A 115,343-nucleotide genomic window follows, 5' to 3' on the forward strand; every position below is an offset into this window, starting at 1 on the left:
CAAACTCTTCAATTTAAGTTTGATGCTCGTGAATTAAACTTCGTAATGAATTACGTATGTTCACTCAGAGACTTGGTATTCATTTATTGTCCGAAGACATTAAGAATCCATGTCACTTTGAGTGCCCACACAGATTGTCTGATAAATTGTTAAAGAGCAGTTGCAACGCGGCTTTCAGCTCACCGTTGCGAGGTCCCGTATATTACGTTTTCCTCATTCAGAGTCAAGCGTTTATTTTCACTTTTCTCTGTCGGTTTTCAGCGTTGTTATTTACCGCTGAAACCCTGCTGACCCAGCGGCTTGCTTGCCGTTGTTCCGTGTCAGTGGAGGCGCATTATAGGGAGTTCTGAGACGTTGACAAGCCCTGTTTTCAAAAAACTTTTCAACCGTCTCTTTTTTCACCAAAGGCGGTGTCAAAACCGTAAAAAATCGCCCTTTTGCTGTTTTAACCACCGAAACAAGCCGCCAGGTGGCATACTGATGAAGTAGAAAAGAGAAAGGAACGGCATTTATGTCTATAAGCGCACAGCAGCTGGCGGCACAAAAAAACATCTCCTGGGTCATCGCGGAGAAGATCGCCCAAAAAATTCTCACCGGCGAATATCCGCCAGAGAGCATTCTTCCTGGTGAAATGGAACTGGGCGAACAGTTTGGCGTGAGCCGGACGGCAGTACGAGAAGCGGTAAAAACGCTGGCAGCTAAAGGCATGCTGCTTCCGCGCCCGCGTATCGGAACTCGCGTTCTGGCACGCAGCAGCTGGAACTTTCTGGATAAAGAGCTGCTTGCCTGGTGGCTGACGGAAGATAATTTTGCCGAGGTGGTTAGCCATTTTCTGGTGATGCGTAGCAGCCTGGAGCCTCAGGCCTGTTTTCTGGCGGCGATAAACGGCACCTCCGAGCAGAAAGCGCAGCTCAATACGCTAATGGAAGAAATGATCGAGCTGAAAAGACATTTTATCCGCGAACGCTGGATTGAAGTCGATATGGCCTGGCATGAACATATTTATGCGATGAGCGGCAACCCGTTTCTCACCTCTTTCGCGTCGTTATTCCATTCGGTATATCAGACCTATTTCACCTCGATTACGCAAAATGAAGTCGTTAAACTCGATCTACACCAGGCTATTGTTGACGCCATTCAGGAAAGCGACGGTCCACGCGCGCAGCTTGCCTGCCAGACATTATTGAACACCCCAAACCACACAGGTAAATAAAGAAGGAAATGGCATGACCGGGAAGAAAGGGCTGAGTATGGCCGGACTGCCATGGATTGCGGCCATGGCTTTCTTTATGCAGGCGCTGGACGCCACTATTCTTAATACCGCGCTTCCCGCGATTGCGCATAGCCTCGGTCACTCCCCGCTGGCGATGCAATCCGCCATTATCAGCTACACCCTGACGGTAGCGATGCTGATTCCGGTGAGCGGCTGGTTGGCCGATCGCTTTGGCACCCGCAAGGTCTTTATCGTTGCCGTTAGCCTGTTTACCCTGGGCTCCCTCGCCTGCGCGCTTTCCACTTCGCTTCCCGAATTGGTTGTCTTCCGCGTCATCCAGGGGATCGGCGGCGCAATGATGATGCCGGTTGCGCGCCTGGCGCTGTTACGCGCCTATCCGCGTAGCGAACTGCTGCCGGTACTCAACTTCGTTACCATGCCCGGACTGGTCGGCCCCATCCTCGGCCCTGTACTCGGCGGCGTGTTAGTCACCTGGGCCAGTTGGCACTGGATTTTCTTGATTAACATCCCGATTGGCATCATCGGCATTCTCTACGCCCGCAAATATATGCCGGACTTCACCACGCCCCGCCGTCGTTTCGACACCAGCGGTTTTGTGCTTTTTGGTTTAAGCCTGGTGCTGTTCTCCAGCGGTATTGAGCTCTTTGGCGAGAAAATCGTCGCCAGCTGGATAGCGCTGGCCGTCATCGCCCTGAGCGTCGTGCTCATGCTGGCCTATATTCGGCATGCTCGTCGCCATCCCACTCCGCTGATTTCGCTCTCTCTATTTAAGACCCATACCTTCTCTGTCGGGATCGCCGGTAACCTGGCGACACGGTTAGGTACCGGCTGCGTGCCGTTCCTGATGCCGCTGATGCTACAAGTCGGTTTCGGCTACCCGGCCATTATCGCCGGCTGCATGATTGCGCCGACGGCCATCGGCTCGATAATCGCCAAGTCGACCGTCACGCAGATCCTGCGCTGGTTTGGTTATCGCAAAACGTTGGTGGGAGTCACCATCTTTATTGGTTTGATGATCGCGCAGTTTGCGCTGCAGTCGCCGGGAATGCCGCTGTGGCTGCTACTACTGCCGCTATTTGTACTGGGGATGGCGATGTCCACGCAGTTCACCTCGATGAACACCATTACGCTTGCTGATTTAACCGATGACAATGCCAGTAGCGGCAACAGCCTGCTCGCGGTAACCCAGCAGCTGTCGATTAGCCTTGGCGTAGCCATTAGCGCGGCGGTTCTGCGTTTTTATGAAGGGTTTGATAACGCCAGTACCATCGAACAATTCCACTATACCTTTATCACGATGGGTGCGATCACCGTGGTGTCAGCGTTGATGTTTATGCTGCTCAGAGCCAAAGATGGCCGCAACCTGATAACGGAGCGGCACAAGCACTAAGCTGAACCGCGAATCACCAGCTCTGGAGTGAGCTGCACGCGCTGCTGTTTTTGCCCGGGATCCGCCATGCGGTGAATCAGCACATCGATAGCGAGCTCTCCCAGTTCATCTTTAGGTTGATGAATGGTGGTGAGCGGCGGGGTCATATAGCGCGCCAGTTCAATATCGTCATACCCCACCAGCGCCATATCCTGCGGAATATGCAACCCGGACTGATACAGCGCCTGATACGCGCCGACCGCCATCGCATCATTACCGACAAAGACCGCCTGCGGCCGTGGCGTTAACGCCAGCAGTTGCTGCATCGCAGTAAAACCGCCGCCAAATTCAAAATCGCTGGTAATGACATAACCTTCGGCGACATCCAGCCCGGCGCGCGCCATCGCCGCATGATAGCCCTCCAGCCGCAGTCGCGACGGCGTTTTATCCAGCGGCCCGGCAATGCAGGCAATACGGGTATGACCGCGATCGATCAGATACTGGGTCGCCATATCGCCACCAAGCAACGAATTATCCTGAATGAGATCGCTGTCGCCGTCGAACGGCGCCCAATCCATCATCACCGTCGGCACCGACGGATAACGCTGCATGATCTCCTGGGAAGGTTGATGCGTTTCGGTGCACAGTAGCAGCAGACCATCGACGCGTTTTTGCATCAGCGTTTCCAGATTGCGATTCATCCGCTGCTCATCACCTTCGGTATTACATAGCACCAGGCTGTAGCCGCGCTCGAAACAGCTGCGTTCCACGCCGCGCACCAGCTCCGAATAAAACGGGTTGGTACTGGCGGTGATCAGCATGCCGATGGTTCGCGTCTGATTTAACTTGAGGCTACGCGCCAGCGCCGAAGGCGCGTAGTTAAGACTTTTGATCGCCGCATCAACTTTGGCGGTAATCGCCTCGCTGACAAAGCGGTCTTTATTAATGACGTGAGAAACGGTTGAGGTGGAAACGCCCGCGACGCGGGCCACATCCTTCATGGTAGCCAAGCATTACCCCTGTTGACGCAAGAATTCGTCGATCTCTTTGCGCCACGGCACAGACGGTTGCGCCCCCTTACGGGTGACGGCAATCGCGGCGGCGGCATGGGCAAAACGGATGGCGTCTGACACTTCACGGCCTTCCAGCAGCGCGGTGACAAATGCGCCATTAAAAGTGTCGCCAGCGGCAATCGTATCGATGGCCTGAACTTTAAATCCTGGAACCCGGCGGCTTTCGCCCTCACAGCTTAACCAAACGCCGCGGCTGCCGAGAGTAATCATCACCGTACCAATTCCCTTCGCATGAAGCGCGCTGGCGGCTTTCGCGGCATCGTCGTCGCTCTCAACGCGAATACCGGTCAGCTTTTCCGCTTCGGTTTCATTCGGCGTAATAACATCCACCAGCGCCAATAGCTCATCCGAAAGTTCACGCGCCGGTGCGGGATTGAGTACCACCGTCGTCTGATGCTGATGAGCGATTTTCGCGGCAGCCATCACGCTCTCCAGCGGCGACTCCAGCTGCATTAACAATGCCTGCGCGTTGGCGATACGTTCTTTCTCCGCCTCTACCTGAGAAACCGATAGCGCTGCATTAGCGCCGGCATGAATACCGATGACATTCTCACCTTCCGCGTTAACGAAAATTAACGCGACGCCAGTAGATTCGCCAGCAACGGTACGCACCGGCGCCACGTCGATGTTATCGCTCGCGAGCTGGCGGCGGACGCGTTCGCCAATGTCGTCATCGCCGGTACAGGCAATGAAGGCAATATCCGCGCCGCTACGCCCGGCAGCCACCGCCTGGTTAGCGCCTTTACCGCCGAATGCGACCTGATAGTGGTTTCCGGTGACGGTCTCACCTGGAGTAGGGAAGGATTCAAGGTTAAGAATGTGATCGGCATTGATGCTGCCAAGGACGACAAGTTTGCCTGCGGTTTTCATCATCTTTATTCCCGGGAAAGCGCGCCACCGGACTCCGGTGGCGCATGCCCTGCTTTTCTTTTTATGTTGTCCCTCGGGCCGTTGCCGGCCCGAATCGCATTTTACTGCTTAATGACCAGTTTCAGCTCAACCGGATAGCTGGCATCCACTTTTTCGCCCTTCAGCACTTTATCAGCGGTTTCGACGCCTTTAACGCCGATCTGCTCCGGCAACTGGGCGATAGTCGCTGCCAGTTTGCCACTATTTACTGCTTTTTCGCCATCCGGAGTGCCGTCAAATCCAACCACCATCACATCAGATTTTCCTGCAGTCTGCAGCGCACGCAGCGCGCCCAGCGCCATTTCGTCGTTCTGCGCAAACACCGCCTGCACGTCCGGATGCGCCGTCAGCAGGTTCTGCATAACGTTCAGACCTTTAGTACGGTCGAAGTCAGCGGGCTGGCTGGCCAGTACGTTGAACTTATGCGCCGCCACGGCCTGTTTGAAACCTTCGCCGCGCTCGCGCGCCGCAGAGGTACCAGCAATACCTTGCAGCTCAATCACTTTCGCGCTTTCGCCGACTTTCTTCGCGATATAGTCGCCGGCCATTTTACCGCCCAGCACGTTATCGGAAGCAATATGGCTCACCACATCACCTTTAGAAGCCTGGCGGTCAAGGGTAATGACCGGGATTTTAGCCTGGTTCGCCATCTTCACCGCATTGCCGACAGCATCGGAGTCGGTTGGGTTAATCAGCAGCAGCTTAGCGCCACGCACCGTTAAGTCCTGTACGTTCGCCAGCTCTTTTGCCGGGTTATTCTGAGAATCCAGCACCACCAGGTTGTAACCCAGCTTATCGGCTTCTTTCTGCGCGCCGTCTTTCAGAGAAACGAAGAACGGGTTATTCAGGGTAGAGATAACCAGTGCGATGGTATCTTTCGCCATCGCGTTTGCGCTAACGGTCGCGCTTAGAGCAACAGCAGAGACCAGGGTCGCCAGTTTTTTCATATTCATAGTTAAGATGTCCTGTAGAGTTCTCAGTTACTGCTTTTTGTTATCTACCAGTACCGCCAGCAAAATCACCACCGCTTTGACGATCATCTGGTAATAGGAAGAAACGCCTAAAAGGTTCAGACCATTATTCAGGAAGCCAAGGATCAGCGCGCCAATCAGCGTGCCGACGATACGACCTTTACCACCGGCCAGGCTAGTGCCGCCAAGTACGACCGCTGCGATCGCGTCTAATTCATAGCCCGTCCCCGCCGTCGGCTGCGCAGAGGAAAGACGCGCCACTTCGATGATCCCGGCCAGTGAAGCCAACATTCCGCATAACGCATAGACGATGATTTTCACTCTATTTACGCTGATGCCGGAAAGCCGCGTCGCCGCTTCATTACCGCCCAGGGCATAAATATAACGACCCAGGCGAGTATGGTGCAGCATGTACCAGGCCGCCAGGAAGACAATAGCCATAATCCATACCGGCGTAGGGATCCCCAGCGGGCGTCCGATACCGAACCAGCCGAACAGATCGGCGTTATCGCTAAAGCCGGTGTTGATCGGGCTGCCGTTGGTGTAAACCATCGTCACGCCGCGCAGCAGCAGCATCATTACCAAAGTGGCGATAAACGCCTGCACGCGCCCTTTCGCGACAATCACCCCGGTCACCGCGCCAATAGCCGCACCGAGCGCCAGCGCGGCGGCAACGGCCACCAGCGCATTCACTTCGATACCGACGATAGACGCCGCGACGGCGCCGGTCAACGCCAGCAGAGAACCGACGGACAGATCGATCCCCGATGTCAGAATGACCAGCGTCATCCCGACCGCCATGATGGCGTTAACGGAAGTCTGCTGCAGAATATTAAACAGGTTATTGACGGTAAAAAAGTTGGGGCTCATGGTCGAAACGATCGCGATCAGCACCAGCAGGGCGATCAGCGATTTTTGCTCCATCAGCCACGCTTTAGTGAAATAGCGGCGACCAGTAACAGCCTGGGTAGTCATCTTTTTTACTCCTGATTCACACGGTTAAGCTTGCCCACAGCGGCAGCCATCAATACTTCCTGGGTGGCCTGCTCGCGTGTGAATTCACCGCCGAGATGCCCTTCATGCATCACAATGATGCGATCGCTCATGCCCAGCACTTCCGGCATCTCCGAAGAGACGAGAATGATGCTCAGGCCATCGGCTTTAAACTGGTTAATCAGCTGGTAGATCTCTTTCTTCGCCCCAACGTCGACGCCGCGGGTCGGTTCATCGAGGATCAGCACTTTCGGCCGGGTCATCAGCCCGCGAGCGATAGCGACTTTTTGCTGGTTACCGCCGGAAAGCAGGCCGATTGCCTGCTCCATTGAAGGCGTCTTCACATTAAACAGCCGAATGAAATCACTGACCGCCTGCTGTTCATCTTTATGCTTAAGGCTGCCGCCCGCCCGACTGAAGTAGCGTAGCGCGGTCAATGACATATTTTCTTTGACCGACATTCCGAGCACCAGGCCATCACGCTTACGGTCTTCGGAGATATAGACAATGCCGTTCGCCAGGCCATCCTGCGGCGAACGGGTGACGACTTCATGGCCATCCAGCGTCACGGAACCGCTGCTACGCGGCAGCGCGCCGTACAGCACTTTCATCAGTTCAGTACGCCCGGCGCCCATCAGCCCGGCGACGCCGAGGATTTCGCCCTGACGCAGGGTAAACGTCACGTTTTCCACACCGGAGCCGCAGAGATTATCGACCTTCAGACGTACCGCGCCCGGCGCCTTATCGAGATGCGGATATTGATCTTCCAGCTTACGGCCAACCATCATCTCGATCAGTCGATCCTCATCCAGCGAAGCCACTTCGCGCTCGGCAATAAATTGCCCGTCGCGAAATACGGTGACGTCATCGCAGATTTCGAAGATCTCTTTCATGCGGTGGGAGATATAGACGATACCGCGCCCCTGCGACTTCAATTCGCGGATGACGCGGAACAGCGATTCGGTCTCGGTATCGGTCAGGGCATCGGTAGGCTCATCCATAATGATGACCTTCGATTCGAAGCTCAGCACTTTAGCGATTTCCACCATTTGCTGATCGCCAATCGACAGATCGCCCACCAGCTTCTGGCTGTTAAAGCGTAAATTCAGCTTCGCCAGCAGCTTGTCCGCTTCGGCATACATCTTTTTCCAGTCGATTTTGCCAAAGCGGTTAACGAACTCGCGGCCGAGGAAGATGTTCTCGGCAATCGTTAATTGCGGGATCAGGTTGAGTTCCTGGTGAATGATGCCGATACCGGCTTCCTGTGAGGATTTTGGGCCGTTAAAGGTCGTTTCTTTACCTAACCACAGCAAAGAACCGGCATCACGGGTATAGATACCGGTCAGTACCTTCATCATTGTAGATTTACCGGCGCCATTTTCCCCTACCAGCGCCATCACCCGGCCGGCATAGACATTCAGCGCCGCGCCGGAGAGCGCTTTGACGCCAGGGAACGCTTTATCGATCCCTTTCAGCTGTAATAAAGCTTCCATGACGGCGACCTCAGAAAGTGACGCCGGCACAAAGAATAATATTCGCATACGGGGAACACTCCCCGCTGCGAATTACCGCCTGACTATCTGCGGTTTGTTTTTTGAACTGCTCATGACTGGTGTAACGAATTTCAATCGTATTTCCCTGGTGCTGCTGCAGCTGCTCAAGATGATTGAGCAACGTCGCGTGGAGTTGCGGATTATGGGTTTTAATCTCTTCCGCGATGACCGCCGCCTCAACCTGCATTTCCGCCGTTACGACTTCCAGAACCTGCATAAAAGAAGGTACGCCCTGAGTAAGCGCCATATCAATGCGCGCGCTGCTGCGGGGAACCGGCAATCCGGCGTCGCAAACAACCAGCGTATCGGTATGACCGAGGCGGGAGATAACGGAAGAAATATCAGCGTTAAGTACGGTGCCTTTTTTCATTTTGTCTCTTTTGCTCCACTAGCGAAACGTTTCGCTGCCCTAAGTATTGTCAATCAGCGAACAGAAAACCACCGGCAGAAGAGAGAAATGTGATCGCCATCGAAACGTTTCGCAACGCGGGGACAAGAAGTTACATCAAGATGTGAGAGACAAAAAAGCCCTTCGTTATTGAAGGGCTTTTCGACATCAGATTTCCACCTGCGTACCGAGCTCAATAACCCGGTTAGGCGGGATTTCAAACTGATCCGGCGCGCGCAGAGCGTTACGCTGCAGCAGCAGATACAGCTTGCCACGCAGGCGCAGATACCATGGCCGTTTGCCAATAATCAGCGACTCATGGGACATAAAGAACGACGTTTCCATCATTCGACAGCTCAACCCTTCCAGGCCGCAGCGATGGAACACCTCTTCGACGTTCGGCGTTTCACGCCAGCCATAGCTTGCCACGACGCGCCAGAACGACGGCGACAGTTGCTCAATCTGCACGCGGCGAACGTTATGCACATACGGGGCATCTTCGGTACGCAGAGTCAGCAGGATCACGCGTTCATGCAGCACCTTGTTGTGTTTCAGGTTATGCAGCAGAGCAAAAGGGATCACGTTCAGGGCGCGAGACATATAGACCGCGGTACCCGGTACGCGCACCGGCGGCGATTTCTCCAGTGAGGAGATCATCGCTTCCAGCGAGTTGCCATGCTCGTGCATCCGGCGCAGCAGGCGGAAACGCTCGCTCTTCCAGGTGGTCATCACCGTAAACATCACCAGGCCCAGCGATAACGGTAACCAGCCGCCGGAGACGATTTTATCGAGGTTCGCCGAGAACAGCGGAATATCGATACACAGGAAGGCCACCAGCATCAGGCCGACAAACAGCTTATTCCAGTGCCAGTTTTTGCGCGCCACGGTCGCCGAAAGAATGGAGGTCAACACCATGGTGCCCGTTACCGCAATACCGTACGCCGCCGCCAGATTAGAAGAGTGCTCGAAGCTGACAATGACGATGACCACAGAAACGTACAGCAGCCAGTTAATGAACGGGATGTAAATCTGCCCGGACTCCATTTCCGAAGTATGGATAATGCGCATTGGCGACAGATAGCCCAGACGCACGGCCTGGCGAGTCAGCGAGAAGACCCCGGAAATCACCGCCTGCGAGGCGATAACCGTCGCCAGGGTCGCGATAATCAGCATCGGGATCAGCGCCCATTCCGGCGCCAGCAGGAAGAACGGGTTTTTAATGGCTTCCGGGTGCTTCAGCAGCAGCGCGCCCTGGCCAAAATAGTTAAGCACCAGTGATGGCAGCACCACCGAGAACCACGCCACGCGAATCGGTAGTTTGCCGAAGTGGCCCATATCGGCATACAGCGCTTCCACACCGGTAATCGACAGCACCACCGCGCCAAGCGCAATAAAGGAGACCGTTTTGTACTGCAGGAAGAAATGTACCGCCCAGTAAGGGTTCAGCGCCTGCAGAACTTCCGGGTTATCGAGGATACTGCGCGCGCCAAGCACCGCCAGTAACAGGAACCAGATCAGCATAATTGGCGCGAACAGCTTGCCGACCATCCCGGTACCGTGTTTTTGAATAGCAAATAGCAGGGTCAGCACAATAATGGAGATGGGGACAATCCAGGTATCCAGCTGTGGGGCGATAATTTCCAACCCCTCTATCGCCGACATCACCGATATTGCCGGGGTTATTACTACTTCACCATAGAAGAAGCTACCGCCAATCAGGCCGAGGATCACCAACACGGAGGTCATCTTTGCCGAGGTGTTGCGCCCCGCCAGTGACATCAGCGTTAAGATCCCGCCCTCGCCGGCGTTATCCGCCCGCATCACGAAGGTGATGTATTTAATTGATACGGTAAAGATCAACAGCCAGAAAATCAGCGACAGAAAGCCAAACACCGCATCGCGTTCAACGCCAAAGCCAAACTGGCCTGACAGACATTCGCGAAGAGTATACAGTGGACTGGTACCGATATCGCCGTAAACCACGCCGATTGCCGCCAGCGTTATTGCCGGCAACGATTGTTTATTATCAGTGCTCATAGACTAGTCTTTTCGTTTATAAAACAAATGTGTGCCTAGTCCCTTGGCCCACAAAAAGCGCACAGTATGCACGATTATTTGCTGAATCGTACCCCTAACTGACACCATATTAACTTAGCTCAAAGAAAATAAATCGATTCTTCAGGCTATTACCACCCCTAATCAAACATCTATACTCGACGCAATAACGACACACGACAAAGCACGCAACTCTATTATGGCTCAATCACATTTACTGGCAGAAAGAATTTCCCGACTTAGCGCCGCCCTGGAAAAAGGACTCTTTGAACGCAGCCACGCAATACGTCTGTGCCTGCTGGCTGCGCTCAGCGGCGAGAGCGTATTCCTGCTGGGTCCACCCGGCATCGCGAAAAGCCTGATCGCCCGCCGGCTTAAGTTCGCTTTCAAGCAGGCGCGCGCTTTCGAATATCTGATGACCCGCTTCTCCACCCCGGAAGAAGTTTTCGGCCCGCTGTCTATTCAGGCGCTCAAAGATGAAGGGCGCTATGAGCGTTTAACGGCAGGCTATCTACCAGAGGCGGAAATCGTCTTCCTGGATGAAATCTGGAAAGCCGGCCCGGCTATCCTTAATACCCTGCTGACGGCCATCAACGAACGCCACTTCCGCAACGGCGCCCATGAAGAGAAAATCCCGATGCGCCTGCTGGTTGCGGCGTCGAACGAACTTCCCGAAGCGGATAACAGCCTCGAAGCCTTATATGACCGCATGCTGATCCGCCTGTGGCTGGATAAAGTGCAGGATAAAACTAACTTCCGCTCGATGCTGGTGAGCCAACAGGATGAAAACAGCAATCCGGTTCCCGAAAACCTGCAAATCAGCACCGAAGAGTTCACCCAGTGGCAGCATGACATTGGTACCGTGAAGTTGCCGGACAATGTCTTCGAGCTGGTTTTCCAACTGCGCCAACAATTAGATGCCTTGCCTAATGCGCCTTACGTTTCCGATCGCCGCTGGAAAAAAGCCATCCGTCTGCTGCAGGCCAGCGCCTTCTTTAGCGGCCGCGACGCCATCGCCCCTATCGACCTGATCCTGTTGAAAGATTGCCTGTGGCATAACATCGAAAGCATGAATCTGATGTCTCAGCAGTTGGAATCCCTGATGACCAGCCATGCCTGGGGCCAGCAGGCGATGCTGACTAAACTGGGCGCTATCATCCAACGCCGCATCCAAATCCAGCAGCAGCACAGCGATAAAACCGCGCTTAAAGTCACGCGCGTGGGCGGCATGTTCAGCCGTAAGCCGCATTATGAACTGCCGGACGGAATTGAAGGCGAGACGTTGACGCTGCTTCTCCAGCAACCGCTGAAATTGCACGATCTCGAAGTCATTCATATCGCCTTCGAACGCGAAGCGCTGGTCAACTGGCTGGAAAAAGGCGGCGAGATCCGCGGCAAGCTCAACGGCATCGGTTTTGCCCAGCCATTGACGATGGATGTCGATGCCAGCCAGCACCTGGTGGTGCGCGACGTCAGCCTGCAAGGCTCGCGCCTGTCGCTGCCAGGCAGCGAATCTCAGGAAAATATGCCTGCCGAGATCCGCCAGCAGCTGGAAGCGCTGGATGACGAGTGGCACCAGCAACATAACCGCTTTAGCGAACAGCAAAAATGCCTGTTTATTCCCGGCGACTGGCTGGGGCGTATCGAAGCCAGCCTGCAGGACGTCGGCGCGCAAATTAAACAGGCGCGCCAGCCATGACGCTCGACATGCTGAATGTCATGCTGGCGGTCAGCGAAGAAGGGATGATCGAGGAGATGCTGCTGGCGCTGCTGGCCTCTCCTCAACTGGCGGTGTTCTTTGAAAAATTTCCGCGGCTGAAAAATATCATCGCCGCCGATATTCCGCGCTGGCGAGAAGCGGTTCGCGCCCGGCTCAAAGAGACGCAAATCCCTCCTGAACTGGACGCCGAAGTGCAGATCTATCAGCAGGCTCAGCTGCTTTCAACGTCGCAATTTATTGTGCAACTGCCGCAGATCCTCGGCAAGCTGCATAAGCTACAGTCGCCCTTTGCCGCTCAGGCGCAGCAGCTGGTGGACGATAACGCGACCTTCACCCCAGCGCTACATACTCTGTTCTTACAACGCTGGCGCTTAAGCCTCGTGGTACAGACCACCACCCTCAACCAGCACCTATTAGACGATGAGCGCGATCAGCTGCTCAGCGAGGTGCAGGAACGAATGACGCTCAGCGGGCAGCTAGAGCCGGTGCTGGTGGAAAACGACAACGCCGCTGGCCGCCTGTGGGATATGAGCGCCGGCGAGCTTAAACGTGGCGATTATCAGCTGATCGTGCGCTATGGCGATTTTCTCAGCCAACAACCGGAACTGATGCAACTGGCTGAGCAGTTGGGCAGATCGCGGGAAGCCAAACTGGTGCCGAAGAAGGATGCGCCGATGGAGGCCTTCCGCGCGATGGTTCGTGAACCGGCAACGGTACCAGAGCAGGTCGATGGCCTGCAGCAAAGTGACGATATTCTACGTCTGTTGCCGCCAGAGTTGGCAACGCTCGGCATCACCGAACTCGAGTTCGAGTTCTACCGTAAGCTGGTGGAAAAACAGTTGCTAACCTATCGCCTGCACGGCGACGCATGGCGGGAGAAAATAACCGAACGCCCGGTAACCCGGCAGGATTTTGATGAGCAGCCGCGGGGGCCATTTATTGTCTGCGTAGATACCTCAGGTTCGATGGGCGGCTTTAATGAGCAATGCGCTAAAGCCTTTTGTCTGGCGCTGATGCGCGTCGCGCTGGCGGATAACCGTCGCTGCTACATCATGCTGTTCTCCAGCGAAGTGGTGCACTACGAGCTAACCGGCCCGCAAGGGCTTGAACAGGCGATCCGTTTTTTAAGCCAGCGTTTTCGCGGCGGCACCGATCTGGCCAGCTGCTTTCGCGCGATCGTTGAACGTTTGCAAAGCCCGCAATGGGTCGATGCCGATGCGGTGGTGATTTCCGATTTTATCGCCCAGCGGTTGCCGGATGAGGTGGTCAATAAGGTGGGGGAGTTGCAGCACAAACATCAGCACCGTTTTCACGCGGTGGCGATGTCGGTACACGGCAAACCCGGCATCATGCGCATCTTCGATCATATCTGGCGCTTTGATACCGGATTGCGTAGCCGCCTGCTGCGTCGCTGGCGGCGTTAATCTTTACAACAGAGCGGCGACGCTTTCACGCACCTGCGTGGGCCATACGCCGCACTGTACCTGGCCGATATGGTCAAGCTGCAGCAACAGCATGGTTAAACGCGACTGGCCAATACCGCCGCCAATGGTCTGCGGCATTTCGCCGCGCAGCAGCGCCTGGTGCCATTCAAGTTGCAGACGGTCTTCATCGCCGGTCACCGCCAACTGGCGCTTCAGCGCCTCGGCGTCAACACGGATCCCCATAGAGGAAAGCTCAAAAGCGTCTTCCAGCACCGGGTTCCACACCAGGATATCGCCGTTCAGGCCGGCAAAACCCTCCGCCGATGGCGAGCTCCAGTCATCATAATCCGGCGCGCGAACATCGTGGCGCTTGCCGTCAGACAGTTTACCGCCGATACCGATTAAGAAAACGGCGCCAAGCTCTTTAGCTATCGCCCGCTCGCGGCCTTTGGCATCCAGATCCGGATAACGGCTCAGCAGCTCCTGACTGTGAATAAAGTGGATCTGTTCCGGCAGGAATGGCGTCAGACCAAATTCCTGACTTACCGCCAGCTCGGTGGCTTTGATCCCGGCGTAGATCGCCTCAACCGTCGCTTTCAACGTGCCAGTATGGCGTTCGCCGTCGCCCATGACGCGTTCCCAGTCCCACTGGTCAACGTAAACGGAGTGAATTGGGGTGAGGCGGTCTTCATCGGGGCGAAGGGCCTTCATGTGCGTGTACAGCCCTTCGCCCGCGCTGAAGTCGTGTTGTCCCAGGGTTTGACGCTTCCACTTCGCCAGTGAATGAACCACTTCGAATTGGGCGTCTGGCAGTGTTTTCACTTTTACCTGAACCGCTTTCTCGCAGCCGGACAAGTTGTCCTGCGTCCCATCTCCTACGCGGCTTAAGATCGGCGCCTGCACTTCAATCAGGCCAAGCTTCTCTTCCAGCTGACGGGAAAAATGGGATTTAACGAAACTAATCTGGCGTTGTTTTGCGATGTATGCGGTTTTCATTTTTTATTACTCCTGCGTCCTGTTGATATTGATTAAGCAACAGAAATGGCACTGAATTCAATAATCAATCAATAAAAAGACGCCTTGAGTTTTGATTCATTAAATTAAAAAGCTAAAATAGAAAGAATCATCAAACATCATAAGAAAAAACAATGGAAAATTATCAGATCGACAATCTGGACCGCGGCATTCTTGATGCCCTAATGGCGAATGCGCGCACCGCTTACGCCGAACTGGCCAAACAGTTCGGCGTGAGTCCAGGTACGATTCACGTACGCGTAGAGAAAATGAAACAGGCGGGCATTATTACCGGCGCGCGAATTGACGTCAGCCCGAAACAGCTCGGTTATGACGTCGGCTGCTTCATCGGCATTATTCTTAAGAGCGCCAAAGACTATCCTTCCGCTCTCGCCCGGCTGGAGAGCCTGGAGGAGGTGACCGAGGCTTACTACACCACCGGTCACTACAGCATCTTTATTAAGGTGATGTGTAAATCCATCGATGCCCTGCAGCAGGTACTTATCAACAAGATCCAAACAATCGATGAAATTCAGTCCACTGAAACCCTGATCGTGCTGCAAAACCCGATCATGCGTACCATCAAGCCCTGATCGTTTTTTTTAATCCCACATTTTTCCACAGGTAGATCCCAGCTCGCTCACAGCGTACAATACGCCACTCAGAATAGTTGAGCGAGCGATCGGCGATCATGGCAGACATTACACTTATCAGCGGCAGCACCCTGGGCAGTGCGGAATATGTAGCAGAACATCTGGCGGAAAAGCTGGAAGAAGCGGGCTACAGCACTGATATCCAGCACGGTCCGCTGGTTGACGATCTGCAGGCAGAAGGGATCTGGTTAGTTATCTCTTCTACCCATGGCGCCGGCGATATTCCGGACAACCTGGTCCCCTTTTATGAAGCGTTGCTGGAGAAGCAGGTCGATCTTTCTGCCGTTCGCTTTGGCGCGGTGGGTATCGGTAGCCGCGAATATGACACTTTTTGCGGCGCAATCGACAAACTCGAAGCAGCATTAAAGGCCAACGGGGCAAAACAGATCGGTGAAACGCTGAAAATTAATGTCCTCGAACACGAGATTCCTGAAGATCCGGCCGAGGTTTGGGTGGGATCCTGGAAAGATTTACTCTGAGTTTTGTAAAGATCCGCAGCTTCTTCTGTGGATAACCCTGCTCAAAAGCTTGGATCAACCGGTAGTTATCCAAAGAATAACCGGAGTACGCTTTTTGAGCTGTGCATAACCCTTCATTCTGATCCCAGCTTATACGGAACAGGATCACCGATCATTCACAGATTGCGATCCTTCTTAAGCGTTTGATCTTAAACAGTGGATCCGACTTATCCACAAAGAGAGTCGATCCTAATAAGAGATCACAATAGAACAGATCTCTAAATAAAAGATCTTCTTTTTAATACTCAGGATCCCGGCCCCTTTCTCGAAAGAGCAAAGTTGAGTAGAATCCACGGCCCGGGCTTCAATCCATTTTCAAACCGCGTTATGCGAGGCAGATCACCATGTTTTATCAGGATCCTTTTGACGTCATCATCATTGGCGGGGGTCATGCAGGCACTGAGGCCGCGATGGCAGCAGCGCGAATGGGCCAACAAACCCTGCTTTTGACACACAATATCGACACGCTGGGGCAGATGAGCTGCAACCCGGCGATTGGCGGCATTGGGAAGGGACACCTGGTAAAAGAAGTGGACGCGCTCGGTGGTCTGATGGCGAAAGCGATCGATCAGGCAGGTATTCAGTTTAGGATACTAAACGGTAGCAAAGGACCAGCTGTTCGTGCGACCCGCGCCCAGGCCGACCGCGTGCTGTATCGCCAGGCGGTACGCACCGCGCTGGAGAACCAGCCGAACCTGATGATCTTCCAGCAGGCGGTAGAAGATCTGATTGTCGAAAACGATCGTGTCGTCGGCGCGGTGACCCAAATGGGCCTCAAGTTCCGCGCTAAGTCGGTGGTACTAACCGTTGGCACCTTCCTGGATGGCAAAATCCACATTGGCCTGGACAACTACAGCGGCGGTCGCGCCGGCGATCCGCCGTCGATCCCGCTGTCTCGCCGTCTGCGTGAACTACCGCTGCGCGTAAGCCGCCTGAAAACCGGTACTCCCCCGCGTATCGACGCGCGCACCATCGATTTTAGCGTGCTGGCGCAACAGCACGGCGATAACCCGATGCCGGTCTTCTCGTTTATGGGATCCGCGGATCAACATCCGCGCCAGGTACCGTGCTATATCACGCACACCAACGAGAAAACCCATGATGTGATCCGCAGCAACCTCGATCGCAGCCCCATGTACGCCGGGGTGATTGAAGGTATCGGCCCGCGTTACTGCCCGTCGATCGAAGACAAAGTCATGCGCTTTGCCGATCGCAACCAGCATCAGATCTTCCTTGAACCGGAAGGGCTGACTTCAAACGAAATTTATCCAAACGGTATCTCCACCAGCCTGCCGTTTGATGTGCAAATGCAAATCGTCCGCTCAATGCAGGGGATGGAAAACGCGAAGATCGTTCGCCCTGGCTATGCCATTGAGTACGATTTCTTTGACCCACGTGACCTGAAGCCGACGCTGGAGAGCAAATACATTCAGGGTCTGTTCTTCGCCGGCCAAATTAACGGCACTACCGGCTATGAAGAAGCCGCCGCGCAGGGTTTGCTTGCCGGTCTTAATGCCGCCCGCTTCTCTGCGGAAAAAGAAGGCTGGGCGCCGCGTCGCGATCAGGCCTACCTTGGCGTGCTGGTGGACGATCTGTGCACACTTGGTACTAAAGAACCATACCGCATGTTTACCTCCCGTGCGGAATATCGCCTGATGCTGCGTGAAGACAACGCCGATCTGCGCCTGACTGAACAGGGGCGTGAGCTGGGGCTGGTGGACGATGAGCGCTGGGCGCGTTTCAACGAGAAACTGGAAAGCATTGAGCGTGAACGCCAACGCCTGAAAACCAGCTGGGTTAACCCGCTGGCGGAAAGCGCAGCCGAAGTGAACGCTCACCTGACCGCGCCGCTGTCGCGCGAAGCCAGCGGCGAAGATCTGCTGCGTCGCCCGGAAATGACCTACGAACAGCTGGTTCAGCTTTCTCCGTTCGCGCCGGGCCTGCAGGATCAACAGGCGGCCGAGCAGGTTGAGATTCAGGTTAAGTACGAAGGCTATATCGCTCGTCAGCAGGACGAAATCGAAAAGCAGCAGCGCAACGAGAATACTTTGCTGCCGGCAACGCTCGATTACCGTCAGGTATCCGGCTTGTCCAACGAGGTTATTGCCAAGCTGAACGACCATAAACCGTCATCGATCGGCCAGGCATCGCGTATTTCCGGGATTACCCCGGCGGCAATTTCTATTTTGCTGGTGTGGCTGAAAAAGCAGGGGATGCTGCGCCGCAGCGCCTGATAATCGTCAGAGCGCGTTAATTTGGCGGATGCAAAATCAGCGATCGCCTTTATAATTCACAGCCCGGTAAGCGTTAGCGCCTCCGGGCTCATTATTTTTAGAAGGTACTCACCGTGCTCAACAAACTTTCTCGTCTGCTGGACGAAGCGGGTATTTCGCTCACCGATCACCAGAAAAATCAGCTGGTGGCGTATGTCGGGCTGCTGGATAAGTGGAACAAAGCCTATAACCTGACCTCTGTTCGCGATCCTAACGAGATGCTGGTTCGCCATATCCTCGATAGCATTATCGTTGCGCCATATCTACAGGGCTCCCGCTTTATCGATGTGGGAACCGGTCCGGGCCTGCCGGGTATTCCGCTGGCTATCGTGCGCCCGGAATCTCATTTCACATTACTGGATAGCCTTGGCAAGCGTGTGCGCTTCCTGCGCCAGGTCCAGCATGAGCTAAAACTGGATAACATCACCCCCGTGCAGAGCCGTGTGGAAGCGTTTCCCGCCGAGCCGCCGTTTGATGGCGTCATTAGCCGCGCTTTTGCCTCGCTGAACGACATGGTTAGCTGGTGCCACCACCTGCCGGCGGCAGATGGGCATTTCTACGCGTTGAAAGGGCAGGCGCAGGAAAGTGAAATGGCAGACCTGCCAGAAGGTTACCAGGTTTGCGACGTGATTAAACTGCATGTACCCCAGTTGGAAGGGGAGAGACATTTGGTGGTCATTAAGCCAAACGCCTTATAATTTTTATCAAAAAATGTGGAAAAAATGTGGCCTGCGCATGTTACAAAAATCAAAGTTACCTGCGGGTATTATCTGGCCACTTTTAACCTTGTTTTTACTATGGCTTTTCTAGTGTTTAACTTTAGCGTGGTGGTTTACTGGCAGAATAGTCAACTTTGAAAATATCAGGGTGCTAAAAATCGATGAACTGTCAGTTCATATTGATGTTAAATTTTTATTATAAATGTCAATAAAAGGTTTTTATTGTATGTGGGGTTGTTTTACAAAAAGACCTCACTTTTTATCTTGAATATCAAAAAGATGAAAACTTACTGATTCTGTACAGATTTAATTCGATTGCGCCGAAAATGTTTATTATGTGATCTGATGCACGCTTTAATGGCCGCGTTTTCTCATTATTTGCACTTCTGGTTGATCCCTCACTGATTGACGAAATGCATGAAAAATTGCCGCTCAGAAAATAATTAAACATTTATTCACTATTTTGCTACTTAATGTTTGAAATCACGTGTTGTCACCGTATAATTTGTCCGCTTTTTGACGCTTGACTCTTGGTCTTAAAGAACGTTTTATACGACACGCGGCATACCTCGAAGGGAGCAGGAGTAAAAACGTGATGTCTATGTCGCTCGTGAGTCGAAACGTTGCTCGAAAGCTTCTGTTTATTCAGTTACTGGCAGTAATAGCAAGTGGACTGCTGTTCAGCCTCAAAGACCCCTTCTGGGGCATCTCCGCCATATGCGGAGGTTTGGCAGTCGTTTTGCCAAACGCGTTGTTTATGATTTTTGCCTGGCGCCATCAGGCGCATACACCAGCTCAAGGCCGAGTGGCCTGGACCTTCGCCTTCGGTGAAGCATTCAAGGTGTTGCTGACCTTCGCCCTACTGGCGATGGCGCTGGCGGTTTTTGAAGTGGTATTTTTGCCGCTGATAGTGACGTGGGTTTTGGTGCTGGTGGTACAAATTCTGGCTCCAGCTGTAATTAACAACAAAGGGTAAAAGGCATCATGGCTTCAGAAAATATGACGCCGCAGGATTACATAGGACACCATCTGAATAACCTTCAGTTGGACCTACGTACATTCTCGCTGGTGGATCCGCACAACCCCCCAGCCACCTTCTGGACGCTCAATATTGACTCCATGTTTTTCTCGGTGGTTCTCGGTCTGCTGTTCCTTGCCATGTTCCGTAGCGTTGCTAAGAGAGCGACCAGCGGCGTACCAGGGAAATTCCAAACCTTCATCGAAATGATCATCGGCTTCGTCCATGGCAGCGTCAAAGACATGTACCATGGCAAGAGCAAGGTCATCGCGCCGCTGGCGCTTACCGTGTTCGTCTGGGTATTCCTGATGAACCTGATGGACCTGCTGCCAATCGACCTGATTCCTTATATCGGCGAACACATTTTCGGCCTGCCTGCACTGCGCGTGGTTCCGTCTGCTGACGTGAACATCACCCTGTCAATGGCGCTTGGCGTGTTCATCCTGATTATTTTCTACAGCATCAAAATGAAAGGCGTTGGTGGGTTCGTTAAAGAACTGACCATGCAGCCGTTCAATCACTGGGCGTTCATTCCTGTCAACTTAATCCTTGAAGGGGTAAGCCTGCTGTCCAAACCGGTTTCTCTCGGTCTGCGACTGTTCGGCAACATGTATGCCGGTGAGCTGATTTTCATTCTGATTGCTGGTCTGTTGCCGTGGTGGTCACAGTGGATTCTGAATGTGCCTTGGGCCATTTTCCACATCCTGATTATTACGCTGCAAGCCTTCATCTTCATGGTTCTGACGATTGTCTATCTGTCGATGGCATCCGAAGAGCATTGATTTTTACCAACACTACTACGTTTTAACTGAAACAAACTGGAGACTGTCATGGAAAACCTGAATATGGATCTGCTGTACATGGCTGCCGCTGTGATGATGGGTCTGGCGGCAATCGGTGCTGCGATCGGTATCGGCATCCTCGGGGGTAAATTCCTGGAAGGCGCAGCGCGTCAACCGGATCTGATTCCTCTGCTGCGTACTCAGTTCTTTATCGTTATGGGTCTGGTGGATGCTATCCCGATGATCGCTGTAGGTCTGGGTCTGTACGTGATGTTTGCTGTCGCGTAGTAAGTTGTTCGAAAGAAACCTAAGCCACAGAGTTAATTTAAGAGGTATTGTGCTGTGAACATGAACGCAACAATCCTCGGCCAGGCCATCGCGTTTGTTATCTTCGTATGGTTCTGCATGAAGTACGTATGGCCGCCGTTAATGGCTGCCATCGAAAAGCGCCAGAAAGAAATTTCTGACGGTTTAGCTTCTGCAGAACGCGCTAAGAAAGATTTGGACCTTGCACAGGCCAACGCGACCGACCAGCTGAAAAAAGCGAAAGCGGAAGCCCAGGTAATCATCGAGCAAGCGAACAAGCGTCGCTCTCAGATTCTGGACGAAGCTAAAGCTGAAGCAGAACAGGAACGCACCAAAATCGTCGCACAGGCGCAGGCTGAAATCGATGCCGAACGTAAACGTGCTCGCGAAGAACTGCGTAAGCAGGTTGCTATCCTGGCTGTTGCTGGCGCCGAGAAGATCATCGAACGTTCCGTGGATGAAGCTGCTAACAGCGACATCGTGGATAAACTTGTCGCTGAACTGTAAGGAGGGAGGGGCTGATGTCTGAATTTGTAACGGTAGCTCGCCCCTACGCCAAAGCAGCTTTTGACTTTGCCGTCGAACACAAAAGTGTTGAGCGCTGGCAGGATATGCTGGCGTTTGCCGCTGAAGTGACTAAAAACGAACAAATGGCAGAGCTTCTCTCCGGTGCCCTGGCGCCGGAAACGCTCTCAGATGCGTTTATCGCTATCTGCGGCGAGCAACTTGACGAAAACGGTCAGAACCTGATTCGGGTGATGGCTGAAAATGGTCGTCTGAAGGTGCTCCCGGATGTTCTTGAGCAGTTCATTCACCTGCGTGCGGCCAGCGAGGCCATCGCAGAGGTAGATGTTATTTCTGCCAACCAACTGAGTGAAGAACAGCTTGCGAAGATCTCCGGCGCGATGGAAAAGCGTCTGTCACGCAAAGTTAAGCTGAATTGCAAAATCGATAAGTCTGTTATGGCAGGAGTTATCATCCGCTCGGGTGATATGGTCATTGATGGTAGCGTACGCGGCCGTCTTGATCGCCTGGCAGACGTCTTGCAGTCTTAAGGGGACTGGAGCATGCAACTGAATTCCACCGAAATCAGCGAACTGATCAAGCAGCGCATTGCTCAGTTCAATGTTGTGAGTGAAGCTCACAACGAAGGTACTATTGTTTCTGTAAGTGACGGTGTTATCCGCATCCACGGCCTGGCCGATTGTATGCAGGGTGAAATGATTTCCCTGCCGGGTAACCGTTACGCTATCGCACTGAACCTGGAGCGCGACTCCGTTGGTGCGGTTGTGATGGGTCCGTATGCTGACCTCGCCGAAGGCATGAAGGTTAAGTGTACTGGCCGTATTCTGGAAGTTCCGGTCGGTCGTGGTCTGTTAGGCCGCGTAGTGAACACCCTGGGTGCGCCAATTGACGGTAAAGGTCCTGTTGAGCACGATGGTTTCTCGCCAATCGAAGTTATCGCTCCGGGCGTTATCGATCGTCAATCCGTAGACCAGCCGGTACAGACCGGTTACAAATCTGTTGATGCCATGATTCCAATCGGCCGTGGCCAGCGTGAGCTGATCATCGGTGACCGTCAGACCGGTAAAACCGCGATGGCAATCGATGCGATCATCAACCAGCGTGATTCCGGCATCAAATGCGTATACGTAGCTATCGGCCAGAAAGCGTCCACCATCTCTAACGTGGTGCGTAAACTGGAAGAGCACGGCGCGCTGTCCAACACTATCGTTGTTGTGGCGACCGCTTCTGAATCTGCTGCGCTGCAATACCTGGCGCCGTATGCCGGTTGCGCAATGGGCGAATACTTCCGCGACCGCGGTGAAGATGCGCTGATCGTTTACGATGACCTGTCTAAACAGGCTGTTGCTTACCGTCAGGTTTCCCTGCTGCTCCGTCGTCCGCCAGGACGTGAAGCATTCCCGGGCGACGTGTTCTACCTCCACTCCCGTCTGCTGGAGCGCGCATCCCGCGTTAACGCGGAATACGTTGAGAAGTTCACCAATGGTGAAGTTAAAGGTAAAACCGGCTCCCTGACTGCGCTGCCGATTATCGAGACGCAAGCGGGTGACGTTTCCGCATTCGTTCCGACCAACGTAATTTCCATTACCGATGGTCAGATCTTCCTGGAAACCAACTTGTTCAACTCCGGTATTCGTCCGGCGGTTAACCCGGGTATCTCCGTATCCCGTGTTGGTGGTGCTGCTCAGACCAAGATCATCAAGAAACTGTCCGGTGGTATCCGTACCGCGCTGGCGCAGTATCGTGAACTGGCTGCGTTCTCTCAGTTCGCATCCGATCTGGACGAAGCGACTCGTAAGCAGCTGAGCCACGGTCAGAAAGTGACCGAACTGCTGAAACAGAAACAGTATGCACCTATGTCTGTAGCACAGCAGGGCCTGGTACTGTTCGCTGCTGAACGCGGTTACCTCGAAGATGTGGAACTGGCGAAAATCGGTAGCTTCGAAGCCGCTCTGCTGGCTTACGTTGACCGTGACCACGCTCCGCTGATGCAAGAGATTAACCAGACCGGTGGCTATAACGACGAGATCGAAGGCAAGCTGAAAGGCATCCTCGACTCCTTCAAAGCAACCCAGTCCTGGTAAAGTCTGGCGGCTTGCCTTAGGGCAGGCCGCAAGGCATTGAGGAGAAGCTCATGGCCGGCGCAAAAGAGATACGTAGTAAGATCGCAAGCGTCCAGAACACGCAAAAGATCACCAAAGCGATGGAGATGGTCGCCGCCTCCAAAATGCGTAAAACGCAGGATCGCATGGCGGCCAGCCGTCCATATGCAGATACTATGCGCAAAGTGATTGGTCACCTTGCGAACGGTAATCTGGAATATAAGCACCCGTACCTGGAAGAACGCGACGTTAAACGCGTGGGCTACCTGGTGGTGTCGACCGACCGTGGTCTGTGCGGTGGCTTGAACATTAACCTGTTCAAAAAACTGCTGGCGGATATGAAAGCATGGTCCGATAAAGGCGTTCAGTGCGACCTCGCAATGATCGGCTCTAAAGGCGTGTCTTTCTTTAACTCCGTGGGCGGCAATATTGTGGCCCAGGTGACCGGTATGGGTGATAACCCGTCCCTGTCCGAACTGATCGGCCCGGTAAAAGTGATGTTGCAGGCCTACGATGAAGGCCGTCTGGACAAGCTTTACGTTGTCAGCAACAAATTTATTAACACCATGTCTCAGGCTCCGACCATCACTCAGCTGCTGCCGTTACCGGCTTCAGAAGATGATGATCTGAAACGTAAGTCCTGGGATTACCTGTATGAGCCCGATCCGAAAGCGCTGCTGGATACCCTCCTGCGTCGTTATGTGGAGTCTCAGGTTTATCAGGGCGTGGTAGAAAACCTGGCCAGCGAGCAGGCCGCCCGTATGGTGGCGATGAAAGCCGCGACCGATAATGGCGGCAGCCTGATTAAAGAGCTGCAGTTGGTATACAACAAAGCTCGTCAGGCCAGCATTACTCAGGAACTCACCGAGATCGTCTCGGGGGCCGCCGCGGTTTAACCAGGTTATTTCGTAGAGGATTTAAGATGGCTACTGGAAAGATTGTCCAGGTAATCGGCGCCGTGGTCGACGTCGAGTTCCCTCAGGATGCCGTACCACGCGTGTACGATGCCCTTGAGGTACAGAATGGTAATGAGAGCCTGGTGCTGGAAGTTCAGCAGCAGCTCGGCGGTGGCGTAGTTCGTGCTATCGCCATGGGTTCTTCCGACGGTCTGCGTCGTGGTCTGGAAGTTAAAGACCTTGAGCACCCGATCGAAGTCCCGGTAGGTAAAGCGACTCTGGGCCGTATCATGAACGTCCTGGGTCAGCCGATCGACATGAAAGGCGACATCGGCGAAGAAGAACGTTGGGCTATCCACCGCGCGGCGCCTTCCTATGAAGAGCTGTCCAGCTCTCAGGAACTGCTGGAAACCGGCATCAAAGTTATCGACCTGATGTGTCCGTTCGCTAAGGGCGGTAAAGTTGGTCTGTTCGGTGGTGCGGGCGTAGGTAAAACCGTAAACATGATGGAGCTGATCCGTAACATCGCGATCGAGCACTCCGGTTACTCCGTGTTTGCGGGCGTAGGTGAGCGTACTCGTGAGGGTAACGACTTCTACCACGAAATGACCGACTCCAACGTTCTGGATAAAGTATCCCTGGTTTACGGCCAGATGAACGAGCCGCCGGGAAACCGTCTGCGCGTTGCGCTGACCGGCCTGACCATGGCTGAGAAATTCCGTGACGAAGGTCGTGACGTTCTGCTGTTCGTCGATAACATCTATCGTTACACCCTGGCCGGTACTGAAGTATCTGCACTGCTGGGCCGTATGCCTTCAGCGGTAGGTTATCAGCCGACTCTGGCGGAAGAGATGGGCGTTCTGCAGGAACGTATCACCTCCACCAAAACCGGTTCTATCACCTCCGTTCAGGCGGTATACGTACCTGCGGATGACTTGACTGACCCATCCCCAGCAACCACCTTTGCGCACCTTGACGCAACCGTGGTACTGAGCCGTCAGATCGCGTCTCTGGGTATCTACCCGGCCGTTGACCCGCTGGATTCCACCAGCCGTCAGCTGGATCCGCTGGTTGTTGGTCAGGAACACTACGACACCGCGCGTGGCGTACAGTCCCTGCTGCAGCGTTATCAGGAACTGAAAGACATCATCGCCATCCTGGGTATGGATGAACTGTCTGAAGAAGATAAACTGGTGGTAGCTCGCGCTCGTAAGATCCAGCGCTTCCTGTCCCAGCCGTTCTTCGTAGCTGAAGTATTTACCGGTTCCCCGGGCAAATACGTTTCGCTGAAAGACACCATCCGTGGCTTTAAAGGCATCATGGAAGGCGAATACGATCACCTGCCGGAGCAGGCGTTCTACATGGTCGGTTCCATCGAAGAAGCCGTGGAAAAAGCCAAAAAACTTTAACGCCTTAATCGGAGGGTGATATGGCAATGACTTACCACCTGGATGTCGTCAGCGCAGAGAAACAGATGTTCTCTGGCCTGGTCGAGAAAATCCAGGTAACGGGTAGCGAAGGTGAGCTGGGTATTTTCCCGGGTCACGCGCCGCTGCTCACCGCCATTAAGCCTGGTATGATTCGCATCGTTAAACAGTTCGGTCACGAAGAGTTTATCTATCTGTCCGGCGGCATTCTTGAAGTGCAACCGGGCAACGTGATCGTTCTGGCCGATACGGCAATTCGTGGTCAGGATCTCGACGAAGCGCGAGCCCTGGAAGCGAAACGTAAAGCGGAAGAGCATATCAAGAGCTCTCACGGCGACGTGGATTACGCTCAGGCGTCCGCGGAACTGGCCAAAGCGATCGCTAAACTGCGCGTTATCGAATTGACCAAAAAAGCGATGTAACACCGGCTTGAAAGCTAAAAGCCAGTCTGGAAACAGACTGGCTTTTTTATATTCTGTGATTTGTCAGACTATGTTTTAGAAGTCTACGTAATTCTTACCCCAGCTACCGCTATTTTGTTCACCTTTGAATACAGCAGGGCCGTTCATAGTAAGCTCCAGACGGTTATCTTTTTGTCGGGACAACCATGGGGTGGCTTCACTCTTCGGCTTAGAGGTTACCCCTGACGGGCGTAGTTCTATAGCATCCTGATCTATTTCAATCAAACCGATAACATACGTGTAAATACAGCTACTCAAGAAACCTTTCTTTTTAGTGAAATCGAACGAACACTCCACTACCCGATCACCATATTCCATACGCATTTTCGGCTTTAATGATGCGACGGATACTGCGCCGTTACTCACCGCTGAATAGACACTACATACTAAAGCTACTTTTCCGCCAGCCAGTCGGGAGATCTCCGGGTTTATTTCTACCTTTTCTACACCCGGAGCTGAAAGACTCGCGCTAACAACATCACCAGTATGATAAACCCAGGGTTTTTTATTAAAGGCGCCTGATTTATCAGGTGCCTGTATGAGAGACATATTGCCATCAGGCCACAGAATACCTACCCGTAAATCCAGGTCATCATTATCACGCCCATCGCCGTTATCTATCCAGGTGGCGCTAATTGTAATTTTTTTCGGTGCATCCGTTCCTTTAATTAGGGAAATACGGTGCCTGTCTTCAGGTTTCTCCATAGATATCAAAGCATTATCAGTTGTGTTTTTTTCTGCGGATGTTGTCGCAGGCATTGGAGTATCCTCTACCTCAACACCATACATGTTGCAAAGCCCGACCAGGCCGGAGGCAAAACCCTGCCACACGGAACGGGCCTTAAATTGGTCATTACGTACATATAATTCCAGAACTATAATTCCGGTCTCCTGATTAAATGAACCAGGAGCTAACTCCAGTGTCTGTTCACCCGCTTTTATTTTCGCACGCAGCTCTTTAACTTCTGAAAATCCTCCTGCGCTTCCGTCTTGAGTCAAAGCGATGGCTATTTTTGTAATTCCGACTGGTAATTTTGATAAATCAAAATGAATGCTATGGGACATGACATTATTTTTTGATTCAGGTTGTATAAAAGTAGCAGCACCAGAAGAATGCTTTTGAGCATTAAAAAATACCATGTCGCTATCATCCACTGTCTTGCCAGATGCTGTCAGCAGAAAAGCGGTAAGATTGATATCAAGCCCATTGCCAGTACGGTGGGAGATGGTTACCTGTCCAGTTGATGCGTTTAAAGACGAGTTTTCACCAGGGTTGAGAGATTTTTTCATTATCAATTGTCCTTAATTTATTGTGTTATTATTTTTGAGTTTACGCTTTTTGTTTTTATCTGGCTTTTATTTATTTGGTTTATGTTTTTTTTGTTTTCATTTTATATATTTATCAAATAATCAATTCTTTAAGATGAGAGGACTATGCTAATAAAATATTAGGGTTAAAAATATAGGCTCCTGTCTGGAGCATAAACAGTGCAGTTCCCCCTTAATTGTTATTGATTAGTTAAATGATGAAGCGTAGACTGTTTTTTGTGATGCAAATCACAAAAAACACTGTCAAACCGCACCTGCAATCTGGAAATCATCATGAAACTGTTCCACAAAATCATCGCCAAATTTAGCGCCCTGAGCTTCTGATCGCCGCGCTACCGTCCTGCTTTCACGCACTATCGCTCATCAAAACGACAACACATGCGATGTGAAACAACGGAAAAGAGGTCACCCGAGGGTGGCCTCTTTGCTTTTTATGCCTCTCTTTAACCACTTTCCAGCCCAAACTCATTGACCTTTCCCGCCCGGGACAGGCTAAAATTCTGTCAGGTTATAAACTTACGGTTTATCAGCGACAACGGTAAACTCTGCTTTATTCAGGTGACAAAAAAACAGCAAAAGCAGTGAGATAGAAGGCCATTCCCCTCACTATCATCGTTTTTCAGCGTTAAACTGTTTTACGATGGTTAAAAATAGCGCCCTAAAATGGTGTATAGCATTGAGCCTGGACGTTTTCTCCGCGTCTCGTTTCATGATGAAAAATATGTAGCAATTTCAACGTGAAAGGCTTTTACTTTTCGTTCTAACAGCTGTCAGGATGCGTATGTCAAACAGTGCGATGAGCGTGGTTATCCTTGCCGCAGGCAAAGGGACCCGCATGTATTCCGATCTTCCTAAGGTGCTGCATACTCTGGCCGGGAAGCCAATGGTTCAGCACGTCATTGATGCGGCTAAAGATTTAGGCGCTGCCGCGGTACACCTGGTGTACGGCCACGGCGGCGATCTGCTGCGTCAAACGTTGCATGAAGATAACCTCAACTGGGTGCTGCAAGCAGAGCAGCTCGGTACCGGCCATGCGATGCAGCAGGCGGCGCCGTTCTTCAATGATGATGAAGATATCTTGATGCTCTATGGCGATGTGCCGCTGATTTCGGTTGAAACGCTACAGCGCCTGCGCGCCGCAAAACCGCGGGGCGGTATCGGCCTGTTGACGGTGAAGCTGGATGATCCAACCGGTTATGGGCGCATCACGCGAGAAAATGGCCAGGTGACAGGTATCGTTGAGCATAAAGACGCCAGCGAAGCGCAGCGCCAGATTCAGGAAATCAATACCGGGATTCTGGTTGCTAACGGCGCGGACCTGAAACGCTGGCTGGCGAAGCTCACTAACAATAACGCCCAGGGCGAATACTACATCACCGATATTATCGCGATGGCCCATCAGGAAGGTCATGAGATCGTTGCGGTGCATCCTCAGCGCCTGAGCGAAGTTGAAGGGGTGAACAATCGCCTGCAACTTGCGCGTCTGGAACGAGTGTATCAGTCAGAGCAGGCGGAAAAACTGCTGTTGGCGGGCGTGATGCTGCGCGATCCGGCGCGTTTCGATCTGCGCGGCGTGCTGAAACACGGGCGCGATGTCGAAATTGATACTAACGTTATTCTGCAAGGTCATGTCGTGCTGGGCGATCGCGTGAAGATCGGCGCCGGCTGCGTCATCAAAGACAGCGTCATCGGTGATGACTGCGAAATCAGCCCGTATAGCGTGGTTGAAGATGCGCAACTGCAGGCTGCCTGCACCATCGGCCCGTTTGCGCGTCTGCGTCCGGGGGCTGAACTGCTGGAAGGCGCTCACGTCGGCAACTTTGTCGAAATGAAGAAAGCGCGTCTGGGCAAAGGTTCGAAGGCAGGACACCTCTCCTACCTCGGCGATGCTGAAATTGGCGACAACGTTAATATCGGCGCGGGTACCATTACCTGTAACTATGATGGCGCAAATAAGCATAAAACGATCATCGGCGATGATGTGTTTGTCGGTTCTGATACGCAACTGGTCGCGCCGGTCAGCGTCGGTAATGGCGTGACGATTGCCGCGGGCACCACCGTCACGCGTAATATAGCTGACAACGAACTGGTGCTAAGTCGCGTGCCGCAGGTCCACAAACAGGGCTGGCAGCGTCCGGTGAAGAAAAAGTAGTGATTAGATTGTCGCCGGGTGAGAGATCGCCCGGCGAACCAGGATGAGAGGATCAATATAGGTCCCCTTCCGCAAGCAGTACCATAAAAATAACCCCACTCTCTACAAGGCTCGGGGCGCCCGTAAAGGGCAAATACAGGTCAGCGACAACGCATGGCATATCGCCATTATCAGGAAATTTAACTATGTGTGGAATTGTTGGCGCAGTCGCGCAGCGTGATATTGCTGAAATCCTTCTCGAAGGTTTACGTCGTCTGGAATACCGTGGCTATGACTCTGCCGGTCTGGCTGTGGTCGATAACGAAGGTCATATGACCCGCGTTCGTCGTCTCGGTAAAGTTCAGATGCTGGCTCAGGCGGTAGAAGAGCAACCGTTACACGGCGGTACCGGGATTGCCCATACCCGCTGGGCGACGCACGGTGAGCCGTCTGAGAGCAATGCGCATCCGCATGTTTCTGAACACATTGCGGTGGTCCATAACGGGATCATCGAGAACCATGAGCCGCTGCGTGCCCTGCTGCAGTCTCGCGGCTATGTCTTCGTCTCTGAGACCGATACCGAAGTTATCGCGCATCTGGTGCACTGGGAGCTGGAACAGGGCGGCACTTTGCGTGAAGCCGTGCTGCGCGCAATCCCGCAGCTGCGCGGCGCCTATGGTACGGTGATCATGGATACCCGCGATCCGGGGACGCTGCTGGCGGCACGTTCAGGCAGCCCGCTGGTCATTGGCCTGGGCGTGGGCGAAAACTTTATCGCTTCTGACCAGCTGGCGCTGCTGCCGGTGACCCGCCGCTTTATCTTCCTCGAAGAGGGCGATATTGCCGAAGTTACCCGTCGTACGGTGGTGATTTTCGATAAATCCGGCGCGGAAGTGAATCGCCAGGAGATCGAATCTAATCTGCAGTATGACGCCGGTGATAAGGGGATTTATCGCCACTATATGCAGAAAGAGATTTACGAGCAGCCGAACGCGATTAAGAACACCCTGACCGGGCGCATCAGCCATGGCGAGGTCGATCTCAGCGAGCTGGGGCCGAATGCCAACGCGCTGCTGTCGCAGGTTGAGCATATCCAGATTGTTGCCTGCGGAACCTCGTATAACTCCGGGATGGTCTCCCGTTACTGGTTCGAAGCGTTAGCCGGCGTGCCGTGCGATGTCGAAATTGCTTCGGAATTCCGCTACCGCAAATCCGCGGTGCGCCGCAACAGCCTGATGATCACCCTCTCCCAGTCCGGTGAGACGGCGGATACCCTGGCGGCGCTGCGCCTCTCTAAAGAGCTTGGCTATCTTGGTTCGTTGGCCATCTGCAACGTTCCGGGCTCTTCGCTGGTGCGCGAGTCTGACCTGGCGTTGATGACCAAAGCCGGTACCGAAATCGGCGTGGCATCGACCAAAGCCTTTACCACTCAGTTGACCGTGCTGTTGATGCTGGTGGCGAAACTGGCGCGTCTCAAGGGCCAGGATGCGGCTATCGAGCAGGATATCGTGCATGGCCTGCAGGCGCTGCCGAACCGTATCGAGCAGATGCTGTCGCAGGATAAGCGCATCGAACAGCTGGCGGAACGTTTCTCCGATAAGCATCACGCGCTGTTCCTTGGCCGCGGCGATCAGTACCCGATCGCGCTGGAAGGGGCGCTGAAGCTGAAAGAGATCTCCTACATTCATGCTGAAGCTTATGCGGCGGGCGAGCTGAAACACGGCCCGCTGGCGCTGATTGATGCCGAAATGCCGGTCATCGTTGTGGCGCCGAACAACGAACTGTTGGAAAAACTGAAATCCAATATTGAAGAAGTTCGCGCCCGCGGCGGTGAACTGTACGTCTTCGCCGATGGAGACGCCGGTTTCAGCGGCAGCGACAACATGCACATCATCGAGATGCCACATGTCGAAGAGGTGATTGCGCCGATCTTCTACACCGTGCCGCTACAGCTGCTGGCTTATCACGTTGCGCTGATCAAAGGCACCGACGTTGACCAGCCGCGTAACCTGGCGAAATCGGTGACCGTAGAGTAATCAGGCTGTACGGACCGACACTCTTGTGAGTGACGCTATAATCCGGTATTTCTGCAAAGGGATACCGGATTTTTATATCAGCTATCAGCGGTTGATTGTGTGTTTGCGGATAGCGTTACCGCCATTGCTTATAAAAAAACCATCTTTTTAGGAGTGAGTTGCCCAACATCTCAACGTTGCCAGATGATTTTACGCTATCCATAATCATGTAATAAAAGCCAAATCTTCCTGTCATATGACCAAAAGATAAAATCGTAATCCATTGATATAATTTATTTTATTTTGGCTTGTCTTACTTTGCCCTGGCATGTCATAAAACTGTCATAATTCGTACATTTTACTGTCACCTGTTTGTCCTATTTTGCTCACCATAGCTTCGAAACAACGGTTTACGAATCCCAGCAGGAGACATTATGAACGTTATGCGTACCACCGTCGCAACAGTTGTCGCCGCGACCTTATCGATGAGCGCTTTCTCTGCTTTCGCAGCAGCAAGCCTGACTGGCGCAGGTGCAACTTTCCCTGCTCCGGTGTATGCCAAATGGGCTGATACCTATCAGAAAGAAACGGGCAATAAAGTTAACTACCAGGGTATCGGTTCCTCTGGCGGCGTTAAACAGATTATTGCCAACACCGTGGATTTCGGTGCTTCTGATGCTCCTCTGGCTGATGACAAACTGGCGCAGGAAGGCCTGTTCCAGTTCCCGACCGTCATCGGCGGTGTGGTGCTGGCGGTTAACCTGCCGGGCGTTAAATCCGGCGAGCTGGTGCTGGATGGTAAAACCCTCGGCGACATCTATCTGGGCAAAATCAAAAAATGGGATGACGAAGCGATCGCTAAACTCAACCCTGGCCTGAAGCTGCCGGCTCAGAACATCGCCGTGGTTCGCCGCGCGGATGGTTCCGGTACTTCCTTCGTCTTCACCAGCTATCTGGCGAAAGTGAACGAAGAGTGGAAATCTAAAATTGGCGCAGGCTCTACCGTAAACTGGCCAACCGGCCTGGGCGGTAAAGGCAACGACGGGATCGCGGCCTTCGTTCAGCGTCTGCCGGGCGCTATCGGCTACGTCGAGTATGCTTACGCTAAGCAGAATAACCTGGCCTACACCAAACTGCTGTCCGCTGACGGCAAGCCGGTCAGCCCGACGGAAGATAACTTCGCTAATGCGGCGAAAGGTATCGACTGGAGCAAGTCCTTCGCTCAGGACCTGACTAACCAGAAAGGTGAAAATGCATGGCCGATCACCTCAACCACTTTCATCCTCGTCCACAAGGCTTCCAATAAGCCGGAGAATACCGCGGAAGTGCTGAAGTTCTTCGATTGGGCATACAAAAACGGCGGCAAAGAAGCGAATGCGCTGGATTACGCCAGCCTGCCGGACAGCGTGGTTGAGCAGGTTCGCGCCGCATGGAAAACCAACGTGAAAGACAGCAGCGGTAAAGCGCTGTACTAATACCCGCGGAATGTCGAGCTGCCGGCTAGCTTCCAGCAGCTCGAATTATTTCGGGTATAGCATTACCTTTGCCCGTAAGCTCAGTAAAATGCTGGCTTTTTGGGCCCGAACTTAAAGAGTAACCTATGGCTGCAACCAAGCCGGCATTCAACCCTCCGGGGAAAAAGGGTGACATGATCTTCAGCGCGCTGGTGAAACTGGCTGCGCTGATTGTGCTATTGATGCTGGGTGGCATCATCGTTTCCCTCATCATCTCTTCATGGCCAAGTATTCAGAAATTTGGCTTTTCCTTTTTGTGGACCAAAGAGTGGGATGCGCCGAATGAAATCTTCGGTGCGCTGGTACCAATTTACGGGACTCTGGTTACCTCAATTATCGCGTTGTTGATCGCCGTTCCGGTGAGCTTCGGCATCGCGCTGTTCCTGACTGAACTCTCCCCGGCCTGGCTAAAACGCCCGCTGGGTATCGCTATTGAGCTGCTGGCGGCAATCCCGAGTATCGTATACGGCATGTGGGGCCTGTTTATTTTTGCCCCGCTGTTTGCGACTTACTTCCAGGAACCAGTCGGCAACGTCCTTTCGACGATCCCGTTTGTCGGCGCGCTGTTTGCCGGCCCGGCGTTCGGTATCGGCATCCTGGCGGCCGGCGTCATTCTGGCCATCATGATCATTCCTTATATCGCCGCCGTAATGCGTGACGTCTTCGAGCAGACGCCGGTGATGATGAAAGAGTCCGCATATGGGATCGGCTGCACCACGTGGGAGGTGATTTGGCGCATCGTGCTGCCGTTCACCAAAAACGGGGTGATTGGCGGCGTCATGCTCGGCCTGGGCCGCGCGCTGGGTGAAACCATGGCCGTCACCTTTATTATCGGTAACACCTATCAACTCGACAGCGCTTCGCTGTATATGCCGGGCAACAGTATTACCTCGGCGCTGGCCAATGAATTCGCGGAAGCGGAAAGCGGCCTGCACGTAGCGGCGCTGATGGAACTGGGTCTGATCCTGTTCGTTATCACCTTTATCGTTCTGGCCGCGTCGAAGTTCATGATTATGCGTCTCGCTAAGAACGAGGGGGCACGCTAATGGCAACGATCGAATTGCAAACCACCGCCGCGCTGGCGGAATCCCGTCGCAAGATGCAGGCTAAGCGCCGCCTGAAGAACCGTATCGCTCTGACCCTGTCGATGGCGACCATGGCATTCGGCCTCTTCTGGCTTATCTGGATCCTGATGTCGACCATTACGCGTGGCATCGACGGCATGAGTCTGACGCTGTTTACCGAAATGACGCCGCCGCCGAATACCGCGGGCGGCGGTCTGGCGAACGCCCTGGCGGGCAGCGGCCTGCTGATCCTGTGGGCGACCGTCTTTGGTACGCCGCTGGGTATCATGGCCGGTATCTATCTGGCGGAGTACGGCAGAAAGTCGGTACTGGCGGAAATCATCCGCTTTATTAACGATATTCTGCTTTCCGCGCCATCTATCGTCGTGGGGCTGTTCGTCTACACCATCGTGGTGGCGCAGATGCAGCACTTCTCCGGCTGGGCGGGCGTTATCGCGCTGGCGCTGCTGCAGGTGCCAATCGTGATTCGTACCACTGAAAACATGCTGAAGCTGGTGCCGGATAGCCTGCGTGAAGCCGCCTATGCGCTGGGGACGCCGAAGTGGAAGATGATTTCCGCGATCACCCTTAAGGCGTCGGTATCCGGCATTATGACCGGTATCCTGCTGGCCATTGCCCGTATCGCCGGGGAGACGGCGCCGCTGCTGTTCACCGCGCTCTCCAACCAGTTCTGGAGCACCGATATGATGCAGCCGATCGCCAACCTGCCGGTGACCATTTTTAAATTTGCCATGAGTCCGTTCGCGGAATGGCAGCAACTGGCATGGGCCGGGGTATTGATTATCACCCTGTGCGTCTTGCTGCTGAATATTCTGGCGCGCGTTGTCTTCGCGAAGAAGAAACACGGTTAATTTTGCGGCGCGGCCTAAGCGGCGCCGAATGAGGAAGAGATTGAGATGAGTATGGTGAACGCGAATCCGGGTAAAATTTCAGTTCGTGACCTGAACTTCTACTACGGCAAATTCCATGCCCTGAAGAACATCAACCTGGATATCGCTAAGAACCAGGTGACGGCGTTTATCGGCCCGTCAGGCTGCGGTAAATCCACTCTGCTGCGTACGTTCAACAAGATGTTTGAGCTGTACCCGGAGCAGCGTGCGGAAGGCGAAATTCTGCTGGATGGCGACAATATTCTCACCAATACCCAGGATATCGCGCTGCTGCGCGCGAAGGTGGGGATGGTATTCCAGAAGCCGACGCCGTTCCCGATGTCTATCTACGACAACATCGCCTTCGGCGTGCGCCTGTTCGAGAAGCTGTCGCGTGCCGATATGGACGAGCGCGTACAGTGGGCGTTGACCAAAGCCGCATTATGGAATGAAACCAAAGATAAACTGCACCAGAGCGGGTATTCTCTCTCCGGTGGTCAGCAGCAGCGTCTGTGTATCGCCCGCGGTATCGCGATTCGCCCGGAAGTGCTGTTGCTTGATGAACCTTGCTCAGCGCTGGACCCGATCTCCACCGGGCGCATCGAGGAACTTATCACCGAGCTGAAGCAGGATTACACCGTCGTTATCGTTACCCACAACATGCAGCAGGCTGCGCGTTGTTCCGACCATACGGCATTTATGTATCTTGGCGAGCTGATTGAATTCAGCAACACGGACGATCTGTTTACCAAGCCCGCTAAGAAGCAAACTGAAGATTATATTACTGGCCGCTACGGTTGATTGCCCTTCTGCTTTCAGGTGCTAACCCGATGGGCAATCAGGAGACATCATGGATAACTTAAATCTTAATAAACATATTTCCGGCCAGTTCAACGCAGAACTGGAGTACATTCGCACCCAGGTAATGACCATGGGTGGGCTGGTGGAGCAACAGCTTTCTGATGCGATCACCGCGATGCACAATCAGGACAGCGATCTGGCGAAGCGCGTAATCGATGGCGATAAGCAGGTCAATATGATGGAAGTGGCGATCGACGAGGCCTGCGTGCGCATCATCGCTAAACGTCAGCCGACCGCCAGCGACCTGCGGCTGGTGATGGCGATCATCAAGACTATCGCCGAGCTGGAACGTATTGGCGACGTGGCGGATAAAATCTGCCGTACCGCGCTGGAGAAGTTTTCCCAGCAGCACCAGCCGCTGCTGGTGAGCCTGGAGTCGCTAGGCCGCCATACCGTACAGATGCTGCATGATGTGCTGGATGCCTTTGCGCGGATGGATCTTGATGAAGCGGTACGTATCTATCGCGAAGACAAGAAAGTCGATCAGGAATATGAAGGCATCGTGCGTCAACTGATGACCTATATGATGGAAGATTCACGTACTATTCCTAGCGTTCTGACCGCGCTGTTCTGCGCGCGCTCCATCGAGCGTATCGGCGATCGCTGCCAGAATATCTGCGAATATATTTTCTACTTCGTTAAAGGCCAGGATTTCCGTCACGTAGGCGGCGACGAACTGGATAAACTACTCGCGGGTAAAGATCCGAAAGAGTAAAAATCATGGTGGCCGATTCTGGTAAAGGAAATTATCAGAATCGACTATGATTTTGCGCATCTCTGAAATATTGCTGCGATTATCGTCACAATTAATACTCTGGCTATTTGAGTTTTAAATTTTCTCGCGTAACAATCCTTCTCACTGACTGAGCGCTGAAGCTCAGATGGTTAAAATGGATTGTTACTGCGACAGCAGGCAAAACCTGATATTGCCCCAGACGGCGATGTCAGGTTTTTTTGTTTTAGACGCTGAATGGTTTGCTGATAAGGGTTGCTACCGCAATGAGCGGGCAAAACCTGAAGAGGATTATCTGTTAATGCAGATGGTCTCCTTCAGGTTTTTTTTTGCCACTTATTCGGCATGAAAATAAAAGCTGCAGTTACGTGGAATGGTATTAATGCAGTTTATTAAAAACATAACGCTATTTATTCGTTACGTGTTTCATTTACGCCAATGCTTATATAAGGGATTATTATGATTAGAAGAAATATGATCGCTTCGGCGATGGTTTTGCTGGCGCCGCTTTGTTATTCAACAAATCTTATTGCCGGACAGCTTACGGTTGAACAACGATTGGAGCTTCTGGAAAAAGCGCTTCAGGACACGCAAAAAGAACTCAAGAAATATCAGGATCAGGAGAAAAAAAGAAACCAGGTTTGGGCCGCCTGGTCGCAACCGGTAAATAGCCAGAAGAGCCAGAGTGCGAAAGCGCCTACGGCGACCCAAGCGGCCGTTAAGCCAGACGCGGTACTGGTCAAAAATGAACAGCCGGCGCAGGGCGGTGAGCCAGCCTATAGCGCCATGACGCTGAAAGATTTTAGTAAATTCGTGAAAGATGAAATTGGCTTTAGCTATAACGGCTATTACCGTTCTGGCTGGGGAACTGCCTCGCACGGCTCGCCAAAATCGTGGGCCATCGGCTCGCTTGGCCGTTTGGGTAACGAGTATTCCGGCTGGTTTGATTTACAGCTTAAACAGCGTGTTTTTCAGGAAGGCGACAAACGTGTGGACGCCATCGTGATGCTCGATGGCAACGTGGGTCAGCAATATTCTGCCGGCTGGTTTGGCGACAACGCCGGCGGCGAAAACTACCTTCAGTTCTCGGATATGTACGTCAACACCAAAGGCTTTTTGCCGTTTGCCCCGGAAGCGGATTTTTGGGTCGGTAAGCACGGTGCGCCGAAAATCGAGATCCAGATGCTGGACTGGAAAACACAAAGAACCGATGCGGCAGCTGGCGTAGGGCTTGAAAACTGGAAAGTGGGCGCCGGTAAATTTGATATCGCGCTGGTGCGCGAAGATATTGATGATTACGACCGCTCTTTGACTAATAAGCAGCAAATTAATACCAATACCCTGGATGTGCGTTACAAAGATATTCCGCTGTGGGACAAAGCCTCGCTGATGGTCAGCGGGCGCTATGTCGCCGCCAATCAAAGCTCATCAGAGAAATATAAAGAGGGGAATGAAGGTTACTACCAATGGAAAGATACCTGGATGGTGGGAACTTCGTTAACGCAGAAATTTGATAACGGCGGCTTTAACGAGTTCTCATTATTACTGGCGAATAACTCCATCGCCAGCAGCTTCTCGCGCTATGCCGGTTCGAGCCCGTATACCACCAATAATGGGCGCTATTATGGCGATCATACCAACGGCACCGCCGTGCGCTTAACCTCGCAGGGGGAAACCTATTTGCGTGATGATGTCATTATGGCGAATGCGATCGTCTACTCATTTGGTAATGACGTCTATAGCTACGAAACCGGCGCCCATTCAGATTTTGAATCTATTCGCGCCGTGGTTCGCCCGGCATATATCTGGAATAAATATAATCAGACCGGCGTTGAATTGGGCTACTTCAAACAGCAGAACAAAGATGTGACGGGCAAGAAATATAACGAATCCGGTTATAAGACCACCTTATTCCATACCTTCAAAGTTAATACCAGTATGCTGACCTCGCGCCCGGAAATCCGTTTTTATGCGACTTATATTAAAGCCGAAGATATCGACCTGGATAAGGCCGCTAACAATACCACCGCGGTTTTTGAAGATGGCAAGAACGACCAATTCGCACTCGGCGCGCAGGCCGAAATTTGGTGGTAAGGCCGCAAGCGCCTGCTCATAAAAACGTAAAAGGAATCAAGATGAAACGACATGCAATCTACTTCACCCTGGCGCTGGCTGGCGCCACATTTACGGCGCACGCCGCACCGCTGCCGACGATGCCTGATGCCGCCATTCCTGTCAGCCAATATATTACTCAGGTGAATACGGATAACAGTGTGACTTTCCGGTTATTTGCCCCCGATGCCAGGCGTGTTTCCGTCGTCACGGGGTCGACGCCGGATACCTTTGTCTCTCATGACATGACCAAAGATACCCAGGGCGTATGGACGTGGAAGAGCGATCGCCTGGCCGCCAATCTTTATGAGTACTACTTCGACGTGGACGGTTTTCGTTCTGTCGATACCGGCAGCCGTTATCAGAAGCCGCAGCGCCAGGTGAATACCAGCCTGATCCTGGTGCCCGGCAGCATTCTTGACGAACGGGCAGTCCCGCACGGCGATCTGCGTACCGTCACCTACCATTCGACGGCGCTTAAGTCAGAACGCCGCGTCTATGTCTGGACGCCACCGGGCTATAACGGCAGCGGCGAGCCTTTGCCGGTGCTCTACTTCTACCACGGTTTTGGCGATAGCGGTCTGTCGGCCATCGACCAGGGGCGCATCCCGCAAATGATGGATAACCTGCTGGCGGAGGGCAAAATCAAGCCGATGCTGGTGGTGGTGCCGGATACCGAAACCGATATTCCTCAAGCGATCGCGGAAAACTTCCCGCCGCAGGAGCGGCGTAAAAACTTCTATCCACTCAATGCGAAAGCCGCAGACAACGAATTGATGCACGACATCATTCCGCTGATCGATTCCCGATTTAACGTGCGTAAAGATGCCGACGGCCGGGCGCTGGCAGGGCTGTCGCAGGGCGGTTACCAGGCGCTGGTGTCCGGGATGAACCATCTTGAGAGCTTCGGGTGGCTTGCCACCTTTAGCGGGGTTACGACAACCACGGTTCCCGATGCTGGCGTGGAGGCGCAGCTGAATAACCCTGACGCCATCAATAAGCAACTGCGTAACTTTACGCTGGTGGTTGGCGAAAAAGACTCCGTCACTGGCAAAGATATTGCCGGCCTGAAAAGCGAACTGGAAAAGCAGAAGATCAAATTTGATTACCACTCTTATCCTGGCCTGAATCATGAAATGGACGTCTGGCGTCCGGCCTATGCCGAGTTTGTGCAAAAGCTCTTTAAATAACCGTCAGGGGGCATGGCGCCCCCTGTCTCAACCAGTAAAGGAAGATGAGATGAAATTGATTGTGACGGAAGATTATGAAGAGATGAGCCTGGTCGCCTGCCATCATCTTTTAGGCTATATCACGGTGCCGCGACGGATGAATCTGGCGGTGACGGCGGGGAGTACGCCGAAGCGTATGTATGAGCATTTGGTGGCCGCCATCAAAGGGAAATCATTCTATGATCGGGTTCACTATTACAACTTTGATGAGATACCTTTTCGCGGCCAGCAGCGTGAAGGAGTGACGATTTCCAACCTGCGTCAGCTATTTTTTACTCCAGCGCAGATCAAAGAAGAGAACATCCATAAATTGACGCTGGAGAACGCGGCTCAACACGATCGCCGCCTCGAAGAGGCCGGCGGTCTTGACTTGGTCGTGCTGGGGCTGGGCGCCGACGGCCATTTTTGCGGCAACCTGCCGAACACTACACGTTTTCATGATGAGACGGTCGAAGTACCGATTCTGGGGGAGCTGATTGGCATTGTCGCGAACGGCGAAATGGGGGGCGATTTCAATGTGGTGCCGGATAGCTATGTCACCATGGGGCCGAAAAGCGTGATGGCGGCAAAAAACCTGCTGCTGATTGTCAGCGGCGCGGCAAAGGCGCAAGCGCTAAAGCAGGTGGTGGAAGGCCCGGTCAGCGAACTGGTGCCGGCCTCTGTACTCAAGTTGCACCCTTCGTTGGTGATTATTGCGGATAAAGCGGCTGCGGCGGAATTGCAGCACTAAAAAGCCGCTGGCCAGCGGGGCTACCGTTGTGACCAACCGTAGCCCGACCGAGCGTAGTGACGTCGGGTCTTAACGAGTAATATCCCAGCCACGCGCTCTCCACAATGCCGGCAGCTCAGCTAAATCGGTAAAGGTCGTTACTTTCGGATGATCGATCGGTTGGTTGTGCGGGTCGGCGCAGAAGTAAAAGACTTCCATACCCGCGGCAATTCCTGATTGGGCTCCCGCGCTGGAATCATCGACCAGAATACAGTTTTCGACTTGTACCTGCATGGCCTCTGCCGCATGGAACATCAGCGCCGGGTCGGGTTTCCAGCGCTGAATGTCGTAACCGCTGTACAGCCGGTCTGGGAAGTGGTGCAGCATCTGCGTTCTACCGAGCGAATGCTGCATTTTACTGACCGGGCCATTCGACACCACGCACATGGGGATTTTCACCGCGTCCAGCAGCGCAGCGGCGCCGGGGATGATCTCCAGCTCGCTATCGAACAGACGGGCGACTTCGGCGCGATACACCGGCTCCAGAGTCTCTTTCTGCAGGTTAACGCCATATTCAGCGTTGATGGTGTCGATAATCTCGTACAGCTTAACGCCCTTGAAGCGCTTAAAAATTTCGGCTAAATCCAGCGTAATACCGAATTCCTGAAACATGTGAACATAGGCGCGTGAGCAAATCACCTCGCTATCGACCAGCGTGCCGTCACAATCGAAAAATACTGCTTGTGGTTGGGTCATACTCTTTCCAGTTTAACAAGTTTAACGTTTTCGTAATGCTCAATGCCGCGACGCAATCGTTGCCGTATAAGCAAAATAAATGAAAAAAATTACCATACAACCGCGCCTGGTGCCGTAATTTGGTATAGGATAGCCTCGAATTTTCCCTCCTTTACGTTCGGAAACCGATAATGAGTCAACAACCAACCAGCCAGTCTTCTGGCCAGGGTCTGCTGGAGCGCGTATTTAAACTGCGCGAGCACGGCACCACGGTGCGCACTGAAGCGATCGCCGGTTTCACCACGTTCCTGACGATGGTCTACATCGTCTTCGTGAACCCACAAATTCTTGGCGTGGCGGGTATGGATACCAGCGCTGTCTTTGTGACCACCTGTCTGATCGCGGCCTTCGGCAGCATCCTGATGGGTCTGTTCGCGAATCTGCCGGTGGCGCTGGCGCCAGCGATGGGTCTGAATGCCTTCTTTGCCTTCGTGGTGGTTCAGGCGATGGGCCTGCCGTGGCAGGTGGGTATGGGCGCGATTTTCTGGGGCGCCGTCGGCCTGCTGCTGCTGACCCTCTTCCGTGTACGCTACTGGATGATTGCCAATATCCCGGTGAGCCTGCGCGTGGGTATCACCAGCGGTATCGGGCTGTTTATCGGCATGATGGGCCTGAAGAACGCCGGCGTTATCGTGGCGAACCAGGACACGTTGGTCAGCATCGGCAACCTGACTTCCCACAGCGTGCTGCTGGGCGTGCTCGGATTCTTTATTATCGCTATCCTGGCATCGCGTAATATTCATGCCGCCGTGCTGGTCTCTATCGTCGTCACCACCCTGTTGGGCTGGATGCTCGGCGATGTGCACTATACCGGCATCGTCTCCGCGCCGCCGAGCGTAACCTCGGTTGTGGGTCAGGTCGATCTGGCCGGTTCGCTGAACCTTGGCCTGGCGGGCGTGATCTTCTCGTTCATGCTGGTTAACCTGTTCGACTCCTCCGGCACCCTGATTGGCGTCACCGATAAAGCCGGGCTGGCAGATGCGCAGGGTAAATTCCCACGTATGAAGCAGGCGTTGTTCGTCGATAGCGTGTCGTCTGTTGCCGGCTCCTTTATTGGCACCTCTTCGGTTACGGCCTATATCGAATCCTCCTCCGGCGTTTCGGTTGGCGGGCGTACTGGCCTGACCGCCGTTGTCGTAGGTATCCTGTTCCTGCTGGTCATCTTCCTGTCGCCGCTGGCGGGGATGGTTCCGGCCTATGCCGCCGCTGGGGCGCTGATTTACGTTGGCGTGCTGATGACCTCAAGCCTGGCGCGCGTGAAGTGGGATGACCTGACGGAAGCAGTACCGGCGTTTATCACCGCGGTGATGATGCCGTTCAGCTTCTCGATCACCGAAGGTATCGCCCTGGGCTTTATTTCCTACTGCGTGATGAAGATTGGTACCGGCCGTCTGCGTGAACTCAGCCCGTGCGTGATCATCGTTTCGCTGCTGTTCGTGCTGAAAATTGTCTTTATCGATGCGCATTGATCCGCACGCATGATGAAATGGCCCGGCATCGCTGCCGGGCTTTTTTTTATGCTTTAACCCGCTGAATATAATCGCCAAAGGCGGTCAACTGGCCGCGCAGATGGTCCAGTGTGCTCTGATCGACCACTTCACCCGCCTGCGGATCGACTTTGTTCTGAATCACACCGCCCATAAATTCCGGCTTGTTCATGACCATCGCATCGAGGAAGACCAGAATCTGGCGTAGATGATACTGGCAGCGGGCCCCGCCGATGGCGCCCATGGAGCTGGTCTGGATCAGCACCGGCTTACCGGCCAGCGGCTGTTCCGGCAGACGCGAGAGCCAGTCGATAGCGTTCTTCAGACCGCCGGGTACCGAGTAGTTATATTCCGGAGTAACGATCACCACGCCATCCGCTTCGCGGATTTGTTTCGCGATCGCCTGCACGCTCTGCGGGAACCCCTCTTCCTGTTGGATATCGGCATCGTACAGCGGGATATCGCCGATCGACGGCAGCGCGGAGATTTCCATGCCCGCAGGCGCAATGCCCGGCAGCGTGCGCGCAACCATGGCATTAAAAGAACCTTTGCGTAGACTTCCGAGTAACGTAACAACTTTCAACGTATCAGACATGAGTGCTCCTTTGCATCATGATGGCCGGCTAAACCGGTCAGTTGAGGGAGAATACTTTTTCTACCGGTAAGCTGGTAAAGCGCATCAGGCGCGCGTCAGTCTCTTTGGCGCGCGTTTGCGCATCAGGCAGGCAGCGCCAGCCCTCTTTACTATCATATTCCCAGACCTTCAGCGGCCCGATATTCGGGGTGACGGCGATTGACCACACCAGCAACGTTTCAGCATCACAGATGGCTTCAATCGATTGGGTGCCAGCGGTACGCAGGCGACCAGACCCCGGCAGCAGCTGTACTCGCACGGGGGCTTCACCGGTGAGCTTCAGCACGCTGCGGCGCAGCGCCACCAGTTGGGCGCGGGCCTCATCCGGATCGTGCTGGATGTTAATCCATAAATTCTCATTGCTATTGAAGACATAGCGATCGGCGGCATGTAGCGGATGGACGCCACGCGAGGCATGCTGCAGTTCCATATCGAGACCGCAGTCACCTTCGGTCGTCAGCGCTACGCCGACGATATTCCCGGCATAAGAGATGGAAAAGCGGGGAAGGTGGGGATCGCGAAATACGGGCCGTCCATTGGGTTCGCTGATGATTTCCGGCAGCTCGCCGATACCATAAAGCATGAAAAGCAGTTCAGCGAGCAGCGAACGCGAGGCGCGATAGCGGCTCTGTCGGTATTCGGGTAGGTTACGTGCGGATTGATGACATGCCGCCGACAAACGCGTCGATAGCGGCTCCCTGGTGTTGAGTATCCCTCTTGCAAAATGCGTTGCCATTCGTCGCTCCGTGATTAATGGTCAGAGATAAAAATTGTGAATGATATTATCGCTCACAATGAGCAGGTTTTAATGCGGAAATTCTTCCTTGAGAAGGGATAATGTCTGACTTTTACAATTTCTTGCGCAACAACGTGAGGATGATGGGCAATTTCCCTACAGCGTATTGGAATAGAGCTGTTTGAGGGTCTCTCTGAGCCATACGATCTTTGGATTATAGCTATTACGCTTATGCCACAGCAGGGTGAACGGCACGCGCATTTTTTCCAGTAGCTGCGGCTCCAGCGGCAGCGGGCGCGATACCAGCGGCAGATGATGCTGCTGATTATAGTGCTGACAATAGCGCGGCGCGGTGGCTATCATGGTGTGATTTGGCTGCGCCGCCATAAACAGCGACTGCTCAAAGCCGGGCAGGGTCAGGGCAACGGTCCGTTTGTGGCCCAGGTCATGCAGCACATCATCCAGCGCCCAGGTGTCGCTTTGTTCCCAGCAGATATTGATGTGCGGATAGCGCAGGAAAGCCGCCAGGTTCCACTCTTCATTGAGCGCCGGATGATCGGCGCGCAGCCACACCTGCGGCAGGTCGCTAAACAGGACATCAAAATCGATATACCACGGCAGCAGGCTCAGCTGTTCGCGCGAACGCGGATGGGTTTCCTTGCCGCAAAAACCGATATCAACCTCACCACGAATGATGGCATCCAGCGAGTCGTAATCCCAGTTGCGTAAACGGATCAGCGCTTGTGGATAACGTTGATAAATTTGCTGGGAGAGGGTGTTGAGCAGGATCATCAGTAGCGGTGATTCTGCCGCCAGCTCGAACTTCAGGCCGCTTGGCATGGTGTGGTGCGGTTTATCGAGGATCTGATTGCCCATCTGCATCCAGTCGGCAAGATCCTGCTCCATGCTGCTCATTAACGGCGTTGGCGCCAGCCCTAGCGGTGTTTTAACAAATAGCGGATCGTCAAACCAGGCACGTAGCTTGGCCAATGATTTACTCACCGCCGACGGCGAAACGTTCATCCGTTTCGCCGTGCGGGTGACGCTGCGCTCCTGGGTCAGAAGCTGCAGACATAGCAATAAGTTAAGATCGAGACTCGACAGGGATTTCTTCATTATCTTGCGTCGCGCGCGCCGGTGAGACGACCAGTATCAGAACAATACTGACTATGCTACAGGCAATGAGTATCCCGATCAGCATATTCATGGCGCTAAGCCCGATGATAGCCGCCAGCCAAATCCACAGCGAAGAACCACAGACCTGGGCGATGCCGAGGGCGGAGCTGGCGACGCCCGCCCGCAGCGTGAAAGGCCCCAACGCCTGGCTCATCGCGACGCCAAAGCCAACCGAGAAACCCGCGCAGATCATACCTAATCCCAGCATGGTGATGGGCTGGCTGGCGGCGAGGCTCAATACCACGCCAGCGATAAGGAACAACGTCTGCGAGGTCAGCATCAGGGTACGCGGTTTAAACAGCGTCAGAGCGAACGGCGTGGAGAACGACACGGCCATGCTGACCATCGCCATCAGCGCCATCGCCATTGAATAAGTTCCGCGGTCGAAACCCATCTCTTCCATCATCAGCACCGGAGAGACGTTTACGTAAGTCAAAATTGCGGTGACGCTGAGAGTCGTAATGACTATGCGGCTGAGGAAAAAACGGTTTAGCAGCGACTCAGCGGCGCCATTGTGCTGTGCGCCTGCCTGCGGATGCGTTGTCGGGCGCGTCTCACGCAGGATAAACACCGACAATAATCCCACCATCACCCCCATGCCTGTCATGGTGTAGAACAGACTCTGCCACGGATATTTCAACATGATCAGATGGCCAAGTACCGGCGCGAGGACGGGAATAATGCAGGTAATGCCATTAAGCAGCGACAGTACCTTGGCGCGGCGGCGCTCGTCCAGCGTATCGCGCAGAACGGCAAAAGCGACGACGTAGCAGCTTCCCGCGCCGATCCCCTGGATAAAGCGGCCGATCAGGAAATGCGTGCTGTTATGCGCCTGCGAGCACAGTAGCGAGGCCAGTATGAAAGTGATGGCGCCGAAAATCGCGACCGGTTTACGCCCGGATTTATCCGCCGCTCGCCCGGCAAAAAGCATTGCGGTAGCCATGCCGGCTAAATAGACCGAGAAGGCGATATGCAGTTGCGCCTCGCTGGCGCCAAGATCCTGGGCGATGCGCGGTAGGCCGACCAGATACATATCAATGCCGGATGGATAGAGCAGTACCAATGCGAAACTGCAGATAAGAAAGCGTGCCATAGGACCCTCGCAATAAGAATGGCGTACAGCATAGTGGCTAACGCCAGGGAGTACGAGTTGCCATTTGGACAACACTCTTTTCCTGAAAGGAAAAACAGTTGATTGCTTCACAGAGTTGATGTGATTAAGGCAATCAAATAAAAAACCCGCCATAACAGATGGTTATGGCGGGTTAGTAGATGCTTACCAGTAACGCTTACTTACCGATACAGAAACTGGAGAAGATGCGGCCCAGCAGATCGTCAGAGGTAAATTCGCCGGTAATTTCACTTAATGCCTGTTGCGACAGACGCAGCTCCTCCGCCAGTAATTCACCGGCCCAGGCGCCCAGCAACTGCGCTTTGCCCTGCTGCAGATGGTCCGCAGCCGTTTCCAGCGCTTGCAGATGGCGACGACGGGCGAGGAAGCCGCCTTCCATGTTGGTATCGAAGCCCATGCTCTGCTTAAGGTGGTTGCGCAGCACCTCGACCCCTTCACCGGTACGCGCCGACAGGCGGATTAGTGAGTGGCCATTTACTTCGCTGAGCCCCAGCGCTTCGCCGGTGACGTCGGCTTTATTACGCACCACGGTAATCGGCAGCTTAGCGGGCAGGCGCTCGATAAAGTCCGGCCAGATCTCCGCCGGGTCAACGGCGCTGGTGGTGGTGCCGTCGACCATAAACAGCACCCGATCCGCCTGTTCAATTTCCTGCCAGGCGCGTTCAATGCCGATTCGCTCCACTTCATCACTGGCGTCACGCAGGCCTGCGGTATCGATGATATGCAGCGGCATACCGTCGATGTGAATATGTTCGCGCAGTACGTCGCGGGTGGTGCCGGCGATATCGGTGACGATCGCCGCTTCTCGTCCGGCCAGCGCGTTGAGCAGGCTGGATTTACCGGCGTTTGGCCGTCCGGCGATCACCACTTTCATCCCTTCACGCAGCAGGCTGCCCTGACGGGCTTCGGCGCGGACGGCATCGAGATCGGCGATCACGTCGTTCAGTTGGGCTTCAATTTTACCATCGGAGAGGAAATCAATTTCTTCATCCGGGAAATCAATCGCTGCTTCCACGTAGATGCGCAGGTGAGTGAGCGCTTCCACAAGATGGTTCACACGCGCGGAGAAGGCCCCTTGCAAGGAGTTCAACGCCGAACGGGCCGCCTGCTCTGAGCTGGCGTCGATAAGGTCGGCGATGGCCTCTGCCTGCGCCAGGTCGAGCTTGTCGTTGAGGAACGCGCGCTCGGAAAACTCGCCCGGATTGGCGATGCGAACGCCGGGCAAGGTCAGAATACGTTTGAGCAGCAGATCCAGAATGACCGGGCCGCCGTGGCCCTGCAGTTCGAGGACATCTTCGCCGGTAAAGGAGTTCGGCCCCGGAAACCACAGCGCAATCCCCTGATCCAGCGGCGTACCGTCGGCGTCTTTGAACGGCAGGTAGTCGGCATAGCGCGGCTTCGGCAGCTTGCCGAGTACCGCCTGCGCGACGTCGCGCGCCTTAAGGCCGGAGATACGCAGGATGCCCACACCCCCGCGTCCCGGTGGGGTTGCCTGGGCGACGATAGTGTCGTTATGGCTCATGGTGACTCTCTATGTAGATGTAAAAAAGGCGGTCCATTGACCGCCTTCTCTGGCATTAACGTTACCGTAGATACTCGAAATAATTCAAGTTGCAGAAAGGCGGCAAGTTAGTGAGGCCCCAGGAGCTTACTGTAGTAAGTGACTGGGGCGAACTAATGAAGCCAACGCATCTGCGGCTTGAAGAATGAAGAGTATCAGGATTTTTTCTTCTCGCGGCTATGTAGGCCACGCTTCTCCAGACCACGGTAAATCAGCTGCTGCTGAATAATGGTTACCAGGTTGCTGACGATGTAGTACACCACCAGACCAGACGGGAACCACAGGAAGAACACCGTGAAGATGACCGGCATAAAGGTCATGATCTTCTGCTGCATCGGGTCGGTCACGGTGGTCGGCGACATCTTCTGGATGAAGAACATGGTCGCGCCCATGATGATCGGCAGGATGTAGTACGGGTCTTGCGCGGACAGGTCATGGATCCACAGGATAAACGGCGCATGACGCAGTTCAACCGAGGCGCTCAGCATGTAGTACAGCGCAAGGAAGATTGGCATCTGAATAATCAGCGGGAAGCAGCCACCCAGCGGGTTAACTTTTTCTGCTTTATACAGCGCCATCATTTCCTGGCTTTGACGTTGTTTATCGTCGCCCAGACGCTCGCGCATAGCCTGAATCTTCGGCTGCAGCATACGCATCTTCGCCATGGAGGTGTACTGCGCTTTAGTCAGCGGGTACATGATGCCACGAACGATAAAGGTGATGACGATAATCGAGAAGCCCCAGTTGCCGAGGAAGCCGTGGATGAATTTCAGCAGCTTAAACAGCGGTTGGGAGATGAACCACAGCCAGCCGTAGTCGACGGTCAGATCCAGGTGCGGCGCGACGGCAGCCATTTTATCCTGCAGAGCCGGGCCGACCCACAGCACGCTTTCCAGCTTGTCGGTTTGACCTGGCTGCACCAGTACCGGCTGTGATTTATAGCCGATAGCGACAACGCCATTACCGAGGTTAGCGGTATAGAAGTTGTTGGTGCCGTTGTTATGCGGAACCCACGCGGTGGTGAAGTACTGCTGCAACATCGCCACCCAACCGTCTTTGGTGCTGACGTTCAGGTTTTCGTTGTCGACGATAGTATCGAATTTATATTTTTCGTATTTCGAATCAGCAGTGGAGTACGCCGCGCCACGGAAGGTGTGCATGGTAGACAGACCGCCGGTTTGCGTATCGCGGCTTGATGGCAGCGCTGCTGTTTGCTTCAGCTGACCGAAGGAGGAGATCTCCAGCGGTTTTTCGCCGACGTTTTTCACGTTGTAGCCAACGTTCACCGCATAATCACCGCGTTTCAGGGTGAAGGTTTTGGTGAAGACGTTGCCCGCTTTGTCGGTGTAGGTCAGCGGAATAACGATTTCGTTCTGGCCGTCAGCCAGTACATACGCATCTTTATCAGCGTTATACAGCGGACGCGGGCCGTTAGCCGGGTTATCCGGGCCGTCACGACCGGTTAAGCCGCTCTGTGCCTGATAGATAAACTGTGGCGTGGTTTCCAGTAACTGGAACGGTTCAGTAGATTTCAGCGCTTTCGGGTAAGCCGGAAGCAGCGCTTGCTCAACATCACCACCGCTGGTGTTGATGGTCAGATCAAGCACATCAGTTTTAACCGTAATCAGTTTCCCCTGGCCACTGGCCGGTACGCCCTGGTCTGCGGCGCTACCCGCTGCTGTGGTCGTAGTCTGCGTGGTCTGCTGCTGGGTTTGCGGATTTTTGTCCTGCTCCCAGGCTTGCCAGATCATGAAAGACACGAACAACAAAGCGATGATAAGAAGATTGCGTTGCGAATCCATCGTTAGTGTTCTCTGGTATCAAATGGTCCAGGCGGGACGGGGTCGTCACCACCAGGGTGTAAAGGGTGGCATTTTAATACGCGTTTCACCGTCAACCAACTGCCTTTTATCACTCCAAACCTGCGCAATGCCTCAATTCCGTATTGAGAACAGGTTGGCGTGAAACGACAGTGCGGCCCGAGTAGCGGACTAATCAGGCGCTGATAGACCCTGATAAGGCCTATCAGGACCCGCGAGCCAGGCGACAATGGCGGCGCCATAATTTTTCCAACGCTTCCGAGAGAGCACGGTTATCGAGGTCGGCAACCCCTTTCTTTGCCACCACCACGAAATCCATTGGCGGGAGTTCATGTTGACGTAAACGGAAGCTTTCACGCGTCAGACGTTTAATCCGATTGCGTTCATGCGCGCGCTTAACGTTTTTCTTGGCGACGGTAAGACCGATGCGGGGATGCCCCAGCGAATTCAGGCGGCCGAGGATGGTGATTTGCGGCGTGCCAGCCCGTTGTGGCTGCTGGAAGACGAAAGTGAAATGACTGGGAGTTAACAAACGTAACTCCCTGGGAAATGCTAGCTTAACCACGCAGGGTTAGCTTTATTACTTGGAAACGGTCAGACGAGCGCGGCCTTTAGCACGACGACGTGCCAGAACCTGACGACCATTTTTATTAGCCATACGAGCACGGAAGCCGTGAGAACGGTTGCGCTTCAGTACAGACGGTTGAAAAGTGCGTTTCATGGCGATTTCTACCTAAACTTGAATAAATTCACTGACTTTTGCGTAGACCCGAACGAACTTCGAACGACTTACGCCTCAGCGTGGGTGATTAAAGAGGCCGGATTGTAATAATTGTACACTCCGGAGTCAATTCTCTTTCCTTATTTCTCGCACCTTGCCGCACAAAAAATAAGCTGAGACGAGTTGCGAAAACGGGCATTACGCGCCGGGTGGGGGATTATACGGCCTGGCGGGTAAAGCGCAAGGATCGTAAAGGATCTTTGTTAGATCAATTCTGTTCAAAACCGGCATAGCTCATTAATTTTTCCAATATGCGGGCGAAATCGTGCCGCACTCTCGCCAGGATCGATTACACTTACCCGGTTTCGATCCTCCTGTGGATAAATCGGGAAGAATCTGTTGAGAAACACAAGATCTCTTTCTCAGTTTAGGCTATGATCCCCGGTCCCGATCGCGATCCACGGATCCGTCCCGGGTAAAACCGCAAATAGCGGTTCGCACGTCACCCCTTTTGCGCAGGGGCTTTTTCGGCTAATGCAGGGTCTTGCGACGTGTGCCAACAATCACGATTGTTTCAGTTTTTCTTTTATATCGATTTTATGTTCGAGTGGAGTCCGCCGTGTCACTTTCGCTTTGGCAGCAGTGTCTTGCCCGATTGCAGGATGAGTTACCAGCCACAGAATTCAGCATGTGGATCCGCCCATTGCAGGCGGAACTGAGCGATAACACGCTGGCACTGTATGCGCCAAACCGTTTTGTGCTCGATTGGGTAAGGGACAAATACCTCAATAATATCAATGGGCTCCTCAATGACTTTTGTGGTGCGGACGCCCCACAGCTGCGCTTTGAAGTGGGCGCGAAGCCTGCGGCGCCGTCCCACCAGGGGACGGCCAACGTCGCCACGGCGATTCCGGCCGCTCAGGTGCAAACCGCGCGCGTCGCGCCGGCTGTCGCCCGTCAGGGCTGGGATAACGTTCCGGCGCCGGCAGAGCCCACCTACCGTTCCAACGTCAACGTCAAGCATACGTTTGATAACTTCGTCGAAGGTAAATCTAACCAGCTGGCACGCGCGGCGGCGCGTCAGGTGGCCGATAACCCCGGCGGCGCGTATAACCCGCTGTTCCTTTATGGCGGCACCGGCCTGGGTAAAACCCACCTGTTGCACGCCGTCGGCAACGGCATTGTGGCGCGTAAGCCAAATGCTAAAGTGGTTTATATGCACTCCGAGCGTTTCGTGCAGGACATGGTAAAAGCCCTGCAAAACAACGCCATCGAAGAATTTAAACGCTATTACCGCTCCGTTGACGCCCTGCTGATCGATGATATTCAGTTCTTCGCCAATAAAGAGCGTTCGCAGGAAGAGTTCTTCCACACCTTCAATGCCTTGCTGGAAGGTAATCAGCAGATCATCCTGACGTCGGATCGTTATCCAAAAGAGATCAACGGCGTTGAAGATCGTCTGAAATCGCGCTTTGGCTGGGGCCTGACGGTGGCGATCGAGCCGCCTGAACTGGAAACCCGCGTCGCGATCCTGATGAAGAAAGCCGATGAAAACGACATCCGCCTGCCGGGCGAAGTCGCGTTCTTTATCGCTAAGCGTCTGCGTTCGAACGTGCGTGAGCTGGAAGGGGCGCTGAACCGCGTCATTGCTAACGCCAACTTTACCGGCCGGGCGATCACCATCGATTTCGTGCGCGAAGCGCTGCGCGATTTACTGGCGCTGCAGGAAAAATTAGTCACCATCGACAATATTCAAAAGACGGTGGCGGAGTATTACAAGATTAAGGTAGCGGACCTGCTGTCCAAACGCCGCTCCCGTTCGGTGGCGCGCCCACGCCAGATGGCGATGGCGCTGGCCAAAGAGCTGACCAACCACAGCCTGCCGGAAATCGGCGATGCGTTTGGCGGCCGCGACCATACCACCGTGCTGCACGCCTGCCGTAAGATTGAGCAGTTGCGTGAAGAAAGCCACGATATTAAAGAAGATTTTTCCAATTTAATCAGAACATTATCCTCGTGACGCTATGAAATTTACCGTAGAACGTGAACATTTATTAAAACCGCTGCAACAGGTGAGCGGTCCGTTAGGTGGTCGTCCGACACTGCCAATTCTCGGTAACCTGCTGCTTCAGGTCGCGGACGGCACGCTGTCGCTAACCGGTACCGATCTGGAAATGGAAATGGTCGCGCGCGTGTCGCTGATTCAGCCGCACGAAGCGGGCGCCACCACCGTTCCGGCGCGTAAATTCTTTGATATCTGCCGCGGCCTGCCTGAAGGCGCGGAGATCGCCGTGCAGCTTGAAGGCGACCGTATGCTGGTGCGCTCCGGCCGCAGCCGCTTCTCGCTGTCGACCCTGCCTGCCGCCGATTTCCCGAATCTCGACGACTGGCAGAGCGAAGTGGAATTTACCCTGCCGCAGGCGACGATGAAGCGCCTGATTGAAGCCACCCAGTTTTCGATGGCGCACCAGGACGTTCGTTACTACTTAAACGGCATGCTGTTTGAAACCGAAGGTAGCGAACTGCGCACCGTCGCCACCGATGGCCACCGTCTGGCGGTTTGTTCAATGCCTTTGGAAGAGTCGCTGCCGAACCATTCGGTGATCGTGCCGCGTAAAGGGGTGATTGAGCTGATGCGTATGCTCGATGGCGGCGATACGCCGCTGCGCGTGCAGATCGGCAGTAATAATATCCGCGCTCACGTCGGCGATTTTATCTTCACCTCGAAGCTGGTTGATGGCCGTTTCCCGGACTATCGCCGCGTATTGCCGAAAAACCCGGATAAACACCTTGATGCCGGCTGCGACATTCTCAAGCAGGCCTTTGCCCGCGCGGCAATTCTGTCGAACGAGAAATTCCGCGGCGTGCGGTTGTACGTCAGCGAAAACCAGCTGAAAATCACCGCTAACAACCCGGAGCAGGAAGAGGCGGAAGAGATTCTCGACGTCACTTATTCGGGCAGCGAGATGGAAATCGGCTTTAACGTTAGCTACGTGCTGGATGTGCTCAATGCGCTGAAGTGCGAGAATGTGCGCATTCTGCTGACGGATTCCGTATCGAGCGTGCAGATTGAGGATGCGGCTTCACAGTCCGCCGCCTATGTTGTCATGCCTATGAGATTGTAGAATCTGCAAAGGGTCTGGTTTACTTGCCATTTCGCCTTCCGGCAGTGCTCGACAAAACGCTATGCGTTTTGGACGTCTGTAAGACGGTCCGAAGGACGAGCGGAGCGAGCAAATGCTCACGTACTTCGTGTACGCTCCGCTTTCTGCGCGCTGGCGGTAGACGAACTGGCTGCGACACCCACGCCCCTTGAATGATGACGAGCTGATATGTCGCTATCCCGACTCCTAATCAAAGATTTCCGCAATATCGAAAATGCGGATCTCGCTTTATCCCCCAGCTTTAACTTCCTGGTTGGCGCAAACGGCAGCGGCAAAACCAGCGTGCTGGAAGCTATCTATACGCTCGGCCATGGCAGGGCGTTTCGCAGTTTGCAAATTGGCCGGGTAATTCGTCACGAGCAGGATTCGTTTGTCCTGCACGGGCGTTTACAGGGCGAAGAGCGCGAAACCGCCATTGGCTTGACCAAAGACAAACAGGGCGACAGCAAAGTGCGTATCGACGGCACCGATGGCCACAAGGTGGCGGAACTGGCGCACCTGATGCCGATGCAGCTGATCACGCCGGAGGGGTTTACTTTACTCAACGGCGGCCCCAAATACAGAAGAGCGTTCCTTGATTGGGGATGCTTTCATAACGAAGCCGGATTCTTCACCGCCTGGAGCAATCTGAAGCGCCTGCTGAAACAGCGCAACGCCGCGCTGCGCCAGGTGAGCCGCTATGCGCAACTGCGGCCGTGGGACCTGGAATTAATCCCGCTGGCGGAACAAATCAGCCGCTGGCGTGCCGAATACAGCGCCGCTATTGTCGAAGACATGGCGGATACCTGTCAGCAATTTTTACCGGAATTCACCCTCACCTTCTCTTTCCAGCGCGGCTGGGAAAAAGAAACGGACTACGCCGAGGTGCTGGAGCGGAATTTCGAACGCGACAGAATGTTAACCTACACCGCCCACGGTCCGCATAAAGCGGATTTTCGCATTCGCGCCGATGGGGCGCCGGTGGAAGACACCTTGTCGCGCGGGCAGCTTAAGCTGCTGATGTGCGCCCTACGACTGGCGCAGGGCGAGTTCCTGACCCGCGAAAGCGGGCGGCGCTGCCTGTACCTGATAGATGATTTTGCCTCGGAGCTTGACGATGCCCGGCGCGGGCTGCTTGCCAGCCGCTTAAAAGCCACGCAATCGCAGGTTTTCGTCAGCGCAATCAGCGCTGAACACGTAATGGACATGTCGGACAAAAATTCGAAGATGTTCACCGTGGAAAAGGGTAAAATAACGGATTAACCCAAGTTTAAATGAGCGAGAAACGTTGATGTCGAATTCTTATGACTCCTCCAGTATCAAAGTCCTGAAAGGGCTGGATGCGGTGCGTAAGCGCCCGGGTATGTATATCGGCGACACGGATGACGGCACCGGTCTGCACCACATGGTATTCGAGGTTGTGGATAACGCTATCGACGAAGCGCTCGCAGGTTACTGTAAAGACATCGTTGTTACTATCCACAGCGATAACTCCGTCTCCGTACAGGATGACGGCCGCGGCATCCCAACCGGCATTCACCCGGAAGAGGGCGTCTCCGCGGCGGAAGTTATCATGACCGTCCTGCACGCCGGCGGTAAATTCGATGATAACTCCTATAAAGTGTCCGGCGGTCTGCACGGCGTAGGCGTCTCGGTGGTTAACGCCCTGTCGCAGAAGCTGGAGCTGGTTATCCAACGCGATAACAAAGTCCACAAACAAATTTATGAGCACGGCGTGCCGCAGGCGCCGCTGGCGGTAACCGGTGAAACCGAAAGTACCGGTACCATGGTGCGTTTCTGGCCAAGCCTGGAAACCTTTACCAACGTCACTGAATTCGAATACGAAATCCTGGCGAAACGTCTGCGCGAGCTGTCGTTCCTCAACTCTGGGGTCTCTATCCGCCTGCGCGATAAGCGCGACGGCAAAGAAGACCATTTCCACTACGAAGGCGGCATCAAGGCGTTTGTTGAGTATCTCAACAAGAATAAAACGCCGATCCACCCGAATATCTTCTATTTCTCCACCGAAAAAGACGGTATCGGCGTTGAAGTGGCGCTGCAGTGGAACGATGGTTTCCAGGAAAACATCTACTGCTTTACCAACAACATTCCGCAGCGCGACGGCGGTACTCACCTGGCGGGCTTCCGCGCGGCGATGACCCGTACCCTGAACGCCTACATGGATAAAGAAGGCTACAGCAAAAAAGCGAAAGTCAGCGCCACCGGCGACGATGCGCGTGAAGGCCTGATTGCCGTGGTTTCCGTGAAGGTGCCGGATCCGAAGTTCTCCTCTCAGACCAAAGACAAGCTGGTCTCCTCCGAGGTGAAATCGGCGGTTGAACAGCAGATGAACGAACTGCTGAGCGAATACCTGCTGGAAAACCCGTCCGATGCGAAAATCGTGGTCGGCAAAATTATCGATGCCGCGCGTGCGCGTGAAGCCGCGCGTCGCGCCCGTGAAATGACCCGTCGTAAAGGCGCGCTGGACCTGGCAGGCCTGCCGGGCAAACTGGCGGATTGCCAGGAACGCGACCCGGCGCTGTCTGAACTGTACCTCGTGGAAGGGGACTCCGCGGGCGGCTCTGCTAAACAGGGCCGTAACCGTAAGAATCAGGCTATCCTGCCGCTGAAGGGTAAAATCCTTAACGTCGAGAAAGCCCGCTTCGATAAAATGCTCTCTTCTCAGGAAGTAGCCACGCTTATCACCGCGCTGGGCTGCGGCATCGGTCGCGATGAGTACAACCCGGATAAACTGCGTTATCACAGCATCATCATCATGACCGATGCGGACGTCGACGGCTCGCACATTCGTACCCTGCTGTTGACCTTCTTCTATCGTCAGATGCCGGAAATCGTTGAACGCGGTCACGTTTACATTGCTCAGCCGCCGCTGTACAAAGTGAAGAAAGGCAAGCAGGAACAGTACATTAAAGACGACGAAGCGATGGATCAGTACCAGATCTCCATCGCGCTCGACGGCGCGACCCTGCACACCAACGCCAGCGCACCGGCCTTAGCCGGCGAGTCACTGGAAAAACTGGTGGCCGAGTACAACGCGACGCAGAAAATGATTGGCCGCATGGAGCGCCGTTTCCCGAAAGCGATGCTCAAAGAGCTTATCTATCAGCCGACGCTGGCCGAAGCCGATCTGAGCAACGAGCAGACCGTCACCCGCTGGGTTAACCAGCTGATCAGCGAGCTGAACGAAAAAGAGCAGCACGGCAGCCAGTGGAAGTTTGATATTCGTGAAAACAGCGAGCTGCAGCAGTTCGAGCCTATCGTGCGCGTGCGTACCCACGGCGTCGATACCGACTACCCGCTGGATAACGAGTTCATCACCGGCGCGGAATACCGCCGCATCTGCACCCTCGGCGAGAAGCTGCGCGGGCTTATCGAAGACGACGCGTTTATCGAACGCGGCGAGCGCCGCCAGCCGGTAGCCAGCTTCGAACAGGCGCTCGACTGGCTGGTGAAAGAGTCGCGTCGCGGCCTCTCTATCCAGCGTTATAAAGGTCTGGGCGAGATGAACCCGGATCAGCTGTGGGAAACCACCATGGATCCGGATAGCCGCCGCATGCTGCGCGTCACCGTGAAGGATGCGATTGCCGCCGACCAGCTGTTCACCACCCTGATGGGCGATGCCGTTGAACCACGTCGCGCCTTTATCGAAGAGAACGCCCTGAAAGCGGCGAACATCGATATCTAAACCGTAAGCTCTCCCGGTAAGCCACATTACCGGGATGACACAATACCCAGGCCCGGTAAGCGTTAGCTTCACCGGGCTTTTCTTTGTCGGTAAAAGAGGAATCCTCCCACGCAATCCATCCTCGTTTTCTCCCGTTGCGAGAGCTGTTTTTTGAGCGGAATCGCGTTAGCATGAGTGAAGACTCATCTTACCCGGGGATCCCATGGCTATTAAACTGATTGCAATTGATATGGACGGCACGCTGTTGCTGCCGGACCATACCATTTCTCCGGCGGTGAAAACCGCCATCGCGGCAGCGCGCGCCCGCGGCGTTAACGTGGTGCTGACTACCGGCCGCCCTTACGCTGGTGTTCATAGCTACCTGAAAGAGTTGCACATGGAACAGCCGGGCGACTACTGCATCACCTATAACGGTGCGCTGGTTCAGAAAGCCAGCGACGGCAGCACCGTGGCACAAACGGCGTTAAGCTACGATGATTATCGCTTCCTTGAGCAACTCTCTCGCGACGTCGGCTCGCATTTCCACGCGCTCGATCGTAATACGCTTTATACCGCGAACCGCGATATCAGCTACTACACGGTGCATGAATCCTACGTGGCGACCATTCCGCTGGTATTCTGCGAAGCAGAAAAGATGGACCGTAATATTCAGCTGCTGAAAGTGATGATGATCGATGAGCCTGCCGTTCTCGATCGGGCCATCGCTCGTATTCCGGCGGAAGTGAAAGAGAAGTATACCGTGCTGAAAAGCGCGCCGTACTTCCTCGAAATCCTCGATAAACGTGTCAATAAAGGCACCGGCGTGAAGTCGCTGGCCGATACGCTGGGTATAAAGCCGGAAGAAATTATGGCGATTGGCGATCAGGAAAATGATATTGCGATGATTGAATTTGCCGGCGTCGGCGTGGCGATGGATAACGCTATCCCGACCGTTAAAGAAGCGGCGAATTTCGTCACTAAATCGAACCTTGAAGATGGCGTTGCCTTCGCCATTGAAAAATACGTTTTAGCCTAAGCGCATTCCGGGCCCGGAATTCTCCGGGCCTCAGACTGCTGACAAAGAAGGAAAAAGCGTGGTTTTTCCTTCTTTGTGGTTATCAGCCGAAAATCAATAAATTGATTTTCCATGTTTTTTGTCTGGTGCAATCTGTAAGTGCAACGGTTGCATGAGGTTTGTCATCAATCTCAGGCCCGGAATTCTCCGGCCTGTCTTCTCTTTTTTCATGAATAGATGTTAATCCGCATTTAAATCCCTTAATTAGCGCAGGGGATTCTATAAGCTACCCGCCCCATTTTATGAATTCTGTTCTTAAGAACTAACATCATATTTCCCATGAATAAAAATCACTTTTTGATGTTGGTTGCGCTGCCTTTTTCCTCTATTCAGGTCTGCGCGGCCGCAGAACCAACAACTCCACTTGAACCCGTATACGCCTGGCACGGTAGCGAACCGGCGGATCTGCCCGCGCCTGACAATAGCCAGGCCGCGGCGCCGGAGTCGACATCGGTATTGCCTTTTTTAGGCGATGAAGCCCGAAAGCACGGCTACGTTCTGCCACTACCTTTTGGTGTCGGCGTTAACTATATGGATATGCGGCAGAATATTAATGTCGATAGCATTAATTTTACCGGTTTATCGTTAGGTAATTTTTCACTGGATAACGCCTTCCAGATTGGCGTCGGTAATACGCGAGAAAGTAGCAAAACCGAGACGCTTAAGCTGGATGCCTGGCTGCTGCCGTTTATGAACGTCTATGGCCTGGTTGGACATACTAAAGGCCATTCTATCTCGCAAATTGCCGTCGGCCTGAAAGGGCCGAATGGCAAAGTGGTGCCCATGCCAGGTATGCAGAATCTTGATTTTCGCCTTGATTTTAAAGGCACTACCTACGGCGTCGGTACCACGCTGGTGGGTGGCGTCGGCAACTGGTTCACGGTATTAGATGCCAACTATACGCAGACGCGTTTTGATATCCTCGACGGCAGCATTGATGCTTTTACCTTTTCGCCGCGTTTGGGCTATCGTTTCAATACGCCGTCGGTAGATGCACTGCATCTGCCGAACGGGAAGCTGAATGTCTGGGTTGGCAGCATGTATCAGGATGTGCAGCAAGAATTTAAGGGCAGCCTGAACGATCTGTCGATGCCGTCGACGATGCTGCAAAACATGGTCAATCTGGCCAATAAGAACGGCAACGGCCGCTTTGATGTGAAACAGCATCTGCAGTCGCCGTGGAACGTGCTGGTGGGCGCGCAGTATGAGATGACCCGGAATTTTAATATCACTACGGAGTTTGGTTTTGCCGAACGTAATAGCTTCTTTATCGCCGGCGAGTATCGCTTTTGAGCCGACCGTTTAACCCTATCCTGTTGTTGTTAACCTGCCTTGTTATTGGGCAGGCACAGGCGCAGGCGCTCAGCCGCGAGGAAATCGACGGCTGGTTACAGAACCTTGGCGCCAGCGACAAGTTTGACGCCAGCAAAGGCATCGACTGGGGCGTGATGCCGGGGCCATTTTATACGCCGGAGCTGGGGCTTGGATTGGGTACGGCTGTCGTGGGCATGTATCGCCCGGACCCACATGACACCATCAGCCAGAACTCCACGCTGACGCTTAGCGGCTACGTCAGCTCGACAGGCGCATTTGGCCTCAGCGTTAAAAACTATGCCTTTTTCGACAACGATTTGTGGCGGGTTTTTGTTGAAGGCTCGATGGCCAACACACCGACTTACTACTGGGGACAAGGTTTTCACGCCGGCGACAAAGACAATGAGAAAGAAAAATATACCGCCCAGGTGCTGACATTGCGCCCGATGATCTACCGGCAGCTCATCGACAATGTTTATCTGGGGGCGGGGTGGTCGCTGGCGGCGCAAAATGCCGATGAGATGGACCATGACGATCTGCCGAAAATAGAAAACACTCCACAGGGGCCGTCGGTATTCAGTTCCGGCGCCAGTATCGATATCAACTGGGACGATCGCGATTTTGTCCCCAACCCACGCAAGGGCCAATACGCCGATTTTCGCTATACCCACTATGCGCCGGGACTCGGCAGCGACACGCGATTTGATGAATTTCGCCTGCACTACAGCCGCTATCAGGCCCTGAGCGATAAAAGCGTGCTGGCCTGGGAAGCGGATGGCACCTTCACCCAGGGCGATGTGCCGTGGAGCATGATGCCGCTGCTCGGCAGCGATGAGCGTATGCGCGGCTACTACCAGGGGCGCTACCGCGATAAAAACGTGGTCAGCTCTCAGCTGGAATATCGTCGTCAGTTGACGTGGCGACACGGCGTTGTTGCCTGGGTCGGCGCGGGCACCATGGGGCCATCTATTGATTCCCTGAATGACGGACGCTGGTTACCTTCGGCAGGCGTCGGCTACCGCTTTGAATTCAAACCTCGCGTTAATATTCGCCTCGACTACGGTATCGGTAAGGGCAGCAGCGGCTTTTACTTCCAGGTCGGCGAAGCGTTCTAACTCTTTTTTATCCTCCTTTCCAGCTTTGACGGCGCCAACTGTCGTGGCCACAGGCACTTTTATTTTTATGGATTGTTCTTTTTGTGATCTAAATTGTAGTACAACACAATAATGTTGTACTACATTTAGCTCATGACGACGACGCCTGACATCACGCTAGTAGTACAAAAGTGAGGCGAAATTCAGCAGCGACGGTAAAGTAGAGGAGTACACATAGAGCATAAGGACTCTCCATGACTCTCAATAAGACCGATCGCATCGTGATCACGCTGGGCAAACAGATTGTCAGCGGTAAGTACGTACCGGGTTCAGCGCTACCGGCCGAAGCGGAACTGTGTGAAGAGTTTGAAACTTCGCGCAACATCATCCGCGAAGTATTTCGCTCGCTAATGGCGAAGCGGCTGATCGAAATGAAGCGTTACCGAGGCGCGTTTGTCGCTCCGAGAAACCAGTGGAACTACCTCGATACCGAGGTACTGCAGTGGGTACTGGAAAATGATTATGACCCGCGTCTTATCAGCGCGATGAGTGAAGTGCGCAACCTGGTCGAGCCCGCCATTGCCCGCTGGGCGGCAGAGCGCGCCACCTCGAGCGATCTGGCGGAAATCGAGTCGGCGCTCAATGACATGATCGCCAACAACCAAAACCGGGATGCCTTTAACGAGGCCGATATTCGTTACCACGAAGCGGTGCTGCAGTCAGTACATAACCCGGTTTTGCAGCAGCTTAGCGTGGCGATCAGTTCGCTGCAGCGGGCGGTATTTGAACGGACCTGGATGGGCGATGAAGGCAACATGCCGAAAACCCTCCAGGAACATAAAGCGCTATTTGACGCCATTCGGCATCAGGATAGCGACGCGGCGGAGCAGGCGGCGTTGACGATGATCGCCAGCTCGACACGAAGGCTCAAGGAAATCACATGACGGCTCGCTACATCGCAATAGATTGGGGATCGACGAATTTACGCGCCTGGCTTTATCACGGCGAAGAATGCCTGGAAAGCAGGCAATCTGAAGCAGGCGTAACGCGCCTGAACGGTCGCTCTCCCGCTGCGGTGTTAGCGGAAATTACCCAACACTGGCGCGATGGCGCCACACCGGTGGTGATGGCAGGGATGGTCGGCAGCAACGTGGGCTGGAAAATCGCCCCCTATTTGCCGCTTCCTGCCGCTTTCTCGGACATTGGCCAGCAGTTAACTGCCGTTGGCGACAATATCTGGATAATTCCCGGTCTTTGCGTTTCCCGTGACGATAACCATAACGTCATGCGCGGAGAAGAAACGCAACTGCTGGGCGCACGCGCCTTAGCCCCTTCATCTGTCTACGTGATGCCGGGAACCCACTGCAAATGGGTACTGGCCGATCGCCTGCAAATTCACGATTTTCGTACCGTTTTGACCGGTGAGTTGCATCATCTGTTGCTTCAGCACTCGCTGGTGGGCGCCGGCTTACCGCCGCAGGAAACGTCCGCTGCCGCATTCGCGGCCGGTCTGCAGCGCGGTATCAACAACCCCGCCGTCCTGCCGCAGCTGTTTGAAGTTCGTGCTTCGCACGTGCTGGGCGCGCTGCCTCGCGAGCAGGTTAGCGAATTTCTTTCCGGCCTGCTGATTGGCGCTGAAGTTGCCACCCTCAGCGACACGTTCGCCGGACAGCAGGCGATCGGCCTCGTCGCCGGATCATCGTTAACGTCCCGCTATCAGCAGGCATTCGCCGCCATTGGCCGCGAAGTCACCGCGGTTGCGGGCGATACGGCATTTCAGACAGGAATAAGGAGCATCGCTTATGCAGTGGCAAACTAACCTTCCGCTTATCGCTATCCTGCGCGGCATTACGCCAGACGAGGCGCTGGCTCACGTTGGCGCCGTTATCGACGCCGGTTTCGACGCGGTCGAAATCCCGCTGAACTCGCCGCAGTGGGAGAAAAGTATTCCGCAGGTCGTCGATGCTTACGGCGAGCAGGCGCTTATCGGCGCGGGCACCGTGCTGCAACCGGAGCAGGTCGACAGGCTGGCGGCCATGGGCTGTCGGCTGATTGTGACGCCAAACATTCAACCGGAAGTGATCCGGCGAGCGGTGGGTTACGGCATGACCGTGTGCCCAGGCTGCGCCACCGCCAGCGAAGCCTTTAGCGCGCTCGATGCCGGCGCGCAGGCGCTTAAAATCTTCCCGTCATCGGCTTTTGGACCGGATTACATCAAAGCGTTGAAAGCCGTGTTGCCGCCGGAGGTTCCGGTCTTTGCCGTTGGCGGCGTGACGCCGGAAAACCTGGCGCAGTGGATTAATGCCGGTTGTGTGGGGGCTGGGCTGGGTAGCGATCTCTATCGCGCCGGCCAGCCGGTTGAACGTACCGCGCAACAGGCAGCCGCATTCGTAAAAGCGTATCGAGAGGCAGTGAAATGAAAATAACCAATATCACCACGTACCGTTTACCTCCGCGTTGGATGTTCCTGAAGATTGAAACCGATGAAGGCATTGTCGGCTGGGGCGAACCGGTGATTGAAGGGCGCGCCCGCACGGTGGAGGCGGCCGTTCATGAATTTGGCGACTACCTGATTGGCCAGGATCCGGCGCGGATTAACGACCTGTGGCAGGTGATGTACCGCGGCGGCTTTTATCGCGGCGGCCCGATTATGATGAGCGCCATCGCCGGTATTGACCAGGCGCTATGGGATATTAAAGGTAAGGTTCTGAATGCCCCGGTCTGGCAACTGATGGGCGGGCTGGTGCGTGACAAAATTAAAGCCTACAGCTGGGTGGGCGGCGACCGCCCCGCCGAAGTAATTGACGGGATTAAGAAGCTGCGCGGCATTGGTTTCGACACCTTTAAATTAAACGGCTGCGAAGAGATGGGGCTCATCGATAATTCCCGCGCGGTTGACGCGGCGGTGAATACCGTAGCGCAAATCCGCGAAGCGTTTGGCAATGAAATTGAGTTTGGTCTCGATTTTCATGGCCGCGTTAGCGCGCCGATGGCTAAGGTATTAATTAAAGAGCTGGAGCCATATCGCCCATTATTTATTGAGGAACCGGTATTAGCCGAGCAGGCGGAATATTATCCGCGGCTGGCGGCGCAAACGCATATTCCAATTGCCGCCGGCGAACGTATGTTCTCGCGCTTTGAATTTAAACGGGTACTGGAAGCGGGCGGGGTGGCTATTTTACAGCCCGATTTGTCGCACGCAGGCGGTATTACCGAATGCTATAAAATTGCCGGAATGGCGGAAGCCTATGACGTTGGGCTGGCGCCGCACTGCCCGCTGGGGCCGATCGCGCTGGCCGCTTGTTTGCACGTCGATTTCGTTTCACATAATGCGGTCTTCCAGGAACAGAGCATGGGGATCCACTACAACAAAGGTGCCGAACTGCTTGATTTTGTGAAAAATAAAGAAGATTTCAATATGGAAGGCGGCTTCTTTAAACCTCTGATGAAGCCGGGACTGGGCGTGGAAATTGATGAGGCCCGCGTGATTGAGTTAAGTAAAAATGCGCCGGACTGGCGAAATCCGTTGTGGCGGTATGAGGATGGCTCTGTCGCCGAATGGTAAATGCGCGTCATACTTCGCACTGGTGATGCGTTGGCTGCATTTTCTTACCCTGGTCACATACTATTGTATGCTCCCAGGGATGCGAAAATTTGCCGCCTTTCCCCAGCACGAATTATTTAGCGCATCGCAACATAGTTATTAATAAAAAACAAAAACACCCTCTGTAAATTACCGGGCATGGTGAGCGGCTTCGCTATGCCCAAAATCTGGAGACAGATTGCGATGGATATTTCAGTTACCGCTGTAAAAACCGGGCGTCGCCGTTATCTGACGCTCATCATGATCTTTATTACCGTGGTTATTTGTTATGTTGACCGCGCCAACCTCGCCGTCGCCTCGGCGCATATTCAGGAGGAGTTTGGTATTAGCAAAGCGGAAATGGGCTACGTATTCTCCGCCTTTGCCTGGCTGTATACCCTCTGCCAGATCCCTGGCGGTTGGTTCCTTGACCGCGTGGGATCCAGACTCACCTACTTTATCGCTATATTTGGCTGGTCGGTGGCGACGTTGTTACAAGGCTTCGCCACCGGCTTAATGTCGCTGATTGGTTTACGCGCCATTACCGGCATCTTCGAAGCGCCAGCCTTCCCGACCAATAACCGCATGGTGACCAGTTGGTTCCCGGAGCACGAACGCGCCTCTGCCGTCGGGTTTTATACCTCGGGGCAATTTGTGGGCCTGGCCTTCCTCACGCCGCTACTGATCTGGATCCAGGAGCTATTAAGCTGGCATTGGGTATTTATCGTTACCGGCGGGATCGGCATTATCTGGTCGTTAATCTGGTTTAAGGTTTATCAACCGCCACGCCTGACTAAAAGCATCAGCAAAGCTGAACTCGACTATATCCGCGACGGCGGCGGCCTGGTGGATGGCGATGCGCCGCTGAAGAAAGAGGCGCGTCAACCATTATCCAGAGCGGACTGGAAGCTCGTCTTTCACCGTAAGCTGGTTGGCGTTTACCTTGGGCAGTTCGCGGTTACCTCGACGCTGTGGTTCTTCCTGACCTGGTTCCCGAACTACTTAACCCAGGAAAAAGGCATTACCGCGCTGAAGGCCGGCTTTATGACTACGGTGCCCTTCCTCGCCGCGTTTTTTGGCGTCCTGCTCTCCGGCTGGCTGGCGGATAAGCTGGTGAAAAAAGGTTACTCGCTGGGCGTGGCGCGCAAAACGCCGATTATCTGCGGGCTGCTGATCTCCACCTGCATCATGGGGGCAAACTATACCAACGACCCCGTGTGGATCATGGCGCTGATGGCGCTGGCATTCTTCGGCAACGGTTTTGCGTCTATCACCTGGTCGCTGGTCTCCTCCCTGGCGCCGATGCGCCTGATCGGCCTGACCGGCGGGGTGTTTAACTTTGTTGGCGGACTGGGCGGTATCACCGTCCCGCTGGTGATTGGTTATCTGGCGCAGGATTATGGCTTTGGCCCGGCACTGGTTTATATCTCCGTGGTGGCGCTGATCGGCGCGCTGTCTTATATCCTGCTGGTCGGCGATGTGAAACGTGTAGGCTAAATTTTGGCGATACGCTACCCTGATGCGTAAGTCTCGCATCAGGGTATCGTCATGAAACAAGTCACTTTTGCTCCCCGTCACCATCAGCTTACCAATATCAATACCTGGACCCCGGACAGCCAGTGGCTGGTTTTCGACGTCCGCCCGTCGGGGGCCTCTTTCACCGGCGAGACCATTGAGCGGGTGAATATCCATAGCGGCGCCGTTGAGACGCTCTATCGCGCCGCTGACGGCGCCTGCGTTGGCGTGGTCACCGTACACCCGACGCAAGATAAATACGTTTTTATTCACGGCCCGGAACACCCGGATGCCAACTGGCATTACGATTTTCATCACCGCCGCGGGGTGGTGAGCTGGCAGGGTGAAACCCGCAATCTTGATGCGCTGGATATTACTGCGCCTTATACCCCCGGCGCGCTGCGCGGCGGCAGCCATGTTCATGTCTTCAGCCCTGACGGCCAGTTTGTTAGCTTCACCTATAACGACCACGTACTGCACGAGTACGATCCGGCGCTGGATCTGCGCAACGTTGGCGTGGCCGCGCCCTATGGCCCGGTGAGCCCGCAGGGCACGCATCCCCGTGAATATGCCGGCAGCCACTGGTGCGTGCTGGTGAGCCGTACCACGGCGAACCCATTACCGGGCAGCGATGAGATCAATCGCGCCTATGAAGAGGGATGGGTGGGTAATCATGCCCTGGCGTTCATTGGCGATACGTTGGCGGAAAACGGCGACAAAGTGCCTGAACTGTTTATGGTGACGCTGCCGCGGGATGAGGCGGGCTGGAAGCGGCAGGGCGATATGCCGCTGGCCGGTACCGCAACGACGCTGCCCGCGCCGCCGGCCGACATTAACCAGCGCCGCTTGACCTTTACCCACCAGCGCCGCTATCCGGGGCTGGTGAATGTACCGCGCCATTGGGTACGCGCCAATCCGCAGGCCACCGAGATCGCCTTTCTGATGCGTGATGACGCAGGCGTTGTACAGCTGTGGCTTATCCCGCCTGCGGGCGGGGAGCCGCGCCAGCTGACACATACGGCAACGGGCATCCAGTCAGCATTTAACTGGCATCCGTCGGGTGCGTGGCTGGGATGTGTGGTGGAAAACAAAATCGCGCTCTGCGATGCCCGCAGCGGCGCGGTAAGTTATTTGACGACCGATCGCGAAAATCCGCCGTCCGCGGATGCCGTCGTATTTTCGCCGGATGGCAAATACCTGGCGTGGATGGAAGACGTCGACGGTTATCGCCAGTTATGGATAACCGAAACGCAGCGCTAGCTTAGCGCGAAGGCATTGGCGCTGGCGGGATGACGGAGTTGGTCGCCAGCGTCTCCTGCTCGCTTTTCTCGACGCGCGATTTGACCGAGCTATCGGTGCGGAATAAATCCCACGGCAGCAGTAGCGTGTCCATGACCGCGGTGAACGGCATATCGAGGGCCACCAGCGATTTCACGCCCCAGTTAGTGTCGTCATCGCCCAGCGTATGGGCGCTGGAGCGCGTGCCTGGGTAGGTTCCTTCCTTGCCGCCGGTATGCGACATCACGCTGGAGCAACCGCCCAAACTAATCATCCCGCTGAACAGGACCAGCTTTAACAATCCGCTTTTCATCACTCTTCCGTCATTTTATCGGGGTTACTTCGGTTATAACGAGCCGTCCCGTGAATGCCTAGCGTTATTGCACTGCACTGTGGCGAGTATCGCACTTTGCCTTTTGTGCTTTGCAACCAGTCTAAGCATTCGCCAGCAAACTGCAAAAAAATTTGGCCTAAAAGGCCTTGAAAAGCGTCGGGGCACACCCATTTTAGTAGTGTCACCCAATGAGGATACGCCTGAGGGGTATTCCGGGTCATAACGGCTTGTTCATGATGGAAAGCCATTGAATTCTCGCTGATTTCAGGAGCTATTTACTATGCGTAATTTCGATCTCTCCCCGCTTTATCGTTCTGCTATTGGTTTCGACCGTCTGTTCAACCTGTTAGAAAATAATCAAAGCCAGGGCAACGGCGGCTACCCTCCGTATAACGTTGAATTAGTAGATGAAAACAATTACCGCATCGCGATTGCCGTCGCCGGTTTTGCGGAAAGCGAATTAGAGATAACCGCGCAAGACAATCTTCTGGTGGTGAAAGGCTCCCATGCCGCCGAGCAGAAAGAGCGCACCTACCTGTACCAGGGTATCGCGGAGCGCAACTTCGAGCGTAAATTCCAGCTCGCCGATAACATTCATATTCGCGGCGCGAACCTGGTCAACGGCCTGCTGTATATCGATCTGGAACGTGTGATTCCGGAAGCGAACAAACCGCGCCGTATCGAAATTAACTAATTGCCCGCTTCAGGCCGCGCGGCGGCCTGAATAAACAACTTGCTCGCCGTCAGGGAGCAGATGCGAATTCGCTGAATTCGCAGGTACCTACTCGCTTCTCAGAAGGAGAAAACACTATGCGTAACTACGATTTATCCCCACTGCTGCGTCAATGGATCGGTTTTGACAAACTGGCTAACGCCCTGCAAACCGCCGGTGAAAGCCAAACCTTCCCGCCCTATAACATCGAAAAAAGCGACGATAACCATTACCGCATTACCCTCGCGGTAGCCGGGTTCCGTCAGGAAGATTTGGATATTCAGCTGGAAGGTACGCGTCTGACCGTTAAAGGCACGCCGCAGGCCGCTGAAAAAGAGACCAAATGGTTGCACCAGGGGCTGGTGAATCAGGCCTTCAGCCTGAGTTTCACTCTTGCCGACAATATGGAAGTCTCCGGCGCCACCTTTACCAATGGCTTATTGCATATCGACTTAACCCGCCACGAGCCGGAAGTCGCCGCCCCTCAGCGTATCGCCATTAGCGAGCGCCCGGCGCTGAATAGTTAATTAAGCCACATCGCTTTCAAGCCCCGATAACTCGGGGCTTTTTTGTGCGCGGGACTACATACAGTATTCCCGCCTTCAGTCATAATCCCTGCTAACAATAATGTTATTCACAGGGAAAATAGTATGAGTGATATAGCATTGACCGTCAGCGTGTTGGCGCTGGTTGCGGTAGTGGGATTGTGGATCGGCAATGTCAAAATCCGCGGCGTCGGTTTTGGTATCGGCGGCGTGCTGTTTGGCGGCATTATCGTGGGCCACTTCGTGGATCAGGCAGGGATTACGCTGAGCAGCCCGATGCTGCATTTTATCCAGGAATTCGGCCTCATTCTCTTCGTCTATACCATCGGTATTCAGGTCGGACCGGGCTTTTTTGCCTCGTTACGCGTCTCCGGACTTAAGCTCAATCTGTTCGCCATTCTTATCGTCGTACTTGGCGGGCTGGTGACGGCGATCCTGCATAAACTGTTCAATATTCCGCTTCCGGTCGTTCTCGGCATCTTCTCTGGGGCGGTCACTAACACCCCCGCGCTTGGCGCCGGGCAGCAAATCCTGCGCGATCTTGGCCTGCCGTTTGATGTCGTCGATCAGATGGGGATGAGTTACGCGATGGCCTACCCGTTTGGTATCTGCGGCATTTTGCTGACCATGTGGCTGGTGCGGCTGTTCTTTCGCATTAATGTGGAAAAAGAGGCGCAGCAGTTTGATGAGAGCAGCGGCAACGGGCACGCTCATCTGCATACCATTAACGTGCGGGTGGAGAACCCGAACCTGAATAATATGGCGATTCAGGATGTGCCAATGCTCAACAGCGACAAAATTATCTGCTCGCGGTTGAAGCGCGATGAGCTATTGATGGTGCCGGCGCCGGGTACGCTTATCCAGCATGGCGATCTGCTGCACCTGGTCGGGCGGCCGGAAGATTTACACAATGCGCAGCTGGTGATTGGTAAAGAGGTGGCGACCTCGCTCTCAACGCGCGGAACCGATCTCAAAGTGGAACGCGTGGTGGTCACTAACGAGAAGGTCTTAGGGAAGAAAATCCGCGATCTGCACTTTAAACAACGCTATGACGTCGTGATCTCGCGGCTTAATCGCGCCGGGGTGGAGCTGGTGGCCAGCAGCCATGCCAGCCTGCAGTTTGGCGACATTCTTAACTTAGTTGGGCGTCCACAGGCCATTGACGCGGTGGCCAATGAACTCGGCAACGCACAGCAAAAGCTGCAGCAGGTACAAATGCTACCGGTGTTTATCGGTATTGGTCTCGGGGTGCTGCTGGGGTCTATTCCGCTGTTTATTCCCGGTTTTCCGGCGGCGTTGAAACTGGGGCTGGCCGGCGGGCCGCTGATTATGGCGCTGATCCTCGGGCGTATCGGCAGCATCGGCAAGCTGTACTGGTTTATGCCGCCGAGCGCTAACCTGGCGCTGCGCGAACTCGGTATCGTGCTGTTTCTGGCGGTGGTGGGGCTGAAGTCCGGCGGCGATTTTGTCGACACCCTGCTCCACGGCGAGGGGCTCAGCTGGATAGCCTACGGTATTTTCATCACCGCTATCCCGCTGCTGACGGTGGGCATACTGGCGCGGATGCTGGCGAAGATGAACTATCTGACCCTCTGCGGCATGCTGGCCGGCTCAATGACCGACCCGCCGGCGCTGGCCTTCGCCAACAACCTGCACGCCACCAGCGGCGCGGCGGCGCTCTCCTACGCCACGGTTTATCCGCTGGTGATGTTCCTGCGGATAATCACCCCTCAGCTACTGGCCGTGCTGTTCTGGGGGCTGAGTTAGCGGGCTCTGTGCCTGGACCCGGCGCAGGTGGTAATCCACCTGATACTCGCTGGCGTTGCGGAACATCACGGAATAGTTAAGAAACTCGCCGCTATCGCTGTAGGAAAGCGAGGTAATGCGCAGCAGCGGCGTCTGCTCCGGCACGTTCATTGAGCGTGCCAGCTGTTTATCCGCCAGTACCGGGGTGAGGGTTTCATAGTTGCCGCTGATGGTAATACCGCACTCTTTCTCGATATAGTCGAACTTCGACCCCTCCAGATGACCCAACGACAGATGGCGGAACAGTTTAACCGGCATATAACTGTCCTCCAGCATTAGCGGTTTACCATCGACGTAGCGCACCCGGCGTGAGAAATAGATCCGTTCATCAATTTTAATTCGCAGCTGACTGGCGATAGCCGGCGGCGCGGGCATCACTTCGAATACCAACACCTGACTTACCACTTCTTTACCCTGCTGGCGCAGAACTTCCGCCAGCCCGGTCAGGTTGCTGGTCTCATGGTGTACATCTTTGCGTGCGACATAGGTACCGGAGCCGTGGCGGCGCACCACTAATCCACTTTCCACCAGCAGGTTAATGGCTTTGCGGATGGTCATGCGCGCCACGCTGAACTCCTGCGCCAGTTTTTTCTCGCCCGGTAGCGGGCTACCAATGTTGAAATCGGAAGAGTTGAGCCGTAAACGCAGTTTGTCAGCAATAGATTTGTAGATCACCAGTAGACCTCTATTCGTCATTGATGAATCAGCGATGGCCAGCTGACGTGAATTATAAAATTATAAAAAACAATAAATTAAAAACTATAGATGACGTTGATTTCGTCACCTCCATTCATCGTGTCTATGTTTTACGCAAAAAGTAGACAACATTGACCGAATTAAAACCATGAATGCGATCACGAATCGCAGCGGCGCAGCATGTTGCCGACGGGGCGAATTCCTATGCTCGAAGCAGGCCGGTAAAGAACAAAAAAAGGCCACTTACCCTACGAGTTGTTACATGAGGATTTTCAAATGCTCAGTCAAATACAACGCTTTGGCGGCGCCATGTTTACCCCGGTTTTGCTGTTCCCATTCGCCGGGATTGTGGTGGGTATCGCTATTATGCTGCGTAATCCGATGTTTGTCGGCGAAGCGCTCACCGCACCCGATAGCCTGTTCGCGCAAATTGTTCACATCATTGAAGAGGGCGGCTGGACCGTCTTTCGTAATATGCCGCTGATTTTCGCCGTCGGCCTGCCGATTGGCCTGGCGAAGCAGGCCCAGGGCCGGGCCTGCCTGGCGGTACTGGTCAGTTTTCTTACCTGGAACTACTTCATCAACGCCATGGGGATGACCTGGGGCCACTTCTTCGGCGTTGATTTTACCCTGGATCCCACGGCGGGAAGCGGCCTGACGATGATTGCCGGGATTAAAACCCTGGATACCAGCATTATCGGGGCCATCGTTATCTCCGGCATCGTCACCGCGCTGCACAATCGTTACTTCGATAAACCGCTGCCGGTGTTCCTGGGTATTTTTCAGGGATCGTCGTTCGTGGTGATAGTTGCTTTTCTCGCGATGATCCCTTGTGCCTGGCTAACGCTGCTCGGCTGGCCGAAGGTACAGATGGGGATTGAGTCGCTGCAGGCTTTCCTGCGCTCAGCCGGCGCGCTCGGGGTGTGGGTTTACATCTTTCTTGAGCGCATTTTGATCCCGACCGGCCTGCATCACTTTGTCTATGGGCCATTTATCTTTGGTCCGGCGGTAGTGGAAGGCGGCATCCAGGTCTACTGGGCGCAGCATCTGCAGGAATTTAGCCAGAGCGTTGAACCGTTGAAAACGCTGTTCCCTGAGGGCGGTTTTGCGCTGCATGGCAATTCGAAAGTCTTTGGTTCGGTGGGTATTGCGCTGGCGCTTTACTTCACCGCCGCGCCGCAAAACCGGGTGAAGGTCGCCGGTTTGCTGATCCCCGCCACCCTGACAGCGGTGCTGGTGGGCATTACCGAGCCACTCGAGTTTACCTTCTTGTTTATCTCACCGCTGCTATTTGCCGTGCATGCGCTGCTGGCGGCCACCATGGCGACGGTGATGTATATCTGCGGCGTCGTGGGGAACTTCGGCGGCGGCCTGCTCGATCAGTTCCTGCCGCAAAACTGGATCCCGATGTTCCATCACCACGCGTCGATGATGTTTATCCAGATAGGCATCGGCGTCTGCTTTACTGGCATCTACTTCGTCATCTTCCGCACCCTGATTCTGCGCCTGAACCTGAAAACGCCGGGTCGCGAAGACAGCGAAATCAAGCTTTACAGCAAAGCGGATTATCAGGAGGCGCGCGGTAAAACCAGCGTGGCGGCAGCTGCGGAAAACAAGCTGGGTCAGGCCGCCGGCTTCCTGCAGGCGCTGGGCGGGGCCGGCAATATTGAAAGCATCAATAACTGCGCCACCCGACTGCGTATTGCGCTGGTGGATATGGCGAAAACGCAAAGCGACGAGGTGTTTAAAGCACTCGGCGCTCACGGCGTGGTCCGCCGCGGCAACGGCATTCAGGTCATTGTTGGTCTGCATGTCCCGCAGGTTCGCGACCAGCTGGAAACCTTAATGAAAGATTCTTTATCGACCGAACACACCACCATGACGGAGGCAGTATCATGAAAAAATTCTCAGTTGTTATCGCAGGCGGCGGCAGTACCTTTACCCCTGGCATCGTTTTAATGCTGTTGGCAAACCGCGATCGTTTCCCGCTGCGGGCGCTAAAATTTTATGACAACGACGGCGCGCGTCAGGAGACTATCGCCGAAGCCTGTAAAATTATCCTCAAAGAACAGGCGCCAGAGATTGAGTTCAGCTACACCACCGACCCGCAGGCCGCCTTTAGCGATGTCGACTTCGTGATGGCGCACATCCGCGTCGGCAAATACCCGATGCGCGAGCAAGATGAAAAAATACCGCTGCGCCACGGCGTGTTGGGTCAGGAAACCTGCGGACCGGGCGGGATTGCCTATGGTATGCGCTCTATCGGCGGCGTGCTGGAGTTGGTGGATTACATGGAAAAATATTCGCCAAACGCCTGGATGCTTAACTACTCCAACCCGGCAGCGATAGTGGCTGAAGCTACCCGCCGCCTGCGACCTAATGCAAAAATTCTCAATATTTGCGATATGCCGATCGGCATTGAAGGGCGGATGGCGCAAATCGTCGGGCTGAAAGACCGCAAACAGATGCGCGTGCGTTACTACGGCCTTAATCACTTCGGCTGGTGGACCTCAATTGAAGATCTCGACGGCAACGATTTGATGCCGAAACTGCGCGATTATGTGGCGAAATACGGCTATGTACCGCCATCGAACGACCCGCACACCGAAGCCAGCTGGAACGATACGTTTGCCAAAGCGAAAGATGTACAGGCGCTGGATCCGCAAACGATGCCAAACACTTACCTGAAATATTATCTGTTCCCGGATTACGTGGTCGCGCACTCCAACCCGGAGCGTACCCGCGCGAATGAGGTAATGGATCATCGGGAGAAAAACGTCTTTAGCGCCTGCCGGGCGATTATTGCCGCCGGTAAATCTTCCGCGGGCGATCTGGAGATCGATGAACACGCGTCGTATATCGTCGATTTAGCGACGGCTATCGCCTTTAACACTCAGGAACGAATGTTGTTGATTGTGCCGAACAATGGCGCAATCCATAACTTTGATGCCGACGCGATGGTAGAGATCCCTTGTCTGGTCGGTCATAACGGACCGGAGCCGTTGACGGTGGGCGATATTCCGCATTTCCAGAAAGGGATGATGAGCCAGCAGGTGGCGGTGGAAAAACTGGTGGTGGATGCGTGGGAGCAGCGTTCATATCACAAGCTGTGGCAGGCGATTACGCTATCGAAAACCGTACCGAGCGCCTCGGTGGCGAAAGCGATCCTCGATGACCTGATTGCCGCCAATAAAGCATACTGGCCTGAGCTGCATTAACCCTCGTTTTACCGGCATCCATCGGGTGCCGGTTCTTCTCTCCTGTTCGTGATTTAGGCTATGCTGTGGCCTGTTTGCCTGACGAACAAGGACTGCTGATGAAAATTTCCCGCATTGGCGAAGCGCCGGATTACCGCTTTTCGCTGGCCAATGAACGCACCTTTCTCGCGTGGATCCGTACGGCGCTCGGCTTTCTCGCCGCGGGCGTCGGGCTCGATCAGCTGGCGCCGGATTTTGCCACTCCGCTTATTCGCGAAGTGCTGGCGCTGCTGCTGTGCCTGTTTGCCGGCGGGCTGGCGGTGTATGGCTATCTGCGCTGGTTGAGTAACGAAAAGGCGATGCGCCTGAAGCAGGATCTTCCCTATACCCGTACGCTGCTGGTGATTAGCGTCCTGCTGCTGGCGGTCGTGGCGGCGGTGATGCTGCTGGTGCTGTATGGCGGATAAACGCCGGGCGCGGCGGGAGAGTGATCCTGGTTTGCAGCCGGAGCGCACCTCGCTGGCGTGGTTCCGTACTCTGCTTGGCTACGGGGCGCTGATGGCGCTGGCGATTAAGCATAACTGGCATAGCGCCGGGCTGGCGTTCTGGATATCGATTGGCGTACTGGCTGTGGTGGCGATCGTTCTCTGGCGCTACACCTGCAGCCGCCATTTAATGGATGTCGGCGAGAGCGATTTTTTGCAGCCGGGAGCAGTTCGTGACAAATTTTTGATCTCCCTCGCAGTGCTTTCGCTGTCATTATTGTTTGCTGTAACGCATCTACGGCAGATTATTTTATTTCTTAAGGATGTGACATGACAGGATGTCGGACAGAATGCCACTCCCTCGCTCACAACGAACCGGCAGTACAGGAGGTGAAAGTTTATCGCCACCATTGCCAGCAACCGCAGCAGCTATATCGGGAGCTACGCGCGCAGGGCGTGCGCGCCGTTCGTTTTATTCCGCAGCTCAGAGCGGAAGATGCCAATGCATGGGGAAATTTCCTTTGCGCCATTTTCCATATCTGGGCGCGGGAAGATATTGGCCGCATAACGATTACGTTATTTGAGGAAACCCTGCGTATCTGGTGCGGCGAACCGCTGCGCGAACAACGGCAGGTGGCCGCCAATAGCGCCTGTTTTGTCTGTGCGTGGCGGCGATTATGCGCAGGCGACGACGATCCGCTCTGTGAAGGCTACCGCCAGTTCTATGTCGCCAGCGCGCCCTGTATGCGGGTCATGCGCGATCTGCGTAAACAGCAGCGGTCACCGGGCGAACTGATGCCGCTGCTGCGGGCGATTTAACGCCCCTTCGCCAGATACTGCGCCATCTCTTCTTCCGGCACCATGCCGCCGCCGGTCGCCCATACCAGGTGGGTGGAGTGGCGTAGCTGTTCGTCGCTCAGTCCTTGTAGCTGATGGTACGCTTTACTGGCGCAGACGCGCTGCGGCCCGGCCATACCGGCCAGCGCGGACGGCTCAAGGCGAATGTTTTCCGACGTTGCCAGCCAGCCCAGCATGTCGTACATCGTTTGATCGTTGAGGGTATACAGGCCGTCGAGCAGGCGCTCCATCGCCCGGCCAACGAAGCCGGAAGCGCGGCCGACCGCCAGACCATCGGCGGCGGTCAGGTTATCTATCCCCAAATCCTGCACCGCAATCTGGTCATGGAGCCCGGTGTAAATGCCGAGCAGCATGCATGGGGAATGGGTCGGTTCGGCGAACAGACAGTGAACGTGGTCGCCAAACGCCAGTTTCAGGCCGAATGCGACGCCGCCGGGGCCGCCGCCAACGCCGCATGGCAGATAGACAAACAGTGGGTGCTCGGCATCGACCACGCGTCCTGCCTGGGCAAACTGCGCTTTCAGGCGTTCGCCGGCCACGGCATAGCCGAGGAACAGCGTGCGCGAGTTTTCATCGTCGATGAAAAAGCAGTTTGGGTCGGATTCCGCCGCCTTGCGCCCCTGTTCGACCGCCACGCCGTAATCTTCTTCATACTCAACGACCGTTACGCCGTGGCTGCGCAGTTTGGCCTTTTTCCATGCGCGGGCATCCGCCGACATATGCACCGTCACCTTAAAACCAATGCGCGCGCTCATGATGCCGATCGACATACCGAGGTTGCCGGTAGAACCGACGGCGATGCTGTACTGGCTGAAGAACTGTTTGAATTCCGGCGTCAGTAATTTGCGATAATCATCCGCGATGGTGAGCAGCCCGGCTTCCAGCGCCAGCTTTTCCGCATGGGTCAGCACTTCATAAATGCCGCCGCGCGCCTTAATGGAACCCGAAATCGGCAGGTGGCTATCTTTTTTCAGTAACAGATCGCCATTAATCGGCTGATTGAATTGTTGCTCGAGGCGGCGTTTCATTGCTGGAATGGCAACCACTTCTGATTCGATAATCCCGCCGGTGGCGGCCGTTTCCGGAAAGGCTTCCGCCAGATACGGCGCGAAGCGCTGAAGGCGTTCGTGAGCGTCTTTTACATCTTCGGCGGTCAGGCCGACATAGGGCAAACCTTGCGCCAGCGTCGTCGTCGCCGGGTTAAACCAGGTGGTTTCTTTCAGCGCGATCAGCTCCTGCACAAGCGGGAAGGTCGCGGTTAATTGGGTCAGGTCAGCGTTTTTCATATTACGTCTCGTTCGCTTAGATGATGAAAGAAAGCAGGAAGGTGGCAGCGAGTGCAAGTAAAGAAGCGATAAATGTCGCCGTCGTATAATACTTGAATGTTTCGCTGAGGCTTGCGCCACAGTATTGTTTCACCAGCCAGAACAGGGAATCCGTTACGATCGTGCAGCCAATCGCGCCGGAACCGATGGCAATAGCGATGATCTCCGGACTTACGCCGGGATACAGCGGCAGCATCGGGGCGACGATAGCGGTGGCGCCCATCATGGCCACGGTAGCGGAACCGACGGCGGCGTGAAGGATCAGCGCCACCAGCCAGGCCAGCAGAATCGGATGCATATGCAGATTCGAGAGGATCACCGCCAGGCTATCGGCCAGGCCGCTGGATTTCAAAATCGCGTTGAACGCGCCACCCGCGCCAATAATTAGCAGAATATTAGCAATCGATCCGAAGCCGTTTTCAGTATGGGTCAGCAGGACGCCCATCCCCATCTGGCGACGAATACCAAGAATGTAATAAGCGACAAAAACGGCAATAAACATCGCGGTGATCGGGTTGCCGATAAATTCCAGCAACATATACAGCGTGCCGCCTTTAGTCATATTCAATTCAGCGACGGTTTTCACCAGCATCAGCCCAATCGGCAGCAGCACGGTAAATAGCGTAGCGCCGAGCGAGGGCAGCGTCGATTCTTCGCGTACTTCAAGGTTAGAAAACTCGGTCGGCACCGGTTTAAACGGCAGGCGGTTGCCGAGCAGCTTGAGGAACAATGGGCCGCCAACCAGCGAGGCAATCAGGCCCACCAGCAGGCCATAGACGATGACCGTACCGATATCTGCGCCGAGTTTATTCGCCACGAACAGCGCGGCCGGATGCGGCGGCACCACGCAATGCACCGCCATCAGCGCGGTACACAGGGGGATGGCCAGCTTCAGCAGCGAGGTATTGGTTTTTTTGGCAATGGAGAACGCCAGCGGGATTAGCAGCACCACGCCGACTTCAACAAACAGCGTAATACCGCAGATCAGGCCAACCAGCACCATAATTACGTCTGCCGACAACCAGCGACAGCGCTGTAGCGCCAGGCCGATGCGTTCCGCCGCGCCGGAGACTTCCATCATCTTCCCGAGGATGGTACCGAGACCGATCACCGCTGCCAGGAAGCCAAGCGTACCGCCAATACCGCTCTCAATGGCGTTGACCATATCCAGCGGCCCCATGCCCATCATCGCGCCGACGAAAAAGCTCGCCAGCAGGAGCGCCAGAAACGGATGAAACTTCAGTTTGACGATCGTTAAAACGATTAACACGATACTGATAAATAGCGTGCATACCACCCAGATTTGAGATTCCATACCCCACCTCGCCGTAAATAACGTGTGGTTATTGAACAGAAAAGCGACATAGGCTGACAAACGATATAAATCGCCTTTCAGGTGAGACAGATTGATGCAAAAGCGTGATTTGGTTCTTAAATAGACCGTTAAATGTGTATTGGGTCACTTTTATTCATCTTTCAGGCGCGATCCGGCTGCGTTTTTTTTACACTTACCGGCAAAGAAAAGGCGGGGAATCGTGATGGATGTGATGAAAGAGATGGGTAATCGGCTGCTGAACGGCTGGCAGTTGTCAAAGCTGTATACCTTTGAAGTCGCGGCTCGCCATGAGTCCTTTGCACTGGCGGCGGAAGAGCTGTCACTGACGCCGAGCGCCGTTAGCCATCGCATCAACCAGCTGGAAGAAGAGCTGGGTATTCAGCTATTTATACGTTCGCACCGCAAGGTGGAGCTGACGCGCGAGGGGCGGCGGGTATTCTGGGCGTTGAAATCCTCGCTGGATAGCCTTAACCAGGAGATTCTGGATATTAAAAATCAGGAGCTCTCCGGCACGCTGACGGTGTACTCGCGCCCGTCGATCGCGCAGTGCTGGCTGGTACCGGCGCTGGGGGATTTCACTCGCCGCTATCCGTCCATTTCGCTGACTGTGCTCACCGGCAACGATAACGTCAATCTACAGCGGGCGGGTATCGATCTGGCAATCTATTTTGATGATGCGCCGTCATCACAGCTAAGCCATCATTTTCTGATGGATGAAGCGATCGTGCCGGTATGTACGCCGAATTACGCGCAACAGCAGCAGTTAACCCACAATCCAGGCAATCTGCGCTATTGCACATTGCTCCATGACCGCCAGGCATGGAGCAATGATTCCGGTACCGATGAGTGGTTCAGTTGGGCGCAGCAATTTGCGATTGAATTGCCGCAATCGTCGGGTATCGGCTTCGATCGTTCTGATTTAGCGGTGATTGCGGCGATGAATCACGTCGGGGTAGCGATGGGGCGTAAACGGCTGGTGCAGAAGCGGTTAGAAAGCGGGGAGCTTATCGCGCCGTTCGGCGACATGACGCTGAAGTGTCACCAGCACTACTATGTGACGACCCTGCCGGGCCGTCAGTGGCCGAAAATCGACGCCTTTATCGAATGGTTGCACAGCCTGACATAAGGCAAAAGCAGCCGCCGGGGGTGTAGCCCGGATAAGGCGTAAGCCGCTATCCGGGGAGCGCCAGCGGCGCTTAGACAGGCTGCTGGTGGCTGGTAAAGCGCGAGGCCAGCGGCAGCCAGCACAGCAGAATCAACAGGCCCATTAACATCATCAGCAGGCCGAGGCTGCTTTGCCCGGTTTGCGGCATCATTGCCGACAGCCAGGCCAGCACGCCGGAGCCGATATTTTGCAGGCCGCCAACCAGCGCGCCAGCGGTACCGGCGAGGAACGGGAATGGTTCCATCGCGCCGCTGGTAGCCAGCGGGAACAACATACCCGCGCCGAAGAAGAACAGCGCCGCAGGCACCAGCAGTGTCCAGACGGTCATAATGCCGAACAGCCCCGGTAACCACATCATAATTCCCGCCAGCAGGCAGCAGATAACCGACTGCCACATCAGCGTTGAGAAGCGTTTATTCGGACGGCCAGCGAACCACGCGCCGAAGAACGCCGCCGGGATCGGCAGAATAAACAGAATACTGACCGCCATACTGCTCAGGCCAAGGACCGCGCCCATCAGCACGCCGGAACAGGCTTCGAACACCGCAATCCCGGCCAGTCCGCCCACCAGCATCAACAGGTAACAGTTAAAGGCGCCGGTACCGAACAGCGTTTTGTAGCTGGCCAGTAGTTTCGTCCGCGGCGCGCCTTGTGGGCGCGTTTCCGGCATCCATTTCGCCATACTAATCGTTACGCCAGCGCACAGTATGAGCAGGAAAGCGTAGCAGGCGCGCCAGTTCCACAGGGTATCAAGGATGCCGCCGAGCAGCGGCGCAATCAGCGGGCTGACCAGTATTCCCATATTCAACAGGCTATTAGCGTGACGCAGCTGCGCGCCTTCATACAGGTCTCGCGGCAGGGTGCGCGCCATCACGCCGCCGACGCCGGTGCCCATCCCCTGCATGGCGCTGGCGGCGATTAATACCGGCAGGCTATGGGTGGTGATGGCAACCAGCGTCGCCAGCATAAAAATAGACATCCCGACGAGGATCACCGGGCGGCGGCCCACGCGGTCAGAGAGCGGGCCGTAGAACAGCTGCGAAATGCCGTACGTCAGGAGGTAGGCCGCCATTACGCTTTGTACCGCCCCTTCACGGACGTTAAGCGATACCGCCATGTCGGCGATAGCCGGAATATAAATGGTCTGCGCCATCTGGCCAACGGCCACCAGCAGTACCAGCATCAACAACAAATTGAAGTTCTTATGCCGTTTCATGTCGATGAATACTTCGTGAGCAATGAGAAATGAAGAATATGTGACTGGCACACCCCTTAAACGATGGAGGAATCTACCACAATAAAATGACAGAACAACTACATAGCACCGATTGTTGGGGAAAATTCAGGCAGGTTTTGTAAACAGGATCGGCAACTAATGTTGCCATTTTAATCTATGAGAGGCGCAGCAGGATTGCTCCGGCGGCAATACCGCAGGCGGCAACGATGCGCAGCGCTACCACCTGTTCTTTCAGGACGATAAACGCGATCAGTGCGCCGAACAGAATGGAGGTTTCACGCAGCGCGGCGACCACCGCCAGCGGCGCCTGAGTCATCGCCCATAGCGCCAGGCCGTAGGATCCCATGGTGCCGACGCCGCCGAGGATGCCTTTTTTCCAGTGCTGGCGTAAATAACGGCTGGCTTCGCGCCGCCGCGCCACCATCGCCCAGCACAGCAGGCAGCAACCGTTCATAAAAAAGGTCCACAGGGTATAGCCGAGCGCCGATCCCGCCAACCGTACCCCGGTGCCGTCCACCAGCGTATAACCCGCTATAAAACAGGCGTTGATCAGCGCCAGCATGATGCCTTTGCGGGAACTGACGCGGCCGTTAAAGGCCATCGCCAGAATCGCCAGACAGATGACGCCAATACCCAACCAGGCTAGCGGCGATAAGCGATCGCCGAGAAATATCACGCTGATAGCCGCGACCAGCAACGGCGCGGTGCCGCGCATTAGCGGATAGGTCTGGCTCATATCCGACACCTGATAGGTCTTCGCCACCAGTACCGTATACACCACCTGCAACGCACATGACGCCACCAGATAGGGGGCGCTGGCCAGCGTCGGCTGCGGCGCGAAGGGGAGCATCACCAGGGCAATCAGCGAGGCCGATCCGCTGACGCTTATCGCCGCGTACATTTTATCGCCGCTGGCTTTGACGATAGCGTTCCAGCTGGCGTGGAGCAGTGCGGCGAAAAGCAAAATGCAGAAAACGGTGATGGTCATCGCAGGCAGATTCAGCAGTTAAGGTCAGCGGACTGTAACACGCGCCCGCTGCGCCAGCCAGCCGCGCTTACAGCGAGCAGAACAGGCGATGCGTGACCCGCGGCTCATCGTATACCGGGCGGAAACCAAAGCGTTCATAAAAGGGCCAGGCCTGCGCCGGGGCATGGGTGTTAAGGAAATCGAACCAGGCGCCGGAATGGGTGATGACCGAGACCAGCAGCTGCTGGCCAATTCCCTGGCGGCGATGGCTATCGCGAATATAGAGATGGCGAATGCGCCCGGCCCGCGGCTGCTGGCTGAAGGGGTCGACGTTCAGACCGCAGACCCCAACTAACTGGCCACGGACGAACGCGCCCAGCAGCTTTTCACCAGGGGCGTTAAAGCGGTTTTTGCCGCTTTGCCAGTTTTCCGCCAGACGGCGCAGCATATTGAAGTGCTGTTCAAGGCTTTCGGAGCGCAGCGCAACGAACCCCGGATCCTCCGGCGTTGTTGCGGCGATTAATAGCGGTGGCATGGTTCCTCCATCAAGTCTTCCCGGAACGCCCGAAGGACGCCTGTAGGGGGGCGGTTTCCCGCCCCCCTCAGGTGCGACTTGAACCTGAATCAGCGGAACTGCTTCAGGACTGCATCAAGTAGTTGCAACACAGCAACCATGAGTTTCAGGATTAAAATAATAATATCCATTCCGCCCATACGCGCGTCTCCTGTGGTTAAGGAGCACAATAAGCTGACGTACCTTTCCGCTGCCTGTTGCCAGCTTATCCCTGTTCTCACAGGGGTTGCGTAGTGATGGCCGTACGGGCCGGACACGACGCATTGTTGACGTAACACAGTGTGCTCTCTCGGGGTTAAGGCACTGACGGCACCACCCGTTTCAGCCAGGACTTCGTTGCGCCGGTCAAACTTGCGGCCCCCGAATGGCACAAAGTGAACACATCCAGTATAGATAAATACTGTATGTATGAACAGTGTTTTTTGGACAAATTCGCACCCGTCGTCCATACTCTATGACAGAGAAATTTCGACCTTAAATTGCGCGAATTGCAGCGATCGCGTATACTTTTGTCGTTGACGTAATACAGTGTGCTTGCGGCTACCATCCGTGAAAATGCTGATAAAAACCTCGCTCCGGCGGGGTTTTTTGTTTTCTGCCGCTGATGTCGCGAATTGTGATCTTTCGCGCAAATTCTCGTGGATGAAAATAAATCCATTGTGAAAACGCAAAACCTGTGTTTGTATAAATTCAGCTTATTTTTCGACACAACAGGTCCCTAATGAACGCTGCCATGATGACTTCGACCCTACTAAAAACCGCGCCTGCCGCGGTGGTCGTCGTGTCTGTGGTGGTCGTCGTCGGCAATGCGCCGTAGGGTCCGGAACAACACGAATTCCAAACCCCGCCGGCGCAAACCGAGCGGGGTTTTTTGTTGGCGAGCCCCCCGGTAAAGTCGGCCCAGAATAAAAGGACTGGAGCATGGCAAGTTCGGGCACCACATCAAACACAATGCGCTTTACCGGCGCGCAGCTGGTTGTTCATTTACTGGAACGCCAGGGTATCACTATGGTCAGCGGCATTCCGGGCGGCTCCATCCTGCCTATCTATGATGCCTTGAGCCAAAGCACGCAGATCCGCCACATCCTGGCACGCCACGAGCAGGGGGCGGGTTTTATCGCTCAGGGGATGGCGCGTACCGAAGGTAAACCCGCAGTCTGCATGGCCTGTAGCGGCCCTGGCGCCACCAACCTGATTACCGCCATCGCCGATGCCCGCCTCGATTCTATTCCGCTGGTCTGCATCACCGGGCAGGTTCCGGCCTCAATGATCGGCACCGACGCCTTCCAGGAAGTCGATACCTACGGCATCTCTATCCCCATCACCAAGCATAACTACCTGGTGCGCGATATCGCCGAGCTGCCGCAGGTGATGAGCGACGCCTTCCGTATTGCCCAGTCCGGGCGACCGGGCCCGGTGTGGATAGATATTCCTAAGGATGTGCAGTCGGCGACGATTGAACTGGAAACGCTGCCTGAGCCTGGCGAGCGCGCCCCGGCACCGGCATTCGCGCCTGAAAGCGTGCGTGAAGCGGCGGCAATGATCAACGCGGCGAAACGCCCGGTACTGTATCTGGGCGGCGGCGTGATTAACGCGCCGCAGCCGATTCGGGACCTGGCGGAAAAAGCCAACCTGCCGACCACCATGACCTTAATGGCGCTGGGTATGTTGCCGAAGGCGCATCCTTTGTCGCTGGGGATGCTGGGGATGCACGGCGCGCGCAGCACTAACTTTATTCTGCAAGAAGCTGATTTACTGATTGTTTTAGGCGCGCGTTTTGATGACCGGGCGATTGGCAAGACCGAGCAGTTCTGCCCGAACGCGAAGATTATTCACGTCGATATCGACCGCTCTGAGCTTGGCAAAATTAAGCAACCGCACGTAGCGATTCAGGGCGATGTGGCGGAGGTCTTAGCCCAGCTTATTCCGCAGATTGAGGCGCAGCCGCGTGATGAGTGGCGCCAGCTGGTGGCTGATTTACAAAGAGAATTCCCCTGCGCCATCCCGCAGGAAAGCGATCCGCTCTCCCATTACGGCCTGATTAACGCCGTGGCCGCCTGCGTTGATGATGAGGCGATCATCACCACCGATGTGGGTCAGCATCAGATGTGGACGGCGCAGGCCTATCCGCTCAACCGTCCGCGCCAGTGGCTGACTTCCGGCGGTCTCGGCACCATGGGCTTCGGCCTGCCGGCGGCCATCGGCGCGGCGCTGGCCAATCCACAGCGGAAGGTTATTTGTTTCTCCGGTGACGGCAGCCTGATGATGAATATTCAGGAGATGGCCACCGCCGCCGAAAATCAGCTGGATGTAAAAATTATCCTGATGAACAACGAAGCGCTGGGGCTGGTGCATCAGCAGCAGAGCCTGTTCTATCAGCAGGGCGTCTTCGCCGCGACCTATCCGGGGATGATTAACTTTATGCAGATAGCCGCCGGTTTTGGTCTGCAAACCTGTGATTTAAATAACGAAGCCGATCCGCAGGCGGCGCTGCAGGCGATTATCGACCGCCCTGGTCCGGCGTTGATCCACGTGCGTATCGACGCGCAGCAAAAAGTGTATCCGATGGTACCGCCGGGTGCGGCCAATACTGAGATGGTGGGGGAATAAGCCATGCAAAAGCAACACGATAACGTCATTCTGGAACTCACCGTCCGCAACCACCCAGGTGTGATGACCCACGTCTGCGGGCTATTTGCCCGCCGCGCGTTTAACGTTGAAGGTATTCTCTGCTTGCCGATTCAGGGCAGCGAGCACAGCCGCATATGGCTGCTGGTAAATGATGACCAGCGGCTGGGGCAGATGATTAGCCAGATTGAAAAGCTGGAAGATGTCACCAATGTGGCGCGTAACCAGTCCGATCCCACCATGTTTAACAAAATTGCGGTGTTCTTCGAATAGCGCTCAAGGCTTGAACAGCTACGCGCTTACCGCTAAGGTAAGCGCCTTTGCCGGATGGCGTTGCGCTTATCCGGCCTACAGGGAGTGAATCCGTAGGCCGGATAAGGCGTTTACGCCGCCATCCGGCGCTTTCAGGCACCAGGAAACACCATGACTACCATCGCCCTTATTGACGATCATTTGATTGTCCGCTCCGGTTTTGCTCAGCTACTGGGGCTGGAAGCTGATTTTCAGGTTGTCGCTGAATTCGGCTGTGGACGCGAGGCGCTGGCGGGGCTACCGGGGCGCGGTGTACAGGTTTGTATCTGCGATATCTCAATGCCGGATATTTCCGGGCTGGAGCTGTTAAGCCAGTTGCCGAAGGGGATGGCGACCATCATGCTGTCGGTGCACGATAGCCCGGCGCTGATCGAGCAGGCGCTGAACGCCGGCGCGCGCGGCTTCCTGTCGAAACGCTGCAGTCCCGATGAACTGATCGCCGCGGTCCGCACGGTGGCGGCGGGCGGTTGCTATCTCACGCCGGATATCGCCATGAAGCTGGCCGCCGGGCGCCAGGATCCGCTCACCAAACGCGAACGCCAGGTGGCGGAAAAGCTGGCGCAGGGTATGGCGGTGAAAGAGATCGCCGCTGAGCTCGGTCTGTCGCCGAAAACCGTTCACGTACATCGCGCCAACCTGCTGGAAAAACTGGGCGTCAGTAACGACGTTGAGCTGGCGCGCCGCATGTTCGATAGCTGGCAATGAACACCGTCGTTTCACGATTGCTGTCGGTGATCGGCTGCGCCTTTATCTTCTCAGCCGCCTGGTTCTGCCTGTGGAGTATCAGTCTGCATCTGGTGGAACGCGCGGATTTAGCGGTGCTGCTGTTTCCCTTTGGCCTGCGTTTAGGGCTGATGCTGCAATGCCCGCGTGGCTACTGGCCGGTGCTGCTGGGAGCCGAGTGGCTGCTTATCTTCTGGCTGGCGCAGGAAGTGGCGCTGGCGCATCCGATAATATTGATGACCGGAAGTCTGCTGACCCTGCTGCCGGTGGCATTGATTTCACGCTATCGCCAGCAGCGAGACTGGCTGACATTGTTGCGCCAGGGCGGGGCGCTGATCGCCGCCTCGCTGCTGCAATCGCTGCCGTGGCTGGCGCAAGAAGGCAGTGAGGGACTGACCGCGCTGTTGTTGACGTTGACCGGCGGCCTGACGCTGGCGCCGACCTGCCTGGTTATCTGGCATTATCTGACCAGTACCGTCTGGCGGCCGTTGGGGCCGTCGCTGGTGTCGCAGCCGGTTAACTGGCGTGGCCGGCATCTGATCTGGTACCTGCTGCTCTTTACCGTCAGCCTGTGGCTACAGCTCGGGTTGCCCGCCGAACTCTCCCGCTTTACCCCTTTTTGTCTGGCGCTGCCGATTATCGCTCTCGCCTGGCACTACGGCTGGCAGGGGGCGCTGATCGCCACCCTGATGAACGCCATTGCGCTGATTGCCAGCCAGACCTGGCACGATCACCCGGTTGATTTATTGCTTTCACTGCTGGCCCAGAGCCTGACCGGGCTGCTGCTGGGAGCAGGGATCCAGCGATTGCGCGAGCTTAACCTGTCGCTACAGAACGAGCTGGCGCGTAATCGGCGGCTGGCGGAACGCCTGCTGGAAACGGAAGAGAGCGTGCGGCGTGACGTGGCGCGCGAGCTCCACGATGATATTGGCCAGACTATCACGGCAATTCGCACCCAGGCGGGGATCGTGCAGCGTCTGGCACCAAACAACGCCAGCGTACGGCAAAGCGGCCAGTTGATAGAACAGCTGTCGCTGGGGGTTTACGACTCTGTGCGAAGACTGCTTGGTCGTCTGCGTCCGCGCCAGCTTGACGATCTGCCGCTTGAACAGGCAGTACGTTCGTTGATGCGTGAAATGGAACTGGAAGACCGCGGTATCGTCAGTCATCTCGAATGGCGGATTAACGAGGCGGGGCTAAGCGAAAACCAGCGCGTGACGCTGTTTCGCGTTTGCCAGGAGGGACTGAATAATATCGTCAAGCACGCCAGCGCCAGCGCCGTCACCCTCCAGGGCTGGCAGCAGGATGGGCGATTGATGCTGGTGCTGGAAGATGACGGCTGCGGCCTGCCGCCGGGGTCGAATCTGCAGGGGTTCGGCCTGACCGGCATGCGTGAGCGCGTGACCGCGCTGGGCGGTACGTTAACTATCTCCTGTACACACGGTACCCGCGTGTGCGTCAATTTACCGCTGCGTTACGCCTGAAAGGAGCGCCGATGTTTGCCTTTTTAAAAGCGCCGCCGGACGCCGCGCCAATTAGCGATAAACGCGAGCTCGACGAGCGTTATCGTTACTGGCGTCGCCATATTCTGCTTACCATCTGGCTTGGTTACGCGCTGTTTTATTTCACCCGCAAAAGCTTTAATGCCGCGGTGCCTGAAATTCTTACCAGTAACGTGCTGACCCGCAGCGATATCGGCCTGCTGGCCACGCTGTTTTACATCACTTACGGGCTGTCGAAATTTTTCTCCGGTATCGTCAGCGACCGCTCCGACGCCCGCTATTTTATGGGGCTGGGGCTGATTGCCACCGGGGTGGTTAATATTCTGTTTGGTTTTTCTACTTCGCTATGGGCCTTCGCGCTGCTGTGGGCGCTGAATGCCTTCTTCCAGGGCTGGGGCTCCCCGGTGTGCGCCCGGCTGCTGACGGCCTGGTATTCGCGAACCGAGCGTGGCGGCTGGTGGGCGCTGTGGAATACCGCGCATAACGTCGGCGGCGCGCTGATCCCAATGGTCGTGGGGGCGGCGGCACTGCATTACGGCTGGCGAATGGGGATGACGATTGCCGGCTGTCTGGCGATCCTTGCCGGACTGTATCTGTGCTGGCGGCTGCGCGATCGCCCGCAGGCGGTGGGGTTACCCGCCGTGGGCGACTGGCGTCACGATGCGCTGGAAATCGCCCAGCAGCAGGAAGGCGCAGGGCTAACGCGCAAAGAGATCCTGACCCGCTACGTGCTGGCTAATCCCTATATCTGGCTGCTGTCGTTGTGCTATGTGCTGGTGTACGTGGTGCGGGCGGCGATTAACGACTGGGGCAATCTGTATATGTCGGAGACGCTTGGCGTCGATCTGGTGACCGCTAACTCGGCGGTGACCATGTTTGAGCTGGGCGGTTTTATCGGCGCGCTGGTGGCGGGGTGGGGCTCGGATAAGCTGTTTAACGGCAACCGTGGGCCGATGAATCTGATCTTCGCCGCCGGAATTTTGTTGTCGGTTGGCGGGCTGTGGCTGATGCCGTTTGCCAGCTACGTCATGCAGGCGGCCTGCTTCTTCACCACCGGGTTCTTCGTTTTTGGCCCGCAAATGCTAATTGGCATGGCGGCGGCGGAATGTTCGCATAAAGAAGCCGCCGGGGCGGCCACCGGGTTTGTCGGCCTGTTCGCTTATCTTGGCGCCTCGCTTTCCGGCTGGCCGCTGGCGCAGGTGATGGATATCTGGCACTGGACCGGATTCTTCGTGGTGATTGCGATTGCCGCCGGCATTTCCGCGCTGCTGCTGCTGCCGTTTTTAAACGCGCAGGCGCCGCGTACCGCCAGCGAAGCGTGATGTAGCTCACCCTTTGGCCGCGAACGGGGCAAAACTAAGAAATTTTCCCGGTTTTACCTGGAAGCCGTCTCAGGCCAGACGGCGCGCGGGTTTTTACAATGCCTGGTTATTACGCAGGCATAAAAAAATCAGCTCAGGAGATACCCATGCTGGCCTTTCTGAATCAGGTGCGCAAGCCGACCCTGGATCTGCCGCTCGATGTGCGGCGCAAAATGTGGTTCAAACCTTTCATGCAGTCCTATCTGGTGGTCTTCATCGGCTACCTGACCATGTACCTGATCCGCAAGAACTTTAACATCGCGCAGAACGACATGATCTCCACTTACGGGTTGAGCATGACGCAGCTGGGGATGATTGGCCTGGGCTTTTCCATTACCTACGGCGTGGGCAAGACGCTCGTCTCTTATTATGCCGACGGTAAAAACACCAAGCAGTTCCTGCCGTTTATGCTGATCCTCTCCGCCATCTGTATGCTGGGCTTTAGCGCCAGTATGGGGGCGGGTTCAACCAGCCTGTTCCTGATGATCGCCTTCTATGCGTTGAGCGGCTTCTTCCAGAGCACCGGCGGCTCGTGCAGCTATTCCACCATCACCAAGTGGACGCCTAGACGCAAACGCGGCACCTTCCTCGGCTTCTGGAATATCTCCCACAACCTCGGCGGCGCGGGCGCCGCGGGCGTGGCGCTGTTTGGCGCCAACTATCTGTTCGACGGCCACGTGATCGGCATGTTTATCTTCCCGTCGATTATTGCGCTGATCGTTGGCTTTATTGGCCTGCGCTACGGTAGCGACTCTCCGGAATCCTATGGCCTCGGCACGGCGGAAGAGCTGTTTGGCGAAGCGATCAGCGAAGAGGACAAAGAGACCGAAGAAAATGCGATGACCAAGTGGCAGATCTTTGTTGAGTACGTGCTGAAAAACAAAGTGATCTGGCTGCTGTGCTTCTCCAACATCTTCCTCTACGTGGTGCGTATCGGTATCGATCAGTGGTCCACCGTGTATGCCTTCCAGGAGCTGAAGCTGTCTAAAGAGGTGGCGATTCAGGGCTTTACCCTGTTTGAAGTCGGCGCGCTGGTTGGCACGCTACTGTGGGGCTGGTTGTCGGATCTGGCCAACGGCCGCCGCGCGCTGGTGGCCTGCGTCGCGCTGGCGCTGATTATCGCCACCCTCGGGGTTTACCAACATGCCAGCAACCAGTACGTCTATCTGGCCTCGTTGTTTGCGCTGGGCTTCCTGGTGTTTGGTCCGCAGCTGTTGATCGGCGTCGCCGCCGTCGGTTTCGTACCGAAAAAAGCGATCGGCGCCGCCGATGGAATCAAGGGCACCTTCGCCTATCTGATCGGTGATAGCTTCGCCAAGCTGGGTCTTGGGATGATCGCCGACGGCACGCCGGTCTTCGGCCTGACCGGCTGGGCCGGCACCTTTGCGGCGCTGGACGCCGCAGCCATCGGCTGTATCTGCCTGATGGCCATCGTGGCTATCTTCGAAGAGCGTAAAATTCGCCGCGAGAAAAAGAATCGAGTTTTGCAGACTGCCTGATTCACCAGGTATTTGGTAACCTTGCCCGGCCATTGCGCCGGGCTTTTTTATTTCTTGCGTAATATGCCAGGTCCGACAGTCGACAGCAGGCAAATTCCCATTATGATAGTGAGGCTGCGATTGGATGAGAGGATGCATGATCTGGATAGGACTGGCCACCCTGGTAGTGGTATTTGTTGTGGGATTTCGGGTGCTTACCTCTGATTCACGCCGCGCGATTCGTCGCCTGAGCGAACGCCTTGGCATTACGCCTGTTCCGTTGGAATCGATGATCGATCAACTGGGAAAAACCGCCGGTAATGAGTATTTGCGTTACCTGGAGCGGCCGAATGAAGCACATTTGCAGAACGCCGCGCAGGTGCTGCTCATCTGGCAGGTCGCGATTGTCGACGCCAGCGAAAAAAACCTGCATTACTGGTATCGCCTGATGCAAAAAGCGCGATTAGCGGCGCCGATTACCGACGCGCAGCTCCGCCTGGCGCAAGGTTTTCTGCGCGAGCTGGACCCGGATGTGAGCGATTTACATAACCTACAGCAGCGCTATAACGACCTGTTTCTCCCGGAAGACGGCGTGCACTGGCTGCACTGATCTCATTGTTATCCGGCCTGTGGTTAATCGCTTTTGTGTGCCGGATGGCGGCTGCGCCTTATCCGGCCTACGGTTTACGAACTCGTCCCTTGTAGGCCGGATAAGCGTAAGCGCCATCCGGCAGAATGACGAGGCCTGTATTCTCAAGCTACGCTTTTGTATTACGTTATGAAAAGAGAGAAGAGTTGCGAAAACGTTAAGTACGTCACATACAAAATGTTACACTGCGCAGCTTTCCGCCACTTTCTTCGCAGGTCACTCATGAGTCATTCAAATGAAACCAAATCCCATGCACGCGATCTCGCGCGGCCAAACTGGTCGGCGGTCTTCGCGGTTGCTTTCTGCGTCGCCTGCCTGATTACCGTCGAGTTTTTGCCGGTCAGCCTGTTAACGCCGATGGCGCTGGATTTAGGCATCTCCGAAGGGATGGCCGGGCAGTCGGTGACGACGACGGCATTCGTCGCGATGTTTTCCAGCCTGTTTATCACCACGGTGATAGGTAAAACCGATCGCCGCTACGTGGTTATCCTGTTTTCGCTGCTGCTGACCCTTTCTTGCCTGCTGGTATCGTTTGCCGATAGCTTCACCCTGCTACTGCTGGGGCGCGCCTGTCTGGGCCTGGCGCTCGGCGGTTTCTGGGCGATGTCGGCATCGCTGACCATGCGTCTGGTGCCGATGCGCGTGGTGCCGAAAGCGCTATCGATTATTTTCGGCGCGGTATCAATCGCGCTGGTGATCGCCGCCCCGTTGGGCAGTTTCCTTGGCGGGCTTATCGGCTGGCGCAACGTCTTTAACGGCGCGGCGGTGATGGGCGTGCTGTGTACGCTCTGGGTGCTGAAAGCGCTGCCGTCGCTTCCGGGTGAATCGGCGGCTCAGCAGCAAAATATGTTTGGTCTGCTGAAGCGTCCGGGGGTGATGGCCGGGATGTGCGCCATTTTCATGGCCTTTGCCGGACAGTTCGCCTTCTTTACCTATATTCGCCCGGTTTACATGACACTCGCCGGCTTTGACGTCGACGGCCTGACGCTGGTGCTGCTGAGCTTTGGTATCGCCAGCTTTATCGGCACCTCGCTCTCCTCGGTGGTGCTGAAGCGCTCGGTTAAAGCGGCGCTGGCGATTTCGCCGCTGGTGCTGACCGCCTGCGCGGCGGCGCTGGTACTGTGGGGAGAAAGCAAAATCGTCGCCTCGACGGTGGCGATTATCTGGGGCTTCGCGTTTGCGCTGATTCCGGTGGGATGGTCAACGTGGATCACCCGTTCTCTCTCCGATCAGGCGGAAAAAGCCGGGTCGATTCAGGTGGCGGTGATCCAGCTTGCCAACACCTGCGGCGCCGCGGTCGGCGGCGTTGCGCTCGACCACTTAGGGCTGCTGTCGCCGCTGGTGTTGTCAGGAATATTAATGCTGTTTACCGGCCTGCTGGTGACGACCAAAGTGAAGGTGAATTAACCCGCTTACGGCCGTTCGCCTTTTGCCAGCCGGGCGTTGATGTCGGCAATCACTTCCGGCAGATCCGCCAGGGTATCAACCACATAGTGAGCCCCGGCGGCATACAGTTTGCCTGCCGCCCGCTCGCGACGGGTGGCGATTTCCGCTTTCGACATCGCCTGGTACTCCTCCCAGGTAGCGCCGAATTCGTTACCGGACACCGCCAGGCCGACGCTCCACATCCCGGCATGTAACCCTTCGCTGATGCCCGGTGCGGCATCATCGACCTTCACGCAGTGGGCCACATCGTCTATGCCCAAGGTAATTACGTTCTGCAGCGCCATCCACGGGCCCGGACGACCGCCGACGGCAAGATCATCGGTGGCGACCCAGTGGTCCGGGGCGTAGCCCTGAGCGGCAGCGGCCGGTACCAGCTTTTCCATCACCGGGCGCGGATAACCCGAGCAGGATCCGATCTTCAGGCCCTCGGCGCGAAACGCGGCGATAGTGTCGACAACGCCGGCAATCGGTGCGGAAAAATCGACAACCTTAGCGATTTGCAGCGGCATAAACGCGGCGTAGATCGCATCGATATCGGCGACAGTCATCGCGCGGCCGAATTTGGCCTGCCAGCGGCTATCGACAGCAGGGAGTTTGCCCAGCGCCTCAATGTGCTGCCACTTGCCAAGCCCCATCGGCACGCGGGCCTCTTCAAGGGTGATCTCAATATCGAAGGCCTGGCGGAAGGCCTCGACGAAAATTTGCGTCGGGGCGAAAGAGCCGAAGTCTACGGTGGTGCCTGCCCAGTCAAGGATCAGTGCGCTAATACGGTTCATGGCGGTTCCTTATTGTTTCCAGTACATGGCGTTGTCGATAGCCGCCAGCAGGGCGGTGATATCGGCGTCGTAGACTTCGCCAATGTTGCCGATGCGGAAGCAATCGCTTTGCGATACTTTGCCCGGATAGATAACGAAGCCCTGATCTTTCAGCTTCTGGTAGAAGGTGTGAAAGCGATACTGCGGCGCATTCGGTGAATAAAAGGCGGTAATGATCGGCGAGTGCAGGCTATCGTCGAGCAGTGGCCGGAAGCCGAGCGCGCGCATCCCTGCCACCAGACGGCGTTGATTGTTGCGGTAGCGCTGATAGCGGGCGCTAACGCCGCCCTCCTGCGCCAGCTCTTTCAGCGCCTGGGCAAAGGCCAGCACGGTATGGGTCGGCGAGGTGAAGCGCCACTTACCGTGGTTATCTTCCATGCATCGCCACTGGGCGTACAGATCCAGTGATAGCGAGCGCGAACGGCCTTTGCAGACGGCCAGCTCCGCTTCGCGAGCAATCACGAAGGCAAAGCCCGGTACGCCCTGAATGCATTTGTTGGCGGAGCTTATCAGGTAATCAATATTCAGCGCGGCGATATCCAACGGAATGCCGCCAAAGCTGCTCATCGCATCGACGATATAGCGTTTATCGTACCGTTTTGCCAGTTCGGCTACCTCTTCGATCGGATTCAGCATGCCGGTGGTGGTTTCGCTATGTACCATCGCGATATGGGTGATCGCCGGGTCGTTCTGCAGGATCTGTTCGATCGCCGCCGCATCTGGACGGGAGACTTCGCCGCAGTCGTAAGGGTGGCAGGCGATGCCCATCAGTTGCGTCATCTCAATCATACGCGCGCCATAGGCGCCATTGCTGACGATCAGCACTTTGCCTTGTTCGCCGATGACGCTGCCGAGCACCGCTTCGACCGCGTAGCTGCCGCTACCCTGCAGCAGCACCGCCGTATAACCGTCGGCCGGGGTAGCCAACTGCACCAGCTGCTGGCGAATGGTCTGTACCACGCCGAGATTGTAATCATCATCCCAGGTACAGCTATCGAACAACATCGCCTCTTTTACCGTACGGGAGGTGGTTAGCGGGCCGGGGGTCAGCAGCAAGTAGTTCCGTGAAGTCATTTGTCTCACCATTTGGTCTATACCAGATTTATATTTATCATGGAGACAAAGCCGGGGCAGGGTCAAAGGAAATGTGGCGCTGCAACAAAAAATTCATCTGGCTATGTATAATGAGCGCACGAAAAGTGGCAGTGAGTAAACATGAAATCACCCTCTGGCGAGATGCCGCAATACCTGATGATTAAGGCGCAGCTGCAGGCGCGTATTCAAAACGGCGCGTTGAAAAGCGGCGATAAGCTGCCTTCAGAGCGCGAACTGTGCGCGCTGTTCAACACGACCCGGATTACGGTACGCGAGAGCCTGGCGCAGCTGGAGGCCAGCGGCGTGATTTACCGCGCTGACCGCCGCGGCTGGTTCGTGACGCCGGAGCGTCTGTGGTTGGATCCGACGCAGAACACCAACTTCCACAAGCTATGTCTCGAGCAGGGGCGCGAACCGAAAACGGTGCTGCTTGAAGGGCGCTTAACCGCCGTGCCGCTGGACGTGATGGCCCCGCTGGCGCTGCAGCCCTTCGATCAGGTTTACCTGCTGACGCGTCTGCGCTATGCCGACGGCCGGCCGGTGTGCTACTGCGAAAACCACTGCCTGCCCGCGCGGGTGCCTGAGTTGCTGCGCCACGATCTTAACGGCAGTCTGACCGAGATTTATCAAACTCAGTACGACCTGATCTATACCAGTATGCATCTGTCGTTTTATCCCACTTCAATGCCGCCGCAGGCCGCAGAGGCGTTGGGGGTGATGGAAGGGCGTCCGGCGCTGCTGTTGCGCCGGCTGAATTACGATCAGCATGGGCGTATTCTCGATTACGATATTGAATACTGGCGGCATGACAGCCTGCGGATCGAAGTCGATACCCATTGATTTTATTAGTTAAATTTTTTGATCTCCCCGGTGGCGCTAGCGCTTACCGGGGCTACGCATCCCCCCTCGTTTTAACTCTTTCGACACACTTCTTTCATCGTTTTGTCATAAACCCCCGGTAGCGTGAAGGCAAATCTGGTCTACACCAGAATAACTGACTATCCGATGAGGCTTAAACGATGAAACTCTCCCGACTTGCTCTGCTGTCCCTGTTCGCGCTGACCAGCTCTCCGGTTTGGGCGGACGGCGTCGTCACGGTTTACTCCGCCGATGGCCTGCATGATGGCGATAACAGCTGGTATCAGAGCCAGTTCGACGCCTTCACCAAAGCGACGGGCATCAAAGTGCAGTATGTGGAAGGCGGCTCCGGCGCGATCGTCGAACGTCTGGCGAAGGAGCGTACCAATCCGCAGGCTGATGTGCTGGTTACGGTGCCGCCGTTTATCCAGCGCGCCGCGAAAGAGCAATTGCTGGCAACCTTCACCCCGCAAGGTAGCGCGCAGATCCCCGGCGCTAACGATCGCTACGCGCCGCTGGTGAATAACTATCTGACCTTCATCTATAACAGCCAGTTGCTGAAAACCGCGCCGGCCAGCTGGCAGGATCTGCTGGATAGCCGCTTTAAGAACAAGTTGCAGTACTCCACGCCGGGTCAGGCGGGCGACGGTACCGCGGTGATGCTGCAGGCGTTCCACAGCCTCGGCGGTAAAGACGCCGGTTTTGTGTATCTGGGTAAGCTGCAGGCCAATAACGTTGGCCCATCGGCCTCGACCGGCAAGCTGACTGCGCTGGTCAATAAAGGCGAGCTGTACGTCGCCAACGGCGATTTGCAGATGAACCTGTCGCAGATGGCGCGTAACCCGAACGTTAAAATTTTCTGGCCGGCGGATGATAAAGGCGAGCGCAGCGCGCTGGCGCTGCCCTACACCATCGGGCTGGTACAGAACGGACCGAATAGCGAAAACGGCAAAAAGCTGATCAATTTCCTGCTGGATAAACCAGCGCAATCCAGCGTCAGCGAGCTCTCCTGGGGCCTGCCGGTACGCAGTGATGTGGCGCCGGATGACGCTAACTTTAAGGCGGCGAAAGCGGCGCTCGACGGCGTAAAGAGCTGGGAACCTAACTGGGATGATGTCGCGGTATCGCTGTCGGCTGACATTGCCCGCTGGCATAAAGTGACCGATAGCGAGTAAGCCTGATGTTGATGAAAACCACCGTCACTTCTTCCCCGTCGCTGGCGGGGACTTCCGGGATCACCCTGGACTCGCTGCGCGTTTCATACCACGGCAACGTGGTCTTAAAACCGCTGTCATTGACCATTGAACCCGGTGAGGTGCTGGCGCTGATAGGCCCTTCCGGTTCCGGGAAAACCACGGTGCTGCGGGCGATTGCCGGTTTTGTGCAACCGGCTGGCGGTCGGATCCTGATCGGCGATACTGACGTCACCCAGCTGCCGCCGTACAAACGCGGGCTGGCGATGGTGGTGCAGAACTACGCGCTGTTCCCGCATATGAAGGTGGAAGATAACGTTGCTTTCGGCTTGCGGGCGCAAAAGCAGCCCAGGGGGCTTATCGCCGAGCGGGTGACTGAAGCTTTAAAAATCGTCGGTATGGCGGATTACGCCACCCGCTACCCGCATCAGCTTTCCGGTGGCCAGCAGCAGCGCGTCGCGATAGCCCGCGCGATTGCCGTGCGTCCCCGGGTACTGTTGCTTGATGAACCGCTGTCGGCGCTGGATGCGCAAATTCGTCATAACATGGTGGAAGAGATTGCCCGTCTGCATCGCGAACTGCCGGAACTGACCATTCTCTACGTCACCCACGATCAGACCGAAGCGCTGACCCTGGCGGACAAAATCGGCATCATGAAAGACGGTTCGCTGATCGCCCACGGCGAAACGCACGAGCTCTATCACTATCCGCCGAACCGCTTTAGCGCCGAATTCCTCGGCCGCGCCAATATCCTGCAGGCGACGGCGCTGAAAGACAGCACCGAGCCGGGGCTGGTTAGCGTGAGCTGTGGCGGCGGCCTGATTAACGCCTTCAGTCGGGGCGGCCTGCATGGCAACAACAAGCTGTTATGCATTCGCCCGCAGCACATGAGCCTGGCGCCGCGATCGGCAACCAGTAATCGTCTCAATGCTACCCTGACCTCGGTACACTGGCAGGGCGATCTGACGCATCTGCTGTGCGACGTCGCGGGCGAAGCGGTGCGGATCGTCATGACCCACGTAAACCCACTGCCGCGCGTGGGGGACAAGCTGGCGCTCTACTTCGAACCTGGCGATGCGGTTCTGATCGAGGTGCAATAATGGCGCAAACCCTAACGCTTGCGCGTCCGGCGCGAAACTTACGGCCTTACCTGTGGCTGGCATTGCCGCTGCTGGTGCTGGCGACGCTATTTTTCTATCCGCTACTGTTGATCGCCGAACAGGCATTACGTGACGCCAGCGGCAACCTGAGCCTCGAGACTTTCTGGCAGGTGATTGACTCAAAACGATTTATTGGCGCGCTGCTCAATACCTTACAGATTGCAGTGTTCGCCACCCTTGGCTGCCTGGTGCTCGGCAGCGTGCTGGCGCTGATTCTGGTATTTATTCCGTTCCCCGGAAGCCAACTGGTGAGCCGGGTCATTGATACTTTTATTGCGCTGCCGACCTTCCTGATTACCCTCGCATTCACCTTTATTTACGGCTCGGCGGGGCTGCTCAACGGCACTCTGATGGCGTTGTTTGCTTTTGAACTGCCGCCGGTAGACTTTCTCTATTCAATAAACGGCGTGATTCTGGCGGAGATTACCGTCTTTACGCCGCTGGTGATGCGCCCGCTGATGGCGGGACTGCGGCAGATAGATAAGAGCCAGCTGGAAGCGGCGAGTATTCTCGGCGCCCATCCGCTACGGGTGATTACCCAGGTTATCTTCCCGGCGGCGCTACCGGCGCTGATGGCGGGCGGCAGTCTGTGCCTGCTGTTGACAACCAACGAGTTCGGGATCGTGCTGTTTATTGGCGCCAAAGGGGTTAATACCCTGCCGATGATGGTCTACAGCAAGGCTATTCTGGAGTCGGATTACAGCGTGGCCTGCATGATTGCGCTGATTAATATTCTGCTGTCGCTGGGGCTGTTTATGCTCTATCGGCTGGCTGCGGCCCGCACTGGCGTAAGGAGTTAACGATGTTGATTTGGTCGCGTAAAGGCCGCGCGGCGGCGGGCGCGCTGGCGGTGACGCTTTTTGCCGGCGTTTTCCTGCTGCCGCTGGCGGTGATTTTACTCTCCAGCCTGAGTAAACAATGGAATGGCCTGCTGCCCACCGGCTTTACCTTTACCCACTTTGTTAACGCCTTTCGCGGCGCGGCGTGGGATTCGCTGTTTTCGAGCCTGATGGTGGGCTTCTGCGCCAGCCTTCTGGCGCTGCTGTGCGGGATGTGGGCGGCGCTGGCGCTGCGCCAGTATGGCGCGACGCTACAGAAATATCTTGGCCTGGCATTTTATCTGCCCAGCGCTATCCCCTCGGTTTCCGTCGGACTGGGCATTCTGGTGGCGTTCAGTCAGGGACCGCTGCAGATGAACGGCACCTTCTTTATCGTCCTGGCGGCGCACTTCGTGCTGATCTCCGCCTTTACCTTCAGTAACGTAACGACCGGACTGGCGCGGATTTCCGCCGATATTGAAAACGTCGCCTCCAGTCTTGGCGCCTCGCCGTGGTATCGCCTGCGTCATGTGACGCTGCCGCTGATGACGCCGTGGATGATTTCAGCGCTGGCGTTGAGTTTATCGCTGTCGATGGGAGAGTTAGGGGCGACGGTGATGATCTATCCGCCGGGCTGGACGACACTGCCGGTGACCATTTTCAGCCTCACCGATCGCGGCAATATCGCCGATGGCTCGGCGCTGACCATTGTGCTGGTGGGCGTCACGCTGCTGTTGATGATGAAGCTTGAGCGCATCGCCCGCCGATTAAGCCAGAGATAAGTTGTACCCGGAGCTGTAGCCCGGCTCAGCGTAGCGCCAGCCGGGAATCGGATTGCCTCAGAACCATGCCTCAAACATGCCGCCGACGTTCAACGAATCCAGCCGTTCATCGCTGGTGCCGTTAACTTTCGCGGTGTGCTCGTTATCCACCTGGCCGCCGGTAACATAGAAGCGCAGCATCGGGCGGAACTCCGGCCCCATGCCGATGGCGATGTTCTGCGACAGCGTCAGCTTCCAGCCGTGGTTATCCCCGCCCTGGTCGTAGTCAACGCGCTGGTAGCCAGCTTCCAGCCAGGTCGAGTGCACGTCGTTCCAGAAGTACATTGGCCGGACGATCGCGCCGTAGTTTTTACGGTTGTCGGTATTATCCTTGCCGTTGTCGTAGTCGTGGAAGGCCAGCAGATACTCGATCTGCGCCTGCTGGGTGAACTTATGGCTGCCCTCGAAGCTGGCGTAGACCGTGGTCAGGTCGTCGGTTTTGTTGTAGACGCTGTTATCCGAGTTATCGGAATAGCGCAGGATAACCTTGTTCACTCCGCTGTCGTTGCTATGGCTCAACACCAGCCCGCCCTGCCAGGCATCGAGGCGCGCGTCGCTGTCCACCGCTTTTGAGTCAAAGCCGTAGTTGGCGTATACCTCGACATCGATCGGCCCGGCTTTGATGTTGTGGGTTTTGGTGGTCAGCGCGTAGTGGCCGTTGTCGCCGGTATCGGAGCTGCCGGTACAGGTGATGCGCGACGGGTTGGTTTCGTCGGCCATCACTTCCGGGCTACAGGATTTCACCTGCGACACCGTCGCCACGTCGAACTGCACGCCGCCGATATCGAAGTTCTTCACCCCCGCGCCCTGGCCGTCGTGGTTCATCCAGAAGTAGTCGTTGATCCCCTGTTGCGGGCGCTGGTGGAAGTCGCGGCCGGCCCAGATATAGGCGTTGGGGTTGGATTCGAGGACGTTGGTGACGCCGACGTAGGCTTTTTTAAGGTTAACCTCGTCGCTCCAGTGGTCAAACATGACGTTAAGATCCCAGATGGCCCCCTGCGCGCTTTTGAAGGCTTTCGTTATCTGGAATTCGCCGCCGTTGCTTTCGTTACCGAGACGGCCAATCGCCGAGGCGCCGTTATAGGAGCCGTCGACGCCAACATATTTCTGGTCGCCGGTCTGGAAGTGGGCGCCATAGCGGGCGTAGCCGCTAAATTTCAGGCCGAATGGAATCGCCAGATCCGGCGAAGCGGCGGTGGTTTGCGGGTTGGTCATCACGTCGACTTTTTTATTGGCGGCGGCGTCGATTTTAGCCTGGCGGTCGGCCAGCGCTTTATCAACCGCTTTGGCGACGATGGCGTCGATCTGCTCCTGGGTAAACTCCTGCGCCAGTACGGAAATTGGGCACAGCGCGGCGATAACCGCCATGGCCAATGGCAGCTTTTTAACTGTATTCATGGTTATCTCACTTTAATAATTAATATATGCAGACAATAACCGCCCCATTCTGGTTAAAATAAAAATAACCAAAATAAGCTGATTTGTTTTTTTTCAGGGTACAGCTACGCCGGAGAAAAAATATCTTATTCTCAGTGGCGAAATTTAACGGCTAGTACAAATGCAGATGAATTAATTTTTTCTCAAAATATATTTCCTGAGGTTATTGAGTTTATAATCAGATTATTTGGCGAAAATCCCTTTTCCGCATAAATTCATATTTTCAGGTAATACAGGAATTACTGGCTAACGGCCCCGGCGACCGATGCAACGCTTTTCGCCTTTTCGACTTCATTCTTTATTAATGAACGCTCATAGGCGCGCAGGAATGGCAGATAAATCACTGCCGACATCACCATGCAGATAACGCACATCACCACCGGGCTTAAAGTCCAGTTAGCCGCCCACGAGGCGCCAATCGGCGCGGGCGTCGTCCACGGCGTCAGTGACACCACCTGGCTCAGCCAGCCAAGGCGGGTTGCGCCGTAAGCCAGCACCGCGTTGACCATCGGCACGCAGACGAAGGGGATAAACATCATTGGGTTCATGATGATCGGCGCGCCGAACAGAATCGGTTCGTTGATATTAAAGAAGCTCGGCACGATGCCCATTTTGCCGATAGTCCGCAGATGCGTGACCCGGCTACGCAGCAGCAGGAAGGCCAGCGGCAGGGTCGAACCGACGCCGCCAATCAGCAAATAGTGATCCCAGAAGCCTTGCAGATAGACGTGCGGCAGCGCCGCGCCGGCCGCCAGCGCCGCCTGGTTTGCCGACAGGTTAGCCATCCAGAACGGGTTCATAATGCCGGTGACGATAAGCGAGCCGTGAATACCGGCGAACCAGAAAATCTGGCACATCAGCACCGACAGCAGAATCGCCGGCAGCGAATCGGAGGCGGAGACCAGCGGTTCCAGCAGATGCATAATCGCCTGCGGCAGGATCATGCCGGTTTGCGCTTCAATGAACAGGTTGAGCGGATGCAGAGTACCGATGACCACCAGTACCGGAATGAGGATCTCAAACGAACGGGCGACGCCGGTCGGCACCTCTTTCGGCAGGCGAATGGTCACGTTGTTTTGCTTAAGCCAGGCGTAAACGCGGGTGGAGTAGATGGCGGTGATCAGCGCGGTGAAAATGCCCTGGCCGGATAAATACTGAGTAGAAATTTTGCCATCGGCATAGGGCGCGGCGACCAGCAGGAAGGCCATAAACGCCAGCAGGCCGGACATGACCGGATCGAGCTGGAACTGGCGTCCGAGGCTGGCGCCGATGCCGACCGAGATAAAGAAGGTCATAACGCCCATGCTGAGGTTAAACGGCAGCATCAGCTGTTCACGGTACTGCTGGGAAAAATCCAGCCAGCCGCGGGCAAAGCCGTTAGTGGTCTCCGGCGAGAAAGGCGGAAAAATAAATACCAGCATGAAAGAGCCGATGATCATGAACGGCAATGCGGCGGTAAAGCCATCGCGGATGGCGATAACATATTTCTGTTGCCCAAGGCGTCCTGCCAGCGGAGTAATAGATTGCTCGATCACGGCAATCATCGACTGATACAGAGAACTCATTTGAACACCTCTTAGTGCGCCGCGGCGATCAGCGACAGGGCATAATTCAGAACGTTATCTCCCCGCTGCATTCCGTAATCCATCGTATCGATAGGCTGGACGGGAATATTCAGGGGAGCGGCTTTCTCGCTAAGCATTTTCAGCATGTATTTGACCTGGGGGCCAAGCAGCACCACCTGGTATTGTGGAAACTGCATATCAAATTCGGCAACGCCATAGGCGTCAATCTGCACCGGCAGGTCGCGTTCCTTTGCGGCATCCACCATTTTCCTCACCAGCAGGCTGGTGGACATCCCGGCGGAGCAACACAGCATAATCTTGTACATCGACGGCTTTCCTCATATGTAAAAAGTTATTGCGAGGATGATTTGATATCAGACGGAAACCGGTTTCCATTTATAAAAAACAGAACTGTGAGCGCGGTCAATAACTCACCGTTAGCGGGCTTACTAATTAGATTTCGCTCACAAAATAATGTCGATTTGGCGTGGTTTTTTGCCGAAATGGAAAATCGGTTTCCAAATAAAAAAGGAAACGGCTATACTGCCGCTGGTTATAATTGAAGCGATTCAGGACACAGCGTTACAGGGGCTAAGCCGCACCTGCCAGGGGAAAAAAGATGTCGACAATCAATGATGTATCACGGTTAGCCGGGGTATCGAAAGCCACGGTTTCGCGCGTGCTGAGCGGTTCGCGCGGGGTAAAAGAGGCCAGCCGCCAGGCGGTGCTTCAGGCGGCGGAAACGCTGAACTACCGGCCCAATATGATTGCCCAATCCTTACTGAGCCAGTCGACGGGCTGTATCGGCGTGATTTGCGCGCAGGACAACATCAATCAGACCACCAGCTATCTCTACGCCCTGGAAAAACAGCTCAGCCAGCATCAGAAGCATCTACTGCTGCGCTTCGCCAATAACCGCGGCGACGTATTAAGCGCGCTGGATGAACTCACCTGTGGCCTGTGCGATGACGTGCTGATCATCGGCGCGCGCTTTCCGCTGCAGATCGAGCGCCCCGATGTGGTACTGATTGATTGTCTGGAAAGCGATGGCGAGAACAGTATTCAGTTTGATCACGCCTTCGCCGCGGAAACCGCCTGTCATTATCTGATTAATCAGGGGCGGCGGCAGATTGCGCTGATCCATCCGCAGGGGAGCGGCTTTGCCGATCAGGTGCTGCTGGGCTATAAGCATGCGCTGGAGAAGAACTTCCTGCCGTTTAATCGCAACCTGGTCTTCCTGGACTGCGCCTCGTCGTCGGTGGCGGTGCAGGAGTTGATGAATAACGCCACTACCCTGAACTTTAATGCGCTGTTGGTGAGCGATGAACTGCAGGCGCAGCGGGTAGTGCCGCAGCTGCAGGCGTTTAACCGCGCGGTGCCGGAAAAAGTAATGGTCTTCAGTCTCGCGGGTTCGCTGCAGATGCCGGGTATTCCGACCATCCCGGCGATTGAGTATTCGATGGATGCGATGGCTTCGCGGATCGTCAACTGGCTGATCGGGAAAAGCCCGCAGCCCGGCGGCAGCCTGCTGCGCGGCGACTTAATTATTCCCGAGCGTTGGGGGAAATAAAAAACCGTCGCGGCAGGCAACGGTTTTCCTGATAATTCAGCCCGTTATTTCTCCGGGCAGCGAATTTTATCAATGGCGGCCAGGTAGCCTTTTTGATTATTGCGCTCTTTCGCCAGCGTCGCTTCGCGAACGTAACTCTGGTTGTCTTTTGAGGCGAGGATTTTATTGGCGAAATCGGTATCGCTGAGGGTGCTCGCCGGGGCGCATTTTTCCTTCACCGCTTTCAACACCTGCTGTTTTTGCTGCTCAAACTGCAGGCTTTGCAGCGGCGATTCGGCCCACGCCGCGCTGGCGCTAAGGGCAGTAACCAGACACAACATCCAACACGCTTTCATGGCGTTTCTCCTTCACTTTTCGCTTCAGTCAACTATATGCGCAGCAGGTGAATTGCGCAAATGTTAGACAATTTTTGTTGTTTAAAATCAGACGATTGCTATTACGCCGCGCGTACCCGCCGCCGGGAATCCACCGCGATAAGAATGACCGAAGAGAGAATCAACAGCGTCCCCAGCCAGTCCGGCAGAGTAAAGGTAATGTCCAACAGCAATAGAGAGAGCAGGGCGCTGCTCAGCGGCTCGGCGCAGCTGAGGATCCCGGCTTTCGCGCCGCCAATTTTCTGAGCGCCGTTGAGATACAGGCTGAAGGTCAGCGAGGTGCCGATCACCACGAGATAGAAAAACGCCAGCAGAAGACGGCCGTTCACTACAAAGTTCGCGCTCTGGCTGCCATAAAACGGCAACAGCATCGCCCCGCCAATCAGCATGCTCCAGCCGACGATCGGCAGCGTGCCGTAGCGGGCGATAAGCGTTGAGGGATAGGTGGTATAAAACGCCGCCGCGAAGGCTGAGGCGATCCCCCAGAACAGCGCCGCCGGCGAGATGGAGAGCGATGTTGGGTTGCCGTGGGTGACCAGCAGGAAGGTGCCGGCAAGCGAGGTGCCAATCGCCAGTAGCACAAAGGGACTGGGCCGCGCCTTACGCGCCAGCGCGAACCAGGCGACGATAATCGTCGGCGACAAAAACTGTAGCACCGTGGCGGTGGCGGCGTTCGACTTCTCGATAGTCATCAGGAAGGTGTACTGCACGGTTAACGCGCCGACCAGCGAGAAAAACAGCAGGCTAAGGGCATCTTTGCGGTTTTGCATAACGCGGAAAATTTTGTCGCCGTGAACGAAGGCGAGCATCAGCAAAATCAGCCCGGCGAACAGCAGGCGGATCATGGTCAGATAGGGCGATGACATCTGACTTTGCTGCATAATGTACTGCGCGCAGACCCCGGAACTGCCCCACAGGACGGCGGCGATCAATACGTTCAACATCCCTCTTTTGCTGGAACCCATTTTTCCCTCGCGTGAAATAGCGCAAAGCAGGAATCATAGCACGGCGCGACGCGCGCTTTACTGTCGACGCCACTCGCCCGGCGTCATGCCGTAGTGTTTTTTAAAGGTTTTCGCAAACGAAGCCTGTGATTGAAAACCGCAGCGTTCGGCAATCACTTCCAGCCGCGTCTGGCGATCGAGATGCAGCAGGCGAGCGGCCATCGCCATCCGCAGCTGCGACAGCCACGCCTGCGGCGTCAGATGATAGACGCGGGCAAAATGGCGGGCGAAGGTGGCGCGCGATAAAAACGCCCGCGCCGCCATGCTCTCGATAGTCCACGGCTGTTCCGGCGCGGCCAGCACCGCGAGAACGGCCGGCATCAGCCGCGCATCGCTCATCAGGCGCAACAGGCCGCCCGGCGGCTCCTGCGCGCCGAGCAGGGTACGTAACAGCAGTACCAGCAGCGTATCGCCAAGACTGCGTACGATAGCGCTGCCGCCGGGATGTTCCGCCAGGCTTTCGCGTACCAGCACGTTAAGCAAAATATCCAGTTCCGGGCAATCTTCGCGCTCATCGGTATGTAAATGGATCAGCGCCGACTCTTCGGCGAACAGCCAGTTGACGTGCGGGCCGAAGTAAAACTCGCCGCACAGCATCTCCAGCGCGTCGCTCTCTTCGGCGGTGCGGACTTCCGTCAGCGTGCCGTTAAAGCGGTGGGCGACGGGCAGTACCTGACCCCACTCCACCAGGCTCTCCATCAGATGCGGCGAACCGTGCGGCAGCAGGATCACGTCGCCGGCGCGCATGTGGCGGATTTGATGACCGACGGTTAGGCGCCCTTCGCCGCGCAACACAAAGTGCCACGGCACCACGCCCGCTCGCATTTGATCGTGTCCGGCCTGCCAGCGGCCGCCGAAACGGCAATGCAGATTCACTTCGCAACGTGGGGCCAGCAGCGTCAACAGATGGCTCAAACTATCCATGCGACTCCTGAGACGATAAGACAAAAAAATGAGACGAAGAGCGCCAGTCTAGCACGTCGCCGACCACTAAGATGTCTCCATTGCCACAACATACCCTCAAATAACAGGAGTACACCATGAGCCGTTTAGCCGATATCCGTGAACAAGATGCCACCGGTAAAGCCGCCGATATTTTCGCCGGAATTAAAAAAGCGATGGGTAAAGTGCCGAATGCCTATCTGACCATCGGCGGCCACTCGCCGGCGGCGCTCCAGCAGGCGCTGGCGCACAACGCGATGCTGCATAAAAGCAGCCTTAGCGCGCAGGAGCTGGAAACGATTAATTTATCGGTCAGCGAAGCGACCGGCTGTGATTACTGCCTGGCCGCCCATACCCTGATGGCCAAAAAAGCGGGCTTCAGCGGCGAGCAAATCCACGCCCTGCGCCGCGGCGAGTATACGGAAGATGCGCACCTGGACGCGCTGGTGAAATTCGCCCAAACCCTGGTGACCACCACCGGTACGCTGCCGGAAGCGGATGTCGCCGCGCTGCGTCACGCCGGTTTTAGCGACCAGCAGGTGATTGAGATCATCAGCGCCGTCAGCGCCATCCTGTTCACCAACATGGTGAACCGGGTTAACGACACGGTAGTGGACTTCCCGAAAGCCGATTAACCCGTCGTCGCGCGCCTGTTTACAGTCCCAATTCGCTTAGCCCCGGATGATCGTCAGGGCGGCGACCCTGGGGCCAGTGGAACAGGCGCTCGCTTTCCGCGATCGGCAAATCGTTGATGCAGGCGTAGCGCGTGGACATTAGCCCGTGCTCATCAAACTGCCAGTTTTCATTGCCGTATGAACGAAACCAGTTGCCGCTGTCGTCGCACCACTCGTAGGCAAAGCGTACGGCGATGCGATTATCCTGCCACGCCCAAAGCTCCTTAATCAGCCGGTATTGCAGCTCTTTACGCCATTTTCGCTGCAGAAACTCCACGATTTGCCCCCGTCCGTGGACAAATTCGCTGCGGTTGCGCCATTCGCTATCCACGGTATAAGCCAGCGCGACTTTTTGCGCATCGCGGCTGTTCCAGCCATCTTCGGCGGCGCGCACCTTCTGCACGGCGCTATCGCGGGTAAACGGCGGTAACGGGGGACGTTGTTCGCTCATCAAAACTCTCCTTTTGGGGATAATTGTTGCTGCAGGCGCTGATTCTCCTGCTCCAGTTCATGAATACGCTCTTGCAGGCTCTGGCTGTATTCCGCGACCTGCTGTGCGCTGTAGCGCGGCGTAATGTGCTGCGGGCAGTTCCAGTCAAAAGCCTGCAGATGAAAACGAAACAGGCGTTCGATGCGGGCGCGATAGTTTGCCGGCGTCACTAATGCCAGCAGCTCAGGCTGCTCTTCCGCCGCCAGCACCTCGACGGTGGCGTAGATTTTCAGCCTGGCACGGCGCGGGTAATCCATCAAAAAGAGGCAGGCCCGGTCGCTGCCGCGCAGGTTGCCGGTGGTAATGTACTGCCGATTACCGCCGAAATCGGCCATGGCCAGCGTGGTGTCATCCAGCAGGCGCAGAAAACCCGGCGGGCCGCCGCGATGCTGAATGTAGGGCCAGCCGCTTTGCGACACCGTCGCCAGATAAAAACTGTCGCGGGTAGCGATCATCCCCTCTTCGCTAGCGCCGAAGCGATCCGCCTGACGGCGGCTGTGCGGCGTTTGCCACAGCTGGTCGCTGCCCATTTCATGTTGCACATCCATGACATCCGGGGTGATAGCGATATCGAGAAAGGTTGCTGCCATAACGCCTCCTGAAGGTAGGGGGCTATCATGGACTGTGCTGTGAAAAATGATAATACTGCTTATCTGGTAATCATCTTTCCGAAAAGCGGGAGAATAATGGACCGATTAAGCGCTATGGCGCTGCTGGTGAAAGTCACTGAACTGGGCAGTATGTCGGCGGCGGCGCGGGCGCTGAATACGCCGTTGACTACCGTGAGCCGTAATATCGGCGAGCTGGAGAGCGCGCTGGGAGTCCGTTTATTGACGCGCACCACCCGTAAACTCACCCTCACCGATGCCGGCGTCGATTATGTCGCCGCCGCGCGGCGGATCCTCGAAGAGGTGGAAAACGCCGAACGCCGGGCAACGGGTGAATACCAAGAGCCGAAGGGCGAGCTGGTGATCTCCGCGCCGACGATGTTTGGTCGCCAGCACGTTCTGCCAGTCATTAGTGAATTTATCGCCCGTTATCCGCAAATTCGCGTACGTTTGTTACTTAGCGACAGTAATGCCGATCTGGTCGACGACCATATCGATCTGGCGGTACGGATTGGCGAACTGGCTGATAGCAGCATGGTGGCGACCCGGCTCGGCGCGATGCGCATTGTAGCCTGCGCCCACCCCGCGCTGTTGGCGAAATACGGCGAACCGCAGCGGCCGCGCGATCTGGCGGCGCTGCCGATCATCCGTATTGAATCGCCGATGCCCTATCGCGGCTGGCGCTTTCGCGCCGTTGAGCGCGAGGACCAGCTCATTCATCTGCCGCCGGTGTTAGCCGTCACCACGCCGGAGAGCGCCGCCGATGCCGCGCGGCTGGGCGTTGGCGTGGCCCGCTTGCTACACTACCAGGCGCTGGATGGCCTGCGCTGCGGGGAACTGCGTCTGCTGCTGGAAAGCGTCGAGCCGGAGCCCGCGCCGGTTCATTTGTTATATACCGCGCGGGAGCTGGCTCCGCTTAAGCTGCGGAAATTTATCGATTTTGCCGCGCCGGCGCTGCGCCAGTCCTTGCTACGCATTGCCGGGGCCGTTTAATGCGCCGCGGTTTTCAGCGGCGCCTCCTTCAATAGCCAGGAAAGGACAAACGCGACGGCCATAATGCAGGCCGCCATCAGGAATGCCGCATGGATCGCCGCGCCGAAGGCGTCGAGATAATCGAGACGGATCGCCGCTGGCAGATGCTGTACCGCCACCGGGTTCATGGCTGGCGGCAGCACCGCGCCCTCCGGCAGCAGTTTCTGCAGGTTATTTTGCAGCACATGGGTAAAGACCGCGCCGAACAATGCCACGCCGATGGAGCCGCCAATCGAGCGGAACAGGGTCACGCCGGAAGTGGCGACGCCGTACATCTGCGCCGGCATCGCGTTCTGTACCGCCAGCACCAGTACCTGCATCACCAGCCCCAGGCCCGCGCCGAGCACGCCGGTAAACAGGTATAACTGCCACATTGGCGAATGTATGGTGATGCGGGTCAGCAGCACCATGCCGGTCACGCCGAGCAGGGTACCGATAATCGGGAAAATCCGGTATTTCCCGGTGTGGCTAATCACCCGGCCGCTGATGATCGAGGTCAGCAACAGGCCGCCCATCAGCGGGATTAACTGTAACCCGGCCTCGGTTGGCGTCGCCTCTTTCACCACCTGCAGATAGAGCGGCAGGAAAGTGACCGAACCGAACAGCGACATGCCGATAACAAAGCCAATCAGACTACACAGCAGGAAGCTGCGGTTGCGGAATAGCGACAGTGGAATAATCGGCTCGGCGGCGATCCGTTCTTCGTAGATAAAGCCGATGATCCCCACGATGCCGAAGGCCAGAATGCACCACAGCTGCGGGTCATTCCACGCATGGACGCTGCCGCCTTCCGAGGTAAACAGGATGATGCACAACAGCGCCATGCTGAGGTAAATCGCCCCCAGCCAGTCAATCTGATGCTGGCTGCGTTTGTTGCTGCTGTGGAATACCGCGCCGATCACCAGCAGCGCGAACAGACCCAGCGGCAGGTTGATATAGAAAATCCAGCGCCACGAGGCGTGCTGTACCAGGAAACCGCCGATCAGCGGGCCGATAACCGTCGCCAGGCCGAAGACGCCGCCGAACAGCCCCTGATAGCGTCCCCGGTTGGCGGGTGGGATAACGTCGGCGACCGCCGCCATGCTGATCACCATCAGGCCGCCGCCGCCGAGCCCCTGTAGCGCGCGCATCAGCACTAGTTGCGTCATGTTTTGCGCCAGCCCGCAGAGCGCGGAACCGGCAAGAAACAGCACGATCGCCACCTGCAGCACGATTTTACGCCCGAACAGATCGCCGAATTTACCGTACAGCGGCACTACGATGGTCGAGCTGAGGATATAGGCGGTGACCACCCACGAGAGTTTATCCAGCCCGCCGAGCTCGCCAACGATAGTTGGCAAGGCGGTGGAGACGATGGTCTGGTCCAGCGCCGACAGCAGCATCACCAGCAACAGGGCGCTGAACAGCAGGCGGATTGACGGCGCCGGTTGGCTTGCGACTTCAGATGTCATTGCATCACTCGCTTGAAATTAATTAAATGCATAATTAATATTTAGGGAAATGATGAATCGGGTCAAGAGATCGCCAACATATGCCAGCACAAAAAGCTAATGAAGCGCCGCGTCGCCCCGGTCGGCCACGCGGTAAAAAACCGGGAACCGCTAACCGCGAGCAGTTGATAGATATCGCCCTGGCGCTGTTTGCTCGTCACGGCGCGGCCCGCGTGTCGCTCAATGCCATTGCCAAAGAGGCCGGGGTGACGCCGGCGATGCTGAATTACTATTTTACGTCGCGGGAAGCGCTGATTGAGAATTTGCTGGAAGAGCGCTTTATGCCGCTGCGCAACGATATCAGCCGCATTTTCGTCGACCATCCGCAGGATCCGGTGACGGCGTTGACGATGATGGTTGAGACGCTGGCGGACATGGCGGAGCAAAATGCCTGGTTCGCGCCGCTGTGGATGCAGGAGATCATCGGCGAGATGCCGATGCTGCGCCAGCACATGGATGCGCGCTTCGGCGAGGAGCGTTTTCAGGTGATGCTGGAGACGGTTCGCCGCTGGCAGCAGGAGGGGAAAATTAACCCGGCGCTGGCGCCGGAACTGCTGTTTACCACGGTGATTAGCCTGGTGCTGGTGCCGTTCTCGCGCATCCATAGCGACCCGCGTTTACAGGCGGTAACCCGGCAGACCATTGTTAGCCACGCGCTGGCGTTAATGGGCCACGGGGTCGGCGGTTAAGGTGTGATTTTGTGTTAATTCCGATGCTGATACTGCTTCTGCCTTATGGCTCTCCTGGCGCAGGGATTTTCCCGGAGGCGGCGCGTTGCGCCTTGTCCGGGCTACCAAAGAACTGTAGGCCGGATAAGGCGTAGCCGCCATCCGGCGCAAAAGTCGCGCCTTATCCACGGTTATCGTTAAGCGCTTTCGACAAATAGTGGCGTTGCATACCCGCGTGCGGGAAATCGGGCAGCGACATCTGCAACTGATAGCCTAATTTCTGATAAAACGGCAGCGCCTGGAAGCTGAAGGTATCGACCAGGAGATGGCTGCAGCCCAACGCCTGCGCCTGCCGTTCCGCTTCCTGCATAAGCTCGCGGCCCAGACCGTTGCCGCGCGTCGCTTCGCTCACCCACAGGTATTCGATACACAGCCAGTTGCCTTTGCGTTTGGCGATAAGCCCGCCGCGCATCACCGCTTGCTCATCGCGGGAGTAAATGCCCAGATCGCCAAACTGATCTGCGTCGAGATACTGCTGATTATACTGCCGTAGGCCGGCAAACAATTCTTGTTGATCGTCGGGATTAATGCTTTTTGTAATTATTAGAGCCATTAAGTTTCTCCAGTTGCACAGGCTTTCGTTATATTTTCCTCTCCTGACTTTCACAAAATATTCTTATTTTCTCCATTATTTTTTGTCTTAATTTTGACCTTCAAAGTAAGCGAAATAACCTTTCCATGACTTTCGAAAGGGCGGGCTGAGAATCCCCACAATAATAATAGTGTTAAGGAACATCTAAGCTCCATTGCGATATTTCCATTGAGACGAAATGTCACCGCGCCCCTCTTTTCCTCGCGATTTAATTCACGGGGGGACGTCTTACATCTTGAGAAAATAAAATGAAACACATCATAGCCCCCATCGCAACAGCATTATTTCTCCTGAGCGGATGCGATAATGTGCAGACAACTGCGCCGCAACAACCCACGCCGGAGGTGGGAATTGTTACGCTGCAAGCCCAGCCGGTGCCGGTGGTCAGCCAACTGACTGGCCGCACTACCGCCTCGCTCAGCGCCGAAGTGCGCCCGCAGGTCGGCGGTATCATTCAGAAGCGCCTGTTTACCGAAGGCGATATGGTGAAGGCCGGACAGGCCCTTTACCAGATCGATCCCTCCAGTTATCGCGCCACCTGGAACGAAGCGGCGGCCGCGTTGAAGCAGGCGCAGGCGCTGGTGGTCTCTGATTGCCAGAAAGCCCAGCGCTACGCGTCGTTGGTCAGAGATAACGGCGTCTCTCGCCAGGATGCCGACGACGCCGCCTCCGCCTGCGCCCAAGACAAGGCCAGCGTGGAGTCGAAAAAAGCGGCGCTCGAGAGCGCGCGCATCAACCTGAACTGGACCACCGTCACCGCGCCGATTGCCGGGCGCATCGGCATCTCCTCGGTCACACCGGGAGCGCTGGTCTCTGCCGACCAGGATACCGCGCTGGCGACGATCCGCGGCCTCGACACCATGTATGTCGATCTGACGCGATCCAGTGTCGATCTCCTGCGTTTACGCAGGCAGAGCCTGGCCAGCAACAGCGATACCCTCAGCGTGACGTTAACCCTTGAGGATGGCAGTACCTATCCCGAAAAAGGGCGTCTGGCGCTCACCGAAGTCGCCGTCGATGAATCCACAGGCTCGGTGACTCTGCGCGCCATCTTCCCCAACCCGCAGCACGTCCTGCTGCCGGGAATGTTTGTCCGCGCGCGTATCGATGAAGGCATCATGAACGACGCGATCCTCGCGCCGCAGCAGGGTATCACCCGCGATGCCAAAGGCGACGCCACGGCGCTGGTTGTCGATGCCGACAACAACGTTGAGCAGCGTACCGTGCAAACCGGCGATACCTACGGTGATAAATGGCTGGTGCTGAGCGGTCTGAAAGCGGGCGACAAGCTGATTGTCGAAGGCACCGGTAAAGTGTCCCCCGGACAAGCGGTGAAGGTCGTTGCCGTCAAAAATAACGGAGGCAATGCCTGATGTTCTCCCGTTTCTTCGTGCGTCGCCCGGTCTTTGCCTGGGTGATCGCTATCCTTATCATGCTTGCCGGGGCGCTGGCGATCCGCACGCTGCCGGTGGGACAATATCCGGACGTCGCCCCGCCAGCAGTAAAAATATCCGCGACCTATACTGGAGCTTCCGCAGAAACCCTCGAAAACAGCGTCACCCAGGTTATCGAGCAGCAGCTCACCGGGCTGGATAACTTACTTTATTTCACCTCCACCAGCAGTTCGGATGGTACGGTAAGTATTACCGTCACCTTTGAGCAGGGAACCGATCCGGATACCGCTCAGGTACAGGTGCAAAACAAAGTGCAGCAGGCGGAATCGCGTCTGCCGAGTGAAGTACAGCAATCTGGCGTAACGGTAGAAAAATCGCAAAGCAGCTTCCTGTTAATCCTCGCGGTGTATGACAAAACCAACCGCGCCACCAGTTCTGATATCTCCGACTGGCTGGTCAGCAATATGCAGGACCCGCTGGCGCGCGTGGAGGGCGTCGGCAGCCTGCAGGTATTCGGCGCCGAATACGCGATGCGCATCTGGATGGATCCGACCAAACTCGCCTCTTACTCGTTGATGCCTTCCGACGTACAGTCGGCGATTGAGGCGCAGAACGTGCAGGTCTCCGCGGGTAAAATCGGCGCGCTACCGTCGTCCAATGCCCAGCAATTGACTGCTACCGTGCGCGCGCAGTCGCGGCTGCAAACGCCTGACCAGTTCAAAGCGATCATCGTGAAGAGCCAGTCAGACGGGTCGGTGGTGCGCCTGAGCGATGTCGCGCGGGTGGAGATGGGCAGCGAGGATTACACCGCTACCGCTAATCTGAACGGCCATCCCGCCGCCGGGATTGCGGTGATGATGGCGCCCGGCGCCAATGCGCTGGATACCGCGACGCTGGTGAAAAGCAAAATCGCTGAATTCCAGCGTCAGATGCCGCAGGGCTACGATATCGCCTACCCGAAAGACAGCACCGAGTTCATCAAAATCTCGGTCGAGGACGTCATTCAGACCCTGTTTGAGGCGATTATCCTCGTGGTCTGCGTAATGTATCTGTTCCTGCAGAATTTCCGCGCGACGCTCATTCCGGCGGTAGCGGTACCGGTCGTGTTACTTGGCACCTTTGGGGTGCTGGCGCTGTTCGGCTACTCCATTAATACCCTGACGCTGTTTGCCATGGTGCTGGCGATCGGCCTGCTGGTGGATGATGCCATTGTGGTGGTGGAAAACGTCGAACGGATTATGCGCGACGAAGGGCTGCCCGCCCGCGAAGCCACCGAAAAATCGATGGGCGAAATCTCCGGCGCGCTGGTGGCGATCGCCCTGGTGCTGTCGGCGGTATTCCTGCCAATGGCCTTTTTCGGCGGTTCGACCGGGGTAATCTATCGCCAGTTCTCGGTGACGATTATCTCGGCGATGATGCTGTCGGTGGTCGTAGCGTTAACCCTCACTCCGGCGCTGTGCGGCGCGCTGCTAAGCCACTCCAAACCTCATGACAAAGGTTTCTTCGGCGCCTTTAATCGCCTGTGGGGGCGTACGGAAGATGGCTACCAGCGTCGCGTACTCGGCGGCCTACGCCGCGGCGCGGTGATGATGGGCGCTTACGCCTTGATTTGCGGGGCGATGGCGTTG

110 protein-coding genes, 1 pseudogene and 1 other annotated feature (1 of these 112 running past the window's edge) are annotated in these 115,343 nt (G+C 55.6%); of the genes and pseudogenes, 71 read left to right on the forward strand and 40 right to left on the reverse strand.

What is annotated here, in order from left to right; translation table 11 throughout:
- The first annotated feature begins 511 nt into the window (after positions 1-511).
- Positions 512-1,213 (forward strand): FadR/GntR family transcriptional regulator, encoded by a 702-nt coding sequence (locus ABLU80_RS09935; protein ID WP_015368986.1) that lies wholly within the window; start codon positions 512-514, stop codon positions 1,211-1,213.
- A 13-nt stretch (positions 1,214-1,226) separates the two neighbouring features.
- Positions 1,227-2,624, forward strand: a complete 1,398-nt coding sequence (mdtD, locus tag ABLU80_RS09940; protein ID WP_015368987.1) for a multidrug transporter subunit MdtD — start codon at positions 1,227-1,229, stop codon at positions 2,622-2,624.
- Here the strand turns inward: mdtD and rbsR are convergent.
- The 7 genes from rbsR to kup form a co-directional block, all read right to left on the reverse strand.
- Positions 2,621-3,613 carry a ribose operon transcriptional repressor RbsR gene (rbsR, locus tag ABLU80_RS09945; RefSeq protein ID WP_015703923.1) on the reverse strand — a complete coding sequence of 331 codons (993 nt, stop codon included), beginning with the start codon at positions 3,611-3,613 and terminating at the stop codon, positions 2,621-2,623. The genes mdtD and rbsR overlap by 4 nt on opposite strands.
- A gap of 3 nt (positions 3,614-3,616) precedes the next feature.
- Positions 3,617-4,549: a ribokinase gene (gene rbsK / locus ABLU80_RS09950; protein ID WP_020077610.1), complete on the reverse strand. Its 933-nt coding sequence runs from the start codon at positions 4,547-4,549 to the stop codon at positions 3,617-3,619.
- A gap of 98 nt (positions 4,550-4,647) precedes the next feature.
- The gene (gene rbsB, locus ABLU80_RS09955; protein ID WP_015368990.1) at positions 4,648-5,538 is read right to left on the reverse strand and encodes a ribose ABC transporter substrate-binding protein RbsB; all 891 of its coding nucleotides are present in this window, start codon (positions 5,536-5,538) and stop codon (positions 4,648-4,650) included.
- A gap of 27 nt (positions 5,539-5,565) precedes the next feature.
- Positions 5,566-6,531, reverse strand: coding sequence for a ribose ABC transporter permease (rbsC, locus tag ABLU80_RS09960; protein WP_015368991.1), 966 nt, complete (start codon positions 6,529-6,531; stop codon positions 5,566-5,568).
- 5 nt (positions 6,532-6,536) lie between these two features.
- Positions 6,537-8,042, reverse strand: a complete 1,506-nt coding sequence (rbsA, locus tag ABLU80_RS09965; protein ID WP_015368992.1) for a ribose ABC transporter ATP-binding protein RbsA — start codon at positions 8,040-8,042, stop codon at positions 6,537-6,539.
- Between the two features lie 10 nt (positions 8,043-8,052).
- Positions 8,053-8,472 (reverse strand): D-ribose pyranase, encoded by a 420-nt coding sequence (gene rbsD, locus ABLU80_RS09970; protein ID WP_015368993.1) that lies wholly within the window; start codon positions 8,470-8,472, stop codon positions 8,053-8,055.
- 186 nt (positions 8,473-8,658) lie between these two features.
- A complete protein-coding gene (gene kup, locus ABLU80_RS09975; RefSeq protein ID WP_015368994.1) occupies positions 8,659-10,527 on the reverse strand; it encodes a low affinity potassium transporter Kup in 1,869 nt (622 codons plus the stop codon).
- A gap of 217 nt (positions 10,528-10,744) precedes the next feature.
- On the opposite strand from kup, the gene ravA reads away from it, so the two are divergent.
- Together ravA and viaA are read left to right on the forward strand one after the other, a co-directional pair.
- On the forward strand, positions 10,745-12,244 hold the full coding sequence (gene ravA / locus ABLU80_RS09980) for an ATPase RavA (protein ID WP_020077612.1): 1,500 nt from the start codon (positions 10,745-10,747) through the stop codon (positions 12,242-12,244).
- On the forward strand, positions 12,241-13,689 hold the full coding sequence (gene viaA / locus ABLU80_RS09985) for an ATPase RavA stimulator ViaA (RefSeq protein WP_015368996.1): 1,449 nt from the start codon (positions 12,241-12,243) through the stop codon (positions 13,687-13,689). The genes ravA and viaA overlap by 4 nt, the downstream gene beginning before the upstream one ends.
- A 3-nt stretch (positions 13,690-13,692) precedes the next feature.
- Here the strand turns inward: viaA and asnA are convergent, their stop codons facing one another.
- Positions 13,693-14,685, reverse strand: a complete 993-nt coding sequence (gene asnA, locus ABLU80_RS09990) for an aspartate--ammonia ligase (protein ID WP_032712991.1) — start codon at positions 14,683-14,685, stop codon at positions 13,693-13,695.
- Between the two features lie 152 nt (positions 14,686-14,837).
- On the opposite strand from asnA, the gene asnC reads away from it, so the two are divergent.
- From asnC to ABLU80_RS10055, 13 genes are all read left to right on the forward strand, one after another.
- The gene (asnC, locus tag ABLU80_RS09995) at positions 14,838-15,296 is read left to right on the forward strand and encodes a transcriptional regulator AsnC (RefSeq protein ID WP_015368998.1); all 459 of its coding nucleotides are present in this window, start codon (positions 14,838-14,840) and stop codon (positions 15,294-15,296) included.
- A 98-nt stretch (positions 15,297-15,394) separates the two neighbouring features.
- Positions 15,395-15,835: an FMN-binding protein MioC gene (gene mioC, locus ABLU80_RS10000; RefSeq protein WP_015703919.1), complete on the forward strand. Its 441-nt coding sequence runs from the start codon at positions 15,395-15,397 to the stop codon at positions 15,833-15,835.
- Between the two features lie 383 nt (positions 15,836-16,218).
- Positions 16,219-18,108: a tRNA uridine-5-carboxymethylaminomethyl(34) synthesis enzyme MnmG gene (gene mnmG / locus ABLU80_RS10005; protein WP_015369000.1), complete on the forward strand. Its 1,890-nt coding sequence runs from the start codon at positions 16,219-16,221 to the stop codon at positions 18,106-18,108.
- 113 nt (positions 18,109-18,221) lie between these two features.
- Entirely contained in the window at positions 18,222-18,845 is a 624-nt protein-coding gene (gene rsmG, locus ABLU80_RS10010) for a 16S rRNA (guanine(527)-N(7))-methyltransferase RsmG (protein WP_015369001.1), read from the forward strand.
- Positions 18,846-19,461: 616 nt separating this feature from the next.
- Positions 19,462-19,842 (forward strand): F0F1 ATP synthase subunit I, encoded by a 381-nt coding sequence (atpI, locus tag ABLU80_RS10015; RefSeq protein ID WP_015703918.1) that lies wholly within the window; start codon positions 19,462-19,464, stop codon positions 19,840-19,842.
- A gap of 8 nt (positions 19,843-19,850) precedes the next feature.
- Positions 19,851-20,666 (forward strand): F0F1 ATP synthase subunit A, encoded by an 816-nt coding sequence (gene atpB / locus ABLU80_RS10020; RefSeq protein ID WP_015369004.1) that lies wholly within the window; start codon positions 19,851-19,853, stop codon positions 20,664-20,666.
- 48 nt (positions 20,667-20,714) lie between these two features.
- The gene (gene atpE / locus ABLU80_RS10025; RefSeq protein ID WP_000429386.1) at positions 20,715-20,954 is read left to right on the forward strand and encodes a F0F1 ATP synthase subunit C; all 240 of its coding nucleotides are present in this window, start codon (positions 20,715-20,717) and stop codon (positions 20,952-20,954) included.
- 54 nt (positions 20,955-21,008) lie between these two features.
- Complete coding sequence (gene atpF / locus ABLU80_RS10030; protein WP_004107293.1) at positions 21,009-21,479, forward strand: F0F1 ATP synthase subunit B; 471 nt, start codon at positions 21,009-21,011, stop codon at positions 21,477-21,479.
- A gap of 14 nt (positions 21,480-21,493) precedes the next feature.
- Positions 21,494-22,027: a F0F1 ATP synthase subunit delta gene (gene atpH / locus ABLU80_RS10035; protein WP_015369005.1), complete on the forward strand. Its 534-nt coding sequence runs from the start codon at positions 21,494-21,496 to the stop codon at positions 22,025-22,027.
- A 12-nt stretch (positions 22,028-22,039) separates the two neighbouring features.
- A complete protein-coding gene (gene atpA, locus ABLU80_RS10040; protein ID WP_015369006.1) occupies positions 22,040-23,581 on the forward strand; it encodes a F0F1 ATP synthase subunit alpha in 1,542 nt (513 codons plus the stop codon).
- Positions 23,582-23,631: 50 nt separating this feature from the next.
- On the forward strand, positions 23,632-24,495 hold the full coding sequence (gene atpG / locus ABLU80_RS10045; RefSeq protein WP_015369007.1) for a F0F1 ATP synthase subunit gamma: 864 nt from the start codon (positions 23,632-23,634) through the stop codon (positions 24,493-24,495).
- Positions 24,496-24,521: 26 nt separating this feature from the next.
- Positions 24,522-25,904, forward strand: a complete 1,383-nt coding sequence (atpD, locus tag ABLU80_RS10050; protein WP_015369008.1) for a F0F1 ATP synthase subunit beta — start codon at positions 24,522-24,524, stop codon at positions 25,902-25,904.
- A 20-nt stretch (positions 25,905-25,924) separates the two neighbouring features.
- On the forward strand, positions 25,925-26,344 hold the full coding sequence (locus tag ABLU80_RS10055; RefSeq protein ID WP_015703917.1) for a F0F1 ATP synthase subunit epsilon: 420 nt from the start codon (positions 25,925-25,927) through the stop codon (positions 26,342-26,344).
- A 75-nt stretch (positions 26,345-26,419) separates the two neighbouring features.
- Here the strand turns inward: ABLU80_RS10055 and ABLU80_RS10060 are convergent, their stop codons facing one another.
- Positions 26,420-27,673 (reverse strand): TerD family protein, encoded by a 1,254-nt coding sequence (locus ABLU80_RS10060; RefSeq protein ID WP_348849941.1) that lies wholly within the window; start codon positions 27,671-27,673, stop codon positions 26,420-26,422.
- A gap of 820 nt (positions 27,674-28,493) precedes the next feature.
- Here ABLU80_RS10060 and glmU point away from each other — a divergent pair.
- The 11 genes from glmU (at position 28,494) to ABLU80_RS10115 (ending at position 40,991) form a co-directional block, all read left to right on the forward strand.
- Entirely contained in the window at positions 28,494-29,864 is a 1,371-nt protein-coding gene (gene glmU / locus ABLU80_RS10065) for a bifunctional UDP-N-acetylglucosamine diphosphorylase/glucosamine-1-phosphate N-acetyltransferase GlmU (protein ID WP_313769551.1), read from the forward strand.
- Positions 29,865-30,049: 185 nt separating this feature from the next.
- Positions 30,050-31,879: a glutamine--fructose-6-phosphate transaminase (isomerizing) gene (gene glmS, locus ABLU80_RS10070; RefSeq protein ID WP_015369011.1), complete on the forward strand. Its 1,830-nt coding sequence runs from the start codon at positions 30,050-30,052 to the stop codon at positions 31,877-31,879.
- Positions 31,880-32,292: 413 nt separating this feature from the next.
- Positions 32,293-33,333, forward strand: a complete 1,041-nt coding sequence (gene pstS, locus ABLU80_RS10075) for a phosphate ABC transporter substrate-binding protein PstS (protein WP_015369012.1) — start codon at positions 32,293-32,295, stop codon at positions 33,331-33,333.
- Positions 33,334-33,458: 125 nt separating this feature from the next.
- Complete coding sequence (pstC, locus tag ABLU80_RS10080; RefSeq protein WP_015703914.1) at positions 33,459-34,418, forward strand: phosphate ABC transporter permease PstC; 960 nt, start codon at positions 33,459-33,461, stop codon at positions 34,416-34,418.
- Positions 34,418-35,308, forward strand: coding sequence for a phosphate ABC transporter permease PstA (pstA, locus tag ABLU80_RS10085; protein WP_348849942.1), 891 nt, complete (start codon positions 34,418-34,420; stop codon positions 35,306-35,308). Before pstC ends, pstA begins: the two co-directional genes overlap by 1 nt.
- Positions 35,309-35,353: 45 nt before the next feature.
- The gene (gene pstB / locus ABLU80_RS10090; RefSeq protein WP_015369015.1) at positions 35,354-36,127 is read left to right on the forward strand and encodes a phosphate ABC transporter ATP-binding protein PstB; all 774 of its coding nucleotides are present in this window, start codon (positions 35,354-35,356) and stop codon (positions 36,125-36,127) included.
- A 49-nt stretch (positions 36,128-36,176) separates the two neighbouring features.
- Positions 36,177-36,902 carry a phosphate signaling complex protein PhoU gene (gene phoU / locus ABLU80_RS10095; RefSeq protein ID WP_004145007.1) on the forward strand — a complete coding sequence of 242 codons (726 nt, stop codon included), beginning with the start codon at positions 36,177-36,179 and terminating at the stop codon, positions 36,900-36,902.
- A 166-nt stretch (positions 36,903-37,068) separates the two neighbouring features.
- Entirely contained in the window at positions 37,069-37,269 is a 201-nt protein-coding gene (locus ABLU80_RS10100; RefSeq protein ID WP_015703913.1) for a hypothetical protein, read from the forward strand.
- A gap of 110 nt (positions 37,270-37,379) precedes the next feature.
- On the forward strand, positions 37,380-39,014 hold the full coding sequence (locus ABLU80_RS10105) for a carbohydrate porin (RefSeq protein ID WP_045389020.1): 1,635 nt from the start codon (positions 37,380-37,382) through the stop codon (positions 39,012-39,014).
- Positions 39,015-39,055: 41 nt separating this feature from the next.
- The gene (locus ABLU80_RS10110; protein ID WP_110916282.1) at positions 39,056-40,222 is read left to right on the forward strand and encodes an alpha/beta hydrolase-fold protein; all 1,167 of its coding nucleotides are present in this window, start codon (positions 39,056-39,058) and stop codon (positions 40,220-40,222) included.
- Between the two features lie 49 nt (positions 40,223-40,271).
- Positions 40,272-40,991 (forward strand): glucosamine-6-phosphate deaminase, encoded by a 720-nt coding sequence (locus tag ABLU80_RS10115; RefSeq protein ID WP_348849943.1) that lies wholly within the window; start codon positions 40,272-40,274, stop codon positions 40,989-40,991.
- Between the two features lie 69 nt (positions 40,992-41,060).
- On the opposite strand, the gene yieH is transcribed toward ABLU80_RS10115, so the two are convergent.
- Positions 41,061-41,726, reverse strand: coding sequence for a 6-phosphogluconate phosphatase (gene yieH / locus ABLU80_RS10120; RefSeq protein WP_015369020.1), 666 nt, complete (start codon positions 41,724-41,726; stop codon positions 41,061-41,063).
- A 170-nt stretch (positions 41,727-41,896) separates the two neighbouring features.
- Here yieH and ABLU80_RS10125 point away from each other — a divergent pair, with 170 nt between their 5' ends.
- Entirely contained in the window at positions 41,897-43,234 is a 1,338-nt protein-coding gene (locus ABLU80_RS10125) for an NCS2 family permease (RefSeq protein ID WP_015369021.1), read from the forward strand.
- Between the two features lie 46 nt (positions 43,235-43,280).
- On the opposite strand, the gene ABLU80_RS10130 is transcribed toward ABLU80_RS10125, so the two are convergent.
- The 9 genes from ABLU80_RS10130 to rpmH all read right to left on the reverse strand — a co-directional run bounded on the left by ABLU80_RS10130 (position 43,281) and on the right by rpmH (position 51,032).
- The gene (locus ABLU80_RS10130; RefSeq protein ID WP_015369022.1) at positions 43,281-43,847 is read right to left on the reverse strand and encodes an NADPH-dependent FMN reductase; all 567 of its coding nucleotides are present in this window, start codon (positions 43,845-43,847) and stop codon (positions 43,281-43,283) included.
- Between the two features lie 37 nt (positions 43,848-43,884).
- Positions 43,885-44,469, reverse strand: a complete 585-nt coding sequence (locus ABLU80_RS10135) for a hypothetical protein (RefSeq protein ID WP_162378695.1) — start codon at positions 44,467-44,469, stop codon at positions 43,885-43,887.
- Positions 44,470-44,778: 309 nt separating this feature from the next.
- Positions 44,779-45,738 carry an HTH-type transcriptional regulator YidZ gene (yidZ, locus tag ABLU80_RS10140; protein ID WP_047080121.1) on the reverse strand — a complete coding sequence of 320 codons (960 nt, stop codon included), beginning with the start codon at positions 45,736-45,738 and terminating at the stop codon, positions 44,779-44,781.
- Positions 45,707-46,891 carry an MFS transporter gene (locus tag ABLU80_RS10145; RefSeq protein WP_047058294.1) on the reverse strand — a complete coding sequence of 395 codons (1,185 nt, stop codon included), beginning with the start codon at positions 46,889-46,891 and terminating at the stop codon, positions 45,707-45,709. The genes yidZ and ABLU80_RS10145 overlap by 32 nt, the downstream gene beginning before the upstream one ends.
- 196 nt (positions 46,892-47,087) lie before the next feature.
- Positions 47,088-48,452, reverse strand: coding sequence for a tRNA uridine-5-carboxymethylaminomethyl(34) synthesis GTPase MnmE (gene mnmE / locus ABLU80_RS10150; RefSeq protein WP_015703904.1), 1,365 nt, complete (start codon positions 48,450-48,452; stop codon positions 47,088-47,090).
- A 194-nt stretch (positions 48,453-48,646) separates the two neighbouring features.
- Positions 48,647-50,293: a membrane protein insertase YidC gene (yidC, locus tag ABLU80_RS10155; RefSeq protein ID WP_015369027.1), complete on the reverse strand. Its 1,647-nt coding sequence runs from the start codon at positions 50,291-50,293 to the stop codon at positions 48,647-48,649.
- 2 nt (positions 50,294-50,295) lie between these two features.
- The gene (yidD, locus tag ABLU80_RS10160; RefSeq protein ID WP_015703903.1) at positions 50,296-50,553 is read right to left on the reverse strand and encodes a membrane protein insertion efficiency factor YidD; all 258 of its coding nucleotides are present in this window, start codon (positions 50,551-50,553) and stop codon (positions 50,296-50,298) included.
- The gene (gene rnpA, locus ABLU80_RS10165; protein WP_015703902.1) at positions 50,517-50,876 is read right to left on the reverse strand and encodes a ribonuclease P protein component; all 360 of its coding nucleotides are present in this window, start codon (positions 50,874-50,876) and stop codon (positions 50,517-50,519) included. The genes yidD and rnpA overlap by 37 nt, the downstream gene beginning before the upstream one ends.
- 15 nt (positions 50,877-50,891) lie before the next feature.
- On the reverse strand, positions 50,892-51,032 hold the full coding sequence (rpmH, locus tag ABLU80_RS10170; protein WP_015369029.1) for a 50S ribosomal protein L34: 141 nt from the start codon (positions 51,030-51,032) through the stop codon (positions 50,892-50,894).
- 619 nt (positions 51,033-51,651) lie between these two features.
- Between rpmH and dnaA the strand changes: the two genes are divergently transcribed.
- The 13 genes from dnaA to ABLU80_RS10235 all read left to right on the forward strand — a co-directional run bounded on the left by dnaA (position 51,652) and on the right by ABLU80_RS10235 (position 67,701).
- Positions 51,652-53,052: a chromosomal replication initiator protein DnaA gene (dnaA, locus tag ABLU80_RS10175; protein WP_015703901.1), complete on the forward strand. Its 1,401-nt coding sequence runs from the start codon at positions 51,652-51,654 to the stop codon at positions 53,050-53,052.
- Positions 53,053-53,056: 4 nt separating this feature from the next.
- Positions 53,057-54,157: a DNA polymerase III subunit beta gene (dnaN, locus tag ABLU80_RS10180; protein WP_015369032.1), complete on the forward strand. Its 1,101-nt coding sequence runs from the start codon at positions 53,057-53,059 to the stop codon at positions 54,155-54,157.
- Between the two features lie 207 nt (positions 54,158-54,364).
- Complete coding sequence (recF, locus tag ABLU80_RS10185; protein ID WP_015369033.1) at positions 54,365-55,438, forward strand: DNA replication/repair protein RecF; 1,074 nt, start codon at positions 54,365-54,367, stop codon at positions 55,436-55,438.
- A 28-nt stretch (positions 55,439-55,466) separates the two neighbouring features.
- Entirely contained in the window at positions 55,467-57,881 is a 2,415-nt protein-coding gene (gene gyrB / locus ABLU80_RS10190) for a DNA topoisomerase (ATP-hydrolyzing) subunit B (protein WP_015703899.1), read from the forward strand.
- Between the two features lie 202 nt (positions 57,882-58,083).
- Positions 58,084-58,896: a sugar-phosphatase gene (gene yidA, locus ABLU80_RS10195; RefSeq protein ID WP_015369035.1), complete on the forward strand. Its 813-nt coding sequence runs from the start codon at positions 58,084-58,086 to the stop codon at positions 58,894-58,896.
- A gap of 318 nt (positions 58,897-59,214) precedes the next feature.
- Positions 59,215-60,228, forward strand: a complete 1,014-nt coding sequence (locus ABLU80_RS10200) for a hypothetical protein (protein ID WP_348849944.1) — start codon at positions 59,215-59,217, stop codon at positions 60,226-60,228.
- Positions 60,225-61,364 carry a BamA/TamA family outer membrane protein gene (locus tag ABLU80_RS10205; protein ID WP_348849945.1) on the forward strand — a complete coding sequence of 380 codons (1,140 nt, stop codon included), beginning with the start codon at positions 60,225-60,227 and terminating at the stop codon, positions 61,362-61,364. Before ABLU80_RS10200 ends, ABLU80_RS10205 begins: the two co-directional genes overlap by 4 nt.
- A gap of 233 nt (positions 61,365-61,597) precedes the next feature.
- On the forward strand, positions 61,598-62,287 hold the full coding sequence (dgoR, locus tag ABLU80_RS10210) for a D-galactonate utilization transcriptional regulator DgoR (RefSeq protein ID WP_015369039.1): 690 nt from the start codon (positions 61,598-61,600) through the stop codon (positions 62,285-62,287).
- Positions 62,284-63,162, forward strand: a complete 879-nt coding sequence (locus tag ABLU80_RS10215) for a 2-dehydro-3-deoxygalactonokinase (RefSeq protein WP_227393429.1) — start codon at positions 62,284-62,286, stop codon at positions 63,160-63,162. Before dgoR ends, ABLU80_RS10215 begins: the two co-directional genes overlap by 4 nt.
- Positions 63,146-63,763: a 2-dehydro-3-deoxy-6-phosphogalactonate aldolase gene (locus tag ABLU80_RS10220; protein WP_004181595.1), complete on the forward strand. Its 618-nt coding sequence runs from the start codon at positions 63,146-63,148 to the stop codon at positions 63,761-63,763. Before ABLU80_RS10215 ends, ABLU80_RS10220 begins: the two co-directional genes overlap by 17 nt.
- A complete protein-coding gene (dgoD, locus tag ABLU80_RS10225; protein ID WP_016946147.1) occupies positions 63,760-64,908 on the forward strand; it encodes a galactonate dehydratase in 1,149 nt (382 codons plus the stop codon). The genes ABLU80_RS10220 and dgoD overlap by 4 nt, the downstream gene beginning before the upstream one ends.
- 177 nt (positions 64,909-65,085) lie before the next feature.
- Complete coding sequence (locus tag ABLU80_RS10230) at positions 65,086-66,423, forward strand: MFS transporter (protein ID WP_032713020.1); 1,338 nt, start codon at positions 65,086-65,088, stop codon at positions 66,421-66,423.
- A 51-nt stretch (positions 66,424-66,474) separates the two neighbouring features.
- On the forward strand, positions 66,475-67,701 hold the full coding sequence (locus ABLU80_RS10235) for a DUF3748 domain-containing protein (RefSeq protein ID WP_213796550.1): 1,227 nt from the start codon (positions 66,475-66,477) through the stop codon (positions 67,699-67,701).
- 1 nt (position 67,702) lies between these two features.
- On the opposite strand, the gene ABLU80_RS10240 is transcribed toward ABLU80_RS10235, so the two are convergent.
- On the reverse strand, positions 67,703-68,032 hold the full coding sequence (locus ABLU80_RS10240) for a YceK/YidQ family lipoprotein (RefSeq protein WP_015369045.1): 330 nt from the start codon (positions 68,030-68,032) through the stop codon (positions 67,703-67,705).
- Between the two features lie 233 nt (positions 68,033-68,265).
- Positions 68,266-68,340, forward strand: a sequence feature (ROSE (Repression Of Heat Shock gene Expression) occurs in the 5'-region of heat shock genes and acts as an RNA thermometer to modulate expression.).
- Between ABLU80_RS10240 and ibpA the strand changes: the two genes are divergently transcribed.
- The 3 genes from ibpA to ABLU80_RS10255 all read left to right on the forward strand — a co-directional run bounded on the left by ibpA (position 68,334) and on the right by ABLU80_RS10255 (position 71,077).
- The gene (gene ibpA, locus ABLU80_RS10245) at positions 68,334-68,747 is read left to right on the forward strand and encodes a small heat shock chaperone IbpA (protein WP_015703892.1); all 414 of its coding nucleotides are present in this window, start codon (positions 68,334-68,336) and stop codon (positions 68,745-68,747) included. It overlaps the preceding feature by 7 nt.
- A gap of 116 nt (positions 68,748-68,863) precedes the next feature.
- Entirely contained in the window at positions 68,864-69,292 is a 429-nt protein-coding gene (ibpB, locus tag ABLU80_RS10250; protein ID WP_015369047.1) for a small heat shock chaperone IbpB, read from the forward strand.
- Positions 69,293-69,415: 123 nt separating this feature from the next.
- Entirely contained in the window at positions 69,416-71,077 is a 1,662-nt protein-coding gene (locus ABLU80_RS10255) for a putative transporter (RefSeq protein WP_032713024.1), read from the forward strand.
- Here the strand turns inward: ABLU80_RS10255 and ABLU80_RS10260 are convergent.
- Entirely contained in the window at positions 71,045-71,791 is a 747-nt protein-coding gene (locus ABLU80_RS10260; protein ID WP_063446789.1) for a GntR family transcriptional regulator, read from the reverse strand. The two genes, ABLU80_RS10255 and ABLU80_RS10260, sit on opposite strands and share 33 nt — an antisense overlap.
- A 297-nt stretch (positions 71,792-72,088) precedes the next feature.
- Between ABLU80_RS10260 and ABLU80_RS10265 the strand changes: the two genes are divergently transcribed.
- From ABLU80_RS10265 to ABLU80_RS10285, 5 genes are all read left to right on the forward strand, one after another.
- Positions 72,089-73,711 (forward strand): alpha-glucoside-specific PTS transporter subunit IIBC, encoded by a 1,623-nt coding sequence (locus tag ABLU80_RS10265; RefSeq protein WP_015369051.1) that lies wholly within the window; start codon positions 72,089-72,091, stop codon positions 73,709-73,711.
- Positions 73,708-75,030 (forward strand): 6-phospho-alpha-glucosidase, encoded by a 1,323-nt coding sequence (locus tag ABLU80_RS10270; RefSeq protein ID WP_348849946.1) that lies wholly within the window; start codon positions 73,708-73,710, stop codon positions 75,028-75,030. The genes ABLU80_RS10265 and ABLU80_RS10270 overlap by 4 nt, the downstream gene beginning before the upstream one ends.
- A gap of 98 nt (positions 75,031-75,128) precedes the next feature.
- Positions 75,129-75,476, forward strand: a complete 348-nt coding sequence (locus ABLU80_RS10275; protein ID WP_015369053.1) for a DUF202 domain-containing protein — start codon at positions 75,129-75,131, stop codon at positions 75,474-75,476.
- Positions 75,466-75,828 carry a DUF202 domain-containing protein gene (locus ABLU80_RS10280; RefSeq protein ID WP_348849947.1) on the forward strand — a complete coding sequence of 121 codons (363 nt, stop codon included), beginning with the start codon at positions 75,466-75,468 and terminating at the stop codon, positions 75,826-75,828. Before ABLU80_RS10275 ends, ABLU80_RS10280 begins: the two co-directional genes overlap by 11 nt.
- Positions 75,825-76,313 carry a hypothetical protein gene (locus ABLU80_RS10285; RefSeq protein WP_047044633.1) on the forward strand — a complete coding sequence of 163 codons (489 nt, stop codon included), beginning with the start codon at positions 75,825-75,827 and terminating at the stop codon, positions 76,311-76,313. Before ABLU80_RS10280 ends, ABLU80_RS10285 begins: the two co-directional genes overlap by 4 nt.
- Here the strand turns inward: ABLU80_RS10285 and dsdA are convergent.
- Together dsdA and dsdX are read right to left on the reverse strand one after the other, a co-directional pair.
- Positions 76,310-77,638: a D-serine ammonia-lyase gene (dsdA, locus tag ABLU80_RS10290; protein WP_348849948.1), complete on the reverse strand. Its 1,329-nt coding sequence runs from the start codon at positions 77,636-77,638 to the stop codon at positions 76,310-76,312. The genes ABLU80_RS10285 and dsdA overlap by 4 nt on opposite strands.
- A gap of 16 nt (positions 77,639-77,654) precedes the next feature.
- The gene (dsdX, locus tag ABLU80_RS10295; RefSeq protein WP_047041683.1) at positions 77,655-78,992 is read right to left on the reverse strand and encodes a D-serine transporter DsdX; all 1,338 of its coding nucleotides are present in this window, start codon (positions 78,990-78,992) and stop codon (positions 77,655-77,657) included.
- A 223-nt stretch (positions 78,993-79,215) separates the two neighbouring features.
- Between dsdX and dsdC the strand changes: the two genes are divergently transcribed.
- The gene (gene dsdC, locus ABLU80_RS10300; RefSeq protein ID WP_020077633.1) at positions 79,216-80,139 is read left to right on the forward strand and encodes a DNA-binding transcriptional regulator DsdC; all 924 of its coding nucleotides are present in this window, start codon (positions 79,216-79,218) and stop codon (positions 80,137-80,139) included.
- Between the two features lie 70 nt (positions 80,140-80,209).
- Here dsdC and emrD read toward each other — a convergent pair whose 3' ends face one another.
- The 5 genes and pseudogenes from emrD to ABLU80_RS10325 form a co-directional block, all read right to left on the reverse strand.
- The gene (gene emrD / locus ABLU80_RS10305) at positions 80,210-81,394 is read right to left on the reverse strand and encodes a multidrug efflux MFS transporter EmrD (RefSeq protein WP_015369059.1); all 1,185 of its coding nucleotides are present in this window, start codon (positions 81,392-81,394) and stop codon (positions 80,210-80,212) included.
- Between the two features lie 175 nt (positions 81,395-81,569).
- Entirely contained in the window at positions 81,570-82,403 is an 834-nt protein-coding gene (locus tag ABLU80_RS10310; protein ID WP_015369060.1) for a DMT family transporter, read from the reverse strand.
- A gap of 67 nt (positions 82,404-82,470) precedes the next feature.
- Positions 82,471-82,917, reverse strand: coding sequence for a GNAT family N-acetyltransferase (locus ABLU80_RS10315; protein ID WP_200782668.1), 447 nt, complete (start codon positions 82,915-82,917; stop codon positions 82,471-82,473).
- Between the two features lie 89 nt (positions 82,918-83,006).
- Entirely contained in the window at positions 83,007-83,126 is a 120-nt protein-coding gene (gene tisB, locus ABLU80_RS10320; protein WP_004145059.1) for a type I toxin-antitoxin system toxin TisB, read from the reverse strand.
- A gap of 370 nt (positions 83,127-83,496) precedes the next feature.
- Positions 83,497-83,665, reverse strand: a pseudogene (locus ABLU80_RS10325) (hypothetical protein).
- Positions 83,666-83,677: 12 nt separating this feature from the next.
- Between ABLU80_RS10325 and ivbL the strand changes: the two are divergent.
- From ivbL to nepI, 9 genes are all read left to right on the forward strand, one after another.
- A complete protein-coding gene (gene ivbL / locus ABLU80_RS10330) occupies positions 83,678-83,773 on the forward strand; it encodes an ilvB operon leader peptide IvbL (protein WP_016162016.1) in 96 nt (31 codons plus the stop codon).
- A gap of 104 nt (positions 83,774-83,877) precedes the next feature.
- A complete protein-coding gene (gene ilvB, locus ABLU80_RS10335; protein WP_087858887.1) occupies positions 83,878-85,566 on the forward strand; it encodes an acetolactate synthase large subunit in 1,689 nt (562 codons plus the stop codon).
- Between the two features lie 3 nt (positions 85,567-85,569).
- Complete coding sequence (gene ilvN / locus ABLU80_RS10340) at positions 85,570-85,857, forward strand: acetolactate synthase small subunit (RefSeq protein WP_016162014.1); 288 nt, start codon at positions 85,570-85,572, stop codon at positions 85,855-85,857.
- 150 nt (positions 85,858-86,007) lie between these two features.
- Entirely contained in the window at positions 86,008-86,601 is a 594-nt protein-coding gene (gene uhpA, locus ABLU80_RS10345) for a transcriptional regulator UhpA (RefSeq protein ID WP_015369064.1), read from the forward strand.
- 17 nt (positions 86,602-86,618) lie between these two features.
- Entirely contained in the window at positions 86,619-88,103 is a 1,485-nt protein-coding gene (uhpB, locus tag ABLU80_RS10350) for a signal transduction histidine-protein kinase/phosphatase UhpB (protein WP_162777731.1), read from the forward strand.
- Between the two features lie 11 nt (positions 88,104-88,114).
- Complete coding sequence (locus tag ABLU80_RS10355) at positions 88,115-89,443, forward strand: MFS transporter (protein WP_200083314.1); 1,329 nt, start codon at positions 88,115-88,117, stop codon at positions 89,441-89,443.
- A 146-nt stretch (positions 89,444-89,589) separates the two neighbouring features.
- Positions 89,590-90,981: a hexose-6-phosphate:phosphate antiporter gene (gene uhpT / locus ABLU80_RS10360; RefSeq protein WP_015369067.1), complete on the forward strand. Its 1,392-nt coding sequence runs from the start codon at positions 89,590-89,592 to the stop codon at positions 90,979-90,981.
- A 136-nt stretch (positions 90,982-91,117) separates the two neighbouring features.
- Positions 91,118-91,570, forward strand: a complete 453-nt coding sequence (locus ABLU80_RS10365; RefSeq protein ID WP_015369068.1) for a DUF1198 family protein — start codon at positions 91,118-91,120, stop codon at positions 91,568-91,570.
- Between the two features lie 261 nt (positions 91,571-91,831).
- Positions 91,832-93,016, forward strand: a complete 1,185-nt coding sequence (gene nepI, locus ABLU80_RS10370; RefSeq protein ID WP_213796547.1) for a purine ribonucleoside efflux pump NepI — start codon at positions 91,832-91,834, stop codon at positions 93,014-93,016.
- Positions 93,017-93,021: 5 nt separating this feature from the next.
- Here nepI and phnX read toward each other — a convergent pair whose 3' ends face one another.
- Together phnX and phnW are read right to left on the reverse strand one after the other, a co-directional pair.
- On the reverse strand, positions 93,022-93,831 hold the full coding sequence (gene phnX, locus ABLU80_RS10375) for a phosphonoacetaldehyde hydrolase (protein WP_285198871.1): 810 nt from the start codon (positions 93,829-93,831) through the stop codon (positions 93,022-93,024).
- A gap of 9 nt (positions 93,832-93,840) precedes the next feature.
- Positions 93,841-94,944: a 2-aminoethylphosphonate--pyruvate transaminase gene (gene phnW / locus ABLU80_RS10380; protein WP_348849949.1), complete on the reverse strand. Its 1,104-nt coding sequence runs from the start codon at positions 94,942-94,944 to the stop codon at positions 93,841-93,843.
- A gap of 141 nt (positions 94,945-95,085) precedes the next feature.
- On the opposite strand from phnW, the gene phnR reads away from it, so the two are divergent.
- From phnR to phnV, 5 genes are all read left to right on the forward strand, one after another.
- Positions 95,086-95,805 carry a phosphonate utilization transcriptional regulator PhnR gene (gene phnR, locus ABLU80_RS10385; protein ID WP_015369072.1) on the forward strand — a complete coding sequence of 240 codons (720 nt, stop codon included), beginning with the start codon at positions 95,086-95,088 and terminating at the stop codon, positions 95,803-95,805.
- Between the two features lie 179 nt (positions 95,806-95,984).
- On the forward strand, positions 95,985-96,998 hold the full coding sequence (gene phnS, locus ABLU80_RS10390) for a 2-aminoethylphosphonate ABC transporter substrate-binding protein (protein ID WP_348849950.1): 1,014 nt from the start codon (positions 95,985-95,987) through the stop codon (positions 96,996-96,998).
- Between the two features lie 5 nt (positions 96,999-97,003).
- Positions 97,004-98,116: a 2-aminoethylphosphonate ABC transport system ATP-binding subunit PhnT gene (phnT, locus tag ABLU80_RS10395; RefSeq protein ID WP_063446178.1), complete on the forward strand. Its 1,113-nt coding sequence runs from the start codon at positions 97,004-97,006 to the stop codon at positions 98,114-98,116.
- A complete protein-coding gene (gene phnU / locus ABLU80_RS10400; RefSeq protein ID WP_002923191.1) occupies positions 98,116-98,976 on the forward strand; it encodes a 2-aminoethylphosphonate ABC transporter permease subunit in 861 nt (286 codons plus the stop codon). Before phnT ends, phnU begins: the two co-directional genes overlap by 1 nt.
- 2 nt (positions 98,977-98,978) lie before the next feature.
- Positions 98,979-99,776, forward strand: coding sequence for a 2-aminoethylphosphonate ABC transport system, membrane component PhnV (phnV, locus tag ABLU80_RS10405; protein ID WP_047037742.1), 798 nt, complete (start codon positions 98,979-98,981; stop codon positions 99,774-99,776).
- A gap of 57 nt (positions 99,777-99,833) precedes the next feature.
- On the opposite strand, the gene ABLU80_RS10410 is transcribed toward phnV, so the two are convergent.
- From ABLU80_RS10410 to ABLU80_RS10420, 3 genes are all read right to left on the reverse strand, one after another.
- Positions 99,834-101,213: a carbohydrate porin gene (locus ABLU80_RS10410; protein WP_348849951.1), complete on the reverse strand. Its 1,380-nt coding sequence runs from the start codon at positions 101,211-101,213 to the stop codon at positions 99,834-99,836.
- A gap of 278 nt (positions 101,214-101,491) precedes the next feature.
- Complete coding sequence (locus ABLU80_RS10415; RefSeq protein ID WP_015369079.1) at positions 101,492-102,817, reverse strand: PTS transporter subunit EIIC; 1,326 nt, start codon at positions 102,815-102,817, stop codon at positions 101,492-101,494.
- Positions 102,818-102,828: 11 nt separating this feature from the next.
- Entirely contained in the window at positions 102,829-103,143 is a 315-nt protein-coding gene (locus ABLU80_RS10420; RefSeq protein ID WP_015369080.1) for a PTS sugar transporter subunit IIB, read from the reverse strand.
- 293 nt (positions 103,144-103,436) lie between these two features.
- On the opposite strand from ABLU80_RS10420, the gene ABLU80_RS10425 reads away from it, so the two are divergent.
- On the forward strand, positions 103,437-104,387 hold the full coding sequence (locus ABLU80_RS10425) for a LacI family DNA-binding transcriptional regulator (protein WP_020077647.1): 951 nt from the start codon (positions 103,437-103,439) through the stop codon (positions 104,385-104,387).
- 44 nt (positions 104,388-104,431) lie between these two features.
- Here the strand turns inward: ABLU80_RS10425 and ABLU80_RS10430 are convergent, their stop codons facing one another.
- The 3 genes from ABLU80_RS10430 to ABLU80_RS10440 all read right to left on the reverse strand — a co-directional run bounded on the left by ABLU80_RS10430 (position 104,432) and on the right by ABLU80_RS10440 (position 106,689).
- The gene (locus ABLU80_RS10430) at positions 104,432-104,722 is read right to left on the reverse strand and encodes a YicS family protein (protein ID WP_015369086.1); all 291 of its coding nucleotides are present in this window, start codon (positions 104,720-104,722) and stop codon (positions 104,432-104,434) included.
- A 101-nt stretch (positions 104,723-104,823) separates the two neighbouring features.
- Complete coding sequence (locus ABLU80_RS10435; protein ID WP_348849952.1) at positions 104,824-105,726, reverse strand: EamA family transporter; 903 nt, start codon at positions 105,724-105,726, stop codon at positions 104,824-104,826.
- Positions 105,727-105,783: 57 nt separating this feature from the next.
- A complete protein-coding gene (locus tag ABLU80_RS10440; protein ID WP_348849953.1) occupies positions 105,784-106,689 on the reverse strand; it encodes an AraC family transcriptional regulator in 906 nt (301 codons plus the stop codon).
- A 116-nt stretch (positions 106,690-106,805) separates the two neighbouring features.
- On the opposite strand from ABLU80_RS10440, the gene ABLU80_RS10445 reads away from it, so the two are divergent.
- A complete protein-coding gene (locus ABLU80_RS10445) occupies positions 106,806-107,342 on the forward strand; it encodes a peroxidase-related enzyme (protein WP_348849954.1) in 537 nt (178 codons plus the stop codon).
- A gap of 19 nt (positions 107,343-107,361) precedes the next feature.
- On the opposite strand, the gene ABLU80_RS10450 is transcribed toward ABLU80_RS10445, so the two are convergent.
- Together ABLU80_RS10450 and ABLU80_RS10455 are read right to left on the reverse strand one after the other, a co-directional pair.
- Entirely contained in the window at positions 107,362-107,832 is a 471-nt protein-coding gene (locus ABLU80_RS10450) for a nuclear transport factor 2 family protein (protein ID WP_046883272.1), read from the reverse strand.
- Positions 107,832-108,461, reverse strand: a complete 630-nt coding sequence (locus tag ABLU80_RS10455; protein ID WP_046883273.1) for a pyridoxamine 5'-phosphate oxidase family protein — start codon at positions 108,459-108,461, stop codon at positions 107,832-107,834. Before ABLU80_RS10455 ends, ABLU80_RS10450 begins: the two co-directional genes overlap by 1 nt.
- 39 nt (positions 108,462-108,500) lie before the next feature.
- Between ABLU80_RS10455 and ABLU80_RS10460 the strand changes: the two genes are divergently transcribed.
- Positions 108,501-109,472, forward strand: coding sequence for a LysR substrate-binding domain-containing protein (locus ABLU80_RS10460; RefSeq protein WP_161798755.1), 972 nt, complete (start codon positions 108,501-108,503; stop codon positions 109,470-109,472).
- Here ABLU80_RS10460 and ABLU80_RS10465 read toward each other — a convergent pair.
- Positions 109,469-110,962 carry an MDR family MFS transporter gene (locus ABLU80_RS10465; protein ID WP_045375208.1) on the reverse strand — a complete coding sequence of 498 codons (1,494 nt, stop codon included), beginning with the start codon at positions 110,960-110,962 and terminating at the stop codon, positions 109,469-109,471. The two genes, ABLU80_RS10460 and ABLU80_RS10465, sit on opposite strands and share 4 nt — an antisense overlap.
- A gap of 80 nt (positions 110,963-111,042) precedes the next feature.
- On the opposite strand from ABLU80_RS10465, the gene ABLU80_RS10470 reads away from it, so the two are divergent.
- Positions 111,043-111,690 (forward strand): TetR/AcrR family transcriptional regulator, encoded by a 648-nt coding sequence (locus ABLU80_RS10470; protein ID WP_032709455.1) that lies wholly within the window; start codon positions 111,043-111,045, stop codon positions 111,688-111,690.
- 160 nt (positions 111,691-111,850) lie between these two features.
- Here the strand turns inward: ABLU80_RS10470 and ABLU80_RS10475 are convergent, their stop codons facing one another.
- Positions 111,851-112,282 (reverse strand): GNAT family N-acetyltransferase, encoded by a 432-nt coding sequence (locus ABLU80_RS10475; protein WP_348849955.1) that lies wholly within the window; start codon positions 112,280-112,282, stop codon positions 111,851-111,853.
- A gap of 287 nt (positions 112,283-112,569) precedes the next feature.
- Between ABLU80_RS10475 and eefA the strand changes: the two genes are divergently transcribed.
- The gene (eefA, locus tag ABLU80_RS10480) at positions 112,570-113,694 is read left to right on the forward strand and encodes a multidrug efflux RND transporter periplasmic adaptor subunit EefA (RefSeq protein WP_042893671.1); all 1,125 of its coding nucleotides are present in this window, start codon (positions 112,570-112,572) and stop codon (positions 113,692-113,694) included.
- Positions 113,694-115,343, forward strand: the 5' portion of a protein-coding gene (gene eefB, locus ABLU80_RS10485; RefSeq protein WP_047048178.1) for a multidrug efflux RND transporter permease subunit EefB. Its footprint extends 1,458 nt past the window's final position; the window shows 1,650 of its 3,108 coding nt (coding positions 1-1,650); it begins with the start codon at positions 113,694-113,696; the stop codon falls past the right edge of the window. Before eefA ends, eefB begins: the two co-directional genes overlap by 1 nt.

Source organism: Klebsiella sp. CN_Kp104 (assembly GCF_040064515.1).
GTDB lineage: Bacteria > Pseudomonadota > Gammaproteobacteria > Enterobacterales > Enterobacteriaceae > Klebsiella > Klebsiella aerogenes.

Coding starts and splice junctions, on each gene's coding strand:
- ABLU80_RS09935 (WP_015368986.1), top strand. CDS start 512: ATGTCTATAAGCGCACAGCAGCTGGCGGCACAAAAAAACATCTCCTGG.
- mdtD (WP_015368987.1), top strand. CDS start 1,227: ATGACCGGGAAGAAAGGGCTGAGTATGGCCGGACTGCCATGGATTGCG.
- rbsK (WP_020077610.1), bottom strand. CDS start 4,549: ATGATGAAAACCGCAGGCAAACTTGTCGTCCTTGGCAGCATCAATGCC.
- rbsB (WP_015368990.1), bottom strand. CDS start 5,538: ATGAATATGAAAAAACTGGCGACCCTGGTCTCTGCTGTTGCTCTAAGC.
- rbsC (WP_015368991.1), bottom strand. CDS start 6,531: ATGACTACCCAGGCTGTTACTGGTCGCCGCTATTTCACTAAAGCGTGG.
- rbsA (WP_015368992.1), bottom strand. CDS start 8,042: ATGGAAGCTTTATTACAGCTGAAAGGGATCGATAAAGCGTTCCCTGGC.
- rbsD (WP_015368993.1), bottom strand. CDS start 8,472: ATGAAAAAAGGCACCGTACTTAACGCTGATATTTCTTCCGTTATCTCC.
- kup (WP_015368994.1), bottom strand. CDS start 10,527: ATGAGCACTGATAATAAACAATCGTTGCCGGCAATAACGCTGGCGGCA.
- ravA (WP_020077612.1), top strand. CDS start 10,745: ATGGCTCAATCACATTTACTGGCAGAAAGAATTTCCCGACTTAGCGCC.
- viaA (WP_015368996.1), top strand. CDS start 12,241: ATGACGCTCGACATGCTGAATGTCATGCTGGCGGTCAGCGAAGAAGGG.
- asnA (WP_032712991.1), bottom strand. CDS start 14,685: ATGAAAACCGCATACATCGCAAAACAACGCCAGATTAGTTTCGTTAAA.
- asnC (WP_015368998.1), top strand. CDS start 14,838: ATGGAAAATTATCAGATCGACAATCTGGACCGCGGCATTCTTGATGCC.
- mioC (WP_015703919.1), top strand. CDS start 15,395: ATGGCAGACATTACACTTATCAGCGGCAGCACCCTGGGCAGTGCGGAA.
- mnmG (WP_015369000.1), top strand. CDS start 16,219: ATGTTTTATCAGGATCCTTTTGACGTCATCATCATTGGCGGGGGTCAT.
- atpI (WP_015703918.1), top strand. CDS start 19,462: ATGTCTATGTCGCTCGTGAGTCGAAACGTTGCTCGAAAGCTTCTGTTT.
- atpB (WP_015369004.1), top strand. CDS start 19,851: ATGGCTTCAGAAAATATGACGCCGCAGGATTACATAGGACACCATCTG.
- atpE (WP_000429386.1), top strand. CDS start 20,715: ATGGAAAACCTGAATATGGATCTGCTGTACATGGCTGCCGCTGTGATG.
- atpH (WP_015369005.1), top strand. CDS start 21,494: ATGTCTGAATTTGTAACGGTAGCTCGCCCCTACGCCAAAGCAGCTTTT.
- atpA (WP_015369006.1), top strand. CDS start 22,040: ATGCAACTGAATTCCACCGAAATCAGCGAACTGATCAAGCAGCGCATT.
- atpG (WP_015369007.1), top strand. CDS start 23,632: ATGGCCGGCGCAAAAGAGATACGTAGTAAGATCGCAAGCGTCCAGAAC.
- atpD (WP_015369008.1), top strand. CDS start 24,522: ATGGCTACTGGAAAGATTGTCCAGGTAATCGGCGCCGTGGTCGACGTC.
- ABLU80_RS10055 (WP_015703917.1), top strand. CDS start 25,925: ATGGCAATGACTTACCACCTGGATGTCGTCAGCGCAGAGAAACAGATG.
- ABLU80_RS10060 (WP_348849941.1), bottom strand. CDS start 27,673: ATGAAAAAATCTCTCAACCCTGGTGAAAACTCGTCTTTAAACGCATCA.
- glmU (WP_313769551.1), top strand. CDS start 28,494: ATGTCAAACAGTGCGATGAGCGTGGTTATCCTTGCCGCAGGCAAAGGG.
- glmS (WP_015369011.1), top strand. CDS start 30,050: ATGTGTGGAATTGTTGGCGCAGTCGCGCAGCGTGATATTGCTGAAATC.
- pstS (WP_015369012.1), top strand. CDS start 32,293: ATGAACGTTATGCGTACCACCGTCGCAACAGTTGTCGCCGCGACCTTA.
- pstC (WP_015703914.1), top strand. CDS start 33,459: ATGGCTGCAACCAAGCCGGCATTCAACCCTCCGGGGAAAAAGGGTGAC.
- pstA (WP_348849942.1), top strand. CDS start 34,418: ATGGCAACGATCGAATTGCAAACCACCGCCGCGCTGGCGGAATCCCGT.
- pstB (WP_015369015.1), top strand. CDS start 35,354: ATGAGTATGGTGAACGCGAATCCGGGTAAAATTTCAGTTCGTGACCTG.
- phoU (WP_004145007.1), top strand. CDS start 36,177: ATGGATAACTTAAATCTTAATAAACATATTTCCGGCCAGTTCAACGCA.
- ABLU80_RS10100 (WP_015703913.1), top strand. CDS start 37,069: ATGGTTAAAATGGATTGTTACTGCGACAGCAGGCAAAACCTGATATTG.
- ABLU80_RS10105 (WP_045389020.1), top strand. CDS start 37,380: ATGATTAGAAGAAATATGATCGCTTCGGCGATGGTTTTGCTGGCGCCG.
- ABLU80_RS10110 (WP_110916282.1), top strand. CDS start 39,056: ATGAAACGACATGCAATCTACTTCACCCTGGCGCTGGCTGGCGCCACA.
- ABLU80_RS10115 (WP_348849943.1), top strand. CDS start 40,272: ATGAAATTGATTGTGACGGAAGATTATGAAGAGATGAGCCTGGTCGCC.
- yieH (WP_015369020.1), bottom strand. CDS start 41,726: ATGACCCAACCACAAGCAGTATTTTTCGATTGTGACGGCACGCTGGTC.
- ABLU80_RS10125 (WP_015369021.1), top strand. CDS start 41,897: ATGAGTCAACAACCAACCAGCCAGTCTTCTGGCCAGGGTCTGCTGGAG.
- ABLU80_RS10130 (WP_015369022.1), bottom strand. CDS start 43,847: ATGTCTGATACGTTGAAAGTTGTTACGTTACTCGGAAGTCTACGCAAA.
- ABLU80_RS10135 (WP_162378695.1), bottom strand. CDS start 44,469: ATGCTTTATGGTATCGGCGAGCTGCCGGAAATCATCAGCGAACCCAAT.
- yidZ (WP_047080121.1), bottom strand. CDS start 45,738: ATGAAGAAATCCCTGTCGAGTCTCGATCTTAACTTATTGCTATGTCTG.
- ABLU80_RS10145 (WP_047058294.1), bottom strand. CDS start 46,891: ATGGCACGCTTTCTTATCTGCAGTTTCGCATTGGTACTGCTCTATCCA.
- mnmE (WP_015703904.1), bottom strand. CDS start 48,452: ATGAGCCATAACGACACTATCGTCGCCCAGGCAACCCCACCGGGACGC.
- yidC (WP_015369027.1), bottom strand. CDS start 50,293: ATGGATTCGCAACGCAATCTTCTTATCATCGCTTTGTTGTTCGTGTCT.
- yidD (WP_015703903.1), bottom strand. CDS start 50,553: ATGGCGCCGCCATTGTCGCCTGGCTCGCGGGTCCTGATAGGCCTTATC.
- rpmH (WP_015369029.1), bottom strand. CDS start 51,032: ATGAAACGCACTTTTCAACCGTCTGTACTGAAGCGCAACCGTTCTCAC.
- dnaN (WP_015369032.1), top strand. CDS start 53,057: ATGAAATTTACCGTAGAACGTGAACATTTATTAAAACCGCTGCAACAG.
- recF (WP_015369033.1), top strand. CDS start 54,365: ATGTCGCTATCCCGACTCCTAATCAAAGATTTCCGCAATATCGAAAAT.
- gyrB (WP_015703899.1), top strand. CDS start 55,467: ATGTCGAATTCTTATGACTCCTCCAGTATCAAAGTCCTGAAAGGGCTG.
- yidA (WP_015369035.1), top strand. CDS start 58,084: ATGGCTATTAAACTGATTGCAATTGATATGGACGGCACGCTGTTGCTG.
- ABLU80_RS10200 (WP_348849944.1), top strand. CDS start 59,215: ATGAATAAAAATCACTTTTTGATGTTGGTTGCGCTGCCTTTTTCCTCT.
- dgoR (WP_015369039.1), top strand. CDS start 61,598: ATGACTCTCAATAAGACCGATCGCATCGTGATCACGCTGGGCAAACAG.
- ABLU80_RS10215 (WP_227393429.1), top strand. CDS start 62,284: ATGACGGCTCGCTACATCGCAATAGATTGGGGATCGACGAATTTACGC.
- ABLU80_RS10220 (WP_004181595.1), top strand. CDS start 63,146: ATGCAGTGGCAAACTAACCTTCCGCTTATCGCTATCCTGCGCGGCATT.
- dgoD (WP_016946147.1), top strand. CDS start 63,760: ATGAAAATAACCAATATCACCACGTACCGTTTACCTCCGCGTTGGATG.
- ABLU80_RS10230 (WP_032713020.1), top strand. CDS start 65,086: ATGGTGAGCGGCTTCGCTATGCCCAAAATCTGGAGACAGATTGCGATG.
- ABLU80_RS10235 (WP_213796550.1), top strand. CDS start 66,475: ATGAAACAAGTCACTTTTGCTCCCCGTCACCATCAGCTTACCAATATC.
- ABLU80_RS10240 (WP_015369045.1), bottom strand. CDS start 68,032: ATGAAAAGCGGATTGTTAAAGCTGGTCCTGTTCAGCGGGATGATTAGT.
- ibpA (WP_015703892.1), top strand. CDS start 68,334: ATGCGTAATTTCGATCTCTCCCCGCTTTATCGTTCTGCTATTGGTTTC.
- ibpB (WP_015369047.1), top strand. CDS start 68,864: ATGCGTAACTACGATTTATCCCCACTGCTGCGTCAATGGATCGGTTTT.
- ABLU80_RS10255 (WP_032713024.1), top strand. CDS start 69,416: ATGAGTGATATAGCATTGACCGTCAGCGTGTTGGCGCTGGTTGCGGTA.
- ABLU80_RS10265 (WP_015369051.1), top strand. CDS start 72,089: ATGCTCAGTCAAATACAACGCTTTGGCGGCGCCATGTTTACCCCGGTT.
- ABLU80_RS10270 (WP_348849946.1), top strand. CDS start 73,708: ATGAAAAAATTCTCAGTTGTTATCGCAGGCGGCGGCAGTACCTTTACC.
- ABLU80_RS10275 (WP_015369053.1), top strand. CDS start 75,129: ATGAAAATTTCCCGCATTGGCGAAGCGCCGGATTACCGCTTTTCGCTG.
- ABLU80_RS10280 (WP_348849947.1), top strand. CDS start 75,466: ATGGCGGATAAACGCCGGGCGCGGCGGGAGAGTGATCCTGGTTTGCAG.
- ABLU80_RS10285 (WP_047044633.1), top strand. CDS start 75,825: ATGACAGGATGTCGGACAGAATGCCACTCCCTCGCTCACAACGAACCG.
- dsdA (WP_348849948.1), bottom strand. CDS start 77,638: ATGAAAAACGCTGACCTGACCCAATTAACCGCGACCTTCCCGCTTGTG.
- dsdX (WP_047041683.1), bottom strand. CDS start 78,992: ATGGAATCTCAAATCTGGGTGGTATGCACGCTATTTATCAGTATCGTG.
- dsdC (WP_020077633.1), top strand. CDS start 79,216: ATGGATGTGATGAAAGAGATGGGTAATCGGCTGCTGAACGGCTGGCAG.
- emrD (WP_015369059.1), bottom strand. CDS start 81,394: ATGAAACGGCATAAGAACTTCAATTTGTTGTTGATGCTGGTACTGCTG.
- ABLU80_RS10310 (WP_015369060.1), bottom strand. CDS start 82,403: ATGACCATCACCGTTTTCTGCATTTTGCTTTTCGCCGCACTGCTCCAC.
- ABLU80_RS10315 (WP_200782668.1), bottom strand. CDS start 82,917: ATGCCACCGCTATTAATCGCCGCAACAACGCCGGAGGATCCGGGGTTC.
- ivbL (WP_016162016.1), top strand. CDS start 83,678: ATGAACGCTGCCATGATGACTTCGACCCTACTAAAAACCGCGCCTGCC.
- ilvB (WP_087858887.1), top strand. CDS start 83,878: ATGGCAAGTTCGGGCACCACATCAAACACAATGCGCTTTACCGGCGCG.
- ilvN (WP_016162014.1), top strand. CDS start 85,570: ATGCAAAAGCAACACGATAACGTCATTCTGGAACTCACCGTCCGCAAC.
- uhpA (WP_015369064.1), top strand. CDS start 86,008: ATGACTACCATCGCCCTTATTGACGATCATTTGATTGTCCGCTCCGGT.
- ABLU80_RS10355 (WP_200083314.1), top strand. CDS start 88,115: ATGTTTGCCTTTTTAAAAGCGCCGCCGGACGCCGCGCCAATTAGCGAT.
- uhpT (WP_015369067.1), top strand. CDS start 89,590: ATGCTGGCCTTTCTGAATCAGGTGCGCAAGCCGACCCTGGATCTGCCG.
- ABLU80_RS10365 (WP_015369068.1), top strand. CDS start 91,118: ATGATCTGGATAGGACTGGCCACCCTGGTAGTGGTATTTGTTGTGGGA.
- nepI (WP_213796547.1), top strand. CDS start 91,832: ATGAGTCATTCAAATGAAACCAAATCCCATGCACGCGATCTCGCGCGG.
- phnX (WP_285198871.1), bottom strand. CDS start 93,831: ATGAACCGTATTAGCGCACTGATCCTTGACTGGGCAGGCACCACCGTA.
- phnW (WP_348849949.1), bottom strand. CDS start 94,944: ATGACTTCACGGAACTACTTGCTGCTGACCCCCGGCCCGCTAACCACC.
- phnR (WP_015369072.1), top strand. CDS start 95,086: ATGAAATCACCCTCTGGCGAGATGCCGCAATACCTGATGATTAAGGCG.
- phnS (WP_348849950.1), top strand. CDS start 95,985: ATGAAACTCTCCCGACTTGCTCTGCTGTCCCTGTTCGCGCTGACCAGC.
- phnT (WP_063446178.1), top strand. CDS start 97,004: ATGTTGATGAAAACCACCGTCACTTCTTCCCCGTCGCTGGCGGGGACT.
- phnU (WP_002923191.1), top strand. CDS start 98,116: ATGGCGCAAACCCTAACGCTTGCGCGTCCGGCGCGAAACTTACGGCCT.
- phnV (WP_047037742.1), top strand. CDS start 98,979: ATGTTGATTTGGTCGCGTAAAGGCCGCGCGGCGGCGGGCGCGCTGGCG.
- ABLU80_RS10410 (WP_348849951.1), bottom strand. CDS start 101,213: ATGAATACAGTTAAAAAGCTGCCATTGGCCATGGCGGTTATCGCCGCG.
- ABLU80_RS10415 (WP_015369079.1), bottom strand. CDS start 102,817: ATGAGTTCTCTGTATCAGTCGATGATTGCCGTGATCGAGCAATCTATT.
- ABLU80_RS10420 (WP_015369080.1), bottom strand. CDS start 103,143: ATGTACAAGATTATGCTGTGTTGCTCCGCCGGGATGTCCACCAGCCTG.
- ABLU80_RS10425 (WP_020077647.1), top strand. CDS start 103,437: ATGTCGACAATCAATGATGTATCACGGTTAGCCGGGGTATCGAAAGCC.
- ABLU80_RS10430 (WP_015369086.1), bottom strand. CDS start 104,722: ATGAAAGCGTGTTGGATGTTGTGTCTGGTTACTGCCCTTAGCGCCAGC.
- ABLU80_RS10435 (WP_348849952.1), bottom strand. CDS start 105,726: ATGGGTTCCAGCAAAAGAGGGATGTTGAACGTATTGATCGCCGCCGTC.
- ABLU80_RS10440 (WP_348849953.1), bottom strand. CDS start 106,689: ATGGATAGTTTGAGCCATCTGTTGACGCTGCTGGCCCCACGTTGCGAA.
- ABLU80_RS10445 (WP_348849954.1), top strand. CDS start 106,806: ATGAGCCGTTTAGCCGATATCCGTGAACAAGATGCCACCGGTAAAGCC.
- ABLU80_RS10450 (WP_046883272.1), bottom strand. CDS start 107,832: ATGAGCGAACAACGTCCCCCGTTACCGCCGTTTACCCGCGATAGCGCC.
- ABLU80_RS10455 (WP_046883273.1), bottom strand. CDS start 108,461: ATGGCAGCAACCTTTCTCGATATCGCTATCACCCCGGATGTCATGGAT.
- ABLU80_RS10465 (WP_045375208.1), bottom strand. CDS start 110,962: ATGACATCTGAAGTCGCAAGCCAACCGGCGCCGTCAATCCGCCTGCTG.
- ABLU80_RS10470 (WP_032709455.1), top strand. CDS start 111,043: ATGCCAGCACAAAAAGCTAATGAAGCGCCGCGTCGCCCCGGTCGGCCA.
- ABLU80_RS10475 (WP_348849955.1), bottom strand. CDS start 112,282: ATGGCTCTAATAATTACAAAAAGCATTAATCCCGACGATCAACAAGAA.
- eefA (WP_042893671.1), top strand. CDS start 112,570: ATGAAACACATCATAGCCCCCATCGCAACAGCATTATTTCTCCTGAGC.